104 protein-coding genes (2 of these 104 only partly in view) are annotated in these 115,343 nt (G+C 43.8%); 60 read left to right on the top strand and 44 right to left on the bottom strand.

Going from position 1 to position 115,343, the window contains the following annotated elements; translation table 11 throughout:
- From R7E42_RS01725 to rmf, 8 genes are all read left to right on the top strand, one after another.
- Positions 1–2,653, top strand: partial view of an NAD-glutamate dehydrogenase gene (locus R7E42_RS01725; protein ID WP_213909943.1) — the 3' portion only. Its footprint begins 2,189 nt before the window's first position; the window shows 2,653 of its 4,842 coding nt (coding positions 2,190–4,842); its start codon lies off the left edge, out of view; its stop codon occupies positions 2,651–2,653.
- Between the two features lie 311 nt (positions 2,654–2,964).
- On the top strand, positions 2,965–3,975 hold the full coding sequence (pyrD, locus tag R7E42_RS01720; protein WP_017634281.1) for a quinone-dependent dihydroorotate dehydrogenase: 1,011 nt from the start codon (positions 2,965–2,967) through the stop codon (positions 3,973–3,975).
- Positions 3,976–4,143: 168 nt separating this feature from the next.
- Complete coding sequence (locus R7E42_RS01715) at positions 4,144–4,686, top strand: cell division protein ZapC (protein WP_005377444.1); 543 nt, start codon at positions 4,144–4,146, stop codon at positions 4,684–4,686.
- Positions 4,687–5,172: 486 nt separating this feature from the next.
- On the top strand, positions 5,173–7,293 hold the full coding sequence (rlmKL, locus tag R7E42_RS01710) for a bifunctional 23S rRNA (guanine(2069)-N(7))-methyltransferase RlmK/23S rRNA (guanine(2445)-N(2))-methyltransferase RlmL (RefSeq protein WP_238844459.1): 2,121 nt from the start codon (positions 5,173–5,175) through the stop codon (positions 7,291–7,293).
- Positions 7,294–7,314: 21 nt separating this feature from the next.
- Positions 7,315–7,557, top strand: a complete 243-nt coding sequence (locus R7E42_RS01705) for a glutaredoxin family protein (RefSeq protein WP_017821808.1) — start codon at positions 7,315–7,317, stop codon at positions 7,555–7,557.
- The gene (locus R7E42_RS01700; RefSeq protein WP_005377449.1) at positions 7,535–9,454 is read left to right on the top strand and encodes an ABC transporter ATP-binding protein; all 1,920 of its coding nucleotides are present in this window, start codon (positions 7,535–7,537) and stop codon (positions 9,452–9,454) included. The genes R7E42_RS01705 and R7E42_RS01700 overlap by 23 nt, the downstream gene beginning before the upstream one ends.
- 7 nt (positions 9,455–9,461) lie before the next feature.
- Positions 9,462–11,195 (top strand): DUF3466 family protein, encoded by a 1,734-nt coding sequence (locus R7E42_RS01695; protein WP_005390080.1) that lies wholly within the window; start codon positions 9,462–9,464, stop codon positions 11,193–11,195.
- A 181-nt stretch (positions 11,196–11,376) separates the two neighbouring features.
- Positions 11,377–11,550, top strand: coding sequence for a ribosome modulation factor (gene rmf, locus R7E42_RS01690; protein ID WP_005377453.1), 174 nt, complete (start codon positions 11,377–11,379; stop codon positions 11,548–11,550).
- A gap of 140 nt (positions 11,551–11,690) precedes the next feature.
- On the opposite strand, the gene fabA is transcribed toward rmf, so the two are convergent.
- Together fabA and R7E42_RS01680 are read right to left on the bottom strand one after the other, a co-directional pair.
- The gene (gene fabA, locus R7E42_RS01685) at positions 11,691–12,209 is read right to left on the bottom strand and encodes a bifunctional 3-hydroxydecanoyl-ACP dehydratase/trans-2-decenoyl-ACP isomerase (RefSeq protein WP_005390081.1); all 519 of its coding nucleotides are present in this window, start codon (positions 12,207–12,209) and stop codon (positions 11,691–11,693) included.
- Positions 12,210–12,279: 70 nt separating this feature from the next.
- A complete protein-coding gene (locus R7E42_RS01680; RefSeq protein ID WP_318072279.1) occupies positions 12,280–13,920 on the bottom strand; it encodes a Lon protease family protein in 1,641 nt (546 codons plus the stop codon).
- Positions 13,921–14,130: 210 nt separating this feature from the next.
- On the opposite strand from R7E42_RS01680, the gene matP reads away from it, so the two are divergent.
- From matP to R7E42_RS01665, 3 genes are all read left to right on the top strand, one after another.
- The gene (matP, locus tag R7E42_RS01675) at positions 14,131–14,580 is read left to right on the top strand and encodes a macrodomain Ter protein MatP (RefSeq protein WP_062730590.1); all 450 of its coding nucleotides are present in this window, start codon (positions 14,131–14,133) and stop codon (positions 14,578–14,580) included.
- 15 nt (positions 14,581–14,595) lie between these two features.
- Positions 14,596–14,907: a DUF3634 family protein gene (locus tag R7E42_RS01670; RefSeq protein WP_005377468.1), complete on the top strand. Its 312-nt coding sequence runs from the start codon at positions 14,596–14,598 to the stop codon at positions 14,905–14,907.
- Positions 14,908–15,021: 114 nt separating this feature from the next.
- Entirely contained in the window at positions 15,022–15,345 is a 324-nt protein-coding gene (locus tag R7E42_RS01665) for a hypothetical protein (protein ID WP_054702349.1), read from the top strand.
- 437 nt (positions 15,346–15,782) lie between these two features.
- On the opposite strand, the gene R7E42_RS01660 is transcribed toward R7E42_RS01665, so the two are convergent.
- The 3 genes from R7E42_RS01660 to R7E42_RS01650 all read right to left on the bottom strand — a co-directional run bounded on the left by R7E42_RS01660 (position 15,783) and on the right by R7E42_RS01650 (position 19,145).
- Positions 15,783–17,504, bottom strand: a complete 1,722-nt coding sequence (locus R7E42_RS01660; protein ID WP_005377471.1) for an ATP-binding protein — start codon at positions 17,502–17,504, stop codon at positions 15,783–15,785.
- Positions 17,494–18,675 (bottom strand): FIST signal transduction protein, encoded by a 1,182-nt coding sequence (locus tag R7E42_RS01655; protein WP_005377472.1) that lies wholly within the window; start codon positions 18,673–18,675, stop codon positions 17,494–17,496. Before R7E42_RS01655 ends, R7E42_RS01660 begins: the two co-directional genes overlap by 11 nt.
- 113 nt (positions 18,676–18,788) lie before the next feature.
- Positions 18,789–19,145: a hypothetical protein gene (locus R7E42_RS01650; RefSeq protein WP_005377473.1), complete on the bottom strand. Its 357-nt coding sequence runs from the start codon at positions 19,143–19,145 to the stop codon at positions 18,789–18,791.
- 257 nt (positions 19,146–19,402) lie between these two features.
- On the opposite strand from R7E42_RS01650, the gene ccoN reads away from it, so the two are divergent.
- The 10 genes from ccoN (at position 19,403) to uspE (ending at position 28,404) form a co-directional block, all read left to right on the top strand.
- A complete protein-coding gene (ccoN, locus tag R7E42_RS01645; protein WP_005396488.1) occupies positions 19,403–20,830 on the top strand; it encodes a cytochrome-c oxidase, cbb3-type subunit I in 1,428 nt (475 codons plus the stop codon).
- A 12-nt stretch (positions 20,831–20,842) separates the two neighbouring features.
- Positions 20,843–21,463 carry a cytochrome-c oxidase, cbb3-type subunit II gene (ccoO, locus tag R7E42_RS01640; RefSeq protein ID WP_005377475.1) on the top strand — a complete coding sequence of 207 codons (621 nt, stop codon included), beginning with the start codon at positions 20,843–20,845 and terminating at the stop codon, positions 21,461–21,463.
- Positions 21,464–21,472: 9 nt separating this feature from the next.
- Positions 21,473–21,646, top strand: coding sequence for a cbb3-type cytochrome oxidase subunit 3 (locus R7E42_RS01635; RefSeq protein ID WP_005377485.1), 174 nt, complete (start codon positions 21,473–21,475; stop codon positions 21,644–21,646).
- Entirely contained in the window at positions 21,646–22,620 is a 975-nt protein-coding gene (gene ccoP, locus R7E42_RS01630; RefSeq protein ID WP_005377487.1) for a cytochrome-c oxidase, cbb3-type subunit III, read from the top strand. The genes R7E42_RS01635 and ccoP overlap by 1 nt, the downstream gene beginning before the upstream one ends.
- Before the next feature lie 105 nt (positions 22,621–22,725).
- Entirely contained in the window at positions 22,726–23,202 is a 477-nt protein-coding gene (locus R7E42_RS01625; protein WP_005377489.1) for a FixH family protein, read from the top strand.
- 4 nt (positions 23,203–23,206) lie between these two features.
- Positions 23,207–25,570, top strand: a complete 2,364-nt coding sequence (locus tag R7E42_RS01620) for a heavy metal translocating P-type ATPase (protein WP_213903950.1) — start codon at positions 23,207–23,209, stop codon at positions 25,568–25,570.
- 15 nt (positions 25,571–25,585) lie between these two features.
- Positions 25,586–25,750, top strand: a complete 165-nt coding sequence (gene ccoS, locus R7E42_RS01615; RefSeq protein WP_005377493.1) for a cbb3-type cytochrome oxidase assembly protein CcoS — start codon at positions 25,586–25,588, stop codon at positions 25,748–25,750.
- An 8-nt stretch (positions 25,751–25,758) separates the two neighbouring features.
- Entirely contained in the window at positions 25,759–26,439 is a 681-nt protein-coding gene (locus R7E42_RS01610) for a sulfite exporter TauE/SafE family protein (protein ID WP_017634899.1), read from the top strand.
- Positions 26,440–26,529: 90 nt separating this feature from the next.
- On the top strand, positions 26,530–27,276 hold the full coding sequence (locus tag R7E42_RS01605; RefSeq protein ID WP_005377497.1) for an FNR family transcription factor: 747 nt from the start codon (positions 26,530–26,532) through the stop codon (positions 27,274–27,276).
- 180 nt (positions 27,277–27,456) lie between these two features.
- Positions 27,457–28,404 (top strand): universal stress protein UspE, encoded by a 948-nt coding sequence (gene uspE / locus R7E42_RS01600; RefSeq protein WP_033905303.1) that lies wholly within the window; start codon positions 27,457–27,459, stop codon positions 28,402–28,404.
- 140 nt (positions 28,405–28,544) lie between these two features.
- On the opposite strand, the gene ttcA is transcribed toward uspE, so the two are convergent.
- From ttcA to R7E42_RS01580, 4 genes are all read right to left on the bottom strand, one after another.
- Positions 28,545–29,438: a tRNA 2-thiocytidine(32) synthetase TtcA gene (ttcA, locus tag R7E42_RS01595; protein WP_005377502.1), complete on the bottom strand. Its 894-nt coding sequence runs from the start codon at positions 29,436–29,438 to the stop codon at positions 28,545–28,547.
- Between the two features lie 199 nt (positions 29,439–29,637).
- Positions 29,638–30,300: a DUF2987 domain-containing protein gene (locus R7E42_RS01590; protein WP_042522976.1), complete on the bottom strand. Its 663-nt coding sequence runs from the start codon at positions 30,298–30,300 to the stop codon at positions 29,638–29,640.
- Positions 30,301–30,313: 13 nt separating this feature from the next.
- Complete coding sequence (locus tag R7E42_RS01585; protein ID WP_017634900.1) at positions 30,314–31,150, bottom strand: glucosaminidase domain-containing protein; 837 nt, start codon at positions 31,148–31,150, stop codon at positions 30,314–30,316.
- Positions 31,143–31,940, bottom strand: a complete 798-nt coding sequence (locus R7E42_RS01580) for a hypothetical protein (RefSeq protein ID WP_005389175.1) — start codon at positions 31,938–31,940, stop codon at positions 31,143–31,145. Before R7E42_RS01580 ends, R7E42_RS01585 begins: the two co-directional genes overlap by 8 nt.
- A gap of 400 nt (positions 31,941–32,340) precedes the next feature.
- Between R7E42_RS01580 and potA the strand changes: the two genes are divergently transcribed.
- The 5 genes from potA (at position 32,341) to R7E42_RS01555 (ending at position 37,488) form a co-directional block, all read left to right on the top strand.
- Positions 32,341–33,456: a spermidine/putrescine ABC transporter ATP-binding protein PotA gene (gene potA, locus R7E42_RS01575; RefSeq protein ID WP_047102297.1), complete on the top strand. Its 1,116-nt coding sequence runs from the start codon at positions 32,341–32,343 to the stop codon at positions 33,454–33,456.
- On the top strand, positions 33,437–34,297 hold the full coding sequence (gene potB / locus R7E42_RS01570) for a spermidine/putrescine ABC transporter permease PotB (RefSeq protein ID WP_005377512.1): 861 nt from the start codon (positions 33,437–33,439) through the stop codon (positions 34,295–34,297). The genes potA and potB overlap by 20 nt, the downstream gene beginning before the upstream one ends.
- Positions 34,297–35,067, top strand: coding sequence for a spermidine/putrescine ABC transporter permease PotC (gene potC / locus R7E42_RS01565; protein WP_005389180.1), 771 nt, complete (start codon positions 34,297–34,299; stop codon positions 35,065–35,067). The genes potB and potC overlap by 1 nt, the downstream gene beginning before the upstream one ends.
- Positions 35,068–35,169: 102 nt before the next feature.
- Positions 35,170–36,201: an extracellular solute-binding protein gene (locus R7E42_RS01560; RefSeq protein WP_017634902.1), complete on the top strand. Its 1,032-nt coding sequence runs from the start codon at positions 35,170–35,172 to the stop codon at positions 36,199–36,201.
- Positions 36,202–36,450: 249 nt separating this feature from the next.
- Positions 36,451–37,488: an extracellular solute-binding protein gene (locus R7E42_RS01555; protein WP_033905298.1), complete on the top strand. Its 1,038-nt coding sequence runs from the start codon at positions 36,451–36,453 to the stop codon at positions 37,486–37,488.
- 88 nt (positions 37,489–37,576) lie between these two features.
- Here the strand turns inward: R7E42_RS01555 and cobB are convergent, their stop codons facing one another.
- Entirely contained in the window at positions 37,577–38,308 is a 732-nt protein-coding gene (gene cobB / locus R7E42_RS01550) for a Sir2 family NAD+-dependent deacetylase (RefSeq protein WP_005377522.1), read from the bottom strand.
- A 118-nt stretch (positions 38,309–38,426) separates the two neighbouring features.
- On the opposite strand from cobB, the gene R7E42_RS01545 reads away from it, so the two are divergent.
- Positions 38,427–38,600, top strand: coding sequence for a hypothetical protein (locus tag R7E42_RS01545; RefSeq protein WP_165401620.1), 174 nt, complete (start codon positions 38,427–38,429; stop codon positions 38,598–38,600).
- A 32-nt stretch (positions 38,601–38,632) separates the two neighbouring features.
- Here the strand turns inward: R7E42_RS01545 and R7E42_RS01540 are convergent, their stop codons facing one another.
- From R7E42_RS01540 to R7E42_RS01485, 12 genes are all read right to left on the bottom strand, one after another.
- Complete coding sequence (locus R7E42_RS01540) at positions 38,633–39,853, bottom strand: ammonium transporter (protein ID WP_137282003.1); 1,221 nt, start codon at positions 39,851–39,853, stop codon at positions 38,633–38,635.
- Between the two features lie 342 nt (positions 39,854–40,195).
- The gene (locus R7E42_RS01535; RefSeq protein WP_239932442.1) at positions 40,196–41,095 is read right to left on the bottom strand and encodes an immunity 49 family protein; all 900 of its coding nucleotides are present in this window, start codon (positions 41,093–41,095) and stop codon (positions 40,196–40,198) included.
- Positions 41,088–45,476: an RHS repeat-associated core domain-containing protein gene (locus R7E42_RS01530; protein ID WP_258637062.1), complete on the bottom strand. Its 4,389-nt coding sequence runs from the start codon at positions 45,474–45,476 to the stop codon at positions 41,088–41,090. Before R7E42_RS01530 ends, R7E42_RS01535 begins: the two co-directional genes overlap by 8 nt.
- 423 nt (positions 45,477–45,899) lie before the next feature.
- Entirely contained in the window at positions 45,900–46,316 is a 417-nt protein-coding gene (locus R7E42_RS01525) for a membrane protein (protein ID WP_005377532.1), read from the bottom strand.
- Complete coding sequence (locus R7E42_RS01520; protein ID WP_005377534.1) at positions 46,300–47,352, bottom strand: formate dehydrogenase subunit gamma; 1,053 nt, start codon at positions 47,350–47,352, stop codon at positions 46,300–46,302. The genes R7E42_RS01525 and R7E42_RS01520 overlap by 17 nt, the downstream gene beginning before the upstream one ends.
- A gap of 14 nt (positions 47,353–47,366) precedes the next feature.
- Positions 47,367–47,975 carry a formate dehydrogenase FDH3 subunit beta gene (gene fdh3B / locus R7E42_RS01515; RefSeq protein WP_005377536.1) on the bottom strand — a complete coding sequence of 203 codons (609 nt, stop codon included), beginning with the start codon at positions 47,973–47,975 and terminating at the stop codon, positions 47,367–47,369.
- Positions 47,976–47,986: 11 nt separating this feature from the next.
- The gene (locus tag R7E42_RS01510; RefSeq protein WP_136977098.1) at positions 47,987–50,842 is read right to left on the bottom strand and encodes a formate dehydrogenase subunit alpha; all 2,856 of its coding nucleotides are present in this window, start codon (positions 50,840–50,842) and stop codon (positions 47,987–47,989) included.
- A 10-nt stretch (positions 50,843–50,852) separates the two neighbouring features.
- Positions 50,853–51,053: a twin-arginine translocation signal domain-containing protein gene (locus tag R7E42_RS01505; protein WP_005377542.1), complete on the bottom strand. Its 201-nt coding sequence runs from the start codon at positions 51,051–51,053 to the stop codon at positions 50,853–50,855.
- 73 nt (positions 51,054–51,126) lie between these two features.
- Positions 51,127–51,753: a molecular chaperone gene (locus tag R7E42_RS01500; protein ID WP_017820684.1), complete on the bottom strand. Its 627-nt coding sequence runs from the start codon at positions 51,751–51,753 to the stop codon at positions 51,127–51,129.
- Positions 51,754–51,762: 9 nt separating this feature from the next.
- The gene (locus R7E42_RS01495) at positions 51,763–53,424 is read right to left on the bottom strand and encodes a 4Fe-4S dicluster domain-containing protein (protein ID WP_213905958.1); all 1,662 of its coding nucleotides are present in this window, start codon (positions 53,422–53,424) and stop codon (positions 51,763–51,765) included.
- A gap of 308 nt (positions 53,425–53,732) precedes the next feature.
- Entirely contained in the window at positions 53,733–54,362 is a 630-nt protein-coding gene (locus tag R7E42_RS01490; RefSeq protein ID WP_318072278.1) for a DUF3306 domain-containing protein, read from the bottom strand.
- A complete protein-coding gene (locus R7E42_RS01485; protein ID WP_318072277.1) occupies positions 54,352–54,816 on the bottom strand; it encodes a DUF3305 domain-containing protein in 465 nt (154 codons plus the stop codon). The genes R7E42_RS01490 and R7E42_RS01485 overlap by 11 nt, the downstream gene beginning before the upstream one ends.
- A 323-nt stretch (positions 54,817–55,139) precedes the next feature.
- Here R7E42_RS01485 and R7E42_RS01480 point away from each other — a divergent pair, with 323 nt between their 5' ends.
- Positions 55,140–55,964, top strand: a complete 825-nt coding sequence (locus R7E42_RS01480) for a formate dehydrogenase accessory sulfurtransferase FdhD (RefSeq protein WP_005377552.1) — start codon at positions 55,140–55,142, stop codon at positions 55,962–55,964.
- A 240-nt stretch (positions 55,965–56,204) separates the two neighbouring features.
- On the opposite strand, the gene R7E42_RS01475 is transcribed toward R7E42_RS01480, so the two are convergent.
- The 3 genes from R7E42_RS01475 to R7E42_RS01465 form a co-directional block, all read right to left on the bottom strand.
- Positions 56,205–57,797 carry an ABC-F family ATPase gene (locus tag R7E42_RS01475; RefSeq protein ID WP_017634911.1) on the bottom strand — a complete coding sequence of 531 codons (1,593 nt, stop codon included), beginning with the start codon at positions 57,795–57,797 and terminating at the stop codon, positions 56,205–56,207.
- A gap of 216 nt (positions 57,798–58,013) precedes the next feature.
- Positions 58,014–60,053 carry a cache domain-containing protein gene (locus tag R7E42_RS01470; protein WP_318072276.1) on the bottom strand — a complete coding sequence of 680 codons (2,040 nt, stop codon included), beginning with the start codon at positions 60,051–60,053 and terminating at the stop codon, positions 58,014–58,016.
- Positions 60,043–61,494: a sigma-54-dependent transcriptional regulator gene (locus R7E42_RS01465; protein ID WP_262668156.1), complete on the bottom strand. Its 1,452-nt coding sequence runs from the start codon at positions 61,492–61,494 to the stop codon at positions 60,043–60,045. The genes R7E42_RS01470 and R7E42_RS01465 overlap by 11 nt, the downstream gene beginning before the upstream one ends.
- A 335-nt stretch (positions 61,495–61,829) precedes the next feature.
- On the opposite strand from R7E42_RS01465, the gene R7E42_RS01460 reads away from it, so the two are divergent.
- The 6 genes from R7E42_RS01460 (at position 61,830) to R7E42_RS01435 (ending at position 66,804) form a co-directional block, all read left to right on the top strand.
- Positions 61,830–62,648, top strand: a complete 819-nt coding sequence (locus tag R7E42_RS01460; RefSeq protein ID WP_005389522.1) for a substrate-binding domain-containing protein — start codon at positions 61,830–61,832, stop codon at positions 62,646–62,648.
- A gap of 6 nt (positions 62,649–62,654) precedes the next feature.
- Positions 62,655–63,353, top strand: coding sequence for an ABC transporter permease (locus R7E42_RS01455; protein WP_005389524.1), 699 nt, complete (start codon positions 62,655–62,657; stop codon positions 63,351–63,353).
- Between the two features lie 50 nt (positions 63,354–63,403).
- The gene (locus R7E42_RS01450; protein ID WP_025766658.1) at positions 63,404–64,123 is read left to right on the top strand and encodes an energy-coupling factor ABC transporter ATP-binding protein; all 720 of its coding nucleotides are present in this window, start codon (positions 63,404–63,406) and stop codon (positions 64,121–64,123) included.
- Complete coding sequence (gene mobA / locus R7E42_RS01445) at positions 64,101–64,688, top strand: molybdenum cofactor guanylyltransferase MobA (RefSeq protein WP_017820674.1); 588 nt, start codon at positions 64,101–64,103, stop codon at positions 64,686–64,688. Before R7E42_RS01450 ends, mobA begins: the two co-directional genes overlap by 23 nt.
- Positions 64,685–66,463, top strand: a complete 1,779-nt coding sequence (locus R7E42_RS01440) for a bifunctional molybdopterin-guanine dinucleotide biosynthesis adaptor protein MobB/molybdopterin molybdotransferase MoeA (protein ID WP_318072275.1) — start codon at positions 64,685–64,687, stop codon at positions 66,461–66,463. The genes mobA and R7E42_RS01440 overlap by 4 nt, the downstream gene beginning before the upstream one ends.
- A 74-nt stretch (positions 66,464–66,537) precedes the next feature.
- On the top strand, positions 66,538–66,804 hold the full coding sequence (locus R7E42_RS01435) for a DUF2960 domain-containing protein (protein WP_005377584.1): 267 nt from the start codon (positions 66,538–66,540) through the stop codon (positions 66,802–66,804).
- Between the two features lie 185 nt (positions 66,805–66,989).
- On the opposite strand, the gene nagK is transcribed toward R7E42_RS01435, so the two are convergent.
- Positions 66,990–67,898 (bottom strand): N-acetylglucosamine kinase, encoded by a 909-nt coding sequence (nagK, locus tag R7E42_RS01430; RefSeq protein ID WP_005377586.1) that lies wholly within the window; start codon positions 67,896–67,898, stop codon positions 66,990–66,992.
- Between the two features lie 175 nt (positions 67,899–68,073).
- Complete coding sequence (locus tag R7E42_RS01425) at positions 68,074–68,823, bottom strand: tRNA-uridine aminocarboxypropyltransferase (protein WP_005389532.1); 750 nt, start codon at positions 68,821–68,823, stop codon at positions 68,074–68,076.
- Between the two features lie 140 nt (positions 68,824–68,963).
- Here R7E42_RS01425 and R7E42_RS01420 point away from each other — a divergent pair, with 140 nt between their 5' ends.
- Positions 68,964–69,779: a sterol desaturase family protein gene (locus R7E42_RS01420; RefSeq protein WP_031781345.1), complete on the top strand. Its 816-nt coding sequence runs from the start codon at positions 68,964–68,966 to the stop codon at positions 69,777–69,779.
- A gap of 103 nt (positions 69,780–69,882) precedes the next feature.
- On the opposite strand, the gene R7E42_RS01415 is transcribed toward R7E42_RS01420, so the two are convergent.
- From R7E42_RS01415 to R7E42_RS01395, 5 genes are all read right to left on the bottom strand, one after another.
- A complete protein-coding gene (locus R7E42_RS01415) occupies positions 69,883–70,101 on the bottom strand; it encodes a hypothetical protein (protein WP_005389537.1) in 219 nt (72 codons plus the stop codon).
- Positions 70,102–70,149: 48 nt separating this feature from the next.
- Complete coding sequence (locus R7E42_RS01410) at positions 70,150–70,530, bottom strand: hypothetical protein (protein WP_005377611.1); 381 nt, start codon at positions 70,528–70,530, stop codon at positions 70,150–70,152.
- 211 nt (positions 70,531–70,741) lie between these two features.
- Positions 70,742–71,155: an NUDIX hydrolase gene (locus tag R7E42_RS01405; protein ID WP_213868733.1), complete on the bottom strand. Its 414-nt coding sequence runs from the start codon at positions 71,153–71,155 to the stop codon at positions 70,742–70,744.
- Positions 71,145–71,564 carry an NUDIX domain-containing protein gene (locus R7E42_RS01400; protein ID WP_213868735.1) on the bottom strand — a complete coding sequence of 140 codons (420 nt, stop codon included), beginning with the start codon at positions 71,562–71,564 and terminating at the stop codon, positions 71,145–71,147. Before R7E42_RS01400 ends, R7E42_RS01405 begins: the two co-directional genes overlap by 11 nt.
- Positions 71,565–71,771: 207 nt before the next feature.
- Complete coding sequence (locus R7E42_RS01395) at positions 71,772–73,790, bottom strand: methyl-accepting chemotaxis protein (RefSeq protein ID WP_158159648.1); 2,019 nt, start codon at positions 73,788–73,790, stop codon at positions 71,772–71,774.
- 134 nt (positions 73,791–73,924) lie between these two features.
- Here R7E42_RS01395 and R7E42_RS01390 point away from each other — a divergent pair, with 134 nt between their 5' ends.
- Positions 73,925–74,419 carry an NlpC/P60 family protein gene (locus R7E42_RS01390; RefSeq protein ID WP_025998640.1) on the top strand — a complete coding sequence of 165 codons (495 nt, stop codon included), beginning with the start codon at positions 73,925–73,927 and terminating at the stop codon, positions 74,417–74,419.
- A 45-nt stretch (positions 74,420–74,464) separates the two neighbouring features.
- Here R7E42_RS01390 and R7E42_RS01385 read toward each other — a convergent pair whose 3' ends face one another.
- The 3 genes from R7E42_RS01385 to R7E42_RS01375 form a co-directional block, all read right to left on the bottom strand.
- Positions 74,465–74,809: a DUF3802 family protein gene (locus R7E42_RS01385; protein ID WP_005377620.1), complete on the bottom strand. Its 345-nt coding sequence runs from the start codon at positions 74,807–74,809 to the stop codon at positions 74,465–74,467.
- A 190-nt stretch (positions 74,810–74,999) separates the two neighbouring features.
- Complete coding sequence (locus R7E42_RS01380; RefSeq protein WP_005389546.1) at positions 75,000–75,962, bottom strand: GGDEF domain-containing protein; 963 nt, start codon at positions 75,960–75,962, stop codon at positions 75,000–75,002.
- On the bottom strand, positions 75,962–76,936 hold the full coding sequence (locus tag R7E42_RS01375; RefSeq protein WP_021033872.1) for a response regulator: 975 nt from the start codon (positions 76,934–76,936) through the stop codon (positions 75,962–75,964). Before R7E42_RS01375 ends, R7E42_RS01380 begins: the two co-directional genes overlap by 1 nt.
- A gap of 224 nt (positions 76,937–77,160) precedes the next feature.
- Between R7E42_RS01375 and R7E42_RS01370 the strand changes: the two genes are divergently transcribed.
- Both R7E42_RS01370 and R7E42_RS01365 read left to right on the top strand, forming a co-directional pair.
- Positions 77,161–78,027, top strand: a complete 867-nt coding sequence (locus R7E42_RS01370) for a fructosamine kinase family protein (RefSeq protein ID WP_318072274.1) — start codon at positions 77,161–77,163, stop codon at positions 78,025–78,027.
- A gap of 253 nt (positions 78,028–78,280) precedes the next feature.
- Positions 78,281–78,475 carry a CPXCG motif-containing cysteine-rich protein gene (locus tag R7E42_RS01365; protein WP_017634925.1) on the top strand — a complete coding sequence of 65 codons (195 nt, stop codon included), beginning with the start codon at positions 78,281–78,283 and terminating at the stop codon, positions 78,473–78,475.
- Between the two features lie 75 nt (positions 78,476–78,550).
- Here the strand turns inward: R7E42_RS01365 and R7E42_RS01360 are convergent, their stop codons facing one another.
- Positions 78,551–79,162 (bottom strand): riboflavin synthase, encoded by a 612-nt coding sequence (locus tag R7E42_RS01360; protein ID WP_005377625.1) that lies wholly within the window; start codon positions 79,160–79,162, stop codon positions 78,551–78,553.
- Between the two features lie 392 nt (positions 79,163–79,554).
- Between R7E42_RS01360 and R7E42_RS01355 the strand changes: the two genes are divergently transcribed.
- Complete coding sequence (locus R7E42_RS01355; RefSeq protein ID WP_005377626.1) at positions 79,555–80,925, top strand: MATE family efflux transporter; 1,371 nt, start codon at positions 79,555–79,557, stop codon at positions 80,923–80,925.
- Between the two features lie 134 nt (positions 80,926–81,059).
- The gene (locus tag R7E42_RS01350; RefSeq protein ID WP_213891673.1) at positions 81,060–82,058 is read left to right on the top strand and encodes a DUF3080 domain-containing protein; all 999 of its coding nucleotides are present in this window, start codon (positions 81,060–81,062) and stop codon (positions 82,056–82,058) included.
- Positions 82,059–82,073: 15 nt separating this feature from the next.
- On the opposite strand, the gene R7E42_RS01345 is transcribed toward R7E42_RS01350, so the two are convergent.
- The gene (locus R7E42_RS01345) at positions 82,074–82,919 is read right to left on the bottom strand and encodes a DNA ligase (RefSeq protein ID WP_086046755.1); all 846 of its coding nucleotides are present in this window, start codon (positions 82,917–82,919) and stop codon (positions 82,074–82,076) included.
- 422 nt (positions 82,920–83,341) lie between these two features.
- Here R7E42_RS01345 and R7E42_RS01340 point away from each other — a divergent pair, with 422 nt between their 5' ends.
- The 16 genes from R7E42_RS01340 to R7E42_RS01265 all read left to right on the top strand — a co-directional run bounded on the left by R7E42_RS01340 (position 83,342) and on the right by R7E42_RS01265 (position 101,751).
- A complete protein-coding gene (locus R7E42_RS01340; protein WP_017634929.1) occupies positions 83,342–83,662 on the top strand; it encodes an STAS domain-containing protein in 321 nt (106 codons plus the stop codon).
- Between the two features lie 26 nt (positions 83,663–83,688).
- Positions 83,689–84,555, top strand: a complete 867-nt coding sequence (locus R7E42_RS01335; protein ID WP_065274524.1) for an OmpA family protein — start codon at positions 83,689–83,691, stop codon at positions 84,553–84,555.
- Positions 84,552–86,654: an SLBB domain-containing protein gene (locus tag R7E42_RS01330; protein WP_213872005.1), complete on the top strand. Its 2,103-nt coding sequence runs from the start codon at positions 84,552–84,554 to the stop codon at positions 86,652–86,654. The genes R7E42_RS01335 and R7E42_RS01330 overlap by 4 nt, the downstream gene beginning before the upstream one ends.
- Complete coding sequence (locus R7E42_RS01325; protein ID WP_086046754.1) at positions 86,654–87,340, top strand: AAA family ATPase; 687 nt, start codon at positions 86,654–86,656, stop codon at positions 87,338–87,340. The genes R7E42_RS01330 and R7E42_RS01325 overlap by 1 nt, the downstream gene beginning before the upstream one ends.
- Positions 87,341–87,351: 11 nt before the next feature.
- Positions 87,352–87,732, top strand: a complete 381-nt coding sequence (locus R7E42_RS01320; protein ID WP_005377636.1) for an Hpt domain-containing protein — start codon at positions 87,352–87,354, stop codon at positions 87,730–87,732.
- 308 nt (positions 87,733–88,040) lie between these two features.
- Positions 88,041–89,567 carry a sigma-54-dependent transcriptional regulator gene (locus tag R7E42_RS01315; RefSeq protein ID WP_085569876.1) on the top strand — a complete coding sequence of 509 codons (1,527 nt, stop codon included), beginning with the start codon at positions 88,041–88,043 and terminating at the stop codon, positions 89,565–89,567.
- Entirely contained in the window at positions 89,542–90,612 is a 1,071-nt protein-coding gene (locus tag R7E42_RS01310; RefSeq protein ID WP_318072273.1) for a glycosyltransferase family 4 protein, read from the top strand. The genes R7E42_RS01315 and R7E42_RS01310 overlap by 26 nt, the downstream gene beginning before the upstream one ends.
- Before the next feature lie 144 nt (positions 90,613–90,756).
- On the top strand, positions 90,757–91,941 hold the full coding sequence (locus R7E42_RS01305; RefSeq protein WP_318072272.1) for a glycosyltransferase: 1,185 nt from the start codon (positions 90,757–90,759) through the stop codon (positions 91,939–91,941).
- 11 nt (positions 91,942–91,952) lie between these two features.
- A complete protein-coding gene (locus R7E42_RS01300) occupies positions 91,953–93,125 on the top strand; it encodes a glycosyltransferase (protein ID WP_262652721.1) in 1,173 nt (390 codons plus the stop codon).
- Entirely contained in the window at positions 93,118–94,548 is a 1,431-nt protein-coding gene (locus R7E42_RS01295) for a lipopolysaccharide biosynthesis protein (RefSeq protein WP_262652722.1), read from the top strand. Before R7E42_RS01300 ends, R7E42_RS01295 begins: the two co-directional genes overlap by 8 nt.
- A complete protein-coding gene (locus R7E42_RS01290; protein WP_005377645.1) occupies positions 94,545–95,909 on the top strand; it encodes an O-antigen ligase family protein in 1,365 nt (454 codons plus the stop codon). The genes R7E42_RS01295 and R7E42_RS01290 overlap by 4 nt, the downstream gene beginning before the upstream one ends.
- Positions 95,910–96,024: 115 nt before the next feature.
- Positions 96,025–97,149: a glycosyltransferase gene (locus R7E42_RS01285; protein ID WP_167415197.1), complete on the top strand. Its 1,125-nt coding sequence runs from the start codon at positions 96,025–96,027 to the stop codon at positions 97,147–97,149.
- Entirely contained in the window at positions 97,146–98,579 is a 1,434-nt protein-coding gene (locus R7E42_RS01280; RefSeq protein ID WP_005377649.1) for a GumC family protein, read from the top strand. The genes R7E42_RS01285 and R7E42_RS01280 overlap by 4 nt, the downstream gene beginning before the upstream one ends.
- 221 nt (positions 98,580–98,800) lie before the next feature.
- Positions 98,801–99,919, top strand: coding sequence for a glycosyltransferase (locus R7E42_RS01275; RefSeq protein WP_054730656.1), 1,119 nt, complete (start codon positions 98,801–98,803; stop codon positions 99,917–99,919).
- Complete coding sequence (locus R7E42_RS01270; RefSeq protein WP_064353899.1) at positions 99,912–101,102, top strand: glycosyltransferase family 2 protein; 1,191 nt, start codon at positions 99,912–99,914, stop codon at positions 101,100–101,102. The genes R7E42_RS01275 and R7E42_RS01270 overlap by 8 nt, the downstream gene beginning before the upstream one ends.
- Positions 101,103–101,112: 10 nt before the next feature.
- Positions 101,113–101,751 carry a sugar transferase gene (locus R7E42_RS01265; RefSeq protein ID WP_138939130.1) on the top strand — a complete coding sequence of 213 codons (639 nt, stop codon included), beginning with the start codon at positions 101,113–101,115 and terminating at the stop codon, positions 101,749–101,751.
- Between the two features lie 19 nt (positions 101,752–101,770).
- Here the strand turns inward: R7E42_RS01265 and R7E42_RS01260 are convergent, their stop codons facing one another.
- The 5 genes from R7E42_RS01260 to hrpA all read right to left on the bottom strand — a co-directional run bounded on the left by R7E42_RS01260 (position 101,771) and on the right by hrpA (position 109,593).
- Positions 101,771–102,160: an ATP-binding protein gene (locus R7E42_RS01260; RefSeq protein ID WP_005377656.1), complete on the bottom strand. Its 390-nt coding sequence runs from the start codon at positions 102,158–102,160 to the stop codon at positions 101,771–101,773.
- 126 nt (positions 102,161–102,286) lie between these two features.
- Positions 102,287–103,867: a BCCT family transporter gene (locus tag R7E42_RS01255; RefSeq protein ID WP_138939131.1), complete on the bottom strand. Its 1,581-nt coding sequence runs from the start codon at positions 103,865–103,867 to the stop codon at positions 102,287–102,289.
- Between the two features lie 362 nt (positions 103,868–104,229).
- On the bottom strand, positions 104,230–104,745 hold the full coding sequence (locus R7E42_RS01250) for an outer membrane beta-barrel protein (protein ID WP_005377661.1): 516 nt from the start codon (positions 104,743–104,745) through the stop codon (positions 104,230–104,232).
- 199 nt (positions 104,746–104,944) lie between these two features.
- Entirely contained in the window at positions 104,945–105,424 is a 480-nt protein-coding gene (locus R7E42_RS01245; protein WP_021033871.1) for an outer membrane beta-barrel protein, read from the bottom strand.
- 182 nt (positions 105,425–105,606) lie between these two features.
- A complete protein-coding gene (gene hrpA / locus R7E42_RS01240; protein WP_171053514.1) occupies positions 105,607–109,593 on the bottom strand; it encodes an ATP-dependent RNA helicase HrpA in 3,987 nt (1,328 codons plus the stop codon).
- Positions 109,594–109,778: 185 nt separating this feature from the next.
- Here hrpA and R7E42_RS01235 point away from each other — a divergent pair, with 185 nt between their 5' ends.
- Positions 109,779–110,363, top strand: coding sequence for an FMN-dependent NADH-azoreductase (locus R7E42_RS01235; RefSeq protein ID WP_005377667.1), 585 nt, complete (start codon positions 109,779–109,781; stop codon positions 110,361–110,363).
- Positions 110,364–110,457: 94 nt separating this feature from the next.
- Here R7E42_RS01235 and R7E42_RS01230 read toward each other — a convergent pair whose 3' ends face one another.
- Together R7E42_RS01230 and R7E42_RS01225 are read right to left on the bottom strand one after the other, a co-directional pair.
- Positions 110,458–110,844, bottom strand: coding sequence for a hypothetical protein (locus R7E42_RS01230; protein WP_318072271.1), 387 nt, complete (start codon positions 110,842–110,844; stop codon positions 110,458–110,460).
- 65 nt (positions 110,845–110,909) lie between these two features.
- Positions 110,910–112,214 (bottom strand): MipA/OmpV family protein, encoded by a 1,305-nt coding sequence (locus tag R7E42_RS01225; protein WP_318070732.1) that lies wholly within the window; start codon positions 112,212–112,214, stop codon positions 110,910–110,912.
- A gap of 235 nt (positions 112,215–112,449) precedes the next feature.
- Here R7E42_RS01225 and R7E42_RS01220 point away from each other — a divergent pair, with 235 nt between their 5' ends.
- The 3 genes from R7E42_RS01220 to R7E42_RS01210 all read left to right on the top strand — a co-directional run.
- Positions 112,450–112,800 carry a hypothetical protein gene (locus tag R7E42_RS01220; protein WP_017634942.1) on the top strand — a complete coding sequence of 117 codons (351 nt, stop codon included), beginning with the start codon at positions 112,450–112,452 and terminating at the stop codon, positions 112,798–112,800.
- 9 nt (positions 112,801–112,809) lie between these two features.
- Entirely contained in the window at positions 112,810–114,750 is a 1,941-nt protein-coding gene (locus R7E42_RS01215; RefSeq protein ID WP_318070731.1) for an alkaline phosphatase D family protein, read from the top strand.
- A gap of 189 nt (positions 114,751–114,939) precedes the next feature.
- A protein-coding gene (locus tag R7E42_RS01210) for a TerB family tellurite resistance protein (protein WP_017820644.1) crosses the window boundary here: on the top strand, positions 114,940–115,343 show its 5' portion. It continues 37 nt past the right edge of the window; only the first 404 of its 441 coding nucleotides appear in the window; it begins with the start codon at positions 114,940–114,942; its stop codon lies off the right edge, out of view.

The following is a 115,343-nucleotide window of genomic DNA, read 5'->3' as shown; positions in this document are numbered from 1 at the left end:
TCGTGTAGAGAGCTTGGATGATGATCGTATTATTCGTCGTTATATTGAAATGATCATGGCGACGCTTCGTACCAACTACTACCAAGTAGACGAGAATAAGCAGCCTAAGCCTTGGTTATCTTTGAAAATGAAGCCAAGCGATATTCCTGAGATTCCGCAGCCTGTACCTGCATTCGAGATCTTTGTTTACGCACCAGATATTGAAGGTGTTCACCTTCGTGGTGGAAAAGTGGCTCGTGGTGGTTTGCGTTGGTCAGATCGTCAAGAAGACTTCCGTACGGAGATTCTTGGCTTAGTAAAAGCGCAACAGGTTAAGAACACTGTAATTGTACCAGTGGGTGCAAAAGGCGGCTTCGTTTGTAAACGCCAGCCATCTCTCACCACTCGTGATGAAATTTTTGCGGAAGGTCAGCGTTGTTACAAACGCTTTATCCGTGCACTGCTAGATGTGTCAGATAACATCATTGAAGGAGAGGTGGTACCACCACAAAACGTTGTTCGTCACGATGAAGATGACCCATATCTAGTAGTGGCTGCCGATAAAGGCACAGCAACCTTCTCAGATTTGGCAAACTCTGTTTCTGCAGAATACAACTTCTGGCTAGGTGACGCATTCGCTTCAGGTGGTTCAAACGGTTACGATCACAAAGCAATGGGTATCACCGCAAAAGGTGGTTGGGAATCTGTTAAACGTCACTTCCGTGAAATGGGCATCAACTGTCAGACCACTGATTTTACTGCAATCGGTGTAGGTGATATGGCAGGTGACGTGTTCGGTAACGGTATGCTGTTATCGAAGCATATTCGATTGCAAGCTGCGTTTAACCACATGCATATCTTTATTGATCCAAATCCAGATTCAGCCAGCAGCTGGGAAGAGCGTAACCGCTTGTTTAATCTGCCAAGATCTAGCTGGGAAGATTACAACAAAGACTTGATCTCTCAAGGTGGTGGCATCTTCTCTCGTCGATCAAAATCGATCCAGTTGACGCCAGAAATTCAGAAAATGTTAGGTACTAAGAAAGCATCTTTAGCGCCTAACGATCTGATAAAGATGATCTTGAAAATGAAAGTCGATCTGCTTTGGAATGGTGGTATCGGCACTTACGTTAAATCATCGACAGAAACTCATACAGATGTTGGCGACCGTGCTAACGACATGCTGCGCATTGACGGCCGTGACTTAAGAGCCAAAGTGGTTGGCGAAGGTGGTAACTTGGGTATGACTCAGCTTGGTCGTATCGAATACGCACTAACTGGCGGTCGAGTGAACACGGACTTCGTTGATAACGTAGGTGGCGTTGACTGTTCGGATAATGAAGTCAACATCAAGATCTTCCTCAATGGACTGGTTTCAAATGGCGATCTTACGGTTAAGCAACGTAACCAAATTCTAGAGTCTATGGAAGACGAAGTGGGTGAAATTGTCTTGGATGATGCTTACCGTCAGTCGGAGTCGATCTCTGTTACTGAACAGCAAGGTGTTGGCATTGTTAAGGAGCAAATTCGATTCATCCACACTATGGAGAAAGCAGGGTACTTGGATCGTGCTCTCGAATACATTCCTGATGATGAAACGCTAATCGAGCGTGAAAAACAGGGACTAGGTCTGACTCGCCCTGAGCTATCAGTGTTAGTTGCCTACGGTAAAATGGTACTTAAACAGCAACTTGTTACGGATGAAATCGCAAATGATGAATTCCATGCAAAACAACTTGTTGAATATTTCCCAAGTGCGTTACGACGTAACTATAAAGATCAAATGGTTAATCACCCACTGCGAGCTGAAATTATCGCTACAGCATTGGCTAACCAGATGGTTAATGAAATGGGCTGTAACTTCGTTACTCGTTTGCAAGAAGAAACTGGTGCAAGTGTTGTCGATATTGCCAACGCTTACAGTGCGGCTAGAGAAATCTTTGATTTAGAAGCAATCCTCAAGCAAACTCGCAAACTTGATAACGTTGCGACAGCGCAAGCTCAATACGAAATTATGTTTTACGTGCGCCGAGCACTGCGTCGAATTGCACGCTGGTTGCTTCGTAACCGTAGCGGCAAATGCACGGTCGGTGAGTTGATTGCTATCTACAAGCAAGATGTCAATGTTATCACTGAAACCCTAGACACTATGTTAGTTGAGTCTGAAGTTGAAGAACACAATGACTTGGCTCAAGGTTGGATAGAGAAAGGGGTTGAAGAGAAACTCGCTCACCAAGTTGCCCGCTTATCAAGCTTACAATCTGCACTGGATATTTCATCAGTGGCAAGTGAAACAGGTAAAACGGTTGAGCAAGCATCGAAACTCTACTTTAACTTGGGTGACCGTTTATCGTTGCATTGGTTCTTGAAGCAAATTAATAGCCAAGCCGTTGATAACAACTGGCAAGCACTTGCAAGAGCGGCATTCCGTGAAGATCTGGACTGGCAACAACGTCAACTTACCGCTCAGGTACTGACTTGTGGCTGCTCAACCGAAGAGCTTGATGTGATGGCTGCGTTAGAAGATTGGATTGAAACTAACGAGCAATCGTTGCACCGCTGGGAGAGTATCTTAAACGAGTTCAAAGTTGGCTCAGTACACGAATTTGCTAAGTTCTCTGTAGCACTTCGAGAGCTAGTACTTTTAAACCTCAACTGCTCATCGAAAGAGTAGTGGAATAATCAAGTCATAAGTAAAAGCCTCGTTATTTAACGGGGCTTTTTATTATCTATTATTCACATTTGGAACGAAAATAGTTACATTGTCACATTGAGTTGAAATTAAAACAGAGTGAAATCGATTGCTTTTAAGCGGTTAGTTACGATTTTTATAGCAGAAACTTGATTGTAATTGTTTGTTTTATATTTGAAAATCTTATAAAGATATAGGTTTTTACTTATTACGTTCATTTTCATTGAATTACGATGAAAAACGGTAAATAATATTGTCCCGTTTATACGGGGCTTTTTTCTTTCGGAGGCACAATGCTTTACCGTCTAGCCAGAACTGGCTTTTTCCAACTCGATGCCGAGAAGGCACATGATCTTGCAATCAAGAACTTCCAACGCTTTAACGGCACACCACTTGATCTCTTTTACCGCCAACAGTTACCAACTCGTCCAGTTGAGTGTATGGGTCTAACATTCCGTAACCCTGTTGGTCTTGCGGCTGGTTTAGATAAAAACGGCGAATGTATTGAAGCATTTGATGCCATGGGCTTTGGCTTTGTCGAAGTCGGCACTGTAACGCCACGACCACAACCAGGTAATGATAAACCACGCTTATTCCGTTTAGTGGAAGCAGAAGGGATCATCAACCGCATGGGCTTTAATAACCTAGGCGTTGATAATTTGATCGAGAATGTTAAACGAGCAAAATTCAATTGTGTTCTCGGAATTAATATCGGTAAAAATAAAGATACGCCAATTGAAAAAGGGGCAGAGGACTACCTGATTTGTATGGAAAAAGTGTATGAGTATGCTGGCTATATTGCAGTAAACATCTCATCGCCAAACACTCCAGGTCTTCGTTCACTTCAATATGGTGAAGCGCTTGATGAACTGCTTTCCGAATTAAAAGCGAAACAAGCGGAGTTATCAGAGAAGTACAACAAGTATGTCCCGTTAGCATTAAAGATTGCGCCAGATTTAAGTGACGATGAAATCTGCCAAATCTGCGATTCTTTATTGAAAAACAATATAGATGGTGTGATCGCGACTAACACAACTTTGGATCGCACGATCGTAGAAGGGATGAAACACGCCAATGAGGCAGGTGGCTTGAGTGGTCGCCCTGTGCAATCACGCTCTACGGAGGTCGTACGTAAGCTTCATGAAGAGCTTGGAGACAAACTTCCAATTATCGGTGTTGGTGGTGTAGATTCCTATGTTGCAGCCAAAGAAAAGATCATGGCAGGCGCTAAACTTGTTCAAGTCTACACTGGCTTTATTTACCACGGCCCAGGTCTCGTACGTGATATTGTTAAGAATCTTTAACATATACATCAAAAACTACTGAAAAATCAGTACCTGTTACATAAAAAAGAGGACTTTGTTTCCTCTTTTTTTTTATCCGTTCGTTTGTAGAATTTAAAAATCACGAGTAGGTAATTAAGCGTCTTACCTCTTTACCACTGATTTAACTAGTCAAGAGAGAACGGAATAATGCTTAAACCCAGCGACAAATGGAATTGGTATTTTGACGAGCAAAAAGCTTGCTTAATGCTGGATCTGGGGGAGGAAATGATTTTCCAAACCAATCTATCCCGAAAATTGTTGGTTAACTGTGCCTTCTCAAACAGTGAATTTACCGTTGATGACGCCAGCGCATTTCAAACGTTTAATGAGCGCATTCGCTGTCTCGATATCAGTGAATATCGCCAAGCTGAATTAACACTGTATTGTGTTGCTGCAAAGCGTTTTCATAAACCTGTACAGCCTAAGAGCTGGTTCTTCGATGCACAGTCCTCTGATTATGAACCTCAAGAAGGGGACATGGTCTTTCTCACAAATCAATATTCTGATGGTATGTTCATCGTTCTAGAACCAGGCGAAACATCGAGCTTATGTGCTTATGTTAACCAAGAAGCCTTTGTTCTTGATGGCAATAAGGCGCTTCAATTTGGGCAGCCGATTAAAGTAATGCATGATCGCATGGCTTGTGCAAACCACCTCTTTGCAATGACCCCTATGGCAATGGTGGGTTAAAGCTGTTTAATTTTTCTTTATTTCGTTCCTTTGTTTGCCTTAATCGACCTTAGTGGGTCGATTTTTTTTGTCCTTTCCTCTGACACTCCAATCCGAAATACCATGAAACTGTTTGTTTTCTATGCATGCAAACATGAAGCTGGTCACTTTTATTTTACTTATTTCAATTTGATTACTCCTTTAATTAGGCAACCTAGCGCCTAAAACAACCCTATTTATTCCCCTATAAAGGGTATTTGTAAGTAATTTACATCAATCAATCCTCACTGGTATATACCAAAATGAGCGTAAATAAGTATTCACTTCTTCTAAAGGAAACAAAATACGTTCATGAATGAAAAACATTCAAACTAAAGATGTTGAAAGTTTTAGATCATTTGAGTGGTGATGATTTGAACTAACGGGTGGGAAAATACCTTTAAAAACGAGGCATTGATCGTAAAGTCAGGTATAATTGAAGCCATTTTTTATCAGCGAAAGAACACTATGAATCAATATCTCGCGGTAACTTCAAATGGCATGGAAAATTTGCTTGTTGAAGAACTGACTAAACTAGGCATTGAAAATGCGAAACCAGTACAGGCAGGCGTAAAATTTAAAGCGACAAACGAACAGGTTTATCGCTGTTGTTTGTGGAGCCGTTTAGCGTCTCGATTTGTACGTGTTTTATCTGAGTTCACGTGTAACAACGACATGGACTTGTATCTATCCACTTCCACTATTAACTGGGTTAACCAATTTCATAGCTCTAAACGCTTTGTTGTGGACTTTAACGGCACAAACCGTGAGATTAGAAATAGCCAATACGGGGCTATGAAGGTCAAAGATGGCATCGTAGATTGCTTTGAGAACAAAGGCTTGCCACGTCCTAATATCAGCAAAGAACGCCCAGATATTCGTATTCACGTTCGTTTGCATAAAGATAAAGCGTTGCTTGGGGTAGACATGGTAGGTAGTGGTCTTCATCAGCGTGGTTATCGACCAGAATCGGGTCGTGCGCCATTACGTGAAACGCTTGCTTCTGCGATTATCATGCGTTGTGGCTGGGATGGGCATCAACCATTACTCGATCCAATGTGTGGTTCTGGTACTTTGCTTATTGAAGCGGCGATGATGGCAGCCAACATGGCACCTGGCGTTAAGCGCAAACAATGGGGCTTCGAAGTTTTGGAAGACTTTGAACCGGAGACCTGGGCTGAGATTAAATCAGAGGCTAATGTTCAAGCTAGACGAGGTGTCAAGAAAGTTGACGCTAAGTTTTTTGGATTCGATAACGACCCCAAAGTATTAAAAGTCGCTCAAGAAAACGCCCGCAGAGCAGGTGTTGAAGAGTTGATTGAGTTTGCGCAAGGTGATGCTGCAACTATTACTCGTCCCGCAGGATTTGAACACGGTGTTATCGTTTCAAACCCACCTTACGGTGAGCGTCTAGGAACTGAGCCGGGGCTGATTGCGCTCTATACCGCATTCGGTGGACAGCTAAAATCTGAGTTTGGCGGATGTAAAGCATCTATCTTCTCTAGCTCAGACGAGCTCTTGAGTTGCCTTCGTATGCGCGCTGATAAACAGTTTAAATTGAACAATGGTGCGTTACCGTGTCACCAAAAGAACTACAGCATTGCCGAGCGCAGCGCTGATGAAGTTAAAGGTGCAGATACTAACGTTCAAATCGCACCAGACTTCTCAAACCGTTTGAAGAAAAACATTGGCAAGATTGGCAAGTGGGCTCGTAAAGAGAAACTAGACTGCTATCGTATCTACGATGCAGACCTTCCAGAATACAACGTAGCGATCGACGTGTACGGCGGTCAAATTGTGATTCAAGAGTACGCAGCACCTAAGAACATCCCTGAAGAAAAAGCCAAGCGTCGTCTAACGGACATTATCCGTGCGACGATTCAGGTGACCAGTGTCGAAGCGAACAAAGTTGTACTGAAAGTTCGTGAGAAGCAGAAAGGTCGAAGCCAGTACCAAAAATTAGGTCAGGTATCAGAGACGCTCGAAGTAAACGAGTACGGTGTGAAGCTGATCGTGAACCTTCATGACTACCTAGACACAGGCCTGTTCTTGGATCATAAGATCACTCGTCGTCGTCTTGGCGAAATGGCACAGGGTAAAGATTTCCTTAACTTGTTTGCTTACACTGGTAGTGCAACAGTGCACGCTGCAGTTGGTGGTGCGCGTTCCACTACAACTGTCGATATGTCAAACACCTACTTGAACTGGGCGAAAGACAATATGCAGCTTAATGGCTGTGTAGGGCGCCAACATAAATATGAACAAGCGGACTGTTTGCAATGGCTAGAAAACGCAAAAAGTGAGTACGACTTGATCTTTATTGACCCACCTACGTTCTCTAACTCTAAGCGTATGGAAACATCATTCGATGTACAACGTGACCACATTAAGCTAATGAAGAACCTCAAACGTTTACTGAGAAGTGAAGGCACAATCGTATTTTCAAATAACAAACGTCACTTCAAGATGGATGAAGAATCACTCGCTGAATTGGGTTTGAAGGCTCAGAATATTTCTTCTCAAACGTTACCATTAGATTTTGCGCGTAATAAACAGATTCATAACTGTTGGCTAGTAACGCACGCGTAGTATAAACAAAAGGATTAATACGTGCTGATATTGTATAGCACGGAGGGATGCCATCTTTGTGAGATGGCATTTGCTCTAGTAGACCAAGTCGGTTTGGCCGAGCAAACAGATATCATTGATATTGCGTTCGATGATGTACTATTTTCTCGTTACGGCGTCACAATACCCGTATTAAAATATCAAGATTCTGAGTTGAACTGGCCGTTTGACTTAGAACAACTCACACATTGGTTGGATAATAATGGCATTACTTACCATTCATAACGCACAACTTGCATTTGGTGACCACCCATTGCTAGACAAAGCGGAGTTCGCTCTTCAAGAAAACGAACGCGTTTGTTTAGTTGGTCGTAACGGAGCAGGTAAGTCCACGTTAATGAAAGTGCTTGCCGGCGACATTTTGTTGGATGATGGCAAGATTCAAATAACTCAAGACGTAGTAGTTTCTCGGCTTGAACAAGATCCACCGCGCAATCAAGAGGGTACGGTTTACGAATACGTATCTGGCGGTTTGGCTGAAATCGGCGAACAATTGAAGATCTATCACGATCTTCTCGATCTTGTTGCTCAAGACCCAAGTGAGAAGAACATTAACCGTTTGGCGAAAGTTCAAGAGCAACTTGATCATTCTAACGCTTGGCGCTTTGATGACCGTGTTAAGAACGTACTTGGCGCTTTAAAACTAAGCCCAGAAACCAAACTGACCGATCTATCCGGTGGCTGGCAACGTAAAGCTGCTTTAGCTCGTGCGCTGGTTTGTGATCCTGATGTATTGCTTCTTGATGAACCAACAAACCATCTCGATGTGACAACGATCGAATGGTTAGAGAACTTCTTAAAAGACTTCAAAGGCTCGATCATCTTTATTTCTCACGACCGTGCATTCATCAAGTCGATGGCGACACGCATCGTTGACTTAGATCGCGGTCAATTAGCTTCTTTCCCTGGTAATTACGAACAGTATTTGAATGACAAAGAAGAAATGCTTCGCGTCGAAGAAATGCAAAATGCTGAGTTCGATAAGAAACTAGCTCAGGAAGAAGTGTGGATTCGTCAAGGTATTAAAGCACGTCGTACTCGTAATGAAGGCCGTGTTCGAGCCCTTAAAAAACTTCGTGAAGAGCGTCGTGACCGTCGTGAAGTTCAAGGTAAAGTTAACCTAAACATCGATGATGCTTCTCGTTCAGGTAAGATTGTATTTGAAGCAGAAAATGTATCTTTTGCTTACGAAGGCAAGACAATTGTCGACGACTTTAGCTTTAACATCATGCGTGGTGACCGTATTGCACTTATCGGACCAAATGGCTGCGGTAAGAGTACGGTACTTAAATTGCTACTAGGGCAATTGGAAGCGCAGTCTGGTCGTTTACACTGCGGAACAAAATTAGAAGTCGCGTACTTTGATCAGTACCGAGAGATTTTGGATCCAGAAAAGACAGTGATCGATAACTTAGCGGATGGGAAACAAGAAGTAATGGTTGGGGGACGTCAGCGTCATGCGCTGAGTTATCTCCAAGACTTCTTATTTGCACCTAAGCGCGCCAGAACCCCGGTTAAGGCACTTTCCGGTGGTGAGAAAAACCGATTATTGCTAGCCCGTATCTTGTTGAAACCAAACAACTTACTTATTCTTGATGAACCAACTAACGATTTGGATATCGAAACGTTGGAACTTTTAGAAGAAATGCTTGCCAATTATCAGGGTACATTATTGTTAGTGAGTCACGACCGTGAGTTCGTAGACAACACAGTAACAACCAGCTGGATTTTTGAGGGTAACGGTATAATCGAAGAGTTCGTTGGTGGTTATCATGATGCTAAACAGCAGCGTGACCAAGTTCTTGCTTCGCGCAGTCAGGTTGAAAAACCAACGAAGAAAGAGAAAGTGGTTGAGGAAACTCCCAAAACTACGCAACCTAAGAACAATTCGAAGAAGTTATCGTATAAGCTGCAAAGAGAATTAGAGGCTCTACCAGCTAAACTTGAACAATTAGAGTCGGATATCGAGAGCCTTCAGGAGCAAGTGAACGATCCAGAGTTCTTTGCTAAACCTGTAGAGCAAACTCAGCCGGTATTGGAACAGCTTGCTGCACTAGAGCAGGAGTTGGAAATCGCATTCGAGAGATGGGAAGAACTCGAAGCAATGCAACAGGATAGTTAAGAATTCAATGAATTGTAGTAATAAATTCAAATTGACCGCCATTGCAATGATGGTTGGTACCACAATGAACGCACAGGCGGCATTGTATCAAGTTGTTGAGGTTTCACCTCAGGATCATGGTTCAAACGGTGACTACCAAACGGCTTACGGGGTTGCAATTCAACAGGGCGATGCAGGTACAGATCCTTCAACAGGTTCACCTTTCGCTTTAGGCTGCTTTGATGCAGCAGCAAACTGCACGCCAGAGCAGTTTAAACTTGCAATGGAAACTCGCACTACGCCGATTTCAGCGACACAAGCCGTGGATGGGAACAGCTATCGTGAAGAAATCCCATTCGGATTAGACGCTGGCTTTTATTACATCCAAGAACTCAAAGACTTTGAGCGTTACTGTTACAACCAGCTTCGCTATTCCACCTGTGACTCATGGGCTTCAGTAAACTGGACGCCGTGGAATAAAGAACGTAGTAAAGACTTTACTTCTAATGCGTTAGCGTTCATAGAAGAAGATTCTGCTGCTTATAAAAATGAATATAACAATGTTATCAACCAGCTTACCGAGGGTGGTGCAGCTGTCGGTAATCAGAGTAAAGTTAGCACAGAAAATACTTCTACATTAGAAACACGAAATACCGTAGTTGCACCAGTAGAGCCAAATATTCTTACTGGCGATAGTGACGCAAGTGTTGTGCAAAGCCATGCTTGGAGCACAGACGGCATTTTTACTGTTGGCAGTGTTTCTCGAACAGCAAGCAATACCAATGGATCTCACCACACATCAAAAGCAGCGATTTGGGATCAAAGCGGAACAGTCAGTGAATTGGCTTGGCCTAGTGGCACATCTAAAGATGGAGAAAGGTTAGCTCAAGGGAGCATGCGTGACCTTGTCACTGATGGAACAACGGTCTATGGCGTAGGTTACAACACTTACAGTGATGATAACTACCTGAATGCGACTGTTTTTGTCGGAACTCTAGAGGCCGAAGGTAGCGTTGAAAACGCAACTTGGAAAAATAAAGTTGTTGTAGGAGCTAGACAGCGCGAAGGTGATGATACGGTTCATACAAACTCACGCTTAACCGACGTTAACTCTAATTTTGTTGCTATTGGTGAAGCGAAACGTTCGGGCGGATACTTAATGCCAACGGGCTCTGCTCCGAATCGTCTCTTTATCGTAGATGATGTTCGTAAGGATTCTATTAGCGCTTTTTACCCAACTACTGGCATTTTCTTTAGCGGTGCGGGCGGTAAGATGGGCGGTATCAACTCTTACAATGAAATCGTCGGGCAACTTGATGCGGAAACGACTCGTGAAGACGATGGCAAGCCACGTCGTAAGCGCGGTTTTATCTATCCATATAGCCTAGGTGGCGAGACTAGTGAACGTGCTGCAACTTTGTTTAATGGAAAAGCTTGGTTCCTAGACAGTTTGACTAATGGCGGTGATTACTCTGAACAAAACAATCAGTTTCGTATTATCGACGCAACTGATATCAATGATGCAGGTGTGATCTCTGGCACTGCTATGAAATGTGCAGGTGGTTATAGCACAACAGCAAACAATGCGACATGTAGCTCTGAAGAGCAAATTGTAGCCGTCAAACTAGTACCTATTGCTGACGCAACGAAGGACGACATCGTATCTCGAAGCATTGACTCAACGACGACAGAGCGTCAAGGTGCAGGTCTTGGTTGGTTAGCTTTGACCATGCTTGGATTGTTTGGGTTCCGTAGAAAATAGTTAAAAATCGTCAGTAATTTTTAAATCAAGCAGAGGCTCACACATTTGAGTCTCTGCTTTTTTTATGCCTTGAGAAATTGCCTACTTTGATCGATTCTTATAAGTGGAGTCATAAAAACTCCATCAAAGTTTCACAATAACAGCTGTACGTTAGTAAATGGACCTGTATGAGGAATTAACTATGAAGAGACAAAAGCGTGATCGCCTAGAACGAGCTCAATCTCAAGGCTACAAAGCTGGGTTGAATGGAAGGTCTCAAGAGGCTTGCCCATATCAACAAGTTGATGCTCGGTCGTATTGGTTAGGTGGTTGGCGTGATGCCAGAGATGAAAGACAATCTGGTCTCTACAAATAAACTCTCCACATACAAAAAGAAGGATTCGAAAGGGCTCTACGGAGCCTTTTCTACATTATAGGGACATAGGGAAGTAGGTTAACACTCGATAACAAAAAGGCTCCTAAATAGGAGCCTTAATAAATCGATTAAAATCGTGATTAGAAGCTTGAAGTGTCTTGGAACAAGCCAACTTTCAAATCTTTTGCTACGTAGATTTCTTTGCCGTCCACACATACACGACCGTCGGCCAAACCCATCACAAGTTTACGGTTTACAACGCGTTTCATGTGGATTTCGTACGTCACTTTTTTCGCTGTTGGTAGGATCTGACCTGTAAACTTCACTTCGCCAACACCCAGAGCACGACCTTTTCCTTTGCCACCAACCCAGCCAAGGAAGAAACCAACAAGTTGCCACATCGCATCAAGGCCAAGACAACCCGGCATTACAGGGTCGCCAGGGAAGTGGCAGTCAAAGAACCACAAATCTGGAGTAATATCCAATTCCGCCAAGATCAAACCTTTACCAAAATCGCCTTCAGTCTCAGACATTTTAGTAACACGATCCATCATTAGCATGTTTGGCGCAGGAAGCTGAGGGTAACCAGGCCCAAACAGTTCGCCTTGGCTAGAAGCAAGTAGATCGTCACGGTTATAAGAATCACGTTTGTTTTGCATTATCAATTACTCCAATTTTTGATAGCTGCATCTTAGTGAACACGTGTACGCTAAACAACTCCGATCAGTACTAGACAAACCAGTTTTTGATGCGCTGCACAATTCCTTCTGGATGCTCATGTCTTTCAAAGTTTTCAATACGTTCCGCTATTTTGCCAATAATGCTATCGTCTTCACCTCTAAAAGGTTTATTCATTACAATCGGAATAGCTTCATCTACGGTAGAAACGGACCAAATATGGAACTCACCATTTTTAATGCTTTCTATTACATCTTTATGTAATGCAAGGTGTTTAAGGTTTGATTTTGGCATCACAACACCTTGATTTCCTGTAAAACCTTGATGTTTACAAACCTGATAAAAACCTTCAATTTTTTCGTTCAAGCCACCAACGGCTTGCACTCGACCAAACTGATCAACAGCCCCTGTAACCGCAACTTGTTGATTAATTGGAGATTCAGATAAAGCACTTACCAAGCAACAAAGTTCTGCAAGAGATGCGCTGTCACCATCAACTTCACTATAAGACTGTTCAAATACGATGGAGGCTGAGTAAGGCAGTGGTTCATCCAGTTTCAGAGCAGAGCTCAAGAAAGCTTGCATAATCATCATGCCTTTTGCATGTAGATTGCCTCCAAGCTCAGCTTTGCGCTCAACATCGGAAACATCGCCATCACCAAAATGAATTACACAAGATATTCGTGCAGGCTCACCATAGCTGACAGGGTGCCCAGCCATATCAATAACGGTTAGGCCATTGATTTGACCAACTTGTTCCCCAGTTGTCTCAATGATGACTTGGCCATCTAAAATATCGTACACGGCACGCTGAGGAAGGTAAGATTCTCGGTAATACTTATCGTCAATCGCTTTATCTAACGACTTGTAATCTAATGCGTGGCCATCACTGAACTGGCTAGTAAGCGTTAGAAGTTGAGAGTGCCACATTACTCCTAAAGGCAGATAATGTTGATCTTCAGTAAATCTCATACCGGCCAGCAACAATCTTCTAAAACCACATTCAGTTAAGTGAGGCAGCTGATATTGAGAACATATCCAGTTCACTAAACCAAAGTAATCTGTCAAATTCTGCTCTGACAGATGAATATCTTCTTCAACTTCCGTATACATGGCAAAGCCAGAACAGAAGTCTTCATCGATGTATTCTAGCTCTGCTAACTGACTTCTTTCTCCTGTTACAATCAGTTTTACATCATAAGCTTTAGCTTGCGGTACTGAAGTAGGTAAACGAGTAGGGCTTAGGTTCAGTGGCTCGATAAGGTTTTGTTGAATTGCAGACTTTATATTTGGCCAAAGCCCTGGGTTAGCCAAAATTAGATTAGCCGGTACTATTAAGTAACCGTTATCTGCCTGTGAAATTAAACCAGGTTGGAAGGCAATATCACCACTTACATCAACACTGTAACGGTCAAATAAACGTTTGGCATCAAGTGATTCCGACAAAACTATCGCAGCGTTAGACTGGCTCTGAAGAGCTTTACTGATGAACTCTCTATATACAGAATTATCTACGCAGTTAATGAGTAGTACTCGCGTCAATCCGGAAATTTTTGAAAAACGAGATATCGTTGCCGACATTCTCGGTTGGAGATCAGTAAAAGACTTCTTTGGTAACGAAGGTGCAGACTTTAAAAGTGCTTCGTACTGCTCAAGTGAAGGTGTTACGTCTTGCCAATTAAGTTGGTTCATTAAAATTCATCGTAATTCAATCTTGCCGACATTATAACGAAACGGACTATAACACCCTAGCACCAATTTGGTTTGCTCTCGGCATTCAACTCTCAATGAACAATACTTAGACAAATGAGTGATCAACATCGATACTTCTAAGAGTTTTATTTGCCCAAGTAAACCATCTGGGTTACGCTGTCACTAGGTTATGTTTATGGGTCGGAACAAATGAAATATCAACAGCTTGAGAATCTAGAATGTGGGTGGAAATGGAAGTATCTCATCAAAAAATGGAAAGATGGTGAAGCGATTACCCGACATATTGATACAAGCGAAGCAGATGCAGCGGTCGCAGAACTAAAACGCCTTGAACACGAGCCTACACTTGTCTTGACTTGGATAGAAAACCACATGTCAGAAGAGTTAGATAATAAACTCAAGCAGGCTATCCGAGCGAAACGGAAACGTCACTTCAATGCAGAGCAAGTCCATACAAAGAAGAAATCCATTGATTTAGATTACCGAGTTTGGGAAAAGCTTTCTAGTAGAGCGAATGAACTTGGTTGTACGTTATCTGACGCAATTGAATATTTGCTTTCCGAAGCGTCGAGAAGTGAAAAAGCGAGTCAAAAAGTTACCTCAATTAAAGAGGATTTGAGTAAATTGCTATCTAGCTAGGATAGGGAGTGCCAAATGTTATATGTAATCTTAATTGCAGCCATCGTGATCTTTTGGTTGATCGCAGTCGATAGGCCGGTGTTAAAAGTAAAGTTCGATAATGGCCATATTAGTAACGTAAAAGGGCATCTACCTCCTTCTTTCAAACACAACTTACAGGATATTAGTGAGCATAACCCGTTTACTGGTGAAATGAAGGTGTATAGCCAACGAACAGGAATGCGCTTAAGCTTTTCCAAAGGCATTCCCAAAAAAGTTCAACAGAGGATTCGTAACGTTTTTCCGCACCAGGGCTTCAAAGCAAACAAAGGCAAGAAGCGCGCTTAATTACATATCAGTTACTTCATCATGTTAAATGGGACGCAATGTGACGTCCCATTTTCGTATCTACAGAAAAATTACTTATCATTGAACAATCAACAACATAAACGGACCAAAACGATGAGATACGTTGTAACTTTAATGATATTGATCTTTGCAAGTAATTCAGTTTTTGCTGACGATTCAGAAACGAACCTGTTGGCTAAAAAGATTAAGACTAAGCTTCAAAAGAAAGTAGACAATAAGTTTGATGGCTATCAAGGTTATTGTGACGTCATGATAGAAATGGAGCACAAAAGTAAAAACGCAGTAATAAAAAGAGTAACCAGTAGTGGTGACCAAAAAGTGTGTAGGTACGTTAAGTCCAACTTGAAGAAAGGAAAACGCTATCGTTACAAATCCCCCGAAAAGTACATTCGTCTCCATATAACTACAGGCTTATAAATGTTTCAGAACACCTTGATTAAGAACGAATGAACTGAGCTCGTGATTTTTGGCAGATTTCGTTGCGGAGCGATTAGAGCGATTTGATTTGCTTCGTAAGCATAACCACAAACCAAACTAGCGATTGCAAGTCCACAGGAACCTCGGTTAAAGCCTCAAACGCAAACAATGTTATTAATCTTAGGAGGACATTTTAAAGTAGCTAAAACCGGACATTATTGCTTTGAGATCTCCCCTTGGTGCGCATTATATGTGTTATGTTAAATTGCGTATTGCTGTACGCTAAATGTTGTCTGAGTATGCTCCTATTCCCTTGCAGATTTTAAATTTAAGGGCCTTACTGTGAGCATTAAACATAATCGTTATTTACCATAAAATACTTAATATAGATCTTAATAATCTATCGATTGTTAAGATCTATATTAACGCCTTTTTACTTATTGAAATGACTGTATAGCTTCAAAGATATCTTGTCTTCTAACTGGCTTGGAAATGAATCCGTCCATACCGGCATCCAGGCATTTATCTCTATCGCTTTCTAGCGCATGTGCAGTTAACGCTATAATTGGGGTCCTGAGACCTTTATCTCGAATAAGTCTTGTTGCGGTAATTCCATCCATCACTGGCATCGAGACATCCATGAGAATCAAATCGATTAAATCCTCATTCTCTTCTAAAAATGTTAATGCCTCTGCTCCATGGCTTGCGATATGAACATTATGGCCAAGCTTATTTAAGATAAGCTTTATTACGAACTGATTCGACTCGGTATCTTCTACGACGAGAAGTTCCATTGCTTTTGTCGGTTGATTGGTTTCGATTCTAACTGGACGATTTTGATTGCAACGAGTCAAAACTGGAATCGAAATCGTAAAGGTTGAACCAACATGCTCGTCACTTTTAACGGCAATCTTGCCACGCATCATTTCAACTAAATGTTTGGTTATTGCGAGTCCCAGTCCTGTACCACCGAAGCGTCTCGTGATGGAACGGTCTCCTTGATGAAATGCCGTAAACAAATGCTCTTGCTTTGCTTTAGATATACCAATTCCAGTGTCAGATATTGAGATCACAAGTTCAGCATCTTGCTCAGATACAGAAACTTTTACTTCACCTTCGTCTGTAAACTTTATTGCATTCCCTATTAGATTAAACAGAATTTGAGATAACCGCGTGGAGTCAATCCAAAATTGTTTGTCATTAGTGACAGTACAGTTGAGCTTGAATTTAAGATTCTTCTTCTTAGCTATTTGTTTTTGCTGAGAAATAACAAAAGTGACAGTGTCTCTTAAGTTAATCCATTGTTCATTGAGCTGAAAGCGACCTGACTCGATTTTAGAAAGATCAAGAATGTCACTGATTATCGCGAGAAGTAACTCTGCAGAGCACTCCATTTGGCTCAAAGCATCAATTTGTTCTTCTGACAAGGTTGATTGCTTCAGTATATCTAGCATTCCAAGAACGGAATTTAAAGGGGTTCTTATTTCATGGCTCATCATCGCTAAGAACTCCGACTTAGACCGGTTCGCAAGCTCTGCTTCTTCTCTTGCTTTAGCGAGCTGAGTTGTTCTTACCTCAACGATACGTTGTAACTTCTCTTTGGTCTCGATATCAATGACCGCCCTTTCAATTAAGGGACGAAACCGCCTCAAGGTTTCCTTATTCTCTATGCTAAAGTGCCCTTTCTGAGCTCCAATAAGTAGGATTACGGTTTGCGTTACTTCTGAACGTATACCAGTTAAAACGACCGAGTTTACATGGCTTTTTATAAAGCTGTTTAAGTTAACAAACTCAGCGAGTTTATCTGGCTCGAACAGTAGAATGCATTCACCATTGAGAGCTCTTTGATAGGTGTTACCGTGTAACCAGGATACATTATCAAATACGCTATTAGTTGATATCAATGTCTTGAAGGGATATCGTTCACCATCACGAGTCAGTACAATAAAGTCATCGAAGTTGATGTACTTTTTGAGGACATTGTTTAATCCCGTAAATATCTCATGCCGATTCTTTGCCTCACTCATCGCAGATATCGCGGAAAGAATGGCCTTGTTTTCATCGGCGAGTAGTCGTTCTCTTTGTCTAGCCTGCTTTAGCTCAACTAACGCTTCTTGAAGCGCTTCCTGTTGATATATGTCTAAGTATTTATCTTTCATAAGGTTTATGGAATATAGCCGATGAAATCATCAGGTTTCCATGTCCATTCTCACCACCAATAAATCTACCTTGCTCGCCGAAAGTAAAAGGGCAAATAAAAGGCAAATGTTCTAGTTCTTGGTTAATTTGTTCACAAACGCTATTCATGTCTTGCATTAAGTGCAACATGGGACCTGCGCAAAAGATATTTATCACTCCAATTTTTCGAGACTCTTCTAATTTTTGGTTAAAAGCGGCATTGACGACTTTTGCAGCGCGCGCAACGAGATGCTCACGACTTCCTTTCATTAATGTGAGCTCGTCACCCTCTTCTATTCGTGTAAACAACTCGATTCCACCATCTTGTGTCTCACGGATCGGATGGGATAACTTGTAATATGGGCGATCATAGAGATGACCTGCGATCCGCCCTAATGGATAAGCACTCGAGTTTGTAAACAGCATATTATCTTTACCTACTTGGTTATCCTGGTGATTTGTCCACCTTCTATAAACATTGAGCGCAGGTTCATTATCAATTTCAAGTAAGCATCTATCGTTGGTCTTGGTTGCAACACCTTTGATATTAGTTGGTGTATGCCCAGCGCTAAAAGCGATATCAACAGGTTGAGAGGAGTAAAAGAGAGTTAAGCTTAAACCTGAAGTTTGAGAGCCTTGGGCGGTTATCACAGACCATTTCCCAGCGATGTTATTATCAGCGGCCGAACCACCAATAATTGGAATTAGAGTTCCAAATCTTTCATCTATAGACGCAATGATTGATTCCTCTTGCCCTGGTGTAGCATGAAGTAGAATTAAGTTTGGTACCTCTCCTACACGGTTTGCGTTCTCAAGGGCCATATCCAAAGCCTTGGTGACGCTGTCACCTGAGTTGTGATTAGAAATACCAGTACCATAAGCATGAGGACCTGTATCATAAACAGCAAGTGCCGCAATTACTGGTCCTGTATGAAAGCCCTGATCTGTCATTACGGCTTGACATGAACTGGCGCCATGAAAAGGCACACCAGGAAAATGCGCAAGAAACGCTTCTCGAATCAACTCGAAATTGTATTCTTCCGTGTAGTAACACATCACGTAAGACAAGTTCTGTTGTGTCAATTCGGACCTGAGCGTTTTTATCGCTGAGTCTTCATCTTTAATATGAGTAAAAACTGATTGGCAATGCATACGATTTTATAATTGGATATCACTCTGCTGTTATACCATTCCAACCAATTTTCTCTAGGTAAGAAGGTGTTAATTTCATTAATAAGTTACGATTATCTCGTGATAGATCGTATTTATAATTGAACTACAACAATGTTTTCACCTTTTTTAAAGGTGATTTTTTTCGATTCAGGCATGATGTCCCATTCTACTGACTTATGCTTTTCGTTGAGATTGATAAAATTACCAGATTGATTTAGATCAATTTTTAGAGTGCTACTTTCTGTCGTTTCGAGCGAAATTCCCATTGAGTCACGATTAATCGTGATTATTTCTCCTTCAATTGTTACATCGCATCGTTCTTTTTGTGAACAGTCAACGCTATTAACACTCTCGTGTGTAAAGGTACGCCAGAAAAATGCGCCTATTAAAACACTGAGCATGATTAAGATTTGTGCAAGTCGCGCCTTTGTTAACTTTTGTGCAGGCATAATTACTAATATCCTTGTTACAAACTTCAAACTTTTTAAATAAAAAATGATTTCCAGAGGTCCAGTAAGGTTACTACCCTGTCATTGAATTGTTAATTCAAGTATAGTGTCACGCTGAAAATGCCACTTTTTATTAAAGTCAGCAATGGAAATAAGGTGATGATAACACTTGAATTCTAGAGTTTACTTGGGTGGTGTTACGACGCAAGTCGTGTTGGAAGTAAAAGTGTAGTTAATTAGAAATTGGAAGCATGCAAATGAGCCAAGTAAAGCAGCTTGAACAAAACTACAACTATACAGTCGTTCGCCAATTTACCCTTGTGACCATTTTATGGGGCATAGTTGGTATGGCTGTTGGTGTTTTGATTGCCGCTCAATTAGTTTGGCCACAGCTAAACTTTGATACGCCGTGGTTGACGTACAGTCGCTTACGTCCACTGCATACTAATGCGGTAATTTTTGCGTTTGGTACCAGTGCTCTGTTCGCAACGTCTTATTATGTTGTACAGCGCACATGTCAAACACGTCTTTTTGGTGGCCCACTCGTTGCCTTCACCTTTTGGGGTTGGCAAGCAATCATCCTGGCAGCAGCCATTACTTTGCCTCTCGGTTTAACATCGGGTAAAGAGTATGCTGAGCTAGAATGGCCTATTGATATCGCAATTGCGCTAGTATGGGTATCATATGCGGTGGTGTTCTTCGGCACACTAGTGAAGCGAAACACGTCACATATTTATGTGGCAAACTGGTTCTTCGGTGCCTTTATTATCACAGTAGCAGTACTTCACATCGTGAACAGCATGGCTATTCCTGTGTCACTTGGTAAATCTTACTCGATTTACTCGGGCGCAGTGGATGCGATGGTTCAGTGGTGGTATGGACACAATGCGGTAGGTTTCCTACTGACCGCTGGTTTCCTAGGTATGATGTACTACTTCGTTCCTAAACAAGCTGAACGTCCTGTTTATTCTTACCGTCTATCTATCGTTCACTTCTGGGCACTTATTTCTCTATATATTTGGGCAGGCCCTCACCACCTTCATTATACAGCGCTACCAGACTGGACTCAGTCTCTAGGTATGGTTATGTCGCTGGTTCTATTTGCTCCTTCTTGGGGTGGTATGATCAACGGTATTATGACGTTATCTGGTGCATGGCATAAGCTTCGTTATGACCCTATTCTACGTTTCCTAATCGTTTCACTGTCGTTCTACGGTATGTCTACCTTTGAAGGCCCGATGATGTCGATTAAGACGGTTAATGCACTTTCTCACTACACAGACTGGACCATTGGTCACGTTCACTCTGGTGCGTTAGGTTGGGTTGCGATGGTTTCTATCGGCTCTGTATATCACTTGGTACCTCGCCTATTTGGCCAAGAGCGTATGTACTCTGTTGGTCTAGTTAATGTGCATTTCTGGCTAGCAACAATCGGTACCGTTCTTTACATCGTTGCGATGTGGATCTCTGGTGTAATGCAAGGTCTTATGTGGCGCGCGGTTAACTCTGACGGTACGCTAACTTACAGTTTTGTTGAATCTGTAGAAGCGTCTTATCCGTTCTACTTTGTACGTTTCCTAGGCGGATTTATCTTCCTATCTGGTATGTTCCTAATGGCATACAACACGTACAAAACGGTAAGTGCACCTAAAGAAAGCCTAAAAGCTATCCCACATCCGGCATAAGGAGATTTAAGAATGAGTAATAATTCTAATAATCGCCATGAAATCTTAGAACGTAATGTCGGTTTGTTGGCTATTTTTATCGTGTTTGCTATCAGTTGGGGTGCTCTTGTAGAGATCACTCCTCTGATTTTCCAAAAGCAAACGACTGAACCTGTAGAAAATCTGCGCGCTTACACTCCTTTGGAGATGGAAGGCCGTGATATCTACATCCGTGAAGGTTGTAACGTCTGTCACAGCCAGATGGTTCGTCCTTTCCGCTCAGAGACTGAACGTTACGGTCACTACTCTGTTGCTGGTGAGAGTGTTTGGGAACACCCATTCCTTTGGGGCTCTAAGCGTACAGGCCCGGATTTAGCTCGTGTTGGTGGTCGTTATTCTGACGAATGGCACCGTGTTCACCTGTTAGATCCTCGTGAGCTTGTACCTGAGTCAAACATGCCAGGTTTCCCGTGGCTAGCTGAAAACGTTTTAGACGGTAAGCTAACTCAGAAGAAACTTGAGCTATTTCGTGATCAGTTCGGCGTTCCATACACTGATGAAGAGATCGCGAATTCGGCTAAAGAAGTAGAAGGTAAAACAGAGATGGATGCAATCATCGCTTACCTTCAGTCTCTTGGTCATGCAATGAAGTAAGGGGATCATATGGATTTCGGTACAATTCATAGTATTTATACCGTTGTACTCTTCGCTAGTTTTATTGGCATCGTATGGTGGGCATTTAGTAAAAAGCGTAAAGCACGCTTTGAAGAAGATGCCAACTTGGTGTTTGCTGACGAAGAACAAAAGACCCCTAATAACCAAGGAGTGAAGAAGTAATGACTACATTCTGGAGTCTCTGGATTATCGTGATTACTGTCGGTACGCTAGTAGGCTGTGCGATTCTCCTGACTTGGTGCGCTAAAGATAAAATGGGCGTCGAGGAAGGGGAAGACATGGGCCACGAGTACGATGGTATTCGCGAGCTAAACAACCCTCTACCAAAGTGGTGGACTTACCTGTTTGTAAGCACATTTGTGTTCGCAGCAGTTTACCTTGCCCTATTCCCAGGTCTAGGTAGCTTCAAGGGCTTTTTAAACTGGCAGAGTTCGGCTCAAACCGTTCGCTCACTAGAAGAGTCAAAAGAAGCCATCGCTGCAGCACAAGAGAACAAGCAACTAAACCAATATGCAAAAGAACTGGATGATGCCGACGCTTACTTCGGCGAAGCATTCCGTAAACTTGCGCACAATGACAGTGGTCTACGCCCAATTCCTGAAATTGCGCAAGATCCTGAAGCATTAAAAGTTGGTCAGCGTTTGTTTTTGCAAAACTGTTCTCAATGCCATGGCTCTGATGCACGTGGTCAGAAAGGCTTCCCTAACCTGACTGATGATGCATGGCTATATGGTGGCGAGCCAGCAGCGATCGTTACAACCATCATGCACGGCCGTATTGGTCAAATGCCAGCATGGAAAGATGCCCTTGGTGAGCAAGGTGTTCAAGAAGTTGTAAGTTACACACTTAGTCTATCTGGTCGTAAAGTAAATGCTCGTGAAGCCGCGGCAGGTAAAGCACGCTTCGTAGTGTGTGCTGCTTGTCATGGTACCGATGGTAAGGGTAACCCTGCAGTCGGTGCGCCTGACCTTACAGACCAAGACTGGTTATTTGGTGACTCTCGTGCAGCTGTAACAGAAACCGTAATGAACGGACGCTCAGGCGTAATGCCTGCGTGGAAAGACATTTTGGGTGAAGATAAAGTTCAGCTCGTTGCCTCATATGTCTGGAGTTTAAGTAACTCAGAGAGTAAGTAACTGAGATATTACGTAACATAGCAATAACAGCCCCTTTCATAGGGGCTGTCTTTCCTTTAAATTTAACGCCTTACATTTTTTCATTTAGCTGTTGAGAACTTTTTTATGGTAAAGCCTTGGTATAAACAATTTTGGCCGTGGTTCCTAATCATCCTTCCTCTTACTGTCGTAGTTTGGACTGTGATTACTGTGGTCGTTTTCTCGAACAACTCTGTTTCTTTAGTCGCCGAGGATTACTATAAAAAAGGCAAAGGCATTAATATCGACATTAGTAAAATGAATGTCGCTCGTGACCTAGGTCTTAACGCTGAGATTTCCTCTGAAAATAACAATGTTGTGATTGTTTTCGCTAAAGGGAAGCTACCTCATTACCCTGCTCTAACGGCCACTTTCACTCATCGTACTCTTCCTGATCGTGACTTCACAAAGCTTGTAACAGCGGATGCATCTGGTAATTACCGACTAAAAGCTGAGGAATCTATTCAAGGACCATGGTTTGTTGAACTACAACCACACGACAAGCAATGGATGATCCAAGGTAAAGTTGAGTTTCCTGCCTCTTCAACACCGTTAATGAAGTAAGCATATGTGTAAATCCTGTTATCACTGCGGTGAAGATGTACCAGCCAACACGGATTTCAAAGTAGAAATATTGGGTGAAATTCGCGACATGTGTTGTCCGGGCTGCGAAACTGTGGCGCAGACTATTGTCGATAGTGGTCTTGTATCATATTACCAATACCGCACTGCGCCTGCAGAAAAGGCAGACCTAGTACCAGAGCAACTCCAAGCTTTAATTCATTATGACAATGCGGATGTACAATCTGAATTCGTACGAAATCGCGAAAATGTTTCTGAAGTAACCCTTTCTTTGGAAGGCGTTTCATGTGCCGCTTGTGCGTGGTTAATCGAAAAGCAAGTTTCTAATACGGCCGGGTTGGTATCTATCCGTGTTAATACAACCACCAATCGAGCGTTACTAGCCTGGGATAAAACTCAGGTACGGTTAAGCGAGCTCCTTTCCGTTATTCATAAACTTGGTTACAAAGCTGCACCTTTTGAAGCAGATAAGCAAGAAGCCTCTTACCATCGAATGATGAAGCAATATCTATATCGGCTAGGTATTGCAGGTTTAGCAACCATGCAGGTCATGATGCTCGCCGTTGCACTGTATCTCGAAGTCTTTGGTGATTTAGAGCCAGAGTTTAAAAGTTACTTTCGTTGGGTAAGTTTGATTTTTGCTACTCCTGTTTTGCTTTATTCCGCTCTTCCATTTTACTTAAACGCATGGCGCAGTATCAAAGGCCGAACCCTTGGTATGGATGTCCCGGTTTCTATCGCGTTGATCTTTGCCTATGTTGCAAGTTTAGTTGCAACAGTAACTGAACAAGGCGAAGTCTTCTTTGAATCTATCTCGATGTTTACCTTCTTTTTGTTAGTAGGTCGATTCTTAGAGATGCGCGCTCGTCGCAAAGCTGCTGCAGCGAGTGGTAACCTTCTTAAGTTGATTCCGGCAATTGCTACAACGCTAGACGGTGATCAGATACCCGTGAAGACGCTAAAAGTTGGCGATCGTATTCGCGTTCTACCTGGTGAACATATCCCCGCTGACGGTAAAGTTATTTCAGGCCGTATTCATATTGATGAATCCATGCTAACGGGTGAGTCAGTGCACGTTGTGAAACGAGAAGGTGATGTCGTCTATGCGGGAACGCTAAACGGAGACGAATCATTTGAACTCGAGGTAGTAAGCTCAAAGGCCGATTCAATGATTTCTAATATCGTGCGTTTACAAGATGAAGCTCAACACTCCAAACCTAAAATTGCGGAAATTGCAGACATTGTCGCCCGTTACTTTGTTGGTGTGGTTCTTATTATCTCTGCTGGTACTTGGTTTTACTGGCATCAAACAAAACCAGATGATGCGTTTTGGATCATGCTGTCTGTGTTAGTCGCTACGTGTCCATGTGCGCTATCTCTGGCCACTCCGACCGCTCTCACTTGTGCTACCTCTAGAATGGGTAATTTTGGCATTTTGCTTCGTAAAGGCCATGTGTTTGAGACACTATGTAAGATCAACCACTTAGTTGTAGATAAAACAGGCACTCTAACGAAAGGTGATATTGAGATCTGTGAAACAAAGGTACTTAGTGATCTCCCACAGAAAGATTGTCTATCACTAGCTGCAGCTTTAGAGGCTCATGCAAACCACCCTATCGCTCGTTCTTTTGCAACTTACACCAATGATGACTTTATAGTGTCTGACGTGCAAAACGTGATTGGTTCAGGGATTGAGGGTATGTGGAATGGCAAAATCGTTAAGATAGGTAGTGCTGCTTTTGTTCAAGGCAAAGAAAGTGGTGAAAGCCAGGCGGTCTATCTGTCGGTTGATGGCAAGCATGTCGCTAGCTTTTACTACCGCGACCCTATCCGAAAAGAAAGCAAAGCCTTTATTCAACGTTTTGCTGACGCTGGAATTAAGACAACCCTGCTAACTGGTGATTCTCTCTCAAACGCCCAACCAGTGGCGAATGAAATTGGTATCGATCACATCGTCGCGTCAGCAAAGCCAGAAGATAAGCTTGCATACCTTAAGAGCTTGGACGAAAACAGTATCACTATGATGGTTGGTGATGGAATCAATGACGCGCCGACTCTCGCCGGAGCTCACCTTTCTGTCGCAATGGGCGGTGGTACAGATGTCGCTAAAGCTTCTGCAGATATGACGTTACTTGGGGATAATCTCGAAAAGCTACTAGAGGCACGTTTGCTTGCACTGCGTACAAGAAAGATTATTCGAGAAAACTTGGCTTGGTCTTTGGGTTACAACCTGTTAATTTTGCCTTTGGCGGTCGCAGGTTTAGTGGCTCCCTACATTGCAGTAGTTGGCATGTCTGCAAGCTCAATTATCGTTGTATCTAACTCTTTGCGCCTGCTCAAAGAGAAATAAGTAGAGAAAGCAAACATGGAAAGTCTTTATATATTGATTCCCATCGCTATCGTTCTCGTTTGTGTTGCTGTCGCCGTTTTTCTTTGGGCGGTAAGAAGCGATCAGTTTGAAGATCTTGAACGGCAAGGGCACAACATTCTTCTCGACGAAGAAGACCAATCTAATAGTGATAAAAAGTAGCGACCTTTATGACTCCTGATTTTATCGGTGCGTTGATGATCGGCTTAGTAGGAGCCGGTCATTGTATGGGTATGTGTGGTGGTATCGCGTCTCTGCTTACCATGGGCTCTTCTGCTAAAAATAAAACTACCCCTCTTATCCCCCTCTTCTACAACCTCGGACGATTGATCAGTTATACCTTAATAGGTGCATTAGTGGGTGGTGCTATATCAGGTTTATCTGAGCTTAGTGGGTTAACGCACTCTCTTGCTTGGTTAAGGCTGATTGCTGCGTTATTCATGATCCTGGTCGCGCTGTATATTGCTAAATGGTGGCAAGGCTTACTTTTAATAGAAAAGCTAGGGCAGTATATCTGGCGCTTTATCTCGCCGGCAGGGAAGAATCTGTTGCCACTAAAGCATCCTCTTCACGCGTTGCCATTTGGCTTTATTTGGGGTTGGTTACCATGTGGCTTAGTTTATTCAGCACTTACTTGGTCGGCGGTTTCTGGTAGTGCGATGAACGGCGGCCTAATTATGCTTGCGTTTGGGCTCGGAACGCTACCTGCAATGCTTATTATTGGATACGGTGCCAATCATTTTCAGAAATTACAAAAATCATTAATATTTAGAAATATTTCAGCATTAATCCTTATTGGCTATGGTACGTATACCGCTGTAGGAGCCTTAGCGTTACTCGGTTTCATATAACGTTAAACTCTATTGAGGTGACATTTTTGCTACCCTTTAGGATTAAGCGATGCTAAAATATTGATGTATATCAAATAGTGAAAGGTTGTTATGATTTCTGAAAAACCTGCAACAAAGCGTATCCAATCAGGCGGTTGCGCCATTCATTGCCAAGATTGTAGCATTAGTCAACTGTGTATCCCGTTCACTCTAAATGAGGCAGAACTTGACCAGCTTGACCAAATCATCGAACGTAAGAAGCCTATTCAAAAAGGACAAGAGCTTTTTAAGGCCGGTGATGAGCTAAAATCGCTATACGCTATCCGCTCTGGTACCATCAAGAGCTATACGATCACAGAGCAAGGTGATGAGCAAATCACAGCGTTTCACTTAGCTGGAGACTTAGTCGGTTTCGATGCTATCACTGGTGACTCCCACCCTAGCTTTGCTCAAGCACTCGAAACGTCGATGGTATGTGAAATCCCATACGAAATTCTAGACGATCTATCGGGTAAGATGCCTAAGCTTCGCCAGCAAATCATGCGTTTGATGAGTAACGAAATTAAAGGTGATCAGGAAATGATTTTGCTTCTTTCTAAAAAGAATGCAGAAGAGCGACTAGCTGCTTTCCTTTACAACCTATCAACGCGTTTTTCTCAGCGTGGCTTCAGCCCTAGAGAGTTTCGTTTAACTATGACTCGTGGTGATATTGGCAACTACCTTGGTCTTACAGTTGAAACGATCAGTCGTTTGTTAGGTCGTTTCCAGAAATCTGAGATCCTAAGCGTAAAAGGTAAATATATCACTATCTTAGACCACGATGCATTGATGGAACTTGCTGGTGTAACTAAAGAATAATACACCCTAATTATTGATGTAGCTCGAAAATGAGCTACATCATATTTCTCATAAATTCCTTTCGAAAGTCCTCAAAAAGTTCTCCAAACTAAGCTACAGTAAAAATGTACGGTGAGTACTCCAAAATACTGATTTAATTTACATTCAGTATCTGGTTTTGCAATAGAAGTGGGCTTAGTTATGAGTATATACAGTAAGATCCTTGTTGTAGCTGACATCAATAATGATGAGCAGCCCGCACTTGCAAGAGCTGTTCAATTAGCTCAGAAAAGTGTATCTAGAAGCCGAATCACTTTCTTTTTATCCATTTACGATTTCTCGTATGACATGACGTCAATGCTATCAGTGGATGAAAGAGATGCTATGCGTCGAGGTGTCATTCATCAGCGTGAGCAGTGGATGCGTAAAATTGCTCAACCATACCTAAACGATGGCTTCGACTTTGATGTTTGTGTTGTCTGGCACAACCGCCCTTATGAGGCGATTATTGCTGAAGTCTATGCAGGCAATCATGACCTAGTCATCAAAGGCACACGTAAGCATGATGTTTTAGAGTCTGTCATTTTCACACCGACAGATTGGCACTTGTTGCGAAAATGCCCTATTCCAGTGCTTCTTATCAAGAATGCTGCTTGGCCGGAACAAGCAAGTATCCTTGCCTCAGTACATGTGGGCTCAGAAAACCCGACTCATATTGATCTCAACGATACGATGGTCGAGCGATTAAAAGAAATCACCACTCGGCTTGAGGCCAAGCCATATCTTGTTAACGCCTACCCCGTTACACCGGCGAACATTACGATTGAACTTCCTGAATTTGACCCAACGACTTATACCGATGCAGTGCGAGGTCATCATTTAACGGCTATGAAAGCACTACGCCAAAAACATGGTCTTGATGAAGAACAAACGATAGTTGAGCAAGGTTTACCTGAAGATGTCATTCCGTCAGCTGCAGAGCGCTTGAATGCTGCAATGGTTATTTTAGGTACTACAGGGCGAACTGGGCTTTCTGCTGTCTTTATTGGTAATACAGCGGAGCACGTAATTGATAAAATAAATTGCGACGTGTTGGCTCTAAAACCAAAAGGCTACATTAGTCCTCTCGATCCAAATACAGCAACCTAATCTCTCTTTAGTATTGTTATGTATTGAGCGCTTTCAAATAAGCGCTAATAAATCCCCCCAATACAGGGGGATTTTTGTTTGGGAACAGTTAAAGCATTGGGTACAAAAAAGGAGGTCTAATTGACCTCCTTTTTTACGAGTTAGATGTTCGTAACATCGATGAACATTGATTCATCAATATTCGTCGAAGAAACGACAGCCTCATTAAATTCATACTCTTCGCGGTTACCTTCACGATCTAGCGGTAAGTTAACAAAGTCGAACAATTCGCGGTCTGCTAGTTGGCTTGGGCTTACGTTTTGAATTGATTTAAAAATTGCTTCCACACGCCCTGGCGTCTTCTTATCCCATTCAATCAACATTGCTTTTATAGATTGACGCTGAAGGTTCTCTTGAGAGCCACAAAGGTTACACGGAATTATTGGGAAATCCTTGTGCTCAGCGTATTTGATCAAATCTTTTTCACGACAGTAAGTCAATGGACGAATGACCACGTTACGACCATCATCAGAGCGTAGCTTTGGTGGCATCGCTTTAAGGCGAGAGCCGTGGAACATGTTCAAGAACATTGTTTCGACGATGTCATCCATGTGATGACCTAGCGCAAGCTTAGTTGCACCAATCTTCTCTGCAAATGAATACAGCGTACCACGTCGCAGGCGTGAACAAAGACCACAAGTGGTTTTGCCTTCTGGTACCTTCTCTTTTACGACGGAATACGTGTCCTTATCGACAATATAGTAAGGGATATTCAGTGTTTCGAAATACTCTGGCAGAATGTGCTCAGGGAAGCCCGGTTGTTTTTGGTCTAGGTTTACTGCAACCACTTCAAATTTGATTGGCGCAGCTTTTTGAAGATTCAACAGGATATCAAGCATCGCGAATGAATCTTTACCACCGCTAATACATGCCATCACAACATCGCCTTCTTCGATCATGTTGTAATCAGTAATGGCATTTCCAACATGTCTTCTCAGGCGTTTCTGAAGCTTGTTGAATTCTAGGGTTTCTTTTCTTGTATCTATTTGGTTCATTGCGGGCTCTCACATCGCCGATAAATCGACTAGGACTTCCTAACATGGGTTTCTTTGGGGCGTGGATTATACGAGCTTTTTACACAGGATTAAATGCTTGTCTTATTGAGTCTTTAAGAAAAGAGTGTGAAAGATACTTTAGTTACGGTCACAAATGAAAAAAGAGCTGCGATTGCAGCCCTTTCTAAACGTTCAGTGTTCATTTCTTTGCGTTAGGTAGATAAGGTAACACTCGCATCGTCGGTTCTGGTAGTGTCATTGTGCCACCTTGCCCTATTTCACTTAGTGCGACTTGTATCTTGCCATTGACAATTGGCTTTTCGGTTCCGTTTGAGAAAATCACTTTATCATTCAGTTGATTTGCAAACTCCATCGTCACACCTTGAACTTCCGGTGTAAACCAACCCGCAAACATACCGCCTAAATCTTCCAGCATCGTCTGCATTTGAGGTAGAAGAGGCTTAAGTTGCTCGTAAGAAACGTTACCCTGTAATGGTTCTTTGGTCATCACGACAAGTGAGTAATCGCAACGTGTATCTTTTGGGGTATCGATAAAAACCAACGGATTCGCTGACTTTAAGTTTTTATCAACAGGTAAAGGCAACTCTTGTGAAGCAGGGATAACAAACTCTTCATAGTGCTCTTCTTTTTCCATCCAAGCTTTTTCTATCGTACAAATTTGTTTAGTTTTTGCGTCCACAAAAAAGACACCAACTTTCACATCGTCATGCCCTTCTTTATTGTTGTTTTTTAGTTGAGTGTATAACTTTGAGTACGTGAACATGTACTCTTGAGCTTGGGTTATCGGCGATACAAGAATTAGCGCCGCACTTCCCAATAGACTTAGGCTTAACTTTTTCATTTTATCCGTTATTTTATTGCGTCCAGTAGGCGTTGTTATGACGAATCATAGCGCGAAGATCGTGTACATAGGCGATGCCACGTTCAGAATAGGCTAGCAACCCATGCGTTAACTCTGACGCGGTTGCAACCGTTAACAAGCCCTTGTTCTTTTCAGCCAGAGATGTTCTGATTTCACGCAGGTCTGCATACGCTGGGTTTCGATTAACATTCATAAAGTAGCCATGAACAGACTGTTGTACAGAATCGAATTTTTCAACTTCATGAACTTTGTTAGCGCCACGTTGCGCTGGAACAATTCCACAGCCCTTTTTATAACACCATTGGCCGAACAAGTTGTTTGCTTGAGTAGCAAAACGAGAAGTGCCCCACGCAGATTCATTTGCCGCTTGAGTTAGAACCAAGGCTTCAGGTAAGACGTTCACTCGCACAAGCATCTCGTCTAGCCATGCTTGATCAATCTTATCGTTACTCAAGGGCAACGAATACAGAGATGATAACCGCTGAGCATACTCTTGTTGTTCTTGCGTCACTTGTCCCACCTTTAAAGAGGTAAGAAAGGCCCGCTCATGACGAATTCGTTGATTCTCAAGAGCAATTTTAGGCCTTAAAAAATCAAAAAAAGCAGCTTTTTTCTCTTTCGTATCTTTTATTGAATTGAAGTCTGGGATATCACCGATGTATGGCAAGTGTGATAAATCGACATGCTTAATCTTGCCAGAGAGTACGTCAGGATTTTCCACATATTTAAACTGTTTCTCGTAGTGTAAATATGGGCCTATAGAAATAAAAGTGGCGGCTATACAGGTTGCCGCCACTCGTAAACTTATTGATTTCAAAGAATTAGGCATCAAACACCTGTGAGTTACCATCGTGATCATTATCGTTTTTCTGTGTTGTAACGATCTTAAGCTTAATTCCAAACATTTCGCGGTAGAGTATGCCTTTCAAATGGAAGAAGAATGGCAGCACAAAAATCAAGCCAATACCGTAGAACATTGCTGCAATAATAAACATTAACATCACGCCTAAGTAAAGCCCCGCGACCACAAAAATCTTCTTGTTGATTGCGCGAAGTGATAACAGCAACGCTTGCATTGGTGGCACCCTTTTCTCACAAATCAACAAAATAGAGTGACTAAATGCCAAGGAAAGATACAGCGACAGTAAAGGAAAAATCATACCAACCACACCTTGTAGCATTAAGCTCATGAGCGTTGCTAGAATAACAGGAATGGTGAACTGCAACCCCTTTCCAACATGGCGCAACTTAGTCTTCAGGCCGGCGACATGGCTCATAGCCATCAAGCTGATCCCCGCATAAATTGGTGCGCTAATCACCTCATAACTGAAATTCGCGACATAAATAGAAGACACAATATCGTTTGTGAACGACTCTGGGTTCTCAAATGCATCAAGAATAACGCTCAAATCGCCCAACTGCAGTTTTAATGCAATATAGAAAATACCTAACTGGACAAAAAGCAATACAATAATGGCAGGAGAAAATGATAAAAAGTGCTGGATGGTTGCTCGCCAAGCTTCGTTAAAAACCGCGCCAGCTTTAAGCTCGTAGTTGCCAGACAAAGCTCGCTCTACACTCCCCCCAAGATTGAAATCTTTCTCAAAATCGTCGTTCATAGTTTATCCAAGACTAACTTGTAAAATTTTGACTGGAATTCCAGTCAATTAATGTAATCGTCATTATAAAGAAATCTTTCCACATCTAACATCACAACTCACCTACAATCCTTGCAATCTCAACTGTATGGTTGATAATTAACCACTTTCAAGGTCATGAAATTGAAACAATTGTTGAACAAAGTTTAGTGCTATCAAACTGTGTCTAGATGCCAATTAATCTCATAAAAACAGTATGGTAAGGAATGATGGCTTTTTCCTGCAAAATTATTTCTGTTTCAAGATAAGAAAATGCTTTAATTTCACACTTTTGGTGATTATGATGCGCGCCTCAAAAGTGAATGGTTAGTGTCACATCAGCTGGGATAATCCCGGCTTGAACGTGGGGGAAATACAGACGTTGAACGCAAAACCGCAAGCAGGAAAGCCAGTTATTCGTTTATCTGGTATTAGTAAAAGTTTCGATGGTAAGGAAATCATCGGTAATTTAAATCTGGATGTTAATCATGGTGAATTTCTGACGATTCTCGGGCCTTCTGGTTGTGGTAAGACAACAGTTTTACGCATGATTGCAGGTTTTGAAACGGCAGATAACGGTCAAATTATTTTGGATGACCAGGATGTAACACAGGTTCCTGCAGAGCAAAGGCACGTCAACACGGTATTTCAGAGTTATGCACTCTTCCCTCATATGACCGTATTTGAAAACGTTGCTTTTGGTCTGCGCATGCAGAAAACACCTGCAGCAGAGATCGAGCCACGAGTTATGGATGCGCTTCGCATGGTTCGCCTAGAAAAAATGGCACAGCGTAAGCCTCACCAACTTTCTGGTGGTCAACAACAACGTATCGCCATTGCGCGTGCGGTTGTGAACAAGCCAAAAGTACTGCTGCTAGATGAATCTCTATCTGCACTTGATTACAAACTACGTAAGCAAATGCAAATCGAGCTTAAACAGCTTCAGCGTCAGCTTGGTATTACCTTTATCTTCGTTACGCACGATCAGGAAGAAGCCCTATCGATGTCTGACCGCATTATTGTAATGCGCGATGGTGTTATCGAGCAGGATGGTTCTCCACGTGAGATTTACGAAGAGCCGAAGAACCTATTTGTTGCTCGCTTTATCGGTGAGATCAACGTATTCAACGCAACCATGCTAGAGCGTATCGACGAGAAACGTATCCGTGCAGAAATCGAAGGTGTCGAGTCTGTTGTTTACTACGATCAGGAAGCGCAAGCAGGTGAAAAACTGCAAGTACTACTTCGCCCAGAAGACTTACGTATCGAAGAGATCAAAGAGTCTGAAGAAAAAGGCATCGTAGGTCACGTAACAGAGCGTACCTATAAAGGTATGACGCTTGATTCAGTTATCCAATTGGATTCAGGCATGCGTGTAATGGTTAGCGAATTCTTTAACGAAGATGATCCTGATGTGGACCACTCACTTGGCCAGAAAGTCGCTATCACTTGGGTTGAGAGCTGGGAGGTAGTCCTCAATGATAAGCAAGAAGATTAATCTTCAAAACGCGATCATTACCTTAATCGTCGGTTGGTTAACACTTTTCGTGTTGGTACCAAATGTGATGATTATCGGTACGAGTTTCTTAACGCGTGATGAAGCAAACTTAATCGAAATGACATTTACTTTCGACAACTACTTACGTCTACTCGATCCCTTGTATGCGAAAGTGCTGATGCACTCGTTCTACATGGCGATTGTGGCGACGTTGTTGTGTTTAGTAATTGGTTACCCATTTGCTTACATCATAGCGAAAATGCCAGAGAAATGGCGCCCATTCATGTTGTTCTTAGTTATCGTACCTTTTTGGACAAACTCTCTTATCCGTACTTACGGCCTGAAGATTGTTCTGGGTACACAAGGTATTTTGAACAAATCATTAATGGCGATGGAAATCATCGATAAGCCATTACGTATTATGTACACCGAAACAGCAGTAATGATTGGTCTTGTGTACATCCTGCTTCCATTTATGATTCTGCCGCTTTACTCGGCAATCGAGAAGTTGGACAACACTTATATCGAGGCGGCGAAAGATCTTGGTGCGAACAAGTTCCAAACCATTACGAAAGTGATTCTACCTCTTACAATGCCTGGCATTATCGGTGGTTGTTTGTTGGTTCTGCTACCAGCACTAGGTATGTTCTACATCTCTGACCTTCTTGGTGGTGCGAAGAACCTACTGATTGGTAACGTTATTAAGAGCCAAGTATTGAACGCTCGTGACTGGCCATTTGGTGCTGCGACCAGTATCGCCCTCACCTTCGCAATGGCTGTGATGCTTTACGCTTACTACAGAGCAGGCAAACTATTGAATAAGAAAGTGGAGCTAGACTAATGGGACGCACAGTTAGATTTAGCTTTATGGCGCTGGTGTATGCATTTTTGTATCTGCCAATCATCGTCTTAATTGTTAACTCATTTAATGCCAACAAATTTGGTATGAAATGGGGTGGTTTCACCACGAAATGGTACGAAACCTTAGTAAATAACGACAGCCTAATGCAAGCTGCATGGCATTCATTGAACGTAGCGGTATTCTCAGCGACAGCAGCAACCATCATTGGTAGCTTAACGGCCGTTGCCCTATTCCGTTACTCGTTCAAAGGTAAAGGTGCGGTAAACGGCATGCTGTTTGTCGTGATGATGTCTCCCGATATTGTAATGGCGATTTCATTACTTGCTCTGTTCCTAGTATTAGGCGCACAGCTTGGCTTCTTTACACTATTGATTGCTCACATCACCTTTTGTCTACCATTCGTTGTGGTAACTGTATACAGCCGCTTAAATGGCTTTGATGTGAAAATGTTGGAAGCAGCAAAAGACCTTGGTGCAAGCGAGTGGGTTATCTTGAAACAGATCATCCTTCCTCTCGCTAAACCAGCGGTTGCCGCAGGTTGGTTATTGAGCTTTACCCTGTCTTTGGACGATGTGATCATCAGCTCGTTTGTAACGGGTCCAACATACGAAATCTTGCCATTGAAGATTTACTCCATGGTTAAGGTGGGCATTTCACCAGAAGTGAACGCCCTAGCAACGGTGATGTTGATTGTTTCTTTGGTCTTGGTAGTAATTTCTCAGTTGCTAGCAAGAGAAAAAGTGAAGTAGAATCCGCACCTGTTAACATCACGAAACAGAATGGTTACATGCCATTCTGTTTTTCTATCTATCGTCCAAAATTGGACAACGTTTGGTTTGGAGCTAACGTCAATGAAAAAATGGGCTACTCTATTAGCTGGTAGTGCATGTGCGCTTTCTCTGTTCTCTGGTACAGCGACAGCGGATGATAAAGAATTAGTATTTATGAACTGGGGTCCTTACATCAACAGTAATATCCTAGAGCAATTTACTAAAGAAACTGGCATCAAAGTAATCTACTCGACTTACGAGTCGAACGAAACTTTGTATGCAAAGCTAAAAACCCATAACCAAGGTTATGACCTAGTAGTACCTTCAACGTACTTCGTGGCGAAGATGCGTGACGAAGGCATGCTACAAAAGATCGATAAGACTAAGCTGAAAAACTTCGGCAACCTAGATAAAAACTACCTAGACAAGCCTTACGATCCAAGTAACGACTACTCTATCCCACACGTTGTTGCGATTACAGGCCTAGCGGTTAACGCAGATATGTACGATCCAAACGACTTCCAAAGCTGGGCTGACCTATGGAAGCCTGAGCTTGAAGGTCAAGTAATGTTGATGGACGACACTCGTGAAGTGTTCCATATCGCTCTGCGTAAACTTGGCTACTCAGGTAACTCAAAAGACCCTAAGCAAATCGATGAAGCGTACGCTGAGCTACAAAAGTTGATGCCTAACGTTTTAGTTTTCAACTCTGACAACCCTGGCGCACCTTACATGTCTGGTGAAGTGGGCGTTGGTATGCTTTGGAACGGTAGCGCCGCAGCGGCACAAAGTGAAGGCCTGAACCTTAAACTCGTTTTTCCTAAAGAAGGCGGTATCGGCTGGGTTGATAACTTCGCTATCTCTTCCGGTGCGAAGAACGTAGAAGCCGCTCACAAGATGATTGACTTCCTACTGCGCCCAGAAATCGCAGAGCAAATCTCTCGTGATACTGGCTACCTAACGGCGGTGGAAGAATCGAATGCTAAGTTTAAAGACGTTGCCCCACTGTTCCCTTCTCAAGAAGACCTTGACCGCGTTGAATGGCAAGATGCGGTTGGTGATCTAACCGTTAAGTACGAAGATTATTTCCTCAAGCTGAAAGCGGGACAATAATCTAGCTTGTGTAACAAGTCATCAACCATAGGAAAATAGGCAGCAATACGCTGCCTATTTTTGTCTTAGGCTGATATAATCGCGCGTTGCTAGGTTTATTTGTCTTGGTATCATAGATTTATCGTCTCATAACAAGGAGACAACGATATTCAAGCTAAATGAACATATTTGTGCTTACTGCGATTTGGCTCAACTTGATAACTCCAGCTAGTATTGACTTGTCCAATCGCGAAACAAAACGGAAAACAAATGAAAAGTAAATTCTACGCAAGCGCTCTATGTGCAGCGACGCTCATCGCTACCCCTGCAATGGCTGCTGATCAAGAACTGTATTTCTACAACTGGTCGGAATACATTCCAAACGAAGTTCTTGAAGACTTTACAAAAGAAACCGGAATCAAAGTTATTTACTCTACATACGAATCTAACGAGAGTATGTACGCAAAACTAAAAACTCAAGGTTCTGGTTACGACTTGGTAGTACCGTCTACCTATTTCGTCTCTAAAATGCGTAAAGAAGGCATGCTACAACAGATCGACAAAGAGAAATTATCTCATTTTGCCGATCTTGATACTAACTTCCTAAACAAACCGTTCGATCCGAACAACAACTACTCTATCCCATACATTTGGGGTGCGACCGGTATTGGTATCAATGCTGACATGCTAGACAAGTCATCGGTTTCTAAATGGGATGATTTCTGGGATAGCAAGTGGGAAGGTCAACTAATGCTGATGGATGATTCTCGCGAAGTATTCCACATTGCATTGACTAAGCTTGGTTACTCACCAAACACGACTAACCCAGAAGAAATCAAAGCCGCTTACGAAGAACTGAAAAAGCTAATGCCAAACGTATTAGTATTTAACTCAGACTTTCCTGCAAACCCTTACCTTGCGGGTGAAGTTTCACTAGGCATGCTTTGGAACGGTTCTGCATACATGGCTCGTCAAGAAGGCGCGAACATCGACATCATCTGGCCAGAAAAAGGCACTATCTTCTGGATGGACAGCTTAGCTATTCCAACTGGCGCGAAGAACGTTGACGCCGCTCATAAGATGATCGATTTCCTACTACGTCCTGAGAATGCAGCTAAAATCGCACTAGAGATTGGTTACCCTACTCCAGTTAAAACGGCACACGATCTGCTACCGAAAGAATTTGCTAATGATCCAAGCATCTTCCCACCACAAGAAGTGATGGACAGCGGTACTTGGCAAGACGAAGTTGGCGAAGCGAGCGTAATGTACGATGAGTACTTCCAAAAGCTAAAAGTGAATAACTAATTCGTTAGTTTTAAAGATATGAAAAAGCGGCTCATGAGCCGCTTTTTTGCTCTTAATGACAAGACAAAAACTCTTCCTGTTGAAGTTATTACGCTCTTTCTTTTCCTTCTAGAGCCAGTATCTCGTCAACTAATTTTGGAACCTCAACGCTTGCTTTTCCGTAGCGTTTTTCCTCAAATTCACTTTCTACCGCACTAGGTTCTAGGTTAATTTCAATGGTATGTGCGCCGTGCATTTTTGCATCATGAACAAAACCTGCTGCGGGATACACAACGCCAGAAGTCCCAATAGAAATAAACAAATCTGCTTCTTCTAATGACGCGTAGATATCACCCATTCGCAGTGGCATTTCACCAAACCAAACAATATGTGGTCGCATTTGTGAAGGGATCTGACAACAGTGACAAAGTTCGCCGGTCTTAATGTCCTCATTGTGCTCTACTACTTGGTTAGATTCACTACAGCGGGCCTTGAGCAACTCACCATGCATGTGAATCACATTCTGACTGCCGCCTCTTTCGTGAAGGTTGTCTATATTTTGAGTGATGACCGTCACTTTACCTTCTAACTCAGCCTCTAAACGACCCAATGCTTCATGCGCTGCATTAGGCTTTATCGCATTATCTTGAAGTTTCTTGCGGCGTTGGTTGTAAAAATCTTGAACAAGGTCCGGATCGCGAGCAAACCCTTCAGGCGTTGCTACATCTTCGATACGGTGATTCTCCCATAGGCCATCTTGCGCACGAAATGTTTGAATACCAGATTCGGCCGAGATACCTGCACCAGTAAGTACTACAATATTTCTATAAGGGAAATTCATAACTCATCCTTGCTGTTTTTTCATTAGCTTAACACTGAAAGAATAGCAACAGTAGTAATATGGATTAGACCATAGTCGTAATGGTCACTATTAGAATTACAATTTAAGAGGAACAGCAATGAGACAAGTATCTCTAGCGTTTATATTGCTTATGACTTTGGCAGGCTGTCAACTTACCAATGTTGAAGGCGAAGTCGATGATGTAAAGGTAAGAGTCAGCACCAATGATGATGACCATCGAGGTAATGGTAATTTCTGTCCTCCTGGCCAAGCCAAGAAAGGCAATTGCTAAAAGAGCGGCTTTACGCCGCTCCCACATTGGCCTCAATCCTCGTTGGTCGAAGATATTTTATGAATGGCTAGGTCAGCGCCATTGAATTCGTCTTCTTCTGAAAGCCTCAGTCCCATACTGGTATTAATCGCACCGTAGACTACAAGTGCACCAAGCACTGCGATGGAAAGACCCAAAAGCGTTCCTAGAAGCTGAACGATAATGCTCACGCCACCTAGCCCACCCAATGCGCTTTGACCAAAAATCCCAGCGGCAATACCACCCCAAGCGCCACATACACCGTGTAAAGGCCAGACACCTAGCACATCATCAATCTTGGTTTTGTTTTGTAGGTGGGTAAAAAGATAAACAAATAGCACACCAGCAATCGCACCTGTCACTAAAGCACCGATAGGATGCATTAAGTCTGAGCCCGCACATACAGCAACCAAGCCAGCTAGTGGGCCGTTATGAATAAAGCCAGGGTCATTCCTACCAGCCAACAGTGACGCGACAATGCCCCCGACCATTGCCATCAATGAGTTCATAGCCACCAAGCCACTTATGCCTGACACAGTTTGAGCTGACATGACGTTGAAGCCAAACCACCCCACACATAAGACCCAAGCTCCCAAAGCCAAAAACGGAATATTCGAAGGTGCAAAGTTGGTGTGCTTTCCTGCTCGAACTCTGCCTTTTCTCATGCCCAAAAACACGACAGCAACAAGCGCTATCCAGCCGCCAACACCATGCACAACGACTGAACCTGCAAAATCGTGGAAGCCATAACCAAAGGTATTTTCAAACCAAGCTTGAACACCAAAGTTTCCGTTCCAGATCATTCCCTCAAATAACGGGTATACGATGCCGACAGTGAAAAATGTTGCGATTAGAATCGGATAAAAACGAGCTCGCTCTGCGATACCACCAGAAACAATAGCAGGAATCGCTGCAGCGAAGGTCAGCAAGAAAAAGAACTTCACCAACTCGTAACCATTGCCTTGAGATAACGTCTCTGCATCAGCAAAGAAGGTGCCGCCATAAGCGACCCAGTATCCAATGAAAAAATACGCAATGGCGGAAATACCGAAATCGGCCAAGATTTTAACTAAAGCATTAACTTGGTTCTTTTGGCGCACGGTTCCTACTTCAAGAAAAGCAAAACCAGCATGCATCAAAAAAACCATGATTGCGCCAAGTAGTAAGAAAAGTGTGTCGGAACTTTGCGTGAGAGTTTGTACAGCGCCGTGTACCTGATAGGCAGTTACACTCATTCTAATGGTCTCCGTTGATCTGTAGCGCACTTATCCTGTGCATCAAAGTTAGGCTCATCACCAATTTGGTGAACTTAATTTATAGAGCGTCTAAGAGAGCAATTCTCATTCCATAATTTACATTTCTAACACTTATGCTTTAATTTATTGTTTTGTATGAACTTTAATAAAATTACGTATTCTTGAAATGGTGTTTAACATGCTAATAAATGCACCAATATGGTTTTAGTGCACCAACATAATGCGCACTATATGGTTCAACAAACAGCAAACTCTCTACCATAAACGTAAAAGCCACCCCATGAGAGGTGGCTTATATACGGAATTGCTAACTAAAGGGGTTTATCGAGTGATCTTCCCTGCTTTTACATCCTCTAACCAACGCCCCTCGACGAGATAAGGAGGAAGCCAATTGGTTTCAATAGATAAGCGGTTGCCTTTGTCGTACCACATGCAAGCCATGCCAAGTAGAGGGAAATTAATGAACGTGCGGATCCCTATTCTATCTGGTCCTAATTCCCTAAGGTGATATTTCTCTTGGAACTGTAGGTTTTTAACGAGAACTTCCTCAAAGTCATAACCAATGTCGGTGGTAAGCGCCGCGAAGGTTTCTAGGATCCCCATAGCAATTTCTAACGCCCAGTTATCCCCTTGGGCTACCGCTGCGTCCATAGCTGCGACGAGTTTATCAGGATAGTCCGATGTGCGATTATGAAACGACTGGATGACATCTACTAACATGTAAGACAATTCACCCGCTTTAGTAGAGCTCTGTCTCATCAAAGAAATCGGAAAGTTCGCCAACACATCCATACTAGCTTCGTCACGAACGATGACAGAGGTAAAATACGCATCTAGCCACATTGAGGGGCAAATGAAACCTGTTTGTAAAATACCTTCGCCTTTCCATGCTACTTCTGGATAATCAGGTAATTTAATGCTTTGAGGCTCACTTGGCTTAATAGCCAGTTTATGGTAGAAGGCACGCATTATTGATGATTCATATAAACATAGTGTGCCGATTCTCTCATCATCATCTAATGGAGGTAACCATGTATACAGGCGGAGCTGATAAGAAATGCCATCGCTCAAGTAAATCAAGTTCTCTCTCTTTATAGATATACGCCTTTTCCTTTTGTCTAAATTCTCTTTTATTTCTTCTCGATAAGCTTCTCTTTCAAAATCACTTAGTTCAACATGAGCTACTCGTTCAACCTTTTTTACCTTTGAGTTATCAACCACTTCTGAACTCTCCTATATCTATATCAAACTCTTTTGCTTTGAACTTGGAAACCTTACCACTAGAGGATATTTCTGCTTGTGTATGTATATAACGTATTGGTATATCATCTTGAATAGCAGAGTTAATGCTATTAGCAGCGTTTTTTTCTGTAGTACCATGTTTCTTACTGTCCATCAGGGATATTATTTCGGCTGCGTACTTAGATGTCCCTTGTTGATATGCTTCATTGCCAATTTTACGGCTACCGAGCGAACTGCTGCCACCTTTAGCCTCAACAATTATAATTTCACCAGGTGGTGGCTCTTCCACCTTGTAAACCATATCAAAGTCGCCCGGCTTCGAAATTGAGGTTCCAATATCTTTGGGATGAATTAGCTTAGCATTAGGACATTTACTCCGAACAAAATCATCCGCCGCCAATTCACCAATTTTTGCCGATTGTTTATTGATTTTACCTATTTGCGCGTTATATCCATCTTGACCAGTCCGAGCGTCCATTGCCTTTTGACGTTCTACTAAACACTCTTCAATCTTTTCTTTACACTCTTCAGAGAGTTTGTATTTATCATTATCGTTGAATTTTGAGTTCTCTTTGTAATCCGCTTCATTAAGCACTAGATCCTCGGTTAAGATAGTACAACCTTCCTCTCCACCAACTTTCTCTGAGTCAAAAACATGCGCATTGACAAACTCCTCAATCCCAACAACATACTGCACTTCGTGTCGGCTGCCATCTGAATGATTGATATGACGATAAAAAGTAATCTCGTTTCTTTCGCAATCAATATGGTCTAAATCGTATTCATATCGAATATGATTTTTACCTTTTGGTTTTCGGATTTTGACTTGCGAGCGAACGCCATCTTCTCCGACGGATGACTCTTTTGCCGCCTCTAAAATCTGATCGCAAACCTCTTGGGGAACGTTGTTTTGCGCCTGATACTCCGCCAGCATTTGCTGCAAGCGTTTTAGCCCTTCTTCACAAAGGAAACCTGTTGGGTCAATCCATTGGATAGGATTGACTGCATATTGATAATGGTTAATGCCACCAGCAATAGATATCGGGTCTTGTTGGATAAAACGTCCTAGCTTAGGGTCGTAATACCGAGCGAGGTTGTAATGTAAGTTGGTTTCTTGATCGAAGTATTGCCCTTGAAAACGCAATGGATTTACTACTTTTTCAATATGTACATGAGCAAAGCCGTGAGCATCGTAGCTGGCACTCCATACAACATTCCCCTCGTAATCGATCAGTCGCTCTGGTTTACCAACTTGATCGCACTGGTACCAATAAATAACGTCATTTTCTAGCAGTGCCACTGGCGTGTAGGTTTCGGGTTGATATAGGTACCAGCGGAAAGCACCTGAAGAGCGTTCACCAATTAAACGTTCACCTTCCCACAGGAACTCCGTAACGCCTTGTTGTGTAATTTTCTTCGTCCTGCGCCCTAATGCATCATATTCATATTGACTGATGCCATCGTCGGTGTGAACTTCAATGAGCTGATTTAACGCATCAAACACTCGAGTCTGAACTTGTCCTTGCCCCTCACGTTTTGTCTGGTTTCCTTGCGCGTCATATTTGAACCGGACACCATCGTGTACTTCAATACGATCAGCGAATACCTCTGAAGTTGGCAAAGTAGGATTGCCAAAACTATCGTATTCAAACTTAGTCACTTCTCCGGAAGCATTGACTCGTTTCAGTTGCCCTAAGGCATCGTACTGATAGTGCGTTGCTCCTGCCGTATTATCAATGATTGATGAAATACGGTTTTGCGCATTGTAAACGTACTTTTTCTCTCTATCTGGCCAATGTTGTTCAACCAAACGACCAACACCATCATAAATGATGCGCTCATTAAAATGTGCCGTTTCAATTTGGGAAACTCGTCCCATTTCATCGTAATGAAATTTGATTTGAGGTAAATCTAGGTTTCCAAACCGAATCGCTGAAAAACGCCCATATCGATCATAAGAGAAGTTCAGCTCCGTATTATCTGGCAGTACCTGAGATACGCGTTGGCCAACTCTGTTAAACTCCTGCGCTATCTCAAACTGGCCTTGAATGCGCTTTGTTAAATGCCCGAATGAAGAGTATTGGTATTGCAATGTGTGATGGCGATTGGATGCGAAAGTAAGTCGCCCACCAAGCGTATAATTGAAGTGGTTCTCTACAATACTGCTACCATTTCCTGCTTTGACGTGCTTGAGATAACCCGCAGCGTCATAGCGGTACAGCACGGTCCTATCGGCGACTTGCTTACGATGGATGCGCCCCATATCGTCATAATCAAATTGGCTGTGTAGATTATCAAACCCAACAGTTCCTGATAGCTGGCCTTCATCGTCATACAGGAATTCGAACTCTAAGCCGTCACTCCGAACTAATTTAGTCAGGTTACGTTGTTGATCGTATTCGTAAGAAATATGGCTGCCATCGGGAAAGATGACTGCTTCTTGTTGCGCGAGTGCTCCCCATTGATACGAGGTAATGCCTGCTGGCGTTCGAATCTGAGCAACACGACTGTGCTCATCGTAAGAATATTCTTCGCTATAACCGACTTTGTCTTCGTCGTTAAAATAACGAACTGATGTACGCCTGCCAAATTGATCATAAGCGAGTTGAGCAATACACCCATCGGGATAAGCAACGCCATTCACTAAATCTTCTTCATTGTAGCTATAACGAAGTAATGTACCGTCTATTTCATTCGCGATAAGTCTTTGCTGTTCATCCCACCACCACTGACTTTTCTTACCATCTTCAGACTCTTTTTTGACGACTTGACCGTGTTTATCGTAATCATATTCCGTGACACAGCCGAACTGATCGGTATCCCAAACTCTTTGACCGAGGCTATTGTAGTAAGCCTTCTCGATATCCCCGTCAGGTGAAACCGTTTTAACTAACTTACCTAAGCCGTCATAACCATATTGAATTTCTTTGCCAGAGGAATGAAACTTAGAAACTAATTGACCATGCTGATTATATTGATAATTGACCGTTGACTGATCAGGATAGATAGCTTGTGCTTTTCGTCCTAATTCATCATATTGCCATCGCCAAGTTCTACCTGTGGGGCTTATTTTCTCAAGTAGGTTACCCTGCTCGTCATGCAAGAAAGACCATTGATGATCTAACGAGTCAGAATAAGAAGAGTGATTTCCTTGATAATGGAAGCGATAGTCATAAATTCCTGCGTCCCCAACGTTTCTGATGCACTTCGCTTTTGCACCTTCGCCATCCCATTCAAAATAATGAGTAAAGCCAGTTGGTCGTACACGCTTAATAATTAAATGGCCGAGGTATTGATACTGTTCCTTTAGGCCCAAATGATTAGTTGCACTGACCAAATCATCGTGCTCATCATAGGTATAAGTTGCCAGAACTTTTTGGGACTTTGCATTAAGCAGTTCTACAAGGCGTCCTTGCTTATCATATTGACATTCAAGAACCGGACGCTTGTTATATGCGATCTCGATCAATCGATGGTTTCGAGAATACTGCAATTGAAACGTTGAAAACGTGCCATTTCTAACTTGTTTAGCTAGCCAACGATCATCTTTTTGCTCAAACCGATATTGATGCCCATTAGCGAGCGTTACAATCCGAGTTGTTGAGCTCAGGAAATAACAGCTCGCACCAGCGTATATCTGGTAACTTGTTGCTCCAATATCTACTGGCTCAAATTCTGTGATATCTGCCTTATCGTCAACAAACTCCCAAGCGATAACGTTGTCTTTCTCGTCCGTCTTCTCGCGTAATTCAAACTGAAATGCATGTCGCCAACCAAAGCCCATTCCATGATTTACATCCGACTGCGAAGAGCGGTAAGTACGCTGCCAAGTAGTACCTTGTTGTAGCTCGATATCATAGAGTTCGAGAATTTCTTCACCCGTCACAAGTGATACAGGATCACCGGCTTTCTCATGTTTTTCGCTGCTTTGTTGCTGAGGCTTGGCGGATGCGGCACTTCTGCCACTCTTTTTATTCGACTTCCCCTTTCCCTTCGATGGTTTTGCATTGACGGTATTTTGAGTCGGTGGAGGCGTAACCGCTGACGAGAGTGCGTAGTTTTCGCCGGTAGGTACAATTCGAGCGACACGCAAGTCACCGTTCACCAAAGCATTGGCAAACGTTGAATTATAGTGTTGGGAAGTAAGCTCACCGTCAGGTATGTTTGGCTTGAATTGACCAATCGCATAGAACAAATCCTCGACAGAGCGAAGGTCAAGCTCACCAAAGCTCTCAAGAAACTCTATTGCCTCTTGTTTGGTCACGAATGTTTTAGGTTCGCCGCTAGTAAGTAACTGACCAGAGAAGTGATAACTTTCGCCAAAGCGATTCGTGATAGGAATGACGAATTGAGGGATCATAGCCGTAACGTGTTTGTCCTTTTCTTACCTTGCCGCATCATTTAATGCTCGTTTCGCTCTTTTTATTTGTGAGAGCAAGATGCCTTAATCAAACATCCTCCGATAGAGATTCCTCTGTATGCGTAGACTGAATGTATTGATGGCAATTTTCACGTATGCAACTCTTTGAATTTCTGAGCGCAGCGTACTTTAACGGGACGATGAATCCTGAGTAAATGAACAATAGCGTGAGTGAGACTAATGTCTCATCGTGACGCGATTTTTTTACATGTTTCTTACTTAACTATGATTTTCTGCCCAGTTACGTAAATTCACTCAATAAGTTGCATCAAGTATCACCACTGCGACTCAACGCTTCATATTTGAGACAAAACAGCAACAAAAAAACCGCCTATTACGGCGGTTTTGCTTAAAGAATACTGATTAAAGGTTTGGACCTGTCGATGGTCTGTGTGGTTGGTTATTGAGCAGTTGCTGCATCCCTTGAAACATTCGCATAAACCACACCAAGATGGCTAATGCAGCAAACACCATCCCTACCCAAGGAATAAAGTAAGCGATGGTTTCAAGCAAAGTACTATGCAACCAATAATCACTCACGCCAACGAGTACACCGTTAGAAGTCGCGACGGTGACGATCAACACAACAAAAAACGTCAGGTAGAGAAAGAAGGTGCGAATTAAACCGTAGTAATGAGAAATCACTACGTCGCTGTCTTCTCCCTTATCTAATCGGTAACCCGCATAGATAATTGCGATAACGCCTGAGATCAGAAACGTAAACGGGGTCAGACAGCTCAGGATGTACGCAACCCAAATCCCGTTATGAGGTTTGTTCATTCGCTTTCGCTCCTTTTACTTCCGTTTGTGCCGTATCTGTTTCACCCATCGCTTCTTTGGACTTCACTTCCTCATACCAAAGATCGTGATGCTCTTTCGCCCATGTTTCATCAACTTCACCTGTCACCATGCCTTCTAGCGCACCTTCCATACCGAATAGACCAATATAGATGTGGAAGATAAAGCCACAGATTAGAATCAGTGCCGAAATCGCATGAACTAAGTTAGAAAGCTCCATGTCACGGCGAGTTTGGCCAAAGATAGGAAAGTCCAGAACTAAGCCACTCACTGCCGCGATAGCACCAAAGAAGATTAACAACCAATAGATTGCCTTCTCACCACCGTTTGAGAAACCAGCTGACGGATGTGTGCCTTTGTGTTTACCAACCATGCCGCCCATTTTCATAAACCAACGAACATCTGTCATGTTTGGAATCGACTTGCGCCACCATTTAAAGAGCACGAGCATCAGTAAAATGAAGAACAATGGTCCCATGTAATTGTGGTACTGCTTCGCCAACATGACGATAAAGCCCCAGAACTCAGTAGGAACGTACGGTTTTAAGAAGTGCTTACCGTAAACCAGCATCAAACCACTGAATGCCAGCGTTAAGAATGTAAACGCCATACTCCAGTGAAGCGCGCGGTCTAAACGAGACCAACGCTTCATTTTTTTACCAGTACGCGGCTTGCTAAGCATCAAAGGACCAACGAATACGTAAGCCATGATTACCATTGCAATACTGCCGAAAATCGCGACAGCACCCGCTGGAGACATCCATTTCTCTTTTAGAATGTACCAAGTCTCACCAGGTTTACTGATCAATACGCCATGTTCTGGCGATTGAGACGTGGTGTAGCCTTCTTGCCCCTCTCTGACTTCGCGCCAATAGTCTGCCCCGGCGAGTTGCGTGATCTCCTGTTGAATAACTTTAGAAGATTGTTCCTCTGCTGAAGCAGGCATTGCGAAAGTCAGCAGCAATGCTGTCATCATTGACAGCATTGCTAGAGACGCACGTTTAAGCGTGTTTAACATGTGCCTCTCCTTACTTAGCTTTTCGTCGCATCGTAAGAAAGATCGTTTCCGTCTGTCCAACCTGCGTTTTTCGCGCCGCGTTCTACCACACGTTGACGGAAAATGTCAGAGACTTTCTCTGCGTCACCCGCAAGCAGCGCTTTAGTTGAACAAAGCGATGCACACATCGGTAACTTGCCTTCTGCGATACGGTTCGCACCGTATTTTTGACGTTCTTCCTCAGAGCCAGGCTCTGTTTCTGGGCCGCCCGCGCAGAAAGTACATTTATCCATTTTGCCACGTTCACCAAACGCTTCTTGTTTAGGAAATTGAGGTGCGCCAAACGGACAAGCAAACAAACAGTAACCACAACCGATACACAGATCTTTATTGTGAAGAACGATGCCGTCTTCGGTATGTTCGAAACAGTCTGCTGGACAAACTGCCATACAAGGTGCATCGGTACAGTGCATACAAGCAACAGAGATAGAGTTTTCACCAGCTTCACCGTCGTTTAGTGTTACCACGCGACGACGTTGAATGCCCCATTCAAGCGCATCGTCGTTTTCGTTCTTACATGCAGTAACACAGCCGTTACACTCTATACAGCGCTTGGTGTCACATAGAAATTTCATTCGTGCCATTGTCAGACTCCTTACGCTTTACGAATGTTACATAGAGTTACTTTGGTTTCCTGCATCAAGGTAACCGGGTCGTAACCGTAAGTGGTTGCCGTGTTAGCCGATTCGCCAACAACGTAAGGCTGTGTACCTTCTGGGTATTTAGGACGTAGGTCTTCACCTTCGAACTTACCGCCAAAGTGGAACGGAATGAACGCCAAACCAGGTTTCACACGACGCGTTACCATTGCTTTCACCTTGATTCGTCCCTTCTCTGCACCTTCAACCCAAACATCATCACCATCTCTGAAGCCAAGATCGTTCGCGTCTTTCGGGTTCACTTCAACAAACATTTCTTGTTGAAGCTCGGCAAGCCAAGGGTTTGAACGCGTCTCTTCACCACCACCTTCGTATTCAACCAGACGGCCAGAAGTCAGAACGATTGGGTACTCGCCCGATTTGTCTTGCTCTTGAATGGATTTATACAACGTAGGAACACGGAAGATTGCATCTTTGTCTTCCCAAGTTGGGTAATCCGTTACAAGGTCACGACGTGGTGTGTAAAGTGGTTCACGATGCAGTGGCACACGGTCTGGGAACGTCCAAACAATCGCACGCGCTTTCGCGTTACCAAATGGAATACAACCGTGCTTGATCGCGACACGCTGAATACCGCCAGAAAGGTCAGTCTTCCAGTTTTTACCCTCTGCTGCCACTTTCTCTTCAGCAGTTAGATCGTCCCACCAACCAAGTTGTTTCAACAACTTGTCAGTGAACTCTGGGTAACCGTCTTTGATTTCACAGCCCTTCGAATAGCTGTCTTCAGCAAGTAGGCTCTTGCCTTCAAATTCCACACCAAAGCGCGTACGGAAGTTACCGCCACCTTCTGCAACCGTCTTAGACGTATCGTACAGAATGTGCGTGCCTGGGTGTTTCATTTCTGGTGTACCCCAACATGGCCAAGGTAGACCGTAGGTTTCACCGTTGACAGGGCCACCTTCCGCTTCCAATGTGGTTTTGTGGAACGTATGCCAGTTTTGTTGGTGCGCTTTCAAACGCTCTGGGCTTTGGCCTGTGTAACCAATCGTCCACATGCCTTTGTTGAATTCACGCGTTAGGTCTTCAATCACCGGCTGGTTGTTTTCAACACGGATGTTTTTGAACAGAAGATCGGAATAGCCCAGTTTCTTCGAAAGCAGGTACATGATTTCGTGGTCTGGTTTTGATTCAAACAAAGGTTCAATCACCTGCTCACGCCATTGTAGAGAACGGTTAGATGCGGTAACGCTGCCGTGTGTTTCAAACTGTGTTGTTGCAGGAAGCAGGTAAACGCCGTCGGTACGGTCGTTCATTACCGCAGCAACCGTTGGGTAAGGGTCCACAATCACCATCATGTCCAACTTCTGCATCGCTTTTTTCATCTCAACACCACGTGTTTGAGAGTTCACTGCGTGTCCCCAGTAGAACATTGCACGGATGTTTTCGCGCTGACGAATGTTGTCTTTGTTCTCCAGTACACCATCAACCCAACGAGATACAGGAATACCTGCACTGTGCATTGGTTTCTGACCGCTGTAAGCGTTGTCATCGAAACGACCTTTGATCCATTCGTAATCGATTTCCCACACTTTTGACCAATGACGCCAAGCGCCTTCAGAAAGGCCGTAGTAGCCCGGTAGCGTGTCAGAGAGCACGCCAAGGTCGGTTGCGCCTTGTACGTTATCGTGACCACGGAAGATGTTTGCACCGCCGCCTGATTTACCAATGTTTCCAAGCGCTAGCTCAAGCACACAGTAAGCACGTGTGTTGTTGTTACCAGTAGTATGCTGAGTACCACCCATACACCAAACAATACAGCCCGGGCGATTTTCAGAAAGCAGTTTTGCTGTTTGGTAAACGTCTTCTTCGCTTACGCCTGTTACGCGCTCAACTTCTGCTGGCGTCCATTTCGCCACTTCAGCACGGATCTCATCCATACCGAATACACGTTGACGGATGAACTCTTTATCTTCCCATTGGTTTTCGAAGATGTGCCACAACACACCCCAAATGAATGCTACGTCAGAACCAGGACGAAGTGATACATAGTGATCCGATTTTGCTGCCGTACGTGTACGACGAGGATCCGCTACGACGATCTTACAGTTGTTCTTCTCTTTTGCGATCAGAATGTGCTGCATCGCTACTGGGTGTGCTTCAGCTGGGTTTGAACCAATGAATAGCATCGACTTACAGTTGTGCATGTCATTGAAAGAGTTGGTCATCGCACCGTAACCCCAAGTATTCGCTACACCCGCCACGGTTGTTGAGTGACAAATACGCGCTTGGTGGTCAACGTTGTTCGTACCCCAAAGTGATGCCATTTTTCGGAACAAGTACGCTTGTTCGTTGCTGTGCTTTGCGCTCCCTAAGAAGTAAACCGAATCAGGACCGGACTCTTTGCGGATGTCCATCACCTTGTTACCGATTTCTTCGATCGCTTGATCCCAAGAAAGCTTTTTCCACTTCCCGTTTTCAAGCTTCATTGGGTATTTTAGACGACGCTCACCGTGACCATGTTCACGCAGTGCTGCGCCTTTTGCACAGTGACCACCGGCGTTAAATGGGTGGTCGAATGCAGGTTCTTGACCCGTCCAAACACCATTTTGAACTTCTGCGTAAATACCACAACCCACTGAACAATGAGAACAGATAGTACGTTTTACTTCTGTTTTCGCTTCTGGATCGACAGATTTTGCTTGCGCTTTTTTCATCATTCCCGGTGCGAATAGACTAGCACCAACCACTGCACCACCAGCGGCAAGCGAAGTGTTTTTCATGAATGCACGACGAGATACGCCAAGCTGGTTCGTTTCTTTGCTCACACTGTCGGAGCGTTTGACAAGTTTCATCCGTTATCTCCTAAAGTGTGTCGTAGTAATCGCGAATGTGTTGAGTTTCACGATACCCTTTCTTCTTCACGTCGTTTTCAGAAGGCTCAACCGTTTCTGAAGCAACGGCCACTTTCGTGGTTCCCGCAACAACAGCACCGGCAACGGCAGCGGTTGTGAAGCCTTTTAGGAGATCCCTACGGCTTGTGTTTATTTCTTTATTATCTTTCATCATTGCTTCCTTACCTTACGGTAGATCTTTGGAGACTCATGCCTCTCTATCGATATGACCAAGTACTGCTCGATTACTCGTAATCAGTGACGTTTTTCACATCAATTTTTAATTTGTTCTTACTGCTTTTGGTGTTCACGCTAAAGCGCACTTGCTCTAACGTTAAAAACGCATCGCAAAGCTGTGCAGCTGGCTTGTAGAAGTTCACGCTTTCTGCGCTCTCTAGTTGGCGCGTAAAAGATTGGAACCAAGGGGCGATGTGTTTGTTAAACACCGCTTGCTGAAGTTCTTCCTCTTCACCTGTCAGCATTGCCATCACTTCGCACAGTGCAGAAATATGGTCTTCAGGCTCTTTCACGTTCTCTTCTCGTTCGATGCCTAAAAGATCCAAATCGCGACGAATTTCCGCTAACGGTTTTTCCATCATCGAGCCAGTGCGATGCCAAGATCCGAATGGCACAACTTCACCACGTCCAATGCCAATAAACAGATCTTGATATTCTTCTTCTAACGCTTCTCGCTGCGCTTCGTTCGCGGCTTGTTGCAGTGCGAGCCAAGCTTTTTGCATCGCGCTCTCAGACGGTTCAATTTCTAGCGATTTCAGGAACGCCAGCATTTCATCACTAGGCGCACTACGAAAAAGTGCAGATAGAACGAGATAAATGTCTGTTCTCAGTGTTTGTTCTTGTTGTGTGTCCACTGCGAGCTCCTAGTATTTCAGTTGTTTCATTGGGTCTTCTGCCATCGACTCAAACATGTCGATCACACGGCAGTCTTCACACATCGCGATACGATTGATCGCTGCTTCATCAGAGAAGTGAGAGTGACCGCGTAACTTGTTTTGTAGCATGTCGATCATCGATTGCGGAGCAAAAGGCTTGTGACAACGAATGCACTCGGCTGCCTTTTCTTCATGAATCACAACCGCTTTCTGGCGTTCTTCTTTCACCCAGTTCATACGAGGAGTAAGCGTCAGCACTTTCTCTGGACACGCTTTCTCGCACAGCCCACATTGAATGCAGTCTTGCTCGACGAATTTAAGTGACGGAGATCGACCGTCCGTATGCAATGCACGTGTTGGACACACCGCCACACAGCTCATACACAACGTACAATCTTTACTTTCACAAGAGACTGTGCCGTAAGGTGCGTTCGCTGGAAGTTCAACAATGTTCTCAACTGGAATACGTGATGCGGACAACGCATCCAACGCCGTAAATAGACGCTGACGTTTGTTGCCTTGCAAGTCTCCTAATGCCAAATCAAAAGACTCGGTACAAAGTGTCGGAGCACCTTCACGTAGTGACTCTAGATACAGAATGTCGATGGTTTCTTTGGCGATACCAAGCTGACCGAGCAGCTCTTGAGCAATACCTACTTCGCTATTAAGCACACGAATAATGGTTTGAGGCATAAAACGTGAAGCCGCAAACAGCACCTGAGTAGCACCATTCACAAGCGCGGCGAACCAAGTATCAATACCAACCGAAGGCAGCTCTTCCACCACAATTGGAATCACATTATCTGGCAGTGCTTTCAGTGCCATCACGTTGTAGCTCTCGTGGCGAGAACTACAAATCAATACGATAGGATCTAAACCACCCGCTTGCTCATAGTTAGCTAGCGTACGTTCAATAAACTTTTGCGTATCTTCAGGGTTTGGCAGTGCGTAATGAATCGCTTCTGTCGGACACGCTGTAGCACAAGTACCCACGCCTTGACATAGGTATGGGTTGATCTCGATGCGATGGCCCGTTTTGTCGCTGCCTTCACTCGATAATGCACCTGCCGGACAGGCATCCACACAACGTTCGCAGCCTTTTACGCCACGAGAGCTATGTGCACATAAATCGGTATCTAAACGGAAGAATTTCGGTTTATCGAACGTCCCCATCAAGGTTGGAATTTCTTCCAACGCTTCAGCCAGTTTCGGATAGCCACGACCTACTGGGTAGTAGCCCGGTACTGGGACTTCTTCCGACATGCAGCTGTTAAGGCAAAGATCGAGTACGATATCGAAACAATCGCTATTGGTCGCGACCTTGGCAAGGTTGTTGGTCAAACCATGATTTTCAATCAGAACTTCAAACGTACCTAAGAACCCTGAAACCTGAACCGAATTGGCGTAATAAAGCTCGGGATTTGTGCCCTTTTCGCCATCGGTAGAAAGCAGCGTTAGGCTGTTCATTTGCGACAATTGCGCTGCCGCACTTTCGATGATTGCTGTTGGGCCCACAATCAAAGTATTACCGCCGCTTTCATAGCTTACGGTTGGTGGAATAAGATTGGTCAACTCTACGGTATTTTCGAAAGCGTACAGCCTCGCTTTACCGTTATTGGAAGTTGCTTGTTCTAATAATTGTTTCAGCATTGCTCAATTCCATTTATGAACATGGATAGTCTTTTCCATCTCTTAGTGTAGTTAGCGCCGGAGATTCTGCTGATTAACTTATCAATGAGAATTCTTATTCCGCCGTCTATAGGCGATGAATACTACGCAGTGCGTCCGTACTAACTTCAACCAGATTGGTATTGAGCAACAAATAGCAAGTGTCATGCCAATAAAATATCAACTGAAAATCAATAGGTTATCAATTTTACTGACAAATAGTAGGGATAAAAAAACCGGTTGAGACATTTTGTCTCAGCCGGCTCATTGAGTGTTTAGTCAAAATGTACCTATTCTTTGTGTGGTATATTTTGTCTCACCTCGTTAGGCTGTGATTCTTCAGCAAAAGTATCACTTTCACTAGATACTGTATTTATATACAGCTCACTTTCATCTTGAGTAATTTGGCCACTTTTGTCGGTGTTTGACTCTGCGTCTTCAACTACCTCAGATGCGATATCGTTAGCATTAAGCTCAGACCCTTGCGCAGTTTCGGCGTCTGGTTCGTCTTCCACTTTGTCTTTAACCCAATCACGCAGCGTCTCAGCGACGTCTTGAGAAAGTGACTTTAAGTTACTGTAATCATCATCGTAATCGTCTAGGCCGTCACGCACGTTAAATTCTTCGGACAAGAACATTTTGCGCAGCGCAGCTTTCTTAACACTTTCTGAAGCTTCAGAAACCAGCAGTTGCGCCACAGACATTTCTTCGGTTTTTTCAGTCTCTACACTCGCGGTAATGTCTGGAGCCTGACTATCCTCATTGACGTTCAAAGCATCTAAGCTTTCGTCAGCGTTTGAAAGCGCTGTGACACTATCTTCGGATTGCTCCGTCTCTGGTATCGGCGTGATCTCTTCATCATATTGGGAAGATTCTTCTAATTTACGTTTCGACCAACGGCTTAAAAAACTAGTTGCCATTTGCTCTGCCTGCTCCTTTGCGTTTCTTACGTCTTACTTCTAACAACTCACCGTGGCGACCAATAAAGGCTTCCATCCAAGCCTGAACGACTAACGGCATATCGTTAGATAGTACAAGGTTATCACCATCCATATATTGCGCCGCAACAGATTGTGAAGCCGTCAGTAACTGTATCGCTGGTTTTTCACCAGACTCGACGTTATCCATCACTAAAAAGAGTTTAGGTTGCAGAGAGCTTAAGTTAAAGCGGTAGTCTGTACGTTCATCTTTATGTAATTGCAACGGACAAACATCTGGAGTCTCTTCCGTCGGATTCAGCGCAAATCCTGTCAACTGCCATTGGGTTGTCACCCAAATCCCTGTACTGATCTCATGCTCAACAAGCTCTACGCCGATTGGCCATGTATCCTCAGTCTTTTCGTAATTTTTTTCGAAATCTTTCTTATCCGACATAACTCACCCAGTCTTTGTATTTTTGGTCTGAAAACACACAGGACATTTTGCCCCCGTTTTCGACCATTTTTATTGTCTTCGAAGCAATAAACGCGCCAAGCTGATATAACTTAGTCTATATACACCCTCAGGCTATAAGTACCAAACTAGACGAAACTCAAATGTATTGATGTGTCATTACTGCGAACTCGCAGTTTTAATGCATTGTTGACATAAAACCTCGCAATTTCTGTGGGAACCGCTATTTTGGAATGAGATTTGCTAGCCACTTAACAAGCTAAAATGCGTAGCAACCTAACGCTCTTAATCACTAGGACACGACTGTGCTGAAACCAAACATTATTAAAACCAGTGAAAATCCCCTGCAAACCATTGAAGTCGATGTGTACGACGAGTACGGCGAAAAACTGACAAAGCAAATCGCGTGCGAGCGTCCTCTTACGGTCATGCTGAACTGGAAAGAAGTGGTCACGCTCATGACGCTAGGTTCGCGTCCAGAAGCACTAGTACTCGGTTATTTAAAAAACCAAAGCTTCCTGTCCGATCCAGCCGCGATCGAATCCGTTATTATTGACTGGGAAACGCATTCCGCAGCGGTGATTACTAAAGAAAACACTGAACACTTAGAAGGCGCCCTGAAAAAGAAAACCGTCACCTCAGGTTGTGGCCAAGGCACCATGTATGGCAACGTGATGAAGCAGCTTGAAAATTATCAAGTGCCTCAAGTTTCTCTTAAGCAGTCAGAAATTTATTCTGCGCTGGAAGCGTTAACTCATTACAACGACACCTACAAAAAAGCGGGCGCAGTACACGGCTGTGCGGTTTGCAAAGGTAATGAAGTGTTGTCATTTGTGGAAGATGTCGGCCGTCACAACGCAGTGGATACACTTGCAGGTGAGATGTGGCTCAAAGAAGAAACAGGTGAAGATAAAATTTTCTACACAACTGGTCGCCTTACATCAGAGATGGTGATTAAAGTGGCTCAAATGGGCATTCCTGTTCTGCTTTCTCGCTCTGGCGTTACTCAAATGGGGTTAGATCTAGCGAAGCAATTTGGTATTACGACCATTGCGCGTGCGAAAGGTTTGCGCTTCCAAGTGTTTACAGGAGCCGACAAGGTTGAATTTGATGTAAAAGGCAACCAATAACACCTTTTCAGTGTAAACTAAAACCAATAATGCGGATTCACAGAGGATGTGGACTATGAATAATGACCAATTGTGGAATTTTCTGCTTACGCCCAGCGGTATCATGCTTTCTATGATTATTACCTTTGGCGTGGTCGGGCTCTATGCGTATATAACAGGTCAGTTTAAGGATTAAGGCCAAATATCAAAAAAGCCTCGCTAAATAGCGAGGCTTTTGCTTTTTAAACGCTTTGCGAGTAATTACGCGTCAACACCACGAGATTTTAGGAACTCAGAGTAAGTGCCTTTAAAGTCTGTGATTTTACCATCGCGGATTTCGATAATACGCGTTGCTAGTGAGTCTACGAATACACGGTCGTGAGAGACGAAGAACAACGTGCCTTTGTATTGCTCAAGCGCGGTGTTCAAAGATTCAATCGATTCCATATCCATGTGGTTGGTAGGTTCGTCCATTAGCAGCATGTTTGGCTTGTGCATCATTAGCTTACCAAGCAGCATACGACCTTGCTCACCACCAGACAGTACTTTTACTGACTTTTTAATGTCGTCTTGACCAAACAGCATACGACCAAGGAAACCACGAACGACTTGCTCGTCATCACCTTCTTGACGCCATTGACCCATCCAATCCGTTAGGTTCATGTCTTCTGCAAAGTCATGCGCGTGGTCTTGCGCGTAGTAACCGATGTTTGAGTTTTCAGACCATTTGTACTCACCCGCACGCGGTTCAAGCACACCAGCAAGCGTGTTTAGAAGTGTTGTTTTACCCACACCGTTCTCACCGATGATCGCAACGCGCTCACCCACTTCAAAAATTGCATTGAAGTCTGAGAACAAGTCCTCTTCGAATCCTTGGCTTAGGTTTTCAACAATCAGAGCGTTACGGAACAGCTCTTTCGACTGTTCGAAACGAATGAATGGGTTTTGACGGCTAGACGCTTTAACTTCATCCAGTTTGATCTTGTCGATTTGCTTAGCACGAGATGTCGCTTGTTTTGCTTTCGATGCGTTTGCAGAGAAACGCGCAACGAAAGTTTGTAGCTCAGCGATTTGTGCTTTCTTCTTAGCGTTGTCGTTTAGTAGACGTTCGCGAGCTTGAGAAGCCGCCGTCATGTACTCGTCGTAGTTACCTGGGTAAACACGTAGTTCACCGTAGTCCAAGTCAGCCATGTGTGTACATACTGAGTTTAGGAAGTGACGGTCGTGCGAAATGATGATCATTGTGCAGTTACGCGCGTTTAGCGTATCTTCCAACCAACGAATTGTGTCCATGTCCAAGTTGTTGGTAGGTTCGTCAAGAAGCATCACATCTGGGTCTGCGAATAGAACCTGCGCTAGAAGCACACGAAGTTTCCAGCCTGGTGCTACTTCACTCATTAGACCGAAGTGTTGCTCCATTGGGATACCTACAGCAAGAAGAAGCTCGCCCGCTTTGGCTTCTGCCATGTAGCCGTCCATTTCAGCAAACTGAACTTCTAAGTCAGCCACTTTCATGCCGTCTTCTTCGCTCATTTCAGCAAGTGAGTAGATGCGGTCACGCTCTTTCTTCACTTCCCATAGTTCTTTATGACCCATGATGACGGTATCGATTACCGTAAATTCTTCGTAAGCGAACTGGTCCTGGTTCAGTTTTGCAACGCGCTCGTTTGGATCGTAGCTTACGTTACCACTGGTTTGCTCAAGCTCGCCGCTGAGGATCTTCATAAAGGTTGATTTACCACAACCGTTAGCTCCAATTAAGCCGTAGCGATTGCCTTCGCCGAACTTAACTGAAATGTTTTCGAATAGCGGCTTAGCGCCGAATTGTTGAGTAATATTCGCTGTGGAGATCAAAACCTTTACCTTAGCAATTGGGGTGTATTTAGAAAAACCGGGCAACGGTACTTGTTCATGCTACATACTGCAAGTGTTGTTTTTATTAATTCACTCCAAGTGAAATCATTGTAAGGTTTCTAAGAAGCAAAAGCGTAAACATAAATGCGTCATTAAATACAAAAAAGAGCCACTATCGTCAGTGGCTCTTTTTCCATTAATACTTCAAAAAAGTGACTAAGCGATGTTCGTCACCTCTAGGATCAGTTCGGCTTTTTTAGGTAAATAAATACTGAATTTACTGCCTTTTCCCCATTCAGACTCTGCTTTTAACTCACCACCCGTTTGGCTGAGAATACTTTGGGAGACCGATAGCCCTAACCCTGTGCCTTCTCGTTTCGTTGTGTAAAATGGCGAGAAGATTCGACTCAAGTTTTCTGGTTTAATACCGCAGCCCTCATCGATAACATGAATCGCGGCTCCTTTCACTTCGCCCTCTTCAATCCAGTCTTCACTGACTACTGTTAATGTTCCTTTACCGCTCATTGAGTGAATGGCGTTCATTTGCAGGTTAACTAAGATTTGTAGCAAATGATGGCGGTTTATCTCAACGGACGTATGTGCTTGTAGATCAGTCACAAACTCGACGTCGCGTTTCTTGGTGCCCGTTTTAACCAAGGTGATGCTTTCATCAATGATAGGATTGACATGTTGCCAAGTGATTTCATCTTGAACACCACCTTGGCGACTGTATTGCAATAAACTGCGCGTGATATTGCGGATACGATCAATTTGCGCGTGAATCGCATCAATCTCCTCTTGTACTCGACTTGCATCGTCACCCAATTCAAAATGGATCAATTCTACGTTGCCAAGAATCACGGCGGTTGGGTTATTAATTTCGTGAGCAATCCCCGCGGTGAGTTCTCCCAATGCTGCCAGTTTTTCATGAACAACGAGTTTGTCGCGAGTTTGGTTAAGCAATTGAATATGCAGCTCAAGATCTTGGGTTTTTTCTCTCAGGCTTGCCGTACGCTCTTGAACTTTGCATTCAAGTTGAGCTGCGGAGTTTTTCAATTCAATTTTGCGCTCTTCTAGCGCGTCTAACATATCATCAAACTGTCTGGCTAACTGCGCAAGTTCATGATCGGCATCTAATCCTAACGGACCAATCCGTTTTTCTTTACCTTGTTGGACCTGCTTCACCACTTTATGAATGCGTTCGATCGGTCGAAACAGATCATAAGAACCGCGATATACCATCACGCCGGAAACCAGCAATAACATAACCGTAATCAAGCTGATTTCGGCAATGTTCGTCATGTAGGCTTTAACGAATGGCCACATGAGGTAACCCGTATAAAGCATACCAATAACATTGTCGTATTGGTCTTTGATTGGTTGATACGCCGTAATATACCAAGCGTCATACACATAAGCGCGATCAACCCACTGTTCACCCTTCGAAAGTACTTGGTTATACACTTCTGCACTCACGCGAGTGCCTATGGCGCGCCCTAGCCTATGATCGCTGTCTAAAGGAACGTTGGTGCTCACACGCAAATCATCGAGAAATACCGTCAACGTACCCACAGGGCGAAGGCGGTCATTATCACTTAAGTAAATGAGATCGCGGATTTGATCCACCAGCACTGTGCTGTTGTTAAGGAGCAAACCACCATCAAGAAAGCCGATCAAATCGTTCGCTTGGCTGTATACCGGAATCACGGTTCGACTGACTAACCCACGCACTTCCCTGTCACCATCAGCAAGAATAGGCACTTCTGCTCGTTTGGCGAGTTCAGGATCGAGGCGTTCGAGTTCTTCTTTATTGAGTACATCAAAAAACGATTCGCGCTTGGTGAGATCCATAAAGCGGAATTTGTTTTCCATGGAATTAACGCGTTGCAAAGAGAGAAAATCTAAAGCATATCTTTTCTTCTGCTCTGTGACCCACTTTTGCAGGTCACCTTGTGGCATTCCTTTATTAATGCGAATACGGAAATCGTACGAATCGGCAAACGCCCGCACGTAATTGGCTTGCTTTTGCTGTAACAACGTTACACTGTTATTTGCAACACCAAGACGTTCCGAGACATCAAGCAGCGCATTTTGCCACGTGTAATGAATAGACCAATAAATGGTAATGCCGATCAGAGCTAACAATGTGAGGAAAATCGGCGCAGAGGTTAAGAATAACAAGCGATAACGCACCATGGTTTTAAAACGGTGCGTCCATTTTGACAATCCTTTGTGCTGTGGGCCGTTAGTCGGCATATTCCTCACCCTCAGAATCCCATTCTTTGTACTTACGTTCTAAGGTCTTGCGAGCTACGCCCAAGTCACGAGCAGCAGCAGACTTATTGCCTTCATGCAAGTTAACGACTTGTTTAATATGTGCTTTCTCGACTTCTTTTAACGTCCAGCTGTTTGGATAGCCTTCGCCAGTAAATTCTTTGCCTTCTCTAAAGGTTGGTAACTCAGCAGAGTGAGAAACAGTAATCGATACATTAGGCAGTGAATGCCCGCCATTCAGCTCTCGCCAATAGTGTGCAGGTGGTTTGCCAAGCAAGATACAACGCTCAATCAAGTTTTTCAGCTCACGAATGTTTCCCGGCCAATCGTACTCACTCATGGCTTCCATATCCTCGTGAGCCCATTTGGGCGCAGGCATACCGAGCTCGCGCGTCAGCATATTGCTGAAAAATGGCACCAACTCAAATAAGTCGGTTTTGCGCTCTCGCAGCGGACACACTTCAATTTTCAGAACGTTTAAACGGTAATAGAGGTCACTGCGGAAATTACCTTGATTGACCTCTTCTTGCAGGTTTCGGTTGGTTGCCGCTACGATACGGACATCAATACTGATCTCTCTTTCTGAACCGACAGGGCGAATCGTACGCTGCTCTAACACGCGTAATAATGATGCCTGCATTGCAAGTGGCATCTCCCCGATTTCGTCAAGAAATAAGGTGCCACCGTTCGCAACACGGAACAAACCTTCACGCGATTTTTTTGCACCGGTAAACGCGCCCGTTGTATGACCAAACAACTCACTTTCTAAAAGCTCTGGTGCAATCGCGCCGCAGTTGATTGGCACAAACGGGCCCGTTCGCCCACTCGCCTGGTGGATACCTCGTGCAACTAGTTCTTTCCCCGTACCCGACTCACCTTCCACCAAAACAGAAGCGCGTGATGGTGCAAATTGGTTAATAAGTTGCTTAAGCAGACGCGTTTTTTCTGAGCCGCCGATGATCTCTGAGGTATTGTGACGTTGGTAATCGCGTGTCATGGCGTACTGCATGCGTTCGTTCAAACGGCGATCCATACAGCGACTGACCGCTTTTAACATCTGCTCAAGGTTGAATGGTTTGAGGATAAAGTCGGAAGCACCGAGCTGTAGCGCTCGAATGGCAATTTCTAAATCCGCATAACCCGTCATAAAAATCACATCGGCACGTTTGTCATCATCTTCAAACGCTTCTTCCCACTCAATTCCAGAACGCCCTGGCAGATTAATATCCAGTAAGATCAGATCATAATGTCGAGAATTACGCAGTTGTTCTGCTTCTTCGATGCTACCAGCTGTATCGACATGTGAAAAAAGCTTACTCAATGCCTTTTTCAAGATGGCTTGCATGCCTAATTCATCATCGACGACCAGTACGGAAAAGGCGCTATATTGTTGGTTTGTACTAAGATGGGATTGAGTAGACATATTTACCCCAGATGGATTTCGATGGGACAGAGTGTACCAAGTTTAAACAGAGATACCCTACAAAAAGTGCGACATTTTGTACCAACGCAAACTTTTATGCAAATAACCCCATGATTTAGTGCATAAACCAAGCACTTTAAGCTTGTAAAAGGTTGGCATCTTGTTTGCTATAAGGTGGATACGGGGCGCATTTTAAGTGATCTCAGGATGTTGATGTTTGCTTATTCCAACACCCTAAGACAACTTGCGTATTACGCTAATCGCTCTCGTCCAAAAAGGCTTCTCCCTAAAACCTGGAGAGATTCCAAAGAATCATTGGAAAGGAACACATAAAAATGAAAAAAATTGCGCTAACTCTGGCTGCAACGTCAATCACGCTTGTAAGTTACTCAGCGTTTTCTGCTCAAGACGGAGAACACGTTCGCCTTGCAACCACAACCAGTACTTACCATTCAGGTTTACTTGATTACCTGCTTCCACAATTTGAAAAAGACACGGGCTACAAAGTCGATGTTATTGCTGCAGGTACTGGTAAAGCCTTAAAAATGGGCGAAAACGGTGACGTAGATTTGGTGATGACACATGCACCAAAAGCTGAAGGCGCATTTGTTGAGAAAGGCTACGGCGTCTTGCCTCGCAAGCTGATGTACAACGACTTTGTGATTGTAGGCCCGAAAGCTGACCCAGCAACAATCAAAAATGACGAAGGCGTGTTAGATGTATTCAAAGAGATCGCAAACAAAAACGCAACGTTCATCTCTCGCGGCGATGATTCTGGTACGCACAAAAAAGAAATGGGCTTTTGGGCTCAAACTAAAATCGAACCGAACTTTGGTGGCTACCGTAGCGTAGGTCAAGGTATGGGCCCAACTCTAAACATGGCGTCTGAAATGCAAGGCTACACCATGACGGATCGCGGCACATGGCTGGCTTACCAAAACAAATTGGATCTAGAAATTCTGTTCCAAGGCGATGAAAAACTGTTTAACCCGTACCAAGTTATTCTTGTTAACCCTGAGCGTTACCCAACGATCAACTACCAAGGTGCGAAGGCATTCAGTGATTGGTTGGTAAACCCTCGCGGACAGGAACTTATCAATGGTTTCCGCCTAAACGGTAAACAACTGTTTGTTGCGAATGCTGAGAGCAAATAACGCAATATGAATCTTGCTGATACAACACTGGAAGCGCTTCGCTTACTGGTGAATTTTGATGCAGACCTATGGGAGATCGTTGCGGTCTCCTTTAGTGTTTCTATTACGGCAATATCCCTAGTGGTATTGCCGGCTATTTTGATGTCCTTTGTACTGGCGTATACCGACTTTCGCGGTAAATGGTTTTTGTTGTCGATCGTAAATACGCTGCAAGCGGTCCCTACGGTGGTGATTGGCCTGTTGCTGTACATGTTGCTGTCGCGCGCTGGCCCTTGGGGAGACTGGCAAATGCTGTTCACTCAGAAGGCAATGATCTTCGGCCAAATGGTGATCTGCTTCCCTGTTTTGGTATCGATGATGCATGGTGCATTACAATCTAGCGACCGTCGTGCAGTGGAAACTGCCATCACGCTGGGCGTCTCCATTCCGCGCTTGGCAGCAACGATGATTTGGGAAACCCGCTTTCCTCTACTTGCGGCTATCATTGCAGGATTTTCACGTATCGTGACCGAGGTGGGCTGCTCAATGATGGTTGGTGGGAACATTATGGGCGTGACGCGAAATATTCCCACGGCTATCGCAATGGAAAGCAGCAAAGGTGCTTTTGCGCAAGGAGTTGCATTAGGAATTGTATTACTATCTTTAGCGTTGGCTCTAAACTTCTTCTTATCAAGTATGAGAGGCAAAGGCTACCTCAGAACATAGAACATGAAGCAAACAAACGACTCACCATTAACCCCATGTCGAGGCGAATTATGACTATAAAAATCACCGCCGAACAGTTATCCATGCGCTTTAAAGAGCGTGTGCTTTTCCACATCCCTGAGTTAGCCATCGGCCCAAATGATGCCATTTATCTCAAGGGTGACAATGGTGTGGGCAAAACTACCCTACTCAAAATCCTTGCTGGCTTGCTCAAACCCTCTACTGGCGATGTTGTTGCGCCAAAAGATACGTGGCTGAAAAGACTGACGCGTCGCAATGGTCGTGTCGATGTGATTTATCTCCATCAATCCCCTTACCTTTTTGACGGCACTGTATATGAAAACGTAGTCTATGGAGTGAAATATCAACAAGACACGCAAAAAGATAAGCGAGCTCAAGTTATTCACGCGCTGCGCATGGTAGGTTTAGAAACCTTAGCGGACGAACATATTTCCGTGTTGTCCGGCGGTGAAAAACAGCGCGTTGCCATGGCAAGGGCTTGGATTTTAAAACCGTCGATTTTATTGATGGATGAGCCAAGCGCGTCTTTAGACCAAGAATCCATTGAACGATTGGTAGTGATGGCGAAAGATCTTTTGGATCGTGGTTCTAGTATCGTGGTGACAAGCCATCAGGCCAACGCACTGACCGACTTATGTAAAAAACAGTGGTGGATTAAAGACAAGACTTTGATAGAGTCTCCTCTGTTGTATGTCATACCAAAAGAAACATCCCAAGAGAATGCATATGCTTCAACCAACACAAACTAGTTGGGTCATTTTGGCTGGTGGCCAAGCCAGCCGTATGGGTGGAAAAGATAAAGGTCTGATTGAGTTAAATCAGAAGCCACTCATCGAACACGTTATTGAACGTTTATCTCCACAAACTCCACGCATTTTAATTAATGCCAACCGAAACCAAGATGCGTACAGCAAATTTGGTTTCGTATTTAGTGATCAATTCAAAGATTTCCCTGGGCCTATGGGCGGTATTCACGCGGGTTTGATGCATGCTGAAACTGACTGGGTCGGATTTGTACCTTGCGATAGTCCACAAATTAACACCGACCTTGTCGAGCGTTTCTGCCAAGCCGCCCAAGAAGACAGTGATATTTTGGTCGCGCATGATGGTGACCATCAGCAACCTGTTTTTACGCTCTACCACAAGCGCGTAATGCCAAAACTCACCGCATTTTTAGAACGTGGCGACCGAAAAATCATTCTGCTCTACAAAGAGTGCAACACCAGTTACGTTGACTTTAGCGACTCACCAAACTGTTTCGTCAACTTGAACACTCCGGAAGAACTGGCGCAATTTGGACAATTAGAATCATGAAACACACGCTAAACATTCCTATTCTTGGTTTTGCGGCTTATTCAGGCACAGGCAAAACCACACTGCTTGAAGCCCTATTGCCAAAGCTGACCGAAGCAGGTTTACGCCTTGGCATGCTAAAACATGCGCACCACAACTTCGATGTCGATAAGCCGGGTAAAGACAGCTACCGTTTACGCAAAGCTGGCGCATCTCAAATGCTGATTGCTTCTCGCAACCGTTTTGCGTTAATGACAGAAACGCCAGAAGCCGAAGCGGAGTTTGAATACCTATTAACACGTTTTGATGAAGACATGCTTGATGTGGTTTTGGTCGAAGGCTGCAAAAACATCGCATTTCCTAAAATTGAATTGCACCGTGAAGAAGTAGGCAAGCCTTGGCTTTATCCAAACGATGAAAACATCATCGCTATCGCTTCAGACAGCGGCGAGTTGGACTCTGAACTGCCACAAATGAACATCAATGATCTTGAAGCGATTGCTCAGTTCGTTATTCAGTATGCTCAAGAAGCGAAAGCACCAAAAAACAAAGAGAAAGAAGCCGCATGTTGCGATACCCTTTCTCCAGCTTTCATTTCTGTGGTTCAAGGCCAAGATAGAATCCTTTCTTTGGTGAACACGGTTTCGGAAATAGAAGCATGCAAGATTGAAAACGCCTATGGCCGCGTTCTCGCGGAATATATCATTTCACCAGTAAACGTGCCGCAATACACCAACTCAGCGATGGACGGTTACGCGATTCGCGGTGATGACGTCGAGCGTGAAAGCTACCAAGTGGTTGCTGAAGTGATGGCGGGCCATGCTTACGATCAGCCTCTGGAAGTTGGTCAAGCAGTTAAGATCATGACTGGCGCACCAACACCACGTAACGGCGATACAGTGGTCATGCGTGAGCAAGCCATTCAAGAAGGTGACAAGGTCACTTTTAACGGTGCGAATATCAAAGCAGGCCAAAACGTTCGTCAAGCAGGTGAAGATCTCGCTATCGGCAGTGACGTCTTTACCGCAGGCACTCGCCTCGCCTCTCCAGAAATGGGCATGATCGCTTCGCTTGGCTTTGGTGAAGCGAATGTATTCCGAAAATTGAAAGTTGCCGTGTTCTCCACCGGTGACGAAGTACAAGCGCCGGGAACAGAGCAAAAAGCGAATTCTATCTACGATTCCAACCGCTTTACCATCATGGGCATGCTTAAAAAACTCGGCTGCGAGATCTTGGACTTCGGTATTCTGGAAGACAACGAACAGTTAATGATTGAAGCGTTGGAAAACGCATCGGTGCAAGCAGACGTGGTTATGACTTCTGGTGGCGTATCCGTTGGAGATGCGGATTACATCAAACTTGCCTTGGATAAACTTGGTCAAATCGATTTTTGGCGAATCAACATGCGTCCGGGACGTCCATTAGCGTTTGGTCAAATCAACAACAAGCCGTTCTTTGGTCTGCCGGGCAACCCTGTGGCAGTGATGGTTTCATTCATCAACTTTGTTGAGCCTGCACTGCGTAAGATGCAAGGCGAACAAGGCTGGAAGCCTCTGAAAGTGAATGCCATCGCGACTGAAAACCTTCGCTCTCGACAAGGTCGTACCGAGTTTAGCCGTGGCGTCTATGAACTGGATGCAACTGGCCGTTTAACCGTTCGTACAACAGGCAAGCAAGGCTCTGGTATTTTGCGCTCAATGAGTGAGGCAAACTGTTTGATCGAAATCTCCCCAGCTATTGATACAGTAAAAGCGGGAGAAAGCGTGACAATTATCCCACTTCAAGGCAGAATCTAGCTCAAACTAGAAATTCAAAGGTCAGCGAGTCTGGCCTTTTTGTTTAATACAGAAACCTTTTCAGAGAGACAGCTATGGCTCGCACCATTCTTTACACTTACAAAGACCAAGACAAAGAACTGACGTTCTCATACCAGCAGCACCGCAACATTCAAGAAGCAGTTGCAGAAGCCGAAGGTATCGATATCACTGAGTTCCTAAAGATGGAGCAACAAATCGAAGCAGTGTCTGACACTAAAGCGGTGCGAAACTACCGCGACAACTACTTCAGAAAATTAGGCTTTAGCAAAATCACCCTAGCTCAAAAAGAAAACCTGGGCGTAGGCAAAAAGAACAAATAAGCTTAGCTGCAAACAGAAAACTCACGATTCGTCGTGAGTTTTTTATGCATGCTACTTTTGTTCATGATCTATACCCGAGCATACCGAAATTACTTAGGTATATAAGTAAAAGCCCCGTTTAACCTTGAAAGTCTAAACGGGGCTTTAAATTTCTTCTTACTTTATATCGAGTAAGGTTTAAGTCATTACTTGATGTTTAAGAACGCAGCGCCGCGTACACCACCTGAATCACCGTGTTTTGCTTTGATGATCTTAGGACACTTAGCCACAGACAATAAGTGTTTAGGGATGCGTTTTGGCATCTCTTCGTAAATCAATTCGAAGTTAGATAAGCCGCCACCAAGTACAACGGTGTGTGGGTCTGTTGCAGTAAACAGGTTTGCAAAGCAGATCGCTAGCAGCTCCATAAAGCGCTCGACGTGCTCTACTGCTTTCTCCTCACCCTCTGCGTGCGCTTTAATAATGTCGATCGCTTTCTTCTCTTCGCCGTAGTAATGCGCGTAAAGAAGCTCGAAACCACGACCAGATAGGTAACTATCTAAACAGCCTTTGTTGCCACAGCCACAGCCAAGTAATGGTGCGTTTTCGCCCAGGTGGAACCATGCGTCGATAGGAAGACGTGTGTGACCCACCTCACCCGCTACGTGGTTGCGGCCAGAGAATACTTTGCCTTCGTAGATAAAGCCGCCACCAAAACCAGTACCAAGGATCAAACCTAGTACAGATGGTTCATCTTGAAGATCTTCGTCCCAGGCTTCAGAAAGCGCGAAACAGTTTGCATCGTTTTCAATTTTTACGCTGCGACCGATTTTAGCTTCTAGATCAGCACGAAGTGGTTTGCCTTTTGCCGCAGGAACGTTAACTGTTAGTACCGTTGCATCATCGGCGTCTTCCATACCTGGTAGGCCAAGACCAATCGTACCTTCACAGCCAAACTCTGTATCGTATTTATTCACCAATTCCGCAATGGTATCAACCAGCAGCTCGTAGTTGTCTGTTGGTGTAGGTACACGTTCCGTCGCTACACGCTCAAGCTTCTCGTTAAATGCACCAAATTCAATTTTAGTGCCACCGACATCAAAGCCGTAATACATGTATTTCTCTCCTAAAAAATGCTTCAAACGACTCTCAAAAATGGCTAGAGTCAAAAGTATAAACTGATGGCATTATCCATATCTGTACGCCTGCAAACCGTGACCGAATGCAGATTTATCCCCTCACCGAAGCCAGTTGAACAACATACCATCAACAAAAGCTCATTCCTTAGAGTCAGCTCTCGGTTTTCATCCACTCTTTGAAACGTTTCAAGTGTGGCTGGTTAGGGTCGCTTTTGACTCGAGTCTTGCTCAGCATGTAAGTTTCTCTGAAGGCTTCAAACCACAATTGAAGGCATTCCGCAGCTTTAGGCTCACCAGCTTGTTTTAAAACTAATGTCGCGACTTCGGCGGTTGAAAGATGCTGATCATTCTCGGAGCGGCGCATGATGTATTCAGACAGAGATTCCGGCTCAATGGAAAGCACAGGCAAAGATTTAAGAAAATCAGAACGACGGAATATCTTTCGTGCCTCACGCCAGCTACCATCAATAAAGATCAGCAACCATTTTTTGTTCTCGACATCTTCTTTTACCAATCGCCCTGGCTCTAGATCTTCAATTAAACGAGAGGGATCATCCACATAGTCTGCAGGAAATACAATCACCGGTTGATAACTGTCATCCTGTAGTAGCGCGAGCATCTCTTCAGACGGTTCTGTTCGGTTCCATTGATACACGTAAGTCTCTTGAATCGTATCAGCGATTAGACGACCGGTATTACTTGGCTTAAACACTTCGTTTTCAGAAACAATCAACATACATGCAATATTGGCCTTGATGTTTGGCTGAAGGTCGCACAAACAGTGTTGCTCAGAAACCTGGCAATATTGGCAACGAACCACTTTACATCCACGCGCATTGAAAGGCTTGGTTGAGATAGATTGTCGGTACTGATATAAACGGTGGAAAGCGTGAATTCTCATGGTAAGTAATGCCAAGTAAAAAGTAGAGCGCGATTCTACTGATATTATGGCTTCGCCTCAAGATAAGCCCATCAGCAGTGTGTTGAAATAATTTCACTCTTATCTCGGTCATAGATAAAGAAATAAATAAGGGAATGACAGTGACAGAAACGACATTTCAAGAACCCTCATGGCTCAGATTAGGCTTTTTCCTTGGCGTATTATTGCTTTGTGCCATTTGGGAAAACAAATTGCCTAGAAAAACACTGACCGCTTCGCGCAGGTTTCGCTGGGTCAATAACTTGTCATTGGTCGCTTTTAACAGCCTAGTTATTGCTTTAATCATGCCTATCGCAGCCTTTCAAGCTGCGGTCATAGCTCAGGAGCAACAGTGGGGGCTGCTCAATATTCTGTCCCTCCCCGCTTGGTTAAATATTTTTCTAACCGTCATTTTGCTTGATTTCGTCATTTACGCTCAGCATGTTGTCTTTCATCATGTAAAGCCGCTGTGGAAGATTCACCGAATGCATCACGCCGATCTCGACATAGACGTCACTACAGGCGCACGCTTTCATCCCTTCGAAATAATCATTTCAATGGGAGTAAAAATTGCAGCCGTGTTTATCTTAGGTGTTTCACCTATCGGAATTGTGGTATTTGAAATTGTGCTTAATGCGAGCGCGATGTTTAATCACAGTAATGCAAAACTGGCTTTATCCATAGACCAAAAACTGCGAAACGTCATCGTTACACCAGACATGCATCGCGTGCACCATTCAGTGATAGTAAAAGAGACCCACTCAAACTTTGGTTTTTTCCTTTCAGTTTGGGACCGCTTTTTTGGGACATACCGAGCTCAGCCTAAGTTGGGTCATGATGATGTTGTTATTGGTGTGCCGGAAATTAGAGACGAAGAAGAGCAAAGATTAGATAAGCTTTTAACGCAGCCCTTTCGCTACAATAAAGAGAAGAAGTAATGGTTGAAAAAATATTGTTGGATGAAGTATGTCAACAAAACGAATAGACCAAGCCTAAACCCCTGTTAAACACTACTTCATCCTCATGATGTGTAAGAACAGATTAGTTTTCTGCTAGCTGACGCTTTTTGTTTAACTGAGTAATACCAACAAATAAACCAACAACACCAAGCACTGCACATGCCAAAGCATTGGTGTTCATTACTTGCTGTGCCTCTATTGAGCTATATAGAAAAGCAAGGCTGAAGAAAGTGGTGGCAAAGCTCAAACCTGTCAGTACGCTGAAACCAGCAAAACTGGCCAAGTCTTTAAAATCATTCATAACGAGTCCCTGTTTACAATCCTTAATCGAGTGTTGTGAAAATAATAATTAACGAAATATTTGGCGCGATTGACTATGTTTTCGCGCATTCCATAACCAGATAGATACCCCAAATGAGAACCCTAAAAACAGTGTCTTCATTTGTAGGGCGACGTTGTTATCTAATATTTCTAATGTATAGTGAGCGTGGGAACTAAAGATAACATTGGTTATAAGAATCAATAACATAACGACTAGGCCAGAGCGGCGATGCTTGACCAATAGATACGCTGCTAATAAGTCCAATAGTCCCAAAGCGCTCCAATACATATTCAACCAGCGTGGCGCAAAATCGTAAGGTAAAAAGCCACCAACAATGTTGTCATAAAGATGAACCACTCCGCCAACTGTCATAAAAAGGCATAAGAGAAACACGACGAATTTATCCATTACCGTTTCCTTATCTGAATGAATGAGCAAAGCATATAGAAGTCACTTAAACATTTGTAATCTCATCGCCATTTTTGAGATCGACAGTGCCATTATCAACACGATGAGAACAGTAACGGCTGCTCTACCTTCTTTATTTGCTTCTAGTAGAAGCATAGTGTTTGCTGTGGCGTTTCGCCCAAATCCGCCAATGCAATGACAGAATCCTCCTTTAAATCACGCCTTGGTTTATCAACTCTCGTACCTTTTCCAGCCCGCGCTGAAACACAGTATGTGCATTCGCGGGAAGGCCGCTCTCGACATCGTGCAAGAAGAACGCAAAATCATGTCCGCCATCGTCTTGCGTATGAAACAGCCATGAATTAGCGAGGCCAGCACACTCACACAAAACAAAATGCCATACTTGATTTTGAAAGCCACTGTCCCATGAGCATAAATATCGTGCGGAACGAACATGTGTGATACCAGACTCCTCAGCGAGCTCCCGCTTGGCTGCTATGATGTAACTTTCATCAAACACTTCAACAGTGCCCTTGACGAGCTGAACACCCGCCAACGGATGTTTAAAAAGTAGGATCTCTTGATTTTGATTACGTAGAACAACGGGGCAAACTTTATCGATCACAAAACCACTCCTTATGCTTCAAGTAAAAGGCTTTAGCTTTCTCTGGATATAAAGAAATCGAGTGAAGTTGCTCTACACGCACCCACTTCAAATGGTACTGATTAACATCTGATTTTCTGATTTGCTCTGGCCCACTCCCTAGTTTCACTTTTAAGTTCCCTACATAAGAAAGAAAATAGGTTTCTAAGCGACCTTGATTTTCGAGTTCCAAAACTTTCTTAACCGAGCCAAGTTCTATTGAGGTTTCTTCCAGCGCTTCTCTTTTAGCAGCTTCAACAGGTTTCTCACCTGCTTCAACACTGTCGCCAGGGAAAACCCAATACTGTCTGTCGTTTCGAACGCGGTGGATAAGCAAAAGCTCTTGGTGATGATTAACTAGTATGAGGCTGGCTCTTTGTGATAACTGCATGATTCGTTCCTTTGAATTCTGGCGACATTCTAGTCAACGAGTCCCTCGAACAAAGCATTAACATCACGTTGTGATAACTAAACCCTTTAGAAATGAACGAGATGAGATGTAACTCACTCTTGCAATGCAAATTGGAGCCATTGAATGGGTAGCCGTAACAAAAAAGCAGAACCGAGGTTCTGCTTTTAGTCGGTGGAAACATCTCATTTACTTGGTCTGATGAAGCTCATACTTGTGCAGCATTGCTTGCTGGTGCCCGGCAATTTCCGCCACTTGCTCAGAACTCTCAACCATAGACTCAAGCTGCAGCTTTGTGCGTTCACCAAGATCAGAAATATGCGTGATGGATTGAGATACATCTGCCGTCGCTCGTTCTTGTTCTTCTGTAGCAACTGAGATTTGTTCAACACGTTCTTGAATGTGCTTAACCGCGAGGTTGATATCAGAAAATGTCGATTTCACTTCATTGCTGGACTGTAGCGCGTGGGTCATTTCTTCTCTTGAATCATTAACTGCTTGGCGCGAACGCTCTGCGGCAGTAATAAGCTCGCTCATCATTTCTCGGATGTTCGTCGTTTGTTGAGAGGTATCACTTGCAAGTTTGCGAACTTCATCAGCGACAACCGCAAATCCACGCCCTTGCTCACCAGCACGGGCAGCCTCTATTGCCGCGTTGAGAGCAAGTAAGTTGGTGTTGTCCGCGATCCCACTGATCATATCCACCATTTCACGAATCTGTTTAACACGCTGGTCTAGCTCTAACATTGACTGTTCATTTACATCCAAAGAGCTTTCTAATGACTCCAAACGTTCGCGGTTTTGTTCCACGACTTGAACCCCTTTTTCAGTGTGTTGGGTTGCAAGGAGCGAGTCCTGTGAAGATGCATTTGTCACCATTGCTATTTCACGAATAGAGGCTTCAAGCTCCGTTATGGTCGTGATCATACTCGACAACGCTTCATTTTGTGTTGCCAACCCATCACTTGTTTGTTCGGCTGCACTGTGACTTACTTCTGCCGTCTGATAAAGCGTTTCACAATTGCGCGTCACCGTTTGAATGGAGTCGTGTGTGGAATCGATTACTTGATTCAACTTTCGTGCTACTTCTTTCAGCTCATAGGGGCCGACTTCTTCTGCCTTGTCACGAAAATCATGTTCGGTAAGTGCTGAAAGACGCGTTAGTACATTCCTTAACCCTCGGTTTGTCCATGACTTTAGGCTAAACCAAGTAACCAGAATAATAAAAGAAATCACACACGCCGCAAACACGAGCACAACGCTCACCGATTCAATGGTCTCGTTGACCACCCGCTCTTTTTCATCGATCAACTGACCAGCGGTTTGGGAGATTTGATCAAGTAACCGCATGGTTTCATCCGCAAGCATCGAAGCCTGTTTAAACTCTGAACGTTGCAATTCCCCTTGTTCTAGTTTGGCGAGGATCAAACGCAGCACGCCCTTTTCACTAAAGCCTTGTTTCACCATCTCATATGGTGCGGTTAAGCTTGCATATTCACTTACTTCAGGATGGAAAGATTGGAAGTCTTCATAGGCGAGTTTAATACCTGCTATGCGATTTCGCATTTCTCGGTATTCTTTTTCGGCTTTGTTTAATTCTGAGTGCATCATCATGACTAAGAACGTACTTTCCATTGAGCTTGCAGAAGCAATGAAACGGTTAGCGGCATCGCTCGACTCAGGATTATCAGCACTAAGAAACGAACTGATTCGATTCATTTCCGGACCGATAGAGCTAAGCCCATAGCGAAAACCACCAACAGCGGCATCAATATCCATTTGAATTTGTATCACCGAAGATTGCTTCAACAAAATGGACTGCGTGATGTTATGTAAACGCGCTAGTTTGGTGTCTAACTCCTCCGAGAGTTGCTGAGCTACACCAGACGCTTCCACAACCAAAGTCGTGCTTTGAGTTGCAAGAGAGTCGATTTGCTCTTTTATGAGAGGCAACTCTTTCGGCTCAGTAATCTGCATACCATGGTTGAGTAGCTTAACCATCTCCAATACATTCCTGGTTAACTTTGCGTTTGCCATCGCGATTGGTAACGCTTTTTGCGACAAGTCTTCAAATTGTTCCCCTACCTGTTCCATTCCTTTGAAACTTGAGACAGAAAGGGCTATAACAAGAGCAATGATAGTTAAAAATGTTGCACTGACAGCCTGAATCAGTGAAAGTGATGTGCGTGAGCGTTTTCGCTTTGCCATAATCAATTTTTATTCTTTCTTAAGGTTGAATCGGTTCTGCAGTGATTCCGTCACATTTGTGAGACAAAACCGTGATTTGCAGCCCATACTATGGATTGGTTATGACACTAATATTTCAGTTGTGAGTCATAGAGATGACAGGTGGTGATTTGCGTCGAGTATATTTTCCTTTGATAATCAGTGTGCTACTAAGCGCCTGCTCTTCTGGGCCTGAGCCTAGTGAGCAAGCACAGGTGACAACACCTACAAATCAGCTATTGTCGGACAACCCAGACTTGTTCGACTTTTACACAGAGTGGCACGGCACGCCTTATCGCTTAGGCGGGACACAGAAATCTGGAATTGATTGCTCAGCATTTGTACAAAAAGCGTTTATTGAGGCTTATCAGCTCTCGTTACCAAGGACAACGAAGCAGCAATCAAAGCAAGGTGTGGAGTTAAGTTGGACGGATGCCAAGCAAGGGGATCTAGTGTTTTTTAAAACAAGACGTACAACTTATCATGTCGGAATTTACTTGGGTAACAAGCAGTTCATGCATGCATCGACGTCTAGAGGTGTGATTATTTCAAGAATCGACAACCCATACTGGGCATCTAAGTTTTGGCAAATAAGAAGAGTTACAATGTAACTCCTCTCACTCTTTAACCGGACATTGCTGTAAGTTAAAACAATATCAGTCGTAAGTCGCAACAGCATTATCGAACAGATTTTTGACCAGAGCGATGTATTCATCAAGGAACGTGATCTGTTCATTGGTCGCTTTTTTATGCCATACCCCAGCCAATATCTCACCAAGATCTTCAACAACTGCATCAGCCTCTTTCAACAATTTGAAGCGTACGCTCGAGTGAAGTTCTGGATTTTGCTCAAAAATCGCCATGATGTTTGAAGCCACCATATCGGTGACAACATCTTCGATGCTTTCGGATCCAGTGTCGCCAATTTCGGTCGTAAAAATATCTAGATTTAGAGACAAGTGCTCGATAAGAGCGAGATATCCATCGGTTTCTAAAACCACTGTTTTTCTCCGTTTATTGCAAGCCTTCGAAGCTGAAAGCAGAATAGTTTCAATAGTAAGACATGCCGAGAAAATTTCATTAACTTATTTCATATTAACAAACATTCACGAACCAACTGGATGATTTTCAAACAATTGAGCTTTGCTTCACTGAATTCGGATACAGGGTTTCTTCAAACCTTTTTATATTTCAGTCATTTTCATGCAAACAGGTTTGGTTACGACCATTTTCTTTTGCACGATACAGCGCAGCATCGGCACTCTTTAACCATTGAGTGTGAGTTTCAAAATAAGGCTTATACTCGCAAACACCAATACTTATCGTGTAATTAATCAAAAAATCTTCCACTTTCACGATCTCTTGCTCAATTCTTTTGCGCAAACGCTCTGCGAAATAGCAAGCTTGCTCCTGGTTTGTGTGAGGAAGTAGTACCGTAAACTCTTCACCACCAAAACGACCGCAGATGTCACTGCTTCTTGCTGTTTTTCTCAACAAGGCAGAGGTTCGACGAATGACTTCGTCCCCTGTCGGGTGACCATAAGTATCATTCACCTTCTTAAAGTGGTCGATATCGAATATTACTAATGAGCATGGTCCGTCGATAACTTTTAAGTGAGCAAACTCATCTTTCAATGATTGCTCCCAATAAGCGCGATTAAATAAACCTGTTAAACCATCTTTGCGACTGATTTCCGACAAATGTTGATTTGTTTCTTTCAAATGAATGCGATTTCTCGCAGTTTCAGAAACATCATTGACTTGAATCGCTATGTGGCTGACCTCTCCTGAAAGCCCAATTAACGGCGTGATCACGATATCTTGATACATAAAATCACTGCTGTTTGAAACCGGAGAAAAATTGTTGAACTTAAAAAGGTACGGTCGGTTTTCCCAGCTAGAGAAAGAACGAGTTTCCAGATCGGCGGCAGCTTTTATCTTGGTTTCTAGCCAAGTTCTTGGCAGCTCTTCAAAATGCTCAAATAAACATTCACCAAGAATTTCTTGTGATAGAATGCCACTGTATGACTGCATAAAACTGTTCCACACACACACTTTATACTCTTGATCCAAAACAATAAGCCCTGAATCCATCGTATCGAGAATTTGTGTGACCCAATGAAAGTCTGCTATGTCCAGCGTGATATCGGACATTAGATTAGCTCCATGATTTCATAGATTATTTCTACGGATGGCTTATCAATTAAAAACAGTACCTCGCACTCGAAATCGAGCGCTTCTGCCATGTAGGTGTATTCGATAGTAAAGAGCTCACCCAACTCGCCTTGCTCTTCACAATAAGGTGTTAAGGTATCCACAATGCCTGGCTGACGAAGTGAGAACTGCTTGTCGAGTTGATCGCCCAATGATGTGAGAAATGACGAGACCAGTAGGTTAGAGATATTCAAGATGATTTCATTATGAGGCGTAAACTCAAGGAGGTAACCTAATTTTTCCCCAATCTGATTGATATCCCTACCACGTAAGCACACCAGTGCCTCTCCGTGAATACCACCACCGACAAACCTCTGCGCTACCGCAACGGAACTATCACGCCCAACCACATCAACCAGTGTCATATGAAGCTCGCCGTAGGACAACGGTCCAACATGAGGAACAGGAAGTTGGATGAACTCATGTAAATGGTCAGCCATAATCGCAGCGCCTTTACCAAGGGCAATGTTCGCAATTTCACGGAATTTGGCTAGTAAGGAAAGCTCTTCGCAACCCTGGTTTTTAGAATCAACCGAATGACTAGGTTTGAACGCATAATGCAGCCCTAATTGTTCGTATAGTGGGAGCACCTGCTCTTCTGTCAGAGGCTTAGCGATAAAAGCTTGAGCACCAAGATCGAGACAGCGCTGTTTTGCCTCTTGTTGAACATCTCCAGAAATAATGACGATTTTGGTCGGGTACTGACTAACAGGTAATGATTCGAGGACCTCAAAACCATCCATTATGGGCATCGTTAAATCGAGAAACAAAATATCGATATTTTGCTCAGCAAGAATATTAAGCGCCTCATAACCATCTTGCGCTTCAATAAGATGCAATGATGTATCTTGTACGATAGAACGCGCAATAAGCTTTCTTGCAACAGCTGAGTCATCACATATCAGTATTTTCATGCCACCAATGGAACTAACGTCAAAAAAATCATAATACCTGTTGTAAACGTTCATCTCCATATGCTAAGCCAACAAATCAGAGGCTTATAAGCGATTTGATTCACATTTATACAAATTGACTACACTAAGAGGAAGGTTTCTTTACTAAGTATGCTCAACATAGCGCCAACTCCCTGCTATTTATCCTAAACTATTGGTGGTCAAATAGATTCGCGAGGTTTTGTATGTGGCAAGCAATATCGCAACAGCTTTCTGATACTTTATTGTTCGATTACCAGATCACGGAAAAAGTAAGGCTGTCTGGTGGGGATATCAGTGAAAGCTACATGATCAATGATGGCGAGCAACGTTATTTTGTGAAAATTAACGATCGCGAGTTTTTGTCTAAATTTGAGGTAGAAGCTGAAAGCCTGCATCTTTTGCGTGAAACATCCACCCTATTTGTACCTGAGGTGGTATTGGTTGGTAAAACCAAAAATGCCTCATTCCTAATTCTTAACTACCTTCCAACGAAACCATTAGAAGATGGTCTCAACAGCTTTAAATTTGGGCAGCAATTAGCTCACCTACACCAGTGGGGCGAGCAAAAAGAGTTTGGTTTTGATACCGACAACTATCTCGGTTCGACTCTACAGCCCAACAAATGGCACAAGAAATGGTGTGTATTCTTTGCTGAGCAACGCATAGGTTGGCAATTACAGCTCCTTAAAGAAAAAGGCGTCACCTTGGTTGATATCGATGACTTTATCGATGTCGTAAAACAGCGGCTAGCAAACCATGCTCCGGAACCTTCTTTGTTGCATGGCGATTTATGGAATGGAAATGCGGCACTCACTGCATTCGGTCCTATCTGTTACGATCCTGCGTGCTATTGGGGGGACAGGGAGTGTGATATTGCGATGACGGAGCTTTTTGGTGGATTTCAACCAGAATTTTATCAAGGTTACGAATCGGTTATGCCACTTTCTTCAAGCTATGAAGAGCGTAAAGATATCTATAACCTTTACCATGTTCTCAACCATTGTAATTTGTTTGGCGGCCATTACTTGGAACAGGCTCAACTGGTTATTAATAAAATCATTTCTTATTAATTTGGAAGCCACTGCATATTTCAAGATGTAAAATCTCGAGGCACATCACTACAGAAAATCACCCTAAGCTCAAGGTTGAGTTTGGGGTCAAGTTTTGTACTTATTTCGACTCAATTAGCAACAACTCGACCTAATATCAAAGGAGACTTAACTTTGGATTGTGCCTATTTTCCTTGTAGGCAAAGTAAGTAAAGGGCTGTGCTTCCTTGATGAATAGTGTGTTTAAAAGCCCTGCGAGATTAGGAGTTGTTGTATGAAAAATTATACCGAAAGGTATGTAAAGTGCCCGCATTGCGGACACTCTATCGGCATTACATTGGATGCAAGTAATGGTGACCAAGAGTTTTATGATGATTGCCCAGCTTGTTGCCACGCTATCCACCTAAATATGCGAGTGGATGAGTTACAAGATAAGGTCGAACTATTTATCGATGACAATTACGAATAACAGCTCGAGCATGTGAACATCAGAAATGTAAAAACGCTTAAATGAAAAAGGAGCACTAGGCTCCTTTTTCTCATTCTAAAGCTGTTTTGCTGCAAGAACGCGCTCAACAGTATCAACAATTGCTTGAGTCTGAGGATCAAACTCAATATTAACACGCTCCCCTACTTGTCTCACTCCGAAAAGCGTTCGCTGCAAGGTTTCTGGAATTAGGTGTACCGAAAAACGACACGCTTCAACTTCACCAATAGTTAGCGAGCAGCCATCTAAACCAATGTAACCTTTCGCTAATACATATTTCATTGATTCTTGCGGCAGTTGGAACCAAATCGTGCGGTTATTGGGCGTATCGATGATATCGACAATATCTGCCGTTAAACTAATATGACCAGACATGCTATGCCCGCCTATTTCGTCACCAAACTTAGCCGCGCGCTCAATGTTTACGCTATCCCCTTCCACCAGCCGACCTAAATTAGTAAGAGCCAATGTCGCTTGCATTAAATCAAAACTGATAAGGTTGCCTTCGATCTTAGTCACAGTTAGACAACATCCGTTGTGTGCAACGGATGCACCAATTTCTAACCCTTTACAAAGTTCATCACTTAACTCGACAACGTGCGTTTGAAAGCGTTCTTTTTTATCAATTTTAACGACCTTCGCCGTACCCTGAACTATTCCTGTAAACATTTCTTTTTACCTATTGATTTCATACCAACTGTAGTTGAAGACTAAGCCTTAAACACTGCGCTACGGGCCGGAAATAAAGACCGCAGACGATAAAGCAACGGCTTAATGAACACTGGTTTGTTCTCATGCATGCTTCAACATTACCATGATTCGCTGCTGTTCTCAGTAAAAGCGTATCCTTAGCGTGGAGAGCGTCCAGTCAGTGTTATCGACTATTCGCTACCTAGCTATGGAATATAAACATACAATTGTTTATCATTTGCGCGGAGTTTCTCCGAGGCATTTTTTCACCTTATCGTGACTAAAATCAACCATCAGATCCGTTCACCACATCTTTTGCCCTCGAGTACTCTCATTCTTTCAACTTATTGTTCCGCTCTGGAGTATTTTTCGTGCATCGCTATAAAGAAGAAGCATCAAGTCTTATCAAATTGGCGACCCCGGTATTGATCGCATCTGTCGCTCAAACTGGTATGGGGTTTGTTGATACCGTAATGGCTGGCGGCGTTAGCGCCACCGACATGGCTGCGGTTTCTGTCGCTTCAAGTATTTGGCTACCATCCATTTTGTTTGGGGTGGGTTTATTAATGGCATTGGTCCCTGTTGTCGCACAGTTAAATGGCTCTGGTCGTCGAGTGAAAATCCCGTTTGAAATTCAGCAAGGCGTCGTTTTGGCATTGCTGATCAGTGTGCCGATAATTGCAGTCCTGCTTCAAACCCAGTTTATTCTCGGGCTGATGGATGTTGAAGCACTGATGGCTGAAAAAACGGTGGGATACATTCATGCCGTTATATTAGCAGTACCCGCTTTTTTACTTTTCCAAACGCTTAGAAGCTTTACGGATGGTATGTCATTGACGAAACCGGCAATGGTTATTGGCTTTATCGGTTTGCTGCTCAACATTCCTCTAAACTGGATTTTCGTGTACGGCAAGTTTGGTGCACCTGAATTAGGCGGTGTTGGCTGTGGTGTAGCAACCACGATTGTTTACTGGGTCATGTTTGCCATGCTATTGCTGTATGTGATGACATCAGAGCGATTGAAAAGCATCAACCTATTTGGAGAATGGCATCGCCCACAATGGAAAGCGCAAGTTCGTCTATTCAAGCTCGGCTTTCCTGTTGCAGCAGCGCTGTTTTTTGAAGTGACACTGTTTGCTGTTGTTGCACTGCTCGTTTCACCACTGGGTCCTATCATTGTGGCAGCGCATCAAGTCGCGATTAACTTCTCCTCGTTGGTATTTATGCTACCAATGAGTATTGGTGCAGCAGTAAGCATTCGTGTCGGCCATCGACTTGGTGAAGAAAACGTCGATGGCGCGCGCGTAGCGTCACGAGTCGGCATTATGGTTGGTCTAGCTTTGTCCGTTCTCACAGCGATTTTAACCGTCTTGTCTCGTGAGTGGATCGCCGAGCTTTACACTAGCAACCCAGAGGTAATCACTCTAGCGATGCACCTGCTCGTGTTTGCCGCTGTTTATCAATGTACGGATGCGGTTCAAGTAATCGCAGCTGGTGCATTACGCGGCTATAAAGACATGCGAGCCATCTTCAACCGTACTTTTATTGCTTATTGGATTCTTGGGCTGCCAATTGGTTACGTCCTTGGCCGTACAGACTGGATTGTCGAGCCAATGGGAGCACAAGGCTTCTGGCTTGGTTTTATCATCGGCCTATCTTCTGCGGCCTTTATGTTAGGCGTCAGAATGCGTTGGATGCATCGCCAAGAGCCAGAAGTGCAATTGAACTTTTCAGTTCAATAAAAAGTAAAAAAAGCCAGCATCCGCTGGCTTTTTTGATCGAATAATCACACGGTTGAGTATACTTATAACAAGATTACGAAGCGGTTGATTTTGCTCTCTAGACAACGGATACGAAGTTATAAAAAAGGATATTTGTGCGGTCTATTTTATTGTTCTTAATCTTGCTTCTTAATGGTTGTGATAACTGGTTCAATCCAGAGAACGCCGTGTTTGATAAGTATCATCAACGTGTAGCCAATGTATTGGACGTTCCTGCTATTCCAATAGAATTACAGTCTACAGTAACGATTCCTGCGAAACGCGTTTTGTTCGAACCATTGCCAAGGCTATCTATTGGCCTGCTAGAGAGCTATCAATTACGACAGTGCGGACTCTTTAATTTACTTGCCGAGAAAAACTCACAACTTGGAAAGGTGCAGGATGCCTTTCATGATTTTGATTATCAAACTGCCCTTTTAAGAGTCATGAATCGATGTTTATCCGAATTTCCACTTAGCGATGAAGAACGCGCGACATTGACAGAGCTTTACTCAACCAAGTGGCAACATTTAGACATTCATCTCGACAACTTACTACTCGTAAGTGATGCCATGCAAAAGCAACTAACTGCCTCTGATTGGCTATCTCAAGACACGACGAATGATATTGCACGCATTAACGATGTCTATCGTATTTTCAGCGAAATGTATGATTTACCCCACCGCGCGGTCTCACGTCTACCCGATGTGGAAGTTACGCAATATCAAGAAGAGTTAGAGAAATCTCGTTTACTCGGACGACTTTACTATTCAATGGTAAACACATCCCTTTGGTTAAAAGCGACAACTCAACTACTTGAGCAGAACCAGAGCAATGTATTGTGCGGGCCGAACAGAGACACCACCCAGTTCCGCTACTTAAGAAATGTCTTTCAATCCATTTACGTTGAAGAAGTGCAACCTTATTTGGCTTATTTAGACAGTACCTATCAACAACTTAATGATGGTGCCACTTTGGTGGAGAACCGTATGCAACTCCATGGTCACCAGTATGGCATCATTGAGGCACATAGGACATTTAGGCAAGAAACCCTAAACCACGTTCAGTTTTGGCAGGGTCTCTTCAAACGATGTGGCGTAACCGTTGGCAACTAGTAAGTGCAGAGCGTTCTATTCCTTCAACCTTTCACGCAAGAATCGAGCAAAACGTGGTTTACCAGTATGTGTAAAACCGTTATATCTAAATGTAATGGTTGAACCAATTTTCGGAGGCTGGCGACGCACTTCATCGGTAAATCCGCTACCGATGTAAAACTCAATGCCATTTGGTAAGCGAACTAACATTGCTCCCATCATACCTAATAAGCGCCCTGTTCCTGGCTTATAACCCACAACTAACGCTTCATCATCTGCGTATCGTTTTAGTTTAAGCAAATCACTACCGCGTCCAGCCTGATAGCGGCTTGATACCTTCCGCAACATCACCCCTTCACCGTCGGATATTGAAATTTTATCCAACTGTGTAAACAGATGAGCTTCATTTTGAATCGCTCGGTGCTCGACATATTTGATATGAGGCTGGTCGACTTCAAGCACTAAATCTTTGATGTTGTAATAACGCTTCCGATAATCACCAGCGGAATATGGCATATCAAAGATCATAAAGTCGATATGTCGCCAAGCAGACTCTACAGGAGTTTTATCTAATACCGTTTGCTGAACAAGATGGAAGTTACCTCTCCCAGCCCAAAGTTCACCGTCCAACGGATAATCAGGCAAAGGTCCTGTAAACCAATCTGGGGCGTAGATTCGATTACCATTTCTCGTCACGAGATGTTGCCCAGTCCAATAAGCGCGAACACCATCAAGTTTTTCGCTATACCAATATTCAGACACATCAATGCCATCCTGATAGCTTTGTGCAAGAGAAACTGGTGGTGCGAGAGAAGTATCCGCTTGAAGCTGTGAAGACGCTGCCATAACAGCCAGCGCAATTAATGTCATTTTTAATGGCATAAGAAGACCTTGTACAAAAAATCGTCTTTATTGAAACGTAAGTCCTCTCGATGACCTATTTATTACTAGTTGTTCTTCGACTCATAACAATCAACATTAGTAATAATTTGCAAAGATAATCATAAACTTTAGACAGGTTTTGCATTTAGTCGTTACACGTTGTTCACTTAAGGCGGATGGTTCGTCAATCGAGTTGGAATCTAATCATGACGAGATCCCCCGCTCTAATGACTTCTTTAGGTTCAACACCTCTTATAAGCAAACCATTTCTCTGTGCATTTTTGATTCTCAATTTGAGAATCAGTCCTTTCTCAAATTGAACAATATCATTAACAATATTTAACTGTTTGATTTTTCATTAATTTCAAATTGGCACGTTACCTGCTCTATATCCAATTAGAAAAACAAACGGAGACAGAGTCATGGAATTACGCAAACTAGAAATCAATCAAGACAAGTTAGCCATTGAGTTTTTTGGTGACTTAGACGCAAGTGGCTGTCGACAAGCACAACATCACATTGATGAAGTAATTCACAACAATCATCACAAAGAAGTCGAAATTAACCTACAGCACGTCCAATTTCTTGATTCTTCAGGGATTGGTGCCATTGTTTACTTATATAAGCGTCTAGTTGAACGTGAAAGAAGCATGAGTATTGAAAACGTATCAGGCCAACCTTTAGAAATCATGAGCTTGCTTCGTATCAACCATGCCATTCCCGTTAACTCAAAAGGACACTAAAAATACCGGTTTAAACGGAGGTTGGCATGGTAAATCTTATACGACGATATGCAGTAAGCGGTCTTGTTGTCGGCATGTTTGGTTGTTCGTCGTTTGACTACCCAGAACACGGGAAAGGTGGCTTGGCGGAAAGCTATCAAGATATCTCGATCGAGAATTATCAGTTTTCCCCAGTGATGCCTGACGAGCCTTTAGGTCCAGAACATGGGTTAAGGTTTGATTGGCAATTGACCAAGTTACATCTAGACGCACTAATCCAAGAGGGAGCGCGCTGGTGTTTTCCTGCGGCAGTTGTTCAGGCCCTTGAAAAACAAAATAGAATTGCGCGCGAGTTGGAAGGTGGGCTTTTACTCGACGCTGCCAACGACCTTGTTATTCAGCGTCGACGCTTAAACCAGCTCGAACAACAACTCGACTACGTACTGAGCCAAACAACTTGCACACCGCCCGATGATATTGAAGCACTACGTAGCGACCTAAACATAGTCTCGGATATCTATGCACTACTTAATATCGACAACCAGTTTGCTGTCGATTCAGCAGAAATCAACCCGAAGTACATGGGACATTTGGCAGAAGCAGCCTACATTTTACGTGACCACCCTAACCTATCTCTTGTAGTAACGGGGCATGCGGATGCAACTGGAACACCCGATTACAACCAGAAACTTGCTCAAGCGCGTGCGGAACAAGTAAAGCGTTACCTAACCGTATTTGGTATCACTTCAGAGAGAGTCACTACCAAATCTGTCGGGGATAACCTGCCACTCTATGAAGGTGAAACATCCGCCGTGCGTTTAACTAATCGTCGAGTAAGCATCGAGGTTATTAGCCCTAATTCAGATAGCGATAGCTCAATAAACCGCAACCCAACGGCAGGAGGCGCGCTATGAACACGATGAAACCATTTATCCTCTTAATGTTGTTGTGTCTGGTCGCGTGGGTACCTTCTTCCATAGCGGATGAGAGCAATACTGTTAAGGTCGGTGATTTAATACAGGTTAACTTACCTGGAGAGGCGTCGTTAAACCAAGGGTTTCAGGTTGATCGTCGTGGACGAATTAATTTACCAGAAGTCGGCCCTGTATTAGTGGCCGGCTACAATGAACAACAACTCCAAGACGTGATTATCGACAGGCTAAAGACCGTGTATCGTGACGTTAACAACGCTCGAGTTTTTATTAAACAGCAACAGTTGTTAGTGTCCGTTCAAGGCTACGTGGTCAAACCCGGTGAGTATACCTTACCTTCTGGGTCCAACATTCAAATGTTTGTTTACGAAGCTGGCGGCCTGCGCGCAGGGGCTCAGCTTGATAAAATGATCGTGAAACGTGGAAATAGAAGCATTGAATTTGACTACAAACGCTTCCTTGATACGGGTGACAATAGCCAGCTGCCAAAACTAGAATCACTGGATGTCTTATTTGTTCCCGCTTCCCCACTCGTAGGGAATATTGAGCAAGAGTTTGATGCAGCAAAACTCGCGAATTCAGGTGACAGCGCAGATTCCGCTCGTGCAATCAAAGTCTTTGGTGAAGTCAACGCACCTGGCTCGTTCTCATACAAGCCAAACACCACGCTAGTTGATGTCGTAATGCGAGCTGGCGGCGTGACACGATATGCCAGTGTCGAGCAAATTCGCGTGATAACAAACAATAACCCAACCATGTTTAACCTGAAAAAGTACCTTGATACTGGAGACCAAAGCCTACTGCCGGAGATCCTGCCAGGTGCCACCATCTTTGTCCCAAAACAGGAAGAAGAAATCAAAGCAGGTGCAAATGTGGTTTACGTGATGGGTGAAGTCGCCCATCCTGGGGCATACGAAGGCAAGCAAGGCGCTAGCTTCATGGATATCCTCGCCAACGCTGGCGGGCCCACTCGCTACGCAGAATCTCGCCAAATTCGCGTTATAAAAGCCGATGGCAAAGTCATCAAATTCGATCTTACCGCGCATACAGAAGGACTATCTTCAGCCAGACCACCAAATGTTGGACCAGGAGACGCGATTTTCGTACCGGAGAAAACCGATTTCAATGAGAAGTCTTGGTTAAAAGTAGCACCTAGTCGAGCGGTCGCAGTGATGGGAGAAGTTGTTCGCCCTGGACGCATCGAGTGGTCAGACGAAATGGATTTGATTGATCTGCTTGCACACGTTGGTGGCCCAACTCGACGAGCTGATACCACCAAAATTGAAGTCGCCAATAACGGTCAAATGACACAATTTGACTTAGACCAATACATTCTGGATGGCTCACCAACATCAAGCCTACCTCGAGTTTCCGCTGGTACAGTCGTAAGGGTACATGCATTGCCTGACGACCCATCCGATAATAAGTCGCAATGGGTAAGCCAAAGCTCTGACGCATCGATATACGTTTTCGGGCAAATCAATGCACCTGGGCGCTATCGTTTCACCGAAGATATGCATTTTCTGGATATTTTATCTGCCGCCGATGGACCGACAATGGATGCAGATATTCACAACATCCGTGTCACACACCGAGGCCTAGGTTATGCCAAAGTGAGTAAATTGAATTTATCGATGTACTTTGAAACAGGCGATGAGTCAATTCTGCCCCACGTTCGTCCTGGTGATACCATTTACATTCCAGAAAAAAACAAAAACTGGTTAGATCGTTCAAAAGAGTCCACGGTACGCGTATTAGGTGAAGTAAGAGACCCAGGGCGATACGTATTCAATGACAACATGACTGTGCTTGATCTGTTAGCGGAAGCAGGAGGACCAACTGACAATGCCTACCTTGAAAAGATCAGTGTGGTCAATATGTCTTGCTGCCAGGGCCAAGCCCGAACATTTGATTTGGTGAACTTTAGTAAAACAGCCAACATTTATGAGCTGCCAGTCATTCGCGCAGGCGACACGATTTACATTCCCCATAAAGACGAAAGCTTTGTTGAAAAAGCGAGGGCCGGATTAAGAGATATTTTACAAATCACCACAACCATCGTGTTAATAGGAGCGTTGTAATGACTATTCCTGCAACTCACGCTGAGATTGAGCAAATTTATCTTCAGAGTGAACAGAAAGGCCACAAAACGATTTGTGTTGTGGGTTGTAAATCTGAAGATGGTGTCACTTCCGTGGCATCATCTCTTGCAGAGCGCTTGGTTTTAGCAGGCCACAATACTTTGTATGTAGACCTTAACTTATTCAAACCCGCTTATCACACTGTTCACGAATTTGATGATGACGAGAAGGTTGGCCATTTGATCACACGAGAGAATACACATCAAACTTTAGTCGGCCTCCCTGCTCCGTCTCTCGCCAGCACTCAGTTAGCGTACCGAGACCCAACAACGCTGAAACGAAACATTGCACAATGGTTAACGCAGTACGAGCGCGTCGTGATAGATACATCACCACTTCTTAGTGTCAACCGAAGCAATATTGCGCCTCAAGTGATTGCTGGCGTATGTGATGCTACTTTGTTAGTAGCGCATTATGGCTCTACGACTGCAACCCAGCTCGAGCAAGCCAAAAAGCTACTTGATGCTAGCGATGCGAACTTGATTGGTTCTGTATTGAACATGAAGCACACACCAAGCCTGAAAGATGAGTTAATCCGCCAAGTTTCCAAGCTGCGTTTCTTACCAAAAAAGTGGAAAGAAAAACTGTCTCAGCAAATTAAAAAAAGCGAACTGTTTATGTTATAGGGAGCGCTATTATGACGATAAATAACACATTGACTATCGAGCAAGAATTAGTGGATGAGCATATTCTTCAGCAAATGATCAAAGATACGTGCGCCGAAATCATCCCTACCTTGATTGATCACTATGTCGAAGAGTCACGCGATCGCATGGAGAAAATAGAGCAAGCATTAAGCACAAAAGACCTTCAAACATTGGAGTTCGAGGTTCACACACTGGGCAGTTCTGCTCTCGCTCTAGGCAATCGAACGCTTTCAAGACAAGCAAGAATGATTGAGAAGTACTGTGTCGAAGGAAAAATACCAAAAGCATTGGAGCTTTGTGAAACACTTCCGCAACTCGCCAATGAATCGTTTGATGCGTTAGAAAAGCGAAAAGCTCAAGGGTTTGAGTAGTATCAGTGTCTTACTCCCTAGCGAAGCATCGCGTTTGATAAAGCGCGATGCCGACATCATCTCAGAAATTTAGGCTCCAAATTCAATCACCCTCGCCAAGCCACACACCTTGAAATTATTTGGGCATAACTTAATCAATTAAAAAGTATGGATTTTTCGCAAATTTCCTACCTTGTGCTAATACTTAAATAACGCTTTTCTCAAATTGAGAATTTTCAGCACTAGAGAGCTATAAACCACTCATAATGCCAAATAGTAGTGCTGACAAAAATCATAAAAAATGAAACAAACTACGTTGGGATGGGACTATGAGACCAAGGGTGTTACTGGTAGAGGACTCTACTTCACTAGCCATACTTTATAAGCAGTATGTGAAAGACGAACCTTATGACATTTTTCATGTCGAGACAGGTCGCGAAGCGATTCAATTTATTGAAAGAAGCAAACCTCAGCTCATCATTCTCGATTTGAAACTGCCCGACATGTCTGGCGAAGACGTGTTGGATTGGATCAACCAGAATGACATTCCTACGTCCGTTATTATTGCTACGGCACACGGCAGCGTCGACTTAGCCGTTAATCTAATTCAAAAAGGTGCGGAAGATTTCTTAGAAAAGCCCATAAACGCTGATCGCCTAAAAACATCAGTCGCATTGCACCTCAAACGCGCCAAATTGGAAGATTTGGTGGAAAATATTCAGTCCAAGTTTGATCGCCACAACTATCACGGATTCATCGGTTCAAGCCTCCCGATGCAGGCGGTATACAAGACCATTGATGCTGTTGCGCCAACTTCTGCCAGTGTGTTTATTGTGGGAGAAAGCGGCACAGGTAAAGAAGTTTGTGCTGAAGCCGTCCACCGCCAGAGCGACCGTAAAGACAAGCCTTTTATTGCAATTAACTGTGGGGCTATTCCACGAGATTTGATGGAAAGTGAGATTTTTGGTCACGTTAAAGGGGCCTTTACTGGAGCAACAACAGATCGAAAAGGTGCGGCGACGCTGGCACATGGTGGTACGCTTTTTCTTGATGAGCTATGTGAAATGGAACTTGAGATGCAAAAGAAGTTGCTCCGCTTTCTACAAACGGGCACTTACACTCCTCTTGGTGGCACTCGAGAAATGAAAGTGGATGTGAGAATCATTTGTGCCACCAACCGAGATCCATTAACAGAAGTAGAAGAAGGTCGTTTTCGTGAAGACTTATACTACCGTGTGCACGTTATACCTATCGATATGCCCCCATTACGTGAACGAGGAAGTGACATCGTCACGCTTGCCAAGCACTTCTTGACCACTTACGCCAAACAGGACAAAAAGAAATTCTCAACAATCGACAGCGAAGCTCAACATATCATCAAGCATTACGAATGGCCGGGTAATGTAAGGCAACTACAAAACATCATACGTAACATTGTGGTGCTTAATAACGACGAAAAAGTCACGGTGAGCCACCTACCCGCTCAACTCACTAAAAAGTCAAAAGTTACGAAAACAACGACACCTGCGCATGTTGCTCAAGAGTCAGCAAACATTGCACCAATCACACCACCACCTGTTTATACTGAGGAACCTTCACCTTCTGCGGTCGAACCGTCGATTACCGCAGCGGAGCTGCCTGGTACACCGTCCTCTGCTGCTACCTCACCATACTTTAACTCTGATGGAACCATTCGCCCTATGTGGCAAGTAGAGCGTGAAGCAATTCAAAACGCAATTGCGTACTGTGATGGCAACGTCCTCAACGCCGCTGTCATGCTGGAGTTAAGCCCATCTACGGTTTACCGAAAAAAACAAGCGTGGGAAGCGGATGAAATTAATCTCGAACAATCTTGATAAACCTGCCATTGGTGAAATTTGGATCTTGCTTGATAGCCGTCTATTCGGTGGCATTGAAAGTCACGTTATCGAGCTAGCTCGGGGATTAATAGCTTTTGGACACAAAGCTCGAGTTGTGCTAACCACTGAGTATTCGCCAGCCGCTCAAATTGTACAGAAGGCAAAAGAAGCCGCGATCCCTGTGAGTTACTTAAACTATTTGTCTGGCGAGCCCAATAAAGCTTTAAAAATTAAACACCTAACAAGCGCCGTCGCCAATCACCAACCCTCAGTGGTTCACTCCCATGGTTATAAAGCGTCGATTTTGTCGCGCTGCGCCAAACTGCTCACCCGTACGTTTCCTCGTTTGATTTCAACTTATCATGCTGGTGAATCGTCCTCAGGAAAGCTATGGTTATACGATTGGCTTGATAGAAGCTCAGGCAGCCTATCTGACCATTGCTTTGCTGTCAGTCCAAGTATTCAGCGCAAAGTTTTTTGTTCTTCAGAACTGCTGAATAACTTTGTTTCGATTCCCAACAGTCAACTCAACTATCAGGAGATCGCTTTTGTCGGCCGATTGAGTCAGGAAAAAGGCGCCGATCAATTTATTGAGGTAGCGAGGCTCTGTCCAACATTACAGTTTAGTGTGTACGGTGATGGCCCAGAAAAAGAGTCGCTTAATCAAACTGCCCCTTCAAACGTGACTTTCCTAGGCCATCAAACCGATATGGAAGGTGTTTGGGAAAATATCAGCGTACTTATCATCTCTTCTCGTTATGAGGGTCTTCCAATGGCGGCGCTTGAAGCCATGTCGAGAGGCATTGCCGTGATGAGCTTACGTGTAGGTCGTCTTCCAGATATTATCCAAACGGGTAAAAATGGTTTTATCGTCGAAGACATTCCCTCTCTTGCTAAATGTCTTCATGACTGGATGTCGACTGGTGAAGCGCAACAATCACTCATTCGCCAGAATGCTCGACAAACCATCATTGATGATTTCTCAGCGCAAAGTGTGATTCCCGTATTGCTACAAAAATATCAAATTGAAACGGATCACTAATCCATATTGGTTCTCAATATGAGAATGATTAGTTCCAAACATAAATATCATATAAGATTCAATCACATAAACTAATAGCATATTTTGGCATCTCTATTGCAGCTCAGCAGTTAACGCAGATTAATGATGAGACAGAGGTGACTTATGACTACGCCAAAACGCATTCTATATGTTCATTATGGTGATAATTGGATTCGCGGCAGTGAAGTGGTGCTTCTGGATCTCATTTCAGGAATCGACCGCGATAAGTTTGAGCCATTCGTATGGTCCAACTGCCAACCATTAATCGATAAGTGCCAATCGCTCGGAATTGAAGCGGAACATTCAGCCTTCAATTTGGTGGGTGGTTGGAGCGCTCCACGCTGGGATATTAGCGGGTGGAATAGCCTTATCAAACAAGGCTCAGCTTTGATCGAAAAGCACAGCATCGACTTGGTACACGTCAATAGCGGCGGCCCTTGTCAATGGATGTGTTTGGCTGCTCGCATGAATCATATACCACTTGTCACGCAACTTCATTGCCATTATACATTGCGCGATCGCTTCTCTCTCGGACTTCACCTCTCTCCAAAATTGATTTGCGTTAGCAAAGATGTTGGACGCGAAATTCTTCAGGACGGCTACCCACAAAACCAACTTCATGTCGTACACAACGGCGTGTCACTTCAAGGCGTGGATACACCCATCGACATTAAAGATCGACTCGGAATCCCATCACAGGCCTTTACCTTTCTGTCGGTGGGTTCGCTGATTAAGCGCAAAGGGTTCGACCGCCTTATTCGCGCAATGCGCATGCACAACTACCACCATCACAACCCTCACCTTGTTATTGTTGGTGACGGCGAAGAAAGAGAAGCATTGCAACAGCTTGCCGCGGATCTTGGTATCCAAGAACGAGTGCACTTTGTCGGGGAGCAACACAATGCCGGAGCGTGGATGTGTGGTAATGCAGACGCTTTTATTAGCGGCGCCTATGAAGAGGCCTTTGGTCTCGTGCTCGGGGAAGCGGCTTTAGCTCAACTGCCTATCGTGGCTCCTAAAACGGGAGGCATTCCTGAGTTGTTCGAGCATAATCACTCTGCATTGCTGTACCAGAACAGTGGAATGGCGAGCCTGTTAAACGCGATTCAACAAGTCATGCAAGACGCGGCATTAAGAAACAAGCTGGCGGAAAACGCTTACCTACATGCTAGCCAGCACTTAACGACGACTGCATCTATCAACGCTATTGAACGTATTTACGAAGGTGAACTTAATAACAACGCCATTACACCAATGCCAATGACTCACTGCATGAAGCCTCTTTCACGCTGGTTGAGCATCAATTGAGGAGCCCGGTCATGAAACGTGTATTGATGTTCGACGCCATCCCAATGCAAGGTGGATCCAAAATCGCGAATGCAGAGCTCCTTAAGCAGTGCGATAAGCTGAACGTGATTGGTTATCTACTCACTACAAATCCAGAGCATTGGGCGTCACTGCTTAGTGATACACCGCGTGTGCAAGTTATAAAAATAAAACCATCACCATTTAACTCGACTCATGGACTGACCTACTGGTTGATGAACGCTTACTACTTTCTCCAACTTCTCTACGCGTGCATGAAGCTGCCAAAAATAGATAGCTTTTTGGGCCTATCTTGCCCAAGTAATGATATGCCTTTGTACTTACTACGATTAATTAGCAAAAAGCCTGTGGTACAGATGGTTCATGGCCCTATTGGACGATCGAGATCTGCTGGCTACTGCTTAGTAAAAACATCGGCAATTTACTACTTGGCAAACACCCGCGAATCAATGGTAGAAGCATTACAGGCCTACCTCAAAACAGAGAAGCCAGCCACCGAACGCTATTGGTGTGGTTTGAATACATCTACGTTTGTTAATGGATTATCGAAAGATCGCTGGCCAAAACAAGCGAATCCGATTTCAAGCCGCGTTTTCTGGGCAGCTAGCTTACTAAAATGGAAGAACATCGATCTTTTGCTTGATGCTTTAACACTTGATGAGTCGAAAAAGATCAAATCCACCGTGTGTTACATCAAACCTAACGTGGCAGGTGTGGAATATTCAACACCGGACTTCAACACACAAGGTGTTGAATGGCATGAGTGCCCAAACAACTTAGATGAATTGCGTTCACAGTGTGGTGTGTTTGTTTCCACCAGTCTCAACGAACCTTTTGGGTTATCTATTTTGGAAGCGCTCGCTGCAGGTATGTGTGTCGTCATTCCACATGATGATAGTTATTGGGACCGCGTGTTAACTCACGGCCGAAATTGTATTAAATACACGCCTAACAATGTGGCTTCGTTACACAACGCAATTCGCCTTTTGAATGAATCGCCGTGGATGAAAGTAACGATGGGTATCGAAGCACTCAATGTTTCTCAACTATACACAGCCGAACGTTGTTATTTGCCAATCGCCCAGCACCTTGCTGCCGAAATTGCTACCAACAATGATTGCACACTCAAGACACCGCGAGACATCAAAGGATATGATCATGTCTAAAGCAATGACCAACATGACGCTATTTGCTATCGCCTTAGTGATCAATAAAAGCATCAGCCTAATCATGCTGCCTGTATTGCCCCACTTTCTCTCACCAGAACAAATGGGCAAGCTTGAGCTTCTAACAACCTTTGGTGTTGTTACGACCTTGTTTGTCAGTTTCGCTTTGCATGAAGCGCTTTATCGATTCGTCGGCGTTGAACAGGATCAAAATACGCGCACAAGCCTACTAAACCAGCTGTACTCACTTGCTTTACTCATCGCTGGCGTCGTCGCTCTTAGCTTGCTCACTATCATTTTAATCGCCCCCATTCCCGCGCCTTTTACGCGAGTCGAATTCGCTATTGTTATGTTTGCTATCGTTCTAGAAGGCAGTATTGCAATCGGCACTGCCTGGTTAAGAACACAAGACGACAAAGCAAGAACACTGCTTAACGTCATGGTCACTACCACCATTTTTCAGGTCATTTTTATCGTCGCGGCGCTGTCTGTTCATCCCCATGTTATTTCTGTTTTGTGGGGGGGCTTGTTGGCTGCTATTACTCAATTTGTTTGGCTGCACATCGTTAACCATTACAACGTCACTCTTCCTAAGCTGACATTGGCAAAACAATACCTAAACTACTGCCTACCAATGATGATGGCCGGTTTAGTAGCATTTTGTCTCAATGGCGCTGAACGCTGGTTCATTGGTGCCAACACTTCTCTTGCGACGTTAGGGATTTACGCGATAGCGGTAAAATTTGCAGTGGGCATGTGTATTTTAGTGCAGCCGTTTGGCATGTGGTGGATGCCACGTCGATTTAACTACTTAGAAGGGCGCAAGAACACTGAAGCAGTGCGCATCACACACTTAGGTATGATTTACATTACAGGTTTGAGTGTAGTGGTTGGCACATTAGCAATGGTGATGATCACCTACTTACTGCCAGAAACCTATCATGAGGCGGTACTATTCAGCTTATTCTTGCTACCTATCGCCATGTTAAAAGAATGGAGCGAGCTGATTAACATCTCCATTTTGTACAAGCGTCGTACTCGCTGGCTACTGGGTATAAATGTCGTCTCTGCGTGCGTTGCGATTGCTTTGCTGTTTGGCTTATCTTCTCTGGGTATTTATGGTGTGTTCATTGCGCTTTATTACGCACAACTGTGTAAGCTGGGCCTGACTTATGTAGTAGGCCAACAATGTATGACGTTGCCTTTTCACCTAAGTCTGATGGTTTTATTACAGATTATATCCGGTGTGGCACTGTTCCTGCTTCACTCTTCACAATCAATAGGCATCGCCATCGCAATTTGCATTTTGACATGCAGTTTGCTGGCAGGGATAGCCACTCGCTACATGAGTAAAGAGACGCTCAATGCTCTCACTCGATACATAGTGAAACGGCGTGGACAGGTGAAGAGATACTCGTTATGAATGAAACCAAGGTGAGAACAAAACAGTCCATCGCAGCACTGACGATCACTGTCTGTATCGGCCTGCTTTGGATTGTTATGCCTCATCCCATTTTGATTGTTGCGTTGTGTTTCGCACCACTCGCGTTACTGTTTGTTCTCAATCAAACGTTTTGGCTTGTCACACTGTTCGTTATTTTTTCATTCTTTCGTATTCACGAAGCCTTTCCTGTTATCTATAACTTCAAGATCCCATTACTCTTATCACTGGGGGCACTCGCCGCACTCGCTTTTCACCTTCTTATAAGCCGCCAGATTACAGCTTTTTGGCACCCTTCATTAAAGTGGCTGTGTATATTTTGGGGTCTGGTGATCATCGGAATCATATTCGCTTCCAGTCGTGATATCGCAATAACGGTGTTCAAAAACACCTATTGGAAAATCATCATTATGACGTTGGCCATCACCTGGCTTATTACTAAACCTTCACAGCTCGCTCAGATGTCAAAAGCAATTATTTTCGCCGGATTATTGATTGGTCTAGTGGCATTACAAAACGCAGCGAATGGCATTGATTTAGTCGAAGGAACGCGCGTGTCGATAGGACGATCCATAGGTTCCGTACTTGGCGATCCTAACGATTTGGCACTAGTGCTGATGTTTCCCCTTGCCTTTACCGTTAGTCAATTGATGGAGAAGCATTCCCCCAAGCATCTCAGGCTCTTTGCCCTTATCACCTGTTTGGTTTTGTTCTTTGCGATCATTGAGACGCAGAGCCGCGGTGGGTTACTAGGTTCACTGTCTGTATTTGCCTACTTTGCTTTTAAACACATCAAAAGCAAAACATTAGTCTTGGTACTAGGCGCCATCGCAGCGATCGTACTCTACGCATTCGCTGGTATTTCAGGACGAGAATCGGGGGGAGCCGCTGAGGATGGTATAGATGCCTCTGCGATGGGGCGACTTTATGCGTGGGAAGCGGCATTTAAAATGGCACTGCATCACCCGTTGACTGGCGTAGGTCTAGATAACTTTTACTTTAATTACTATTTCTACAGCCCACACTGGGATGGTATCAACCACGCCGTCCATAGTACTTGGTTTGGCGTGTTAGCAGAAACGGGTTTTGTCGGGCTCGCGGTGTTCATTACTTTAATTGTGTCATTGATCCGCACCTCTTTGCATTCCATCTCATTGCTGACACCAAAATCAGATTACACCCTCTCTGTAGGAGCAAACGCCGTGTTAAGTGGGCTTATCGGTACCATCGTATCAGGCACGTTTCTGACTCAAGGTTTCACTTGGCCAATTTACATTCTAGCGGCGTTAACAGTTGTCGTTAGCCGAATTGTTCAAAGTGACTGTCAAAATGAGAAATCCTAGTTTCAAACATAAACAAAACCCATAACTCACTGTTTTAAAATGGCTAATTCCTTGGCACGCATTGTGATTACTCACTTAATTAGTAATCAAATAACCAAGACTCAAGGAGAGCCACATGACAGACATCGTAGTATTTGGAGAAGATTTTGGTGGGTTACCCTCTTCCACTCAGCATATTGTCAAGCGACTAGCAGCGAACCATCGCATCCTTTGGGTTAACTCCATTGGCCTTCGTCAACCTAAGCTGGATTCTAAAGACATACAACGTGCGTTAAACAAACTCACTCGTGTATTTCATAACGTAGGCTCACACAAGCCAACATTGGACTCTGAAACAAACCCAAACATTCACATCATCAACTTGCTCACCATTCCTGCCCCTAGTTCTGCATTAGCAAGAAAAGTGGCCGCTAAGATGATGAAACACCAACTCAATAAACAATTACAAGCTCTTGGTTTTGATAAGCCTGTATTTTGGACGTCGCTCCCGACTGCTGCCGATCTTTGTGCAGAAATGAACCCACGTGGACTGATTTACTATTGTGGCGATGACTTTAGCGCTTTAGCTGGTGTTGACCACGACACGGTGGCCAAGCACGAACGTACTCTTGTTAATGCGGCCAGCGTTATCTTTACGGCAAGCGAAACACTCTCCACCAAATTTCCATCTGGTAAAACCGTCACTTTGCCTCACGGTGTCGACTTTAGTCTGTTTTCTGAGCCAGCACCTAAGGCTGAAGATTTTCCTAATAATGGTCGCAAAGTGCTGGGCTTTTATGGCAGTTTGTCTGAATGGTTAGACTACGACTTAATTGCCCAAGTCGCAGACCAAGCGCCTGACTGGGATCTCGTGTTCATCGGCCCTAACGAGTTCAGTGATAATCCACTTCCACAAAGATGCAACGTATACTACCTGGGCCCGAGAGCGCATCACACTCTGCCACGTTACTCCCAACACTGGGATGCCAGTTGGTTGCCCTTTGTTGATAACGCTCAAATCAAGGCATGTAATCCGCTTAAACTTCTTGAGTACTTGGCAACAGGAACCCCTGTTATCAGCACACCGTTTCCTGCATTAATGCCCTACAAACATATGCTCCATGTAGTTCAAAATTTAGAAGACGTATGTGCCAGTCTCGATCACTTGATCCCACCCCCAGCAAACTCAAAGCAATATGTTCAACAGCAAAGCTGGGAAGCAAGAGCCAACCAAGTTGATAAATTAGTGAGGGCGCTATGAACGATTTAAGAGAAAACCTCAGCGTACTGTTACATGGAGCTTGGAGACGTCGCTACATGATCGTTATTCCTATGCTTGTCTTGCCGGTGCTGGGTTTCATCGTAAGTAAACTGGTTCCGACGACTTATGTTGCTCATACCAGCATGCTTATTCAAGAGACAGCGAAAATGAACCCGTTCCTTCAAGACCTTGCCGTCTCAACAATGCTGAAAGACCGATTGAGCGCACTCAGTACTCTGCTAAAAAGCCGACACGTTTTGTATTCAGTCGCAAAAGAACAATCGTTGATCAATGACGAGATGAGTGCAAAAGAGCAAGAGTTCATCATAAAAGATCTCGCGTCGCGCCTGTCTGTTCAGCCACTCGGTAAAGACTTCATTCAAATTCAATTGCAAAGTGGTAAATCAGAAGGAATGGAGTCGATGCTGCTGTCTGTCAGAGAGCATTTTGTCGAACAGCTTTTGGCTCCTGAGCGTTCTTCGATTAAAGATTCGAGCCATTTTTTGACTATCCATATCAACAAACGCAGGGAAGAACTAGACAAGGCTGAACAAGCCTTTGCAGAATATAAAAATACTTACTCAGACGCGACGCCCGAAATGCAAGCTCAAAGCCTTACTCGCCTTGCTAGCCTCAAACAAACGCTAGCCGAAAAGGAGGCGGAGCTTGCTGGTGTTTCACGAAGTCTAGGCAGTTTGGATCAACAACTATCCAAAACGAACCCGGTTATCGGTAAACTGGAAGAGCAAATCATCGACATTCGTAGTGAACTTACCCTGCTTCGCGCTAAATACACAGAGGCGCATAGTTTAGTGCAAGGTAAGTTGCGAGAATTAAACCGGTTGGAGCAGGAACGCTCGGTACTCTTGAACTCTAAACAACCAGAACTAAACAGTGCTCAACTATGGGATATCGCGAGCAATACCACAGTAAACAGTCTTGGCGAAGCACAGCCTCTACTTGTCTCCCAACTACATCAATTACAAATGATGCGCGGACGTTTTGAAGCACTTACGGAAGAAACCAACAGCTTGCGAGACATGATCCAAGAATTAGAGCGAAATGCGCACCAATTTGGGAGCACAGCGACAGAAATCAACCGCTTAGCTCGTGACGTCGCAGTGAAGAGAGAAATGTATGATGAACTCGTCGAACGCTATGAGATGGCCCAACTAACGGGTTCTTTGGGAGAATTTGAAGAGAATAAGCGCGTAAAAATCATTGATGAACCGTTCACGCCAACGATCCCAACTAACTTACCTAGTTTTGTATTTGTCATTTTAGGATTTATTGGTGGCGCTGGTTTAGGCATTGGATTAGCGACGATACTAGAGTTAGCCGATAACTCTATCCGCTCTAAAAGAGCATTAGAAAAACACCTTGGTGTTCCTGTCATCACCACTTTACCTAACGTAGTGTACGGAAACTAACCGCCATAAGAACTCATTTACAAGCACTCGGTCGGCGAGTGCTTTTCTTTTACTACTGCCTTATACAGCCTCATAGCATGTCCACTAATATGAATCTCAAATTGAGAATAAACATAAAGTCTCATAAACATCAATATTAACCTATTGTTTTTAAATGATTAATTTTTTGGCACGCAGTCTGCAACTCCTAAATAAACAAAGAACTCAACGAGGGTTTGAAAATGGAATTCAGACAAAAACACAATAACACTAAGCACAGCAAAAAAGTGATATTACACGTCGTGCAACACTTAGCTCCTGGTGGTTTAGAAACGCTCGTACTAGAAATGCTTCGTTTTGCGCAGCCAAACCATTCCGTTTTTGTCGTGAGCTTAGAAGGAAGCAAAGAACATGCACTACAAGGCTGGCAAAAACTATTGCCCTACCAAGGCCAACTGCACTTTCTTAATAAGAAACCTGGATTCAGCGGAAAAACCATCAGTACGCTGACTTCCATGCTCAAAGGACTTAAGCCTGACGTGGTCCACACCCATCATATCGGCCCACTTCTGTATGGTGGTATTGCTGCACGTTTAGCGCACGTACCTGTAGTGATTCATACCGAGCACGACGCATGGCACCTTAATAACAAAAAATCAGCTCGACTACAGTCCCTTTTGCTAACGATGATTCGCCCGCAAGTAGTTGCGGATGCTAACTTTGTCGCCCATCAAATACAGACTAAGTTAAAGTATCGCAAAATTTGTACTATCCATAACGGGATTGACTGTCAGAAGTTTAAAAGCGGTGACCAAACGGCAACAAGACACTTGTTTGAACTTCCAACCGACAAAATCGTGATTGGCGTTGCCGGGCGTCTAGAAGCAGTTAAAGGCCATAAAGTGCTTATCGAAGCATTCTCTCATCTTACGCCAAACACACACCTAGCCATTGCTGGAGATGGTTCTCAGCGAGTTCAATTGGAAGCACAAGTTAGAACGTTAAAACTTGAAGATCGAGTAACCTTTTTAGGCTTGGTCGACGATATGCCCAGCTTTTACCAAAGCCTAGACTTGTTTTGCTTACCATCACTTCAAGAGGGATTTCCTCTCTCAACCCTCGAGGCTCAAGCATGTGACATTCCTTGCGTCGCGACGGATGTTGGCGGCGTGAAAGAGACGCTCTGTCCGAACAACAGCACACTGGTTGAAGCAAATCGCGTGTTTTCGTTGGCCGAAGCGTTATCACAGCAACTGGAATCATCACACCATTCTCCTCGAACTTTTATTCTCAAACACTTTGATATCAGAGACATGGTGAGTCGCTACTCACGTTTGGCCAAGGAGGCTAGTTATGAATGATTTACTTTGGATTATAGGGTTTGGTTTATCCGCGTTTTTGATTGTCTATCATCACGTTGGGTACCCACTGCTCCTTAAGTGGCTTCCTTTAAAACAGCAAGACGAAGCCAAAGCACCATTTGTAGAGCGAGCTTACAAAGCCTCCAAAACAGACAGCCAGCTACCCTCTATTACTGTCATCGTGCCCGCCTACAATGAAGAACAATGGATAGCAGAGAAGATCCGTAACCTTGCGAGCCTAGACTACCCGAGGGATAAATTAAGAGTAGTGATCGCATGTGATGGCTGCACAGATAACACAGCCGAGATTGCTCAAGCGACAATTCAAGAAGCAATCTGCTCTGATACTCTGTTCATTATTAATGATCACCAAGTCAATCGCGGTAAAGTTGCCCTACTCAACGAAGAAATGCGTCATGTTAGCTCGGACATTACCGCACTGAGTGACACGTCGGCATTGATTTCTTGCGATTCTCTATTGCTAGCTAGTCAGCATTATCAAAATGAGAACGTTGGAGTGGTTAACGCAACATATCAAATAATGAGCACTGATAACCAAGGTGAAGCGGCGTATTGGCAATACCAGTCTCGAGTAAAGCACCAAGAATCTTTGTTAGGTTCAACGATTGGTTCCCACGGTGCGTTTTACACTTTCAGAACTCACTTATTTGAACCACTGGAAGTTAGCACCATTAATGACGACTTTATTCTCCCTATGAGAATCGTTTTGCGAGGCTATAGCGCTATTTACGAGCCAAACATGCTGGCTCTTGAACTAGAACAGAGCTCAGACAACGCAGATTTCAAGCGGCGCCTAAGAATTTCAGCGGGTAACATGCAGCAGCTCATGCAATTAAAGAAATTACTGCTACCTCGTTATCGTGGCACTGCCTTTGCATTTCTATCGGGAAAGGTTCTGCGCTTAGCAACACCCTATTTGATGATTGTTTGCTTTATTTGCTCACTACTACTGGCACACAATCCGCTGTTTCAAGTAATGCTGTCCGCACAAGTTGGTATTTATAGCATCGCGCTTATCACTTACTTGATGCCAGCACTTAACACAATTAAACCTTTTAAGCTGATTAGCTACATCGTCATTGGTCATCTCGCCAACTTTATCGGCGGTATGAAGTATTTACTCGGAATGGAAAATGGACGTTGGAAACGCGTCAACCAATAAGGAAAGCATCATGAAAAACTCACGCTACGATTCAAATGTATGCCACGCGAAAAGAACGTTTGATGTACTGGTTGCAATGCTTATTTTGGTCGTCACTGCACCACTATTCCCATTTATCGCGCTAGCGATCAAAACCACATCGAAAGGCCCTGTGATTTATCGCCAATTGCGAGTAGGACGCTGCACACCAGAAAAAATGGATCTTTTTCAAATCATGAAGTTTCGCACCATGTATATTGATGCAGAGCAACGCTCTGGCGCAGTATGGGCAACTGAAAATGATCCCCGCATCACGCCAGTAGGACGCTTTTTACGCAAAACGCGTTTAGATGAACTACCTCAACTGTTTAATGTGTTGAGAGGTGAAATGTCGATGATTGGGCCGCGCCCAGAACGCCCAGCTTTCTACCAGAAATTGGAAGATGAAATCCCCTATTTTGTAGAGCGCACATATGGCGTGTTACCAGGTATCACAGGCTTAGCTCAGGTTAACCAAGGCTATGATGCATGCATTGAAGATGTAAGACGCAAAGTTGGGTTTGACCACAGTTACGCACTAAGCTTAGGTTCGTTTTACTCTTGGATTTCAATGGACCTTTCAATCATGACCAAAACATTCGTTGTGATGATTGACGGACGAGGTCAATAACTTCCGGTTCTGGTAACGGTCACTCTTGCCACTGGCGGCGCATCTTTTCTATCGTCGCTGGTGGCACATCATGAATGCTTTGATACGCTCCGTGGCACACTTTAATTTCCACCTCGATGCGCTTCTTCATGCAGTAGTCCATGTAACGCTTCATCTCCCAATGTCGAACAAACGTATTGCTCACAATCACGACTCTCCCTTTGTTCAACCACTTTCTAGTTTGCTGAAAACACCACTCATGCGCTTGAGGTAATTGAACTGGTTCAAAGTGATAATCACCTTCATCATTTTCAAAATACATGTCAGCTTCAAAATGCTTAGCACCAAGCTCTATCGCTAGTTGTTTTGCTAAGGTTGTTTTACCTGAACCCGGAAGTCCACGAATAAGAATGAGTTTAGCCAGTGACATAATGCAGTTTAATGAGGTGGGAATAAGCCTAAACTGTAACGAAATTATTGGAAAAGAAAAGTAGAAATAAAAAATGCCGAGCACATTAGGCTCGGCATTTAAACTCAATCATGGATCGTGTTGTATTTATTTGTAAACTGGCAGTTCTGTTCTTAACCCTTTCACCAAACTTACGCACATCAACAGCAGAACAAAAGTAAACGGTAATCCTGTTGCAACAACACCTGATTGCAATGCTTGCAGGGCTTCTTTACCACCAACCCAAAGCATTACGGCTGCAATTGCACCTTCAATACACGCCCAGAAAATGCGTTGCGGTACTGGTGCATCAATCTTACCACCGGCGGTAATACTATCGATAACCAGCGAGCCAGAGTCTGACGATGTAATAAAGAATACCAGAATCAGCACGATAGAAAGCATTGAAATCACTGAGCTATACGGAAGCGCATCGTAAACATGGAACAGAGTCAATGAAATATCAGTTAGGCCATTTGCACCTAGCTCACCAACTTTATTCACCACTTGGTCAAGCGCGATACCACCAAACACAGACATCCAAATCAAAGTAACAACTGTAGGAATAACGATGACTGCGAATAAGAATTCTCGAACCGTACGACCTTTAGACACACGCGCGATAAACATACCAACAAACGGTGACCAAGATACCCACCAAGCCCAGTAGAATACCGTCCAGCCGTGCATCCAAGTTTCATCTTCACGACCGTGAGGGTTACTCAATGGAATAATATTTTCAATGTAAGCCATTGTTGTGTCGCGTAGCGAGCTCCACGCCGTATCAAACGTGATGAAGGTAATGAAAATAAGCAGCGCAAACGCAACCACCATATTGACGTTACTCAGTAGCTTAACACCACCATCAATACCACGAATCACTGATAGCACCGCGATAAAGGTAACGAAGGTGATCACAATCATTTGTGTACCAATGCCGCCTTCTAGACCAAAGACATGATTAATACCACTGGTCGCCTGCTGAGCACCCAGACCTAGCGACGTTGCAAGACCAAATAGCGTCGACAAAACGGCAAGGATATCAATAACGTGACCTAACCAGCCCCATGCACGGTCACCAAAAATTGGATAGAACGCCGCGCGCAATGAAAGTGGTAAACCTTTGTTAAAGGCAAAAAACGCTAATGCTAGTGCAACGAGTGCGTAAATACTCCAACCATGTACACCCCAGTGGAACATAGTGGCACCCATCGCGAGGGATTTTGCTTCTTCGGTGTATGGTACTGCGTTAAGTGGCATTCCCCACCAATCAGTGAAATACGCGGTCGGCTCAGCCACACTCCAGAACAGAAGACCAATACCCATACCCGCGGCGAAAAGCATCGACAACCAAGAAACGGTTGAGTGATCCGGCGTTGCTTCTTTGCCTCCTAAGCGGATTTTACCTAGCGGAGAAAAAAGAAGAGCAACGGCGAACAATAAGAAGAAGTTTGTCGACCACATAAAGAACGCATCAAACTGTTCGATAATTCCGTTTTTTAGACCGTTTAATACGTCTCGAGCAGTGGTTGGCTCAACAAGAAGAAGTGAAATCAGACAGAAAACAACGAGCCCCGCACTAATGCCAAAAACCGGGTTATGTATATCGAATCCCCACTTTTGAACGTTATCCTGTCCAACCTGATAATCGGTTGTATCAATACTATATTTTTTAAATGCATTATCCATAAATACAAATTTAACGTGAATTTGAAACGCCCCTCAGGTGAGAAGAACTCCAATACCGCCCTCCATTAATTTGAACTCTAAAGTTTTAAAGCGGGACGAATTTTAGCAGCAATCACATATTTTTGCAAAAAGTCGTGGTTTATTGCATTTTAGGCTCAATTCGAGACAGATGAAGGGGAAATAATATCAACACAAAAATTATGAGGTCTAACGATTGATTTTGTCGTAGGTTGTAGACTAGAAAAGACACAAGAAATACTTAAGTTCATAGCCAGTCACTGCGCAAATAGAGAAGACCTGCGCTGATTTGGTTTCACAATTAACGACGAAACCAAATCAGCAAACCTTTCATCCAGCGAGCGTTATAAGAAATGGAAGGTGATGTTCCCTGTTACGCTGCTAACGGTATCGCTATCGCCTTCAATATCCACGCCAAACGCTTGATAACTCGCGCCCACAGACACATTGTCAAGCAAGAAGTATTCGGCACCAACACCATACATGTAAGAGACGCCATCATCTTTGTCTAAGTTTCTCAGTCCGCCGTCATAATCAACGTTGAATGCATTGATGCCGCCTTTTGCGTAAACGTGTAACGGGCCGAAGTCGATACTAGGTTTCGCCGCTAAATAGAATGAATCAAAATCAGCACTACCCCTGCTGCCACTCAAAGATAAATCCACTTTGCCGTGATTAAAGTAGCCTGCTTCAATGCCAATGAACGGCAAAATACCAGTACCGACATGAATACCGTAGGTTGTATCATTTTCGCTGTCGATATCGGACTGACCAATTTGGCCACCAGCGTAAATCCAAGAGTCAGCCATTGCTGACGTTGAGCACAACGTTAGAGCGAATAACGAGAGTGTTTTTTTCATACTATCCCTTCCTGATCGATTCCTAAGCGAAACATTACGCAAATATGCGCATTTAATCGCCACTATATATTGGAAAGCATAGGCATTTTAAGACTCTAAAAGTGAATAATTTATGTTCAACTTTTGTTTTGTGACTTCCAGACAAAAAAACACCGACATAAAGCCGGTGTGTTTCATATGGTGTTAGAAAGCTTGACGCTTATAGGAAATGTAGTGTTGCGTTAACAGAGAACGTGCTGATATCGTCTTTACCAGCAGTGTAGTTCATGTAGCTAGCACCAACAGACATCGGGCCAAAAATGAAGTACTCAGCACCCACACCGTACATTAGGTCCAAATCGTCATCGTCTTTGCCGCCTTTCACTTTTTTGTCCCACTGATGGAAACCACCTTTTGCGTACACGTGTAGCGGACCGAAGTCGATGCTTGGCTTAAGTGCTGCGTAGTAAGAAGTTAGCTTAGTGTCTTGACCATTTACGTTGAACTCACCGTGTTGTGTTACACCAGCTTCAACACCAATGATAGGTAGAATGCCTGTACCAACGTGAACAGAGTATGATGTGTCCGTCTCACCTTTGTAGTCAGACTGACCTACTGTTGCACCACCGTAAATCCAAGAATCCGCCATTGCCGCAGAAGATGCGCCAAGTAGCGCCACTGCTAATAGAGTTTTTTTCATCATCTACCTTTACTCTTTATTATTCCCACGTCTGCATAACTCAGTCGTTGGTACTACAAATAAAGGGAGGCGAACTATTGCCTCCCAGAACTAAAAAATAATGCTTATTGAGTTACTAGCAATTAGTGTACCAGCAACTTCTTAAGCGATAATTACAAATCTGACACTATTTTACTGGTTGATTAGCAAGCATCAATCGCGTTTTTGACTCGTTTATCAGAAACAGGATAAGGAGTGCCTAATTGTTGAGCAAAGTAACTCACGCGAAGTTCTTCAATCATCCAACGCACTTCTTTTACATTTTCAGGAATGGCCACACCTTTCGGGATCTTGTTCAGCAACTCTTTATAGTCTTGAGTCACAGATTCAATCTTCAGCATATGTAAACGATCTTTGTTTGGATCGATAGGCAACTTCTCCATACGGCGCTCTATCGCACGCATGTAGCGAAGAATATCCGGCAAGCGTTTCCAGCCACATTCCGTTGCAAAGCCTTTGAAGATCAAGCCTTCAATTTGTGCTTTGATATCGGACAGAGCAAACGCCATTGTGAAGTCGATCTTGCCTTTTAGCTTCTTATTGATGCTAAACGCCGTGGTCAGAATAGTCTCAACCTGTTGAGCAATCTCTACAACGGTGTCACCCAATTCAGCACGAACGTGTTCTTTCAACGCTTCGAACTTCTCTGGCTCCCAAACTAAACCACCCTGATCTTCAATAAGCTTATCGACACCACAGGCAATGCAGTCATCTATCAGATCAAGCACTTTGCCGTATGGATTAAAGTACAGACCCAGCTTCGATTTGTTCGGTAAGTTGGCGTGCAAATATTTAATTGGCGACGGTACGTTCAATAAAATTAGGCGACGCTGACCAGCACGCATTGCCGTTATCTGCTCGTACTCTGTTTCGTAGAGTTTGATTTCAACGCTGTCTTTGGTATCAACAAGCGCCGGATACGCTTTTACATCGTAGCCGCCACGTTTTTGTTGATACACTTTCGGCAATTCTCCAAAACTCCACGTATGCAGACCTTGCTGTTCGATATCGTCATCCGCAACTTTGGAAAGCGTTTCTTGAACTTTGTCTTTCAAACTTTCTTTCAGTTCATGAAGGTCTTTGTTTTCCTTCAGTTTACGATTTCGGTGATCAACCGCACGAAACGTGACTTTCAAGTGCTCAGGTACTTGTTCCAAGTTCCAGTCTTCACGCAGTACCTCTACGCCCGTCATGCGTCGCAACTCTTTCTCTAATGAATCTAGCAGCGGCGCTTCCATTGGCGTGACGCGTGCTAAGAATGCATCGGCATAGTTCGGCGCAGGTACAAAGTTCTTACGAATTGTCTTTGGCAACGATTTAATCAAGCTAACCACAAGCTCATGGCGCAAACCAGGGATTTGCCAATCAAAGCCCGCTGGTTCAACTTGGTTTAAAATCGGCAACGGCAAATGCACTGTGACACCGTCACTATCATCGCCTGGTTCAAATTGGTAACTCAATTTGAGCTTCAAACCATTTTGATGCCAGAAGTTCGGGTAATCCAAATCGGTCACATGGCTAGCATCACCCTTGAACAGCATCTCTTTTTCAAAGTTCAGCAGTTCCGGATTTTCTTTAGATGCCTTTTTCCACCACGTATCGAAATGCTTACCAGACACCACTTCGGTGCCAACGCGTTGGTCATAGAAATCAAACAGCTCATCATCATCCACTAAGATGTCTCGACGACGAGATTTATGCTCAAGCTCTTCCACTTCTTGCAGAAGCTTACGGTTTTGCTTAAAGAACGCGTGTTTGGTTTCCCATTCACCCTCAACCAATGCACTACGAATGAAGATTTCGCGACTTACGGTCGAATCGATACTGCCGTAGTTGACCAAGCGTTTCGGTACGATTGGTACGCCGTAAAGCATCACTTTTTCGTGCGCCATCACCGCAGCGCGTTTCTTCGACCAATGTGGTTCGCTGTAACTGCGTTTAATAAGGTGTTTAGCTAACGGCTCAATCCATTCTGGCTGAATCTTTGCGATGATACGACCCCAAAGTTTTGAGGTTTCCACCAACTCAGCAGACATGATCCACTTAGGCTGTTTCTTGAATAGACCTGATGCAGGGAAGATATGGAAACGAGCATTACGCGCGCCTTGATATTCATTCTTTTCTTGGTCTTTCATGCCGATGTGCGACAGCAAACCAACCAAAATGGCACTGTGTACGCCATGGTAAGAAGCGGGCTCGTCGTTAAGCTTGAATTCCATCTCACGCATCGACTGATGAATTTGGAAGTACACATCTTGCCACTCGCGAACGCGCAAGTAGTTCAAATAGTCTTGCTTACACTGTTTGCGGAACTGATTGCTAGACAAGGCTTTTTGCTGCTTTTGGATGTATTCCCACAAATTCACAAATGTCAGGAAGTCCGACTCTTCATGGAAGAAGCGACGATGTTTATCGTCTGACGATTGTTGTTTGTCTGAAGGACGTTCGCGTGGATCTTGAATCGACAAGGCAGCTGCGATGATCATCACTTCTTTAAGCGCACCATATTTTGGCGCTTCCAATACCATACGCGCCAAGCGCGGATCGATTGGCAAACGCGCTAATTGGCGACCAATGGAAGTCAGGCGTTTTTTCGGATCTTTTACCTCAGAGTTAATCGCACCAAGCTCTTCCAGCAAACGCACGCCGTCTTGGATGTTACGTTTATCCGGTGCTTCCACAAACGGAAACGCTTGAATATCACCCAAACCAAGTGCCGTCATTTGCAAGATAACCGACGCTAGATTGGTACGCAGGATTTCAGGATCAGTAAACTCTGGGCGTGACTCAAAATCTTCCTCTGAGTACAGACGAATACAAATACCCTCTTCCACACGACCACAACGACCTTTACGCTGGTTCGCACTCGCCTGAGAAACTGGCTCAATTGGAAGACGCTGAACCTTAGTACGGTAACTGTATCGACTGATACGCGCCGTACCCGGGTCGATAACGTACTTAATACCCGGAACAGTTAGCGAGGTTTCTGCCACGTTGGTTGCCAGTACAATTCGGCGACCAGTATGAGGTTGGAAAATCTTATTCTGCTCACCTGCCGACAAACGCGCGTAAAGCGGCACAATTTCCGTGCTCTTCAGATTACGTTTGGACAATGCATCTGCGGTATCACGGATTTCACGTTCACCATTCATGAAAATCAGGATGTCACCTAAACCTTCATCGCACAGTTCATCTACCGCTTCGAAGATGCCTTCAAGCTGGTCACGATCATTGTCGTCATCACCGCTTAGTGGGCGGTAACGTGTTTCTACCGGGTAAGTACGACCCGATACTTCAATGATTGGTGCATTGTTGAAGTGTTTTGAGAAGCGTTCTGGGTCGATGGTTGCCGACGTGATGATCACTTTCAAATCAGGACGACGTGGCAGCAACTCTTTCAAGTAACCCAAGATGAAATCGATGTTGAGGCTGCGCTCGTGCGCTTCATCGATAATGATGGTGTCGTATTGATTCAAGAAACGGTCATGCTGAATTTCAGCCAACAAGATACCGTCCGTCATCAATTTGATTTGGGTATTTTCAGAGATCTGATCGTTGAATCGAACCTTGTAACCAACAAACTCACCAAGCTTGGTTTCCATCTCTTCGGCAATACGGTTAGCAACCGAACGCGCTGCAAGACGACGAGGCTGAGTATGACCAATCAGACCAAATTTACCGCGACCAAGCTCAGCACAGATTTTTGGTAGCTGAGTGGTTTTACCAGAACCGGTTTCACCCGCGACGATAACCACTTGGTTTTCTTCGATCGCTTTCGCAATATCGTCACGTTTTTGGCTTACAGGCAGGATTTCTGGGTACTCAATCGTTGGTTTGTAGTTGCTGCGCTGCTCTGCAACCATCATGGATTTTGCGATGTCTAATGCGATTTCGTCGAACACAGCATTACGCGCTGCGTCCTTCTTAATTTTGCTTGCACCAGAAATACGTTTACTCAAGCGGAAACGGTCGCGCATCATGCACTGATTCAGCGCTTTACGCAGAGATGCAGCACTATTCACTTGAGCCTGAGGTGTTTGAGCTTGTTTCGCTGTCGCTTTTTGCGCACCATTTGACGGTGTCGCTTGCTCTTCAGCTAGATTCTTTTTTGGGGGCTGTGACGAAGTCAAAGCGTTTCCTATTCTTTTCATTACAAAAACTGCGCGGATTGTATCACACAAGATCTGTAACAAGATAACCGAAAGCTCATTCAATTTTTTCGAACATGTTCAGCGAATCGCTAGGCTTTTGAACTCACTTACGTTGCTTATAATGGCTCCCATAGTCGAAAGCACTTATTTAAGGAATAACCATTATGTCTCGTGTACTAGCTCTAAAATCAAGCATCCTTGGCGATTACTCTCAATCAAACAAATTGGTTGAAGACTTCATCAAAAATGTAGACCAAGACAAGCTTACTGTTCGTGATTTGGCTGCAAACCCGCTACCTGTTTTGGACTTCGCCGTTGCGACTGCACTGCGCGCTACGGAAGATCTTTCACAAGAACAGCAAGCGGTAGTCGACTTGTCTGACACCCTTATTGAAGAAGTAAAGGCCGCAGACACTTTGGTTATTGCCGCTCCAATGTACAACTTCACCATCCCGACTCAGCTTAAAAACTGGATTGATTTGATTGCTCGTGCAGGCGTGACATTCAAATACACAGAAAACGGTGTTCAAGGTTTGATTGAAGGTAAAAAGGCGATTGTAGTAACGACTCGTGGTGGTATTCATAAAGATTCACCAACTGACAACGTTACGCCGTACCTACGCACTGTACTGGGTTTTGTAGGAATCACTGATGTGGAATTTGTTTACGCAGAAGCGCTAAACATGGGTGAAGATGCAGCTGCAAAAGGCATTTCAGAAGCGCAAAGCCAACTTGCAACAATGGCGTAAGTTAGAATAAACCAGAATACAAAAGGGATTGGTTCGCGCCAATCCCTTTTTAGATCAAGATGCCTTGATCGTATTTATAGGGTCGCTTACATCGTCAAAAACGATTCACTTTCTCCAAGTTACGTATTGCATCGAGGTAGACTTTTTCTAAAGACCGCTCAGCTTCGCATATCATGTTCTCGATCATCGCATTAAACGCGACATCGCTACGGATTTCTATATTGTCTCCCGCCTTAACGTCAAGAGAGTTGACGTACAACACCAACCATTCATCTCCCTCCAAATGCCCTTCTCCGTGAATGGCAAAAAAGCGTTTGGCAAATTCAGCGTTGGTACAATTTATCGCTTCAATTTGAAGATTGAATGAGGAGTCGATACTCATGGTGCTCATGCCATCCGATTCATCAGATGCATCACAAACAGCCTTAACTCTGGCACGATATACGAAATTTCTCGTTGAAAGCAGCATAGTATTATTCATCATTACTCATAATGGGCGATAAATAAGTCAGTTGCAAATCCGACTTATATGCATCTCGCGATGCGCTAAAACTCGAACTGGAAATAAATAGTATTGTAGTTACTCCCACCTTTAATTCGCCCAAACTGGGAAGCGCTTTCAAAAATCGCCGAGCGGTGATGCAATGAATAGCCCACCCACATATTGTTCCAGCTCTTTTGGTTGAAGAGATCGCCTACATTGACATCAAACGAGAAATCTAAGTAGTTGAGCAACTTGCTTGGTGTATAACCCTTGTCTTCCATTTCTGTGCCTTCAATATAGGTAATGCTATCAATGTATGACACACCTTCCGCTACACCAAATCGCCAAGTCGTAGGCCAATTAACCGTATAATAAGCCTTAATCGCCATGACGTATTCTGTGCTCGCAGACTGAACACTGGACGACCAGTGATGAACCAACCCTGGCGTTAAATAAATATCAAGAGGAAAACCAAACAGCTCATCCGTTAATGGATGCCCATAAAACAATGAAGTAAGTTGATTGTCGTATGGGTCTTTTTCTCTCTCAAAGCTAAATATTTCACCGATGTTCGAAGGCGTCGCCCAACCATGCGCAATACGTAGATATGCTTTATTGCTCAGTGTCGGTTTCGGAGCTTTGCTTTTATCGTTGAAAAAGCCAAAACCGACAAACACTTCTCCCTGATATCGATCTTCTACAAGCTGACTGTTGTAGGCGTTATCATCTAAGCGAGTAACACTCGTCTCACCCAATAAATACAAATTTGAAGTTACATGGTAACGCGCTTTAATACCAAGATTGGTGTCAAGCCCAGCTCCAATTCTCTCGCCAGTAATATCCTTAAAGGAATAATATTCACTATTGAAATCAGCGTCTTTGTATCGAATCGTAATCGATGGCTCTAATTCCCAATCCCCAAATACATAATTGGCAGCAAGGCGGTAATTAGAGTGAAACTGGAGTTCGTCGTCCGTCATCAACTCTACTTCTGCGCGCCAATTGTCGTTAATGCTATAACGCACTTGCCCACCGAAATCGACTCTGTCCCCTTCATTAGCATTTTGTAGTGACATGGGAATATCGACAAATCTCAATCGCATGAGTGCGCTCGCACGCCAGTCGGAATCACTCTCGTTATACAAAAAAGCGCCACCTTCAATGCCATTGATATACACATGTTCGTTTTCAAAGAACATCATTGGTACAAATGTACTCACCGTAGAGTCATTATCGGCGGTATAAAACGGAATCGATGCTGTGCGATACATCGTAGCAATCCCCCACATTTGTTCTTCTGCACCATGCGCAGAAGAAACTGCCGCAGCCAAAGGTAAAACGAGTGTTGTTAGAATTAATCTCTTCATGAGTTCGAAAAATGTTGGTTGAGAAGCAGGCAAACATCAATGATTTGCCATTAAAAGCTTATGTTCTGCTGATGATAGCCGTTACAATGGCAAATGTTGTCATCCTCGTGACAGTTTGAGTCCCAAGATCATATTAATATTGCACGACTAGGTGAGCTTGTTTGCGAATATTTTACCATTACAACAAGCGCTTAAACTCTAGCTTAGTTCTAAATCAAACATAATGAAGTAAAAAGTGAAAGCATCAGAACTCATCTCTACCTTGAATCATTTACCCGCAGATACAGACCCAGACATTGTGATGGGAGAAGCATGGCTGCCAGAGAGGTTGATAGGGACTCAACTCGATGGTGACATGTTGTTTTTGCACTTTGATAATGCACCAGAAGATGGTCAAGGTGACGAAGAAGGGCGTGGCTTCGTCGAACACGAAATCGACCTAATTAGAACTCGGCTTCAGCAAATTTTGGATGAAGACAGTAATAACGCGTCAAAAGCCGATGCGATGCTTGGTTTGTTCCTTATGGGACATGAACTTAGTAGCTCGCAAGTTATCGAAATATTAGAAGAAGAAGCTGACACATAAGGAGCCGTTTTGCCAGCATTGATGAACACGACTGAAATTTCTTCACTTCCTCTTGTCGTTGCAGGTCCGATCCTACGTAAAGTGACCGCAACTGAAATCAATATTTGGCTAGTCACCACCCAACGCTTGGAGGGTATGGTGCAAATTACGGATGAAAATGCCTCCATCCTTTATCAAGCCCCTTTAAGTGAACAAAAAGAACAGCTTCAAATCGGCCTCAATGCGTGGTGTTGCTTACTTAAATTAGAAGGCGAGTTTCCAACCCATCAAGCGTTACGCTATCAAATAAAAACGCAATATGGCTTAGTGACGGAACTGCTCCCTCACCTAACTTATGAGCGAGATAATACGCCAAACTTGGGTATTGAGTTCATCGTTAGTGAAAAAGCGGATTATCTCTTACATGGCTCTTGCCGTAATCCCCATCACTTCAGTGATGATACATTGGTCGCTGCGGATCATAAAATCGCGTCTCAATCCATTGAAGAAAGACCAGATATGCTCATCATGAGTGGTGATCAAATCTATGCAGACCATGTTGCAGGCCCCACTCTCGATGCCATTGAGCAAGTCATAGCTTTATTGGGTTTGCCAGGCGAAGAATTCGATCAAGCTCCGATAAAAAATACCAATGACCTCTACCAACACCCTGCTTGCTATTATGGTCGAGATAAATTGTTGCCTCATTATGTGAGTGATGACAGTTTACTAAGTAAGTTTTTTCCACACCGAGGGACACCAATATTCAGCGCCAAAGAGTGTGAGAATCACCTAATAAGCTTTGCTGAGTGCTTTGCAATGTACTTATTGGTTTGGTCTCCGACCTTGTGGAAGCTTGTTCGAACGGATCGTTTATTAGAAAACGAATTTACTGTCGGCGGAGAAGTTCTTGAACCCAAATGGCAGCAGCAATGGCGCGAAGAAAAAAAACAAATTGATAAATTCGTCGCAGGTCTGGACAAGGTTCAACGCTTACTCGCTCACATTCCAACCTATATGATTTTTGATGATCACGATGTCACCGACGATTGGAATCTCACCATAGGCTGGGAACAAGCCGCATACAGCAACACGTTTGCAAAACGCATTATCGGTAATAGCTTGATTGCTTACTGGCTTTGCCAAGGTTGGGGAAATGCGCCAGAAAAATTCAATGATGAATTTATGAGCCTCGCTCAACGCTTTATCGATGAGCGAACCTCGCAAACCCAAGATGCATTTATTCAATATTTGTATCGCTTTGAGAATTGGCACTACACCATTCCTACGACACCAAAAGTTGTCGTGCTAGATACACGAACCAGACGCTGGCGTTCTGAGTCTAAAATGAACAAACCTTCTGGCTTAATGGACTGGGAAGCGATGATTGAGTTCCACCAAGAGCTAGTGCACCAAGACAAAGTTGTTATTGTTTCTGCTGCGCCAATGTTTGGTGTGAAATTTATCGAAGCACTACAACGTGTGGTGACCATGCTTGGTAAACCATTGATGGTTGATGCTGAAAACTGGATGGCTCACCCCGGAAGTGCGAATACTCTTATTAGTATTTTCACACACACAAAGACACCAACTAACTTTGTTATTCTCTCTGGCGACGTACACTACTCTTTTGCATACGATATTAAGCTCCGCTATCGAAAAAACAGTCCGAATATCTATCAAATCACCTGTAGTGGAATTAAAAATCAGTTCCCTACACAACTGCTCAATATTTGTGATGGCCTAGATAGACTGCTATACAGCCCTCGCTCACCTTTAAACTGGTTCACAAAACGTAAACGACTCAAGATTTACAAACGCGCACCAAGTACACACAACTTTTATCGCTTGGTTAACCATAGTGCCATTGGTGAGCTACGCCTTGATGATGAAGGCAAACCAAGTCAAATTAGTATTCTGACGAGTGATGGTGACGAAGTTCATTTTCCACCCACACGTGCTGAAAGCTGAGTATCTATCCCCAAATGACTTGCCCTTTGCAAGAGGCAAGTCACCGTGAACTAACTCAGGAGTTTAGGTTTTTTGGGGAGAAAGTGGCCGTTCTTAAATGTCAACGGCGTGCTAAATTTGGTATCGCACCTTGAGATCTTCCGTATTTATTACCATGTTAACCAAATAAACAATAGCTCGGTGTTCATTATGTTTAATTCTCTCACATCATTATTTAAACAACTCATTGATGGCTCTGATTTAAGCCAAACCAACACACTTTCCCCTAACATGGCTATCGCGTGTTTGCTTTGTGAAGTTTCTGGCGCAGACCATAGTGTCGATGATAGAGAACAAGAAACAAAGCGCTCTTTATTGATGAAACTGCTTTCGTTAAATGAAGAAGAATCAAATACTTTGTTAGAGCAAGCGCAACAGAAAATAAAAGATTCCGCTTCGCTGTACGACTTTACCTCTCAACTAAGAGAACTGACTCAAGAAACTCGTTACAACTTAATCAAAAGCATGTGGGAAGTCGCTTACGCAGACGGCGAAATTGACCCGCTAGAAGACGCGGTGATCCGTAAAACAGCAGAGCTACTCTATGTTGATCA

It is taken from the genome of Vibrio sp. Vb1337, from assembly GCF_033338715.1.
Classification (GTDB): Bacteria; Pseudomonadota; Gammaproteobacteria; order Enterobacterales; family Vibrionaceae; genus Vibrio; species Vibrio alginolyticus.
Note: the sequence above shows the minus strand (reverse complement) of the source record. Positions and strands in the feature narration are given on the sequence as shown.

Bases quoted from the DNA above. Each gene is read 5' to 3' on its own strand.
- pyrD (WP_017634281.1), top strand. From the start codon at position 2,965: ATGCTTTACCGTCTAGCCAGAACTGGCTTTTTCCAACTCGATGCCGAG.
- R7E42_RS01715 (WP_005377444.1), top strand. From the start codon at position 4,144: ATGCTTAAACCCAGCGACAAATGGAATTGGTATTTTGACGAGCAAAAA.
- rlmKL (WP_238844459.1), top strand. From the start codon at position 5,173: ATGAATCAATATCTCGCGGTAACTTCAAATGGCATGGAAAATTTGCTT.
- R7E42_RS01700 (WP_005377449.1), top strand. From the start codon at position 7,535: ATGGCATTACTTACCATTCATAACGCACAACTTGCATTTGGTGACCAC.
- R7E42_RS01695 (WP_005390080.1), top strand. From the start codon at position 9,462: ATGAATTGTAGTAATAAATTCAAATTGACCGCCATTGCAATGATGGTT.
- rmf (WP_005377453.1), top strand. From the start codon at position 11,377: ATGAAGAGACAAAAGCGTGATCGCCTAGAACGAGCTCAATCTCAAGGC.
- fabA (WP_005390081.1), bottom strand. From the start codon at position 12,209: ATGCAAAACAAACGTGATTCTTATAACCGTGACGATCTACTTGCTTCT.
- R7E42_RS01680 (WP_318072279.1), bottom strand. From the start codon at position 13,920: ATGAACCAACTTAATTGGCAAGACGTAACACCTTCACTTGAGCAGTAC.
- matP (WP_062730590.1), top strand. From the start codon at position 14,131: ATGAAATATCAACAGCTTGAGAATCTAGAATGTGGGTGGAAATGGAAG.
- R7E42_RS01670 (WP_005377468.1), top strand. From the start codon at position 14,596: ATGTTATATGTAATCTTAATTGCAGCCATCGTGATCTTTTGGTTGATC.
- R7E42_RS01665 (WP_054702349.1), top strand. From the start codon at position 15,022: ATGAGATACGTTGTAACTTTAATGATATTGATCTTTGCAAGTAATTCA.
- R7E42_RS01660 (WP_005377471.1), bottom strand. From the start codon at position 17,504: ATGAAAGATAAATACTTAGACATATATCAACAGGAAGCGCTTCAAGAA.
- R7E42_RS01655 (WP_005377472.1), bottom strand. From the start codon at position 18,675: ATGCATTGCCAATCAGTTTTTACTCATATTAAAGATGAAGACTCAGCG.
- R7E42_RS01650 (WP_005377473.1), bottom strand. From the start codon at position 19,145: ATGCCTGCACAAAAGTTAACAAAGGCGCGACTTGCACAAATCTTAATC.
- ccoN (WP_005396488.1), top strand. From the start codon at position 19,403: ATGAGCCAAGTAAAGCAGCTTGAACAAAACTACAACTATACAGTCGTT.
- ccoO (WP_005377475.1), top strand. From the start codon at position 20,843: ATGAGTAATAATTCTAATAATCGCCATGAAATCTTAGAACGTAATGTC.
- R7E42_RS01635 (WP_005377485.1), top strand. From the start codon at position 21,473: ATGGATTTCGGTACAATTCATAGTATTTATACCGTTGTACTCTTCGCT.
- ccoP (WP_005377487.1), top strand. From the start codon at position 21,646: ATGACTACATTCTGGAGTCTCTGGATTATCGTGATTACTGTCGGTACG.
- R7E42_RS01625 (WP_005377489.1), top strand. From the start codon at position 22,726: ATGGTAAAGCCTTGGTATAAACAATTTTGGCCGTGGTTCCTAATCATC.
- R7E42_RS01620 (WP_213903950.1), top strand. From the start codon at position 23,207: ATGTGTAAATCCTGTTATCACTGCGGTGAAGATGTACCAGCCAACACG.
- ccoS (WP_005377493.1), top strand. From the start codon at position 25,586: ATGGAAAGTCTTTATATATTGATTCCCATCGCTATCGTTCTCGTTTGT.
- R7E42_RS01610 (WP_017634899.1), top strand. From the start codon at position 25,759: ATGACTCCTGATTTTATCGGTGCGTTGATGATCGGCTTAGTAGGAGCC.
- R7E42_RS01605 (WP_005377497.1), top strand. From the start codon at position 26,530: ATGATTTCTGAAAAACCTGCAACAAAGCGTATCCAATCAGGCGGTTGC.
- uspE (WP_033905303.1), top strand. From the start codon at position 27,457: ATGAGTATATACAGTAAGATCCTTGTTGTAGCTGACATCAATAATGAT.
- ttcA (WP_005377502.1), bottom strand. From the start codon at position 29,438: ATGAACCAAATAGATACAAGAAAAGAAACCCTAGAATTCAACAAGCTT.
- R7E42_RS01590 (WP_042522976.1), bottom strand. From the start codon at position 30,300: ATGAAAAAGTTAAGCCTAAGTCTATTGGGAAGTGCGGCGCTAATTCTT.
- R7E42_RS01585 (WP_017634900.1), bottom strand. From the start codon at position 31,150: ATGCCTAATTCTTTGAAATCAATAAGTTTACGAGTGGCGGCAACCTGT.
- R7E42_RS01580 (WP_005389175.1), bottom strand. From the start codon at position 31,940: ATGAACGACGATTTTGAGAAAGATTTCAATCTTGGGGGGAGTGTAGAG.
- potB (WP_005377512.1), top strand. From the start codon at position 33,437: ATGATAAGCAAGAAGATTAATCTTCAAAACGCGATCATTACCTTAATC.
- potC (WP_005389180.1), top strand. From the start codon at position 34,297: ATGGGACGCACAGTTAGATTTAGCTTTATGGCGCTGGTGTATGCATTT.
- R7E42_RS01560 (WP_017634902.1), top strand. From the start codon at position 35,170: ATGAAAAAATGGGCTACTCTATTAGCTGGTAGTGCATGTGCGCTTTCT.
- R7E42_RS01555 (WP_033905298.1), top strand. From the start codon at position 36,451: ATGAAAAGTAAATTCTACGCAAGCGCTCTATGTGCAGCGACGCTCATC.
- cobB (WP_005377522.1), bottom strand. From the start codon at position 38,308: ATGAATTTCCCTTATAGAAATATTGTAGTACTTACTGGTGCAGGTATC.
- R7E42_RS01545 (WP_165401620.1), top strand. From the start codon at position 38,427: ATGAGACAAGTATCTCTAGCGTTTATATTGCTTATGACTTTGGCAGGC.
- R7E42_RS01540 (WP_137282003.1), bottom strand. From the start codon at position 39,853: ATGAGTGTAACTGCCTATCAGGTACACGGCGCTGTACAAACTCTCACG.
- R7E42_RS01530 (WP_258637062.1), bottom strand. From the start codon at position 45,476: ATGATCCCTCAATTCGTCATTCCTATCACGAATCGCTTTGGCGAAAGT.
- R7E42_RS01525 (WP_005377532.1), bottom strand. From the start codon at position 46,316: ATGAACAAACCTCATAACGGGATTTGGGTTGCGTACATCCTGAGCTGT.
- R7E42_RS01520 (WP_005377534.1), bottom strand. From the start codon at position 47,352: ATGTTAAACACGCTTAAACGTGCGTCTCTAGCAATGCTGTCAATGATG.
- fdh3B (WP_005377536.1), bottom strand. From the start codon at position 47,975: ATGGCACGAATGAAATTTCTATGTGACACCAAGCGCTGTATAGAGTGT.
- R7E42_RS01510 (WP_136977098.1), bottom strand. From the start codon at position 50,842: ATGAAACTTGTCAAACGCTCCGACAGTGTGAGCAAAGAAACGAACCAG.
- R7E42_RS01505 (WP_005377542.1), bottom strand. From the start codon at position 51,053: ATGAAAGATAATAAAGAAATAAACACAAGCCGTAGGGATCTCCTAAAA.
- R7E42_RS01495 (WP_213905958.1), bottom strand. From the start codon at position 53,424: ATGCTGAAACAATTATTAGAACAAGCAACTTCCAATAACGGTAAAGCG.
- R7E42_RS01490 (WP_318072278.1), bottom strand. From the start codon at position 54,362: ATGGCAACTAGTTTTTTAAGCCGTTGGTCGAAACGTAAATTAGAAGAA.
- R7E42_RS01485 (WP_318072277.1), bottom strand. From the start codon at position 54,816: ATGTCGGATAAGAAAGATTTCGAAAAAAATTACGAAAAGACTGAGGAT.
- R7E42_RS01470 (WP_318072276.1), bottom strand. From the start codon at position 60,053: ATGCCGACTAACGGCCCACAGCACAAAGGATTGTCAAAATGGACGCAC.
- R7E42_RS01465 (WP_262668156.1), bottom strand. From the start codon at position 61,494: ATGTCTACTCAATCCCATCTTAGTACAAACCAACAATATAGCGCCTTT.
- R7E42_RS01460 (WP_005389522.1), top strand. From the start codon at position 61,830: ATGAAAAAAATTGCGCTAACTCTGGCTGCAACGTCAATCACGCTTGTA.
- R7E42_RS01455 (WP_005389524.1), top strand. From the start codon at position 62,655: ATGAATCTTGCTGATACAACACTGGAAGCGCTTCGCTTACTGGTGAAT.
- R7E42_RS01450 (WP_025766658.1), top strand. From the start codon at position 63,404: ATGACTATAAAAATCACCGCCGAACAGTTATCCATGCGCTTTAAAGAG.
- mobA (WP_017820674.1), top strand. From the start codon at position 64,101: ATGCTTCAACCAACACAAACTAGTTGGGTCATTTTGGCTGGTGGCCAA.
- R7E42_RS01440 (WP_318072275.1), top strand. From the start codon at position 64,685: ATGAAACACACGCTAAACATTCCTATTCTTGGTTTTGCGGCTTATTCA.
- R7E42_RS01435 (WP_005377584.1), top strand. From the start codon at position 66,538: ATGGCTCGCACCATTCTTTACACTTACAAAGACCAAGACAAAGAACTG.
- nagK (WP_005377586.1), bottom strand. From the start codon at position 67,898: ATGTATTACGGCTTTGATGTCGGTGGCACTAAAATTGAATTTGGTGCA.
- R7E42_RS01425 (WP_005389532.1), bottom strand. From the start codon at position 68,823: ATGAGAATTCACGCTTTCCACCGTTTATATCAGTACCGACAATCTATC.
- R7E42_RS01415 (WP_005389537.1), bottom strand. From the start codon at position 70,101: ATGAATGATTTTAAAGACTTGGCCAGTTTTGCTGGTTTCAGCGTACTG.
- R7E42_RS01410 (WP_005377611.1), bottom strand. From the start codon at position 70,530: ATGGATAAATTCGTCGTGTTTCTCTTATGCCTTTTTATGACAGTTGGC.
- R7E42_RS01400 (WP_213868735.1), bottom strand. From the start codon at position 71,564: ATGCAGTTATCACAAAGAGCCAGCCTCATACTAGTTAATCATCACCAA.
- R7E42_RS01395 (WP_158159648.1), bottom strand. From the start codon at position 73,790: ATGGCAAAGCGAAAACGCTCACGCACATCACTTTCACTGATTCAGGCT.
- R7E42_RS01390 (WP_025998640.1), top strand. From the start codon at position 73,925: ATGACAGGTGGTGATTTGCGTCGAGTATATTTTCCTTTGATAATCAGT.
- R7E42_RS01380 (WP_005389546.1), bottom strand. From the start codon at position 75,962: ATGTCCGATATCACGCTGGACATAGCAGACTTTCATTGGGTCACACAA.
- R7E42_RS01375 (WP_021033872.1), bottom strand. From the start codon at position 76,936: ATGAAAATACTGATATGTGATGACTCAGCTGTTGCAAGAAAGCTTATT.
- R7E42_RS01370 (WP_318072274.1), top strand. From the start codon at position 77,161: ATGTGGCAAGCAATATCGCAACAGCTTTCTGATACTTTATTGTTCGAT.
- R7E42_RS01365 (WP_017634925.1), top strand. From the start codon at position 78,281: ATGAAAAATTATACCGAAAGGTATGTAAAGTGCCCGCATTGCGGACAC.
- R7E42_RS01360 (WP_005377625.1), bottom strand. From the start codon at position 79,162: ATGTTTACAGGAATAGTTCAGGGTACGGCGAAGGTCGTTAAAATTGAT.
- R7E42_RS01345 (WP_086046755.1), bottom strand. From the start codon at position 82,919: ATGCCATTAAAAATGACATTAATTGCGCTGGCTGTTATGGCAGCGTCT.
- R7E42_RS01340 (WP_017634929.1), top strand. From the start codon at position 83,342: ATGGAATTACGCAAACTAGAAATCAATCAAGACAAGTTAGCCATTGAG.
- R7E42_RS01335 (WP_065274524.1), top strand. From the start codon at position 83,689: ATGGTAAATCTTATACGACGATATGCAGTAAGCGGTCTTGTTGTCGGC.
- R7E42_RS01330 (WP_213872005.1), top strand. From the start codon at position 84,552: ATGAACACGATGAAACCATTTATCCTCTTAATGTTGTTGTGTCTGGTC.
- R7E42_RS01325 (WP_086046754.1), top strand. From the start codon at position 86,654: ATGACTATTCCTGCAACTCACGCTGAGATTGAGCAAATTTATCTTCAG.
- R7E42_RS01320 (WP_005377636.1), top strand. From the start codon at position 87,352: ATGACGATAAATAACACATTGACTATCGAGCAAGAATTAGTGGATGAG.
- R7E42_RS01315 (WP_085569876.1), top strand. From the start codon at position 88,041: ATGAGACCAAGGGTGTTACTGGTAGAGGACTCTACTTCACTAGCCATA.
- R7E42_RS01310 (WP_318072273.1), top strand. From the start codon at position 89,542: ATGAAATTAATCTCGAACAATCTTGATAAACCTGCCATTGGTGAAATT.
- R7E42_RS01305 (WP_318072272.1), top strand. From the start codon at position 90,757: ATGACTACGCCAAAACGCATTCTATATGTTCATTATGGTGATAATTGG.
- R7E42_RS01300 (WP_262652721.1), top strand. From the start codon at position 91,953: ATGAAACGTGTATTGATGTTCGACGCCATCCCAATGCAAGGTGGATCC.
- R7E42_RS01295 (WP_262652722.1), top strand. From the start codon at position 93,118: ATGTCTAAAGCAATGACCAACATGACGCTATTTGCTATCGCCTTAGTG.
- R7E42_RS01290 (WP_005377645.1), top strand. From the start codon at position 94,545: ATGAATGAAACCAAGGTGAGAACAAAACAGTCCATCGCAGCACTGACG.
- R7E42_RS01285 (WP_167415197.1), top strand. From the start codon at position 96,025: ATGACAGACATCGTAGTATTTGGAGAAGATTTTGGTGGGTTACCCTCT.
- R7E42_RS01280 (WP_005377649.1), top strand. From the start codon at position 97,146: ATGAACGATTTAAGAGAAAACCTCAGCGTACTGTTACATGGAGCTTGG.
- R7E42_RS01275 (WP_054730656.1), top strand. From the start codon at position 98,801: ATGGAATTCAGACAAAAACACAATAACACTAAGCACAGCAAAAAAGTG.
- R7E42_RS01270 (WP_064353899.1), top strand. From the start codon at position 99,912: ATGAATGATTTACTTTGGATTATAGGGTTTGGTTTATCCGCGTTTTTG.
- R7E42_RS01265 (WP_138939130.1), top strand. From the start codon at position 101,113: ATGAAAAACTCACGCTACGATTCAAATGTATGCCACGCGAAAAGAACG.
- R7E42_RS01260 (WP_005377656.1), bottom strand. From the start codon at position 102,160: ATGTCACTGGCTAAACTCATTCTTATTCGTGGACTTCCGGGTTCAGGT.
- R7E42_RS01255 (WP_138939131.1), bottom strand. From the start codon at position 103,867: ATGGATAATGCATTTAAAAAATATAGTATTGATACAACCGATTATCAG.
- R7E42_RS01250 (WP_005377661.1), bottom strand. From the start codon at position 104,745: ATGAAAAAAACACTCTCGTTATTCGCTCTAACGTTGTGCTCAACGTCA.
- R7E42_RS01245 (WP_021033871.1), bottom strand. From the start codon at position 105,424: ATGAAAAAAACTCTATTAGCAGTGGCGCTACTTGGCGCATCTTCTGCG.
- R7E42_RS01235 (WP_005377667.1), top strand. From the start codon at position 109,779: ATGTCTCGTGTACTAGCTCTAAAATCAAGCATCCTTGGCGATTACTCT.
- R7E42_RS01230 (WP_318072271.1), bottom strand. From the start codon at position 110,844: ATGAATAATACTATGCTGCTTTCAACGAGAAATTTCGTATATCGTGCC.
- R7E42_RS01225 (WP_318070732.1), bottom strand. From the start codon at position 112,214: ATGAAGAGATTAATTCTAACAACACTCGTTTTACCTTTGGCTGCGGCA.